Consider the following 111,011-nt stretch of genomic DNA (forward strand, 5'->3'; position numbering starts at 1 on the left):
TGCGGGCGACGATTTCCTGGCCGGGATAGCAGCCCTTCTTCACGCTGTAGCCGTTCAGGCGGTCCAGGCCCAGCTGCTGCGGGGTCCACACTTCGCGCTGGCTTTCTTCCAGTCGCGGCAGGCCGTAGCGCAGGTCGGCCTGGCGCCAGGCCAGGGCGAAGGTGGCCTCATCGGCTTCGCTGCTGCCGGCGAAGGCGTCGGCACCACCAATGCACAGGGTGCGCGGCAGGGCATCGCAGCCCAGGTCCAGCTCCCAACCGTCACCTGCGGTCTGCGCAATCGCGGCGCCGCTGGCGGCCTCGGGTGCGGTGAACGCGCCGGCCACGGCCAGGTCGTTGCGCAGCAGTACCTTCACCTTGCGGCGGAACACGAAGCGCTGCAGTTGCGACGCAATTGCATCGGCGTCGCCGTCGGCCAGCACCAGCATCACATGGTCTTGCGCCAGCCGAAGCAGCTGGAACACCGCCAGGGTGCGGCCCTTGGCGCTCAGCCAGGCACTCCATTGCCAGTGCTGCGGGGGCAGGGCGGTGACATCGCTGCTGAACTGGGCGTGGGCGAAGACAGCCGCATCCGGGCCCTGCAGGCTCAGCAGCTGGTGGCCGGACAGGCGCGGATATCCGACGAAAGCAGGGGGCAGGTTGTCAGGCACGTGAACGAGGTCTAAAATTTGTGCGTTGCGAGACCGAACATGATAGGCCAAACAACCCCCACTCCCGACGACGAATCTGAAGCCCCGCTGGTCCCTGCGGCACCCGTGCCCGTGGAACAGGAAAAAGCAGAGGAATTCGGCGGCCGCGGCGGACTCGATCCGGTGCGGTATGGCGATTGGGAGAAAAACGGACGCTGCATCGATTTCTGATCAGCATTGAGCCAACGCGGCCACGTGCCGCCCAGCCGAGACAACGAGCCCAGCGAATGGCGACCAGACAACGCCCACTTTCCCCGCACCTTCAGGTGTATCGCTGGCAGATTCAGATGGCCACCTCGATCCTGCATCGAGCCACTGGCGTCTTTCTGTCTGTTGGTGCCCTCATCATCGCTGCCGGCCTGCTGGCCCTGATGATGGGGCCCGAGTCCTGGAACTGCTTCACCGGCCATGCCGGGGCCTGGTATGGCCGCGTGTTCCTGTTCGCGTGGACATGGTCGTTCGCCTATCACCTGTGCAATGGCATCCGCCACGTGGTGCAGGACTTCGCCATCGGCTTCAGCATCCCCGCCTTCATCCGCAGCAGCTGGCTTTCGGTCATCGGCAGCCTGGTGATCACCCTGCTGGTGTGGGCCTATGTGATGTTCGGAGGTGCCGCGTGAGCAAGTTCCGTACCCCGTTGAAGAACGTGCGCGGCCTCGGTTCGGCCAAGACCGGCACCGAGCACTTCGTGCACCAGCGCCTGACCGCCGCCGCCCTGGTGGTGCTGGGCATCTGGTTCCTGGTCTTCGTGCTGGGCCTGCTTGGCTCGGATTACGCGACTGCCGCCGCTGCCGTGGCCAAGCCGTGGAATGCGGTGCCGCTGATCGGCCTGCTGATCGCCATGTTCTGGCACGCGCAGCTCGGCATGCAGGTCGTGCTGGAAGACTACATCCACGAATCGCTGCTGGCCCTGGTGCTGCAGACCGCGGTGAAGTTCGTCGCCGTGCTCGGCATGATCGTCAGTGTGTTTGCGGTGGGCCGCATCGCCCTCGGCGTTGCCTGAGCCCAGGCACCAACACAGGAATCCAGATTAGATGTCCGCTTACAAGATCACCGAACACAAGTACGACATGGTCGTGGTCGGCGCCGGCGGCGCCGGCCTGCGCGCCACGTTCGGCCTGGCCGCCAAGGGCCTGCAGACCGTGTGCCTGACCAAGGTCTTCCCGACCCGTTCGCACACCGTTGCCGCCCAGGGCGGCATCTCGGCCGCACTCGCCAACATGGGTGAGGACGACTGGCGCTACCACTTCTTCGACACCATCAAGGGTTCGGACTGGCTGGGTGACCAGGACGCCATCGAATACATGTGCCGTGAGGCCATCCCGGCCATCATCGAGCTCGAGCACTACGGCGTGCCGTTCTCGCGCACTGCCGAAGGCAAGATCTACCAGCGTCCGTTCGGTGGCATGACCACCAAGTACGGCGAAGGCCCGGCGGCGCAGCGTACCTGCGCGGCGGCCGACCGTACCGGCCACGCGATGCTGCACACCCTGTACCAGCAGTCGCTGAAGCACGATGCGCGCTTCATGATCGAGTACTTCGCACTCGACCTGATCTTCGATGAAGAAGGCGCCTGCCGCGGTGTGCTGGCCCTGGACATGTCCGACGGCACGCTGCACCTGTTCCGCGCCCAGGGCGTGGTGCTGGCCACCGGCGGTTACGGCCGTGCCTACTTCAGCGCCACCTCGGCGCACACCTGCACCGGCGACGGTGGCGGTCTGGCCATGCGTGCCGGCATCGCCATGCAGGACATGGAGTTCGTGCAGTTCCACCCGACCGGCATCTACGGCGCCGGCTGCCTGATCACCGAGGGTGTCCGCGGTGAAGGCGGCATCCTGCGCAACAGCAGCGGCGAGCGCTTCATGGAGCGCTACGCACCGCACTACAAGGACCTGGCCTCGCGCGACGTGGTCAGCCGTTCGATGACCATCGAGATCCGCGAAGGCCGCGGCGTCGGCGAGCACAAGGATCACATCCTGCTCGACCTGACCCACCTCGGCCCGGGCGTGATCGACGAGAAGCTGCCGGGCATCGCCGAGAGCGCCCGCATCTTCGCTGGCGTCGACGTGCACAAGCAGCCGATCCCGGTCATCCCGACCGTGCACTACAACATGGGCGGCATCCCGACCAACTATCACGGTGAAGTGGTGCAGAAGGTCGGCGACAACGACAATGCGGTCGTGCCGGGCCTGTACGCCATCGGCGAAGCCGCCTGCGTATCCGTGCACGGCGCCAACCGCCTGGGTTCGAACTCGCTGCTGGACCTGGTGGTGTTCGGTCGTGCGGTGGCCAACCGCTGCGCCGAGACCATCAAGCCGGGCGCATCGCACAAGCCGCTGCCGGCCGACGCCTGCGACAAGGCGCTGGGCCTGCTGGACAAGCTGCGCCACGCCAACGGCGATACCCCGACCTCGGTCATCCGCGATCGCATGCAGCGCACCATGCAGGCCGACGCGGCGGTCTTCCGCACCAGCCAGACGCTGAAGGAAGGCTGCGAGAAGATGGACAAGATCTTCGACTCGTTCCAGGACGTGAAGGTCTCCGACCGTTCGCTGGTCTGGAACTCGGACCTGATCGAGACCTACGAGCTGAACAACCTGCTGCTCAACGCGGTGGCGACGATCAACTCGGCCGAACAGCGCAAGGAAAGCCGCGGCGCGCATGCGCACGAGGACTTCCCGGACCGCGACGACGTCAACTGGCAGAAGCACACCCTGGTCAGCGTCGACGAGAAGGGCAAGTGCAGCTTCGACTACCGTCCGGTGCACATGTACACGTTGACCGACGACGTGTCCGTGGTGCCGCCGAAGCCGCGCGTGTACTGATCCGACCCCGCCTACCATGCAATCCGCGCCCACGGGCGCGGGCCGCCTGAGCCAACGAGAGCAGCCATGGCCGAGTTTTCACTCCCCAAGAATTCCAAGATCACGAAGGGCAAGCACTTCCCCGTCAAGAACGGCGGCAAGAACGTGCGCACCTTCAAGATCTACCGCTGGAGTCCGGACGACGACAGCAACCCGCGCACCGATACCTATGAAGTCGATCTGGACGCCTGTGGCCCGATGGTCCTGGACGCCCTGATCAAGATCAAGAACGAGATCGACCCGACCCTGACCTTCCGCCGCTCGTGCCGCGAAGGTATCTGTGGTTCGTGCGCGATGAACATCGACGGCACCAACACGCTGGCCTGCACCCGAGCCATCTCGGACTGCGGCAAGAAGGAAGTGCCGATCTACCCGCTGCCGCACATGAACGTGGTCAAGGATCTGGTTCCGGACCTGACCCACTTCTACGCGCAGTACGCCTCGATCAAGCCGTGGATCCGCACCCAGACCCCGGCACCGCCGGACCGTGAGCGCCTGCAGTCGCCGGAAGACCGCAAGAAGCTGGACGGCCTGTACGAGTGCATCCTGTGCGCCTGCTGCTCGACCAGCTGCCCGAGCTACTGGTGGAACGGCGAGCGTTACCTGGGCCCGGCGATCCTGCTGCAGGCCTACCGCTGGATCATCGACTCGCGCGATGAGGACACCGGTGCGCGCCTGGACGATCTGGAGGATCCGTTCAAGCTGTACCGCTGCCACACCATCATGAACTGCGCCCGGACCTGCCCGAAGGGCCTGAACCCGGCGCTGGCGATCGCCGAGATCAAGAAGCTGATGATGGAACGCCGCGCCTGATCGGGCCTGGCTGTACCTGGTGGAGCCACGCCATGCGTGGCTGTGCCATCCCAGTAGAGCCACGCCATGCGTGGCTTTGCTGTATCTGGAGAAGCATGATGGAAGAAGACGTTCTGCTGAAGAAGCTGCGCTGGCGCTGCCGCCGCGGCATGCGCGAGCTGGACCAGCTGTTCGGCCGTTACCTGGACCACGAGTGGAGCACTGCGCCGACCGAAGAACGCGAGGTTTTCCTGTTCCTGCTCGACTGCGAGGACGATAAGTTGTGGCGCTGGTTCATGGGCTATGAGGCCTGCCCGCATGCGCACGCGATCCCCCTCATGCAGAAGATCCTCGCCCTCAAGCCTTGAGTGGCGCCCCTCGCGGCTGCAGGCCGCCGCCCAGCTGGCGGCGCTGCTGGCCGCGCCCTGGCTGCTGCGCGCCTCTGACCTGCCGCCAAGGCTGCTGGTCCCCGCGGTGGTACTGGCCTGGTGCGTAGGCCTGGCCGAACTGGCCTGGCGCCAACGCAGGCCGCGCGTGCCGGTGCTCCTGCCTCCGCTTCCCGAGCCGCTGCGGGTGGCCGGGCAGGATGTCGAGGCACCCCGGCTGGTGGTGCGCGGGCCGTGGCTGCTGTTGCACTGGCATCAGGGTCGGCGCCGCCAACGCCTGCTGTTCTGGCCCGATGTGCTGGATTCCGGGCAGCGACGTGAACTGCGACTGGCCGTGGCCGCACGCGCCGTTTCCCGTCGGCCCCGTACGATGGCACCATAAGCTGAATTGACCGGCGTGCCTGCATGTTCAAACCCATTCCCGTGGCCATCGGCCTGCGCTACCTGCGCGCCAAGCGCCGCAACGGCTTCATCTCCTTCATCTCGATGGCATCGATCCTGGGCATCGCGCTCGGGGTTACGGTGCTGATCACCACCCTGGCCGTGATGAGCGGTTTCCAGAAGGAAATCCGCAGCCGCCTGCTGCAGATGACCGCGCACACCACCATCAGCCGCGACGGCGAGCCGATGCCGGACTGGATGCGCGTGGTCGACATCGCCGGCAAGGACCCGCGCGTGGCCGGTGCCGCGCCGTACATCGAGATCCAGTCGATGATCAGCGGCCCGCGCGTGCAGGGCGCGATCATCCAGGGCATCGATCCGGCGCTGGAGCCGAAGGTGTCGGTGATCGACAAGAAGGTCACCAAGGGCAGCTATGACAGCCTCAAGCCAGGCAGCTTCAACCTGCTGCTGGGCAAGGAGCTGGCGATCTGGCTGGGCGTGGACGTGGGCGACCAGGTGCTGGTGACCTTCGCCGAGGTGCAGGGCACGCCTGCCGGCGCAGTGCCGCGGATGAAACGCTTCACCGTCAGTGGCATCTTCGAGGCCGGCTACAACGAGGTCGACCGCGGCGTGGGCTTTGCCAACATGCAGGACCTGGAGCGCGTGCTGCGCAGCGACGGTGCCACCGGCGTGCGGCTGAAACTGCACGACATGGACCGCTCGCTGGAAGTGGGCGTGGACCTGGCGCAGAGCCTCGGCGGTGCGTACCGGGTGAGTGACTGGACCCAGCAGAACGCCAACCTCTACCACTCGCTGCGCATGGAAAAGGTGGTGATGGGCATCCTGCTGTCGCTGATCATCGCCATGGGAGCCTTCAACCTGGTGTCCTCGCAGGTGATGCTGGTGACCGACAAGCAGGCCGACATCGCCATCCTGCGCACGCTGGGCCTGACCCCGGGCGGGGTGATGCAGGTGTTCATGGTGCAGGGTTCGCTGATCGGCATCTTCGGCACGCTGGCCGGCCTGATCGGCGGCATCACCCTGACCCTCAACCTGGAGCGGATTCTCGGCGCCATCGAGAGCGTGTTCAACGTCAAGCTGCTGCCGGAGGACGTCTACTACATCACCGGCCTGCCGACCGACATGCAGACCGGCGACGTGGTGGCGATCACCGTGGTCGCACTGCTGATGAGTTTCCTGGCCACCCTGTATCCCGCCTGGCGGGCAGCACGCACCCAGCCGGCGGAGGCCCTGCGTTATGAATAAGGTCTTCAACCGCGGCGATGAAGTGATCCGCGCCGAAGCACTGGGCAAGACCTACGCCGAGGGGCGCATGCAGACCCCGGTGTTCGACGGCCTGGACCTGACCGTGACCGCCGGCGAAACGGTGGCGATCATCGGTGCGTCCGGTGCCGGCAAGAGCACGCTGCTGCATCTGCTGGGTGGCCTCGACATTCCGACTGCGGGTGAGGTCTACGTGACCGGCCAGCGCATGTCGGCGCTGTCGGATACCGCGCGCGGCCTGCTGCGCAACCAGGCGCTGGGCTTTGTGTACCAGTTCCACCATCTGCTTCCCGAGTTCACTGCGCTGGAAAACGTGATGATGCCGGTGCTGCTGGCCGGCACCGCCGTGGCCGAAGCGAGCAGCCGGGCCACCACGCTGCTGGAAGCGGTCGGCCTCGGCCATCGCCTGGACCACAAGCCGGGCGAGCTGTCCGGCGGTGAGCGCCAGCGTGCGGCCGTTGCGCGTGCGCTGGTGAACCATCCGGCCTGCGTGCTGGGTGATGAGCCGACCGGCAACCTGGATGACCGCACCGCTGCGACCGTGTTCGAGCTGATGCTGGAACTCAACCGCGCGCGCCATACCAGCCTGGTGCTGGTCACCCACGACCGCAGCCTGGCGCGCCGCCTCGATCGCGTGCTGGAGCTGCGCGAAGGTCGCCTGCACGCACTGGCCCACGCCGACGTCTGAGCGGCCGGCAACGGCCGCCTCCCGGGGCCTGAACGGGTTTACCTGCCATCGCGCCGGCCGCACGTCGGTCGGCGCATGATCGCAGCAGGTTCCCCGAGGAGATCGCCATGAAGACCCCGATCCTGATCGCCGGACTCTGCCTGGCGCTGGCCGCCTGCGCGACGACCGGCCGGCTCAGCAGTACCGAGAAACTGGATCTGTACCGTGCCCACGCCGGCGCGCCGCAGAGCGACATGCAGTTCTTCGGCAGCCTCAATGGCTGGACCGAGCTGGGTGACAGCGCGCTGGCGGTGTGGACGCGCCCCAGCGAAGCCTATCTGCTGGAGCTGAATGGTCCGTGCCAGGATCTGCCGTATGCCACCGCCATCGGCCTGACCAGTCGGATGAACCGGGTTTCGGCGCGCTTCGACAAGGTGCTGGTGCGCGACCCCACCGGCGGCCCGCGCCTGCCGTGCTTCATCAACAGCATCCGCAGGCTGGACGTGAAGGCACTGCGTGCCTCCGAGCAGGAACTGCGCCAGGCGCAGGTGCAGGAGCGCGAGGAAGGTGCCGCACCGGCGAAATGATCAGAAAAGGGGACGGAGAGGATCAAGTCGTTTGCGGCACAAGCGGCTTGATCCTCTCCGTCCCCCTTTTTGTTGTCAGGCTTCAGGGGTGAAGCCGGCAGGCTTTTCCGCGTCCTTCTCGAACAGGAACTTGACCAGCTCGCCCTCGAGGAACGCACGATGTTCAGGCGTGCGCGGTGACAGACGGTTCTCGTTGATCAGCATGGTCTGGTGCGCCAGCCACGCGGCCCAGGCCTGCTTGCCGATGTTGTTGAAGATGCGCTGGCCCAGCTCGCCGGGGTAGGGCACGAAGTCCAGGCCCTCGGCATCGCGTTGTTCGTACTGGCAGAAGACGTTTCGGGGCATGGCGCTCACTCGTGGTTGCGGGTTTTCGTGGATTTTCGTTTCGGCGCCTTGATCGTGGCGCCGTCGAGCAGTTTGCGGATCGGTGCCGGCAGGCCCAGCGCGGGCAGTTCGTCGGCGGCCACCCAGCGCAGCGTGGGTTCTTCCACGCGCAGGCCGTGTACCTGCCGCGACAGTACCTGCAGGTGCAGTTTGTAGTGGCTGAAGGTGTGCTGCAGCAACGGCAGCTCCTCGGCGTCTTCCAGAGAGCCTTCAACGTGCGCGTCGAACCAGTCCTGCAGCTCGCTGCCGGCCTCGGCCTGCGGCAGCGTCCACAGCTGCGCCCAGATGCCGCTGTCCGGTCGCTTCTGCAGAAGCACGCGCTGCTGTGCGTCGCGCAGCAGCAGCGCCACTGCTTCACGTTCGGGCAGGGTCTTGCTGGGCTTGGGCGTCGGCAGTTCGGCAGTGCGGTCTTCGCGCCGGGCCACGCAGTCATCCTGCAGCGGGCAGATCACGCAGGCGGGTTTGGCACGGCTGCACACGGTCGCGCCCAGGTCCATCTGTGCCTGGGTGTAATCGGCCATGCGCCCCTCCGGCACCTGTGCCACGTGTGCCTCGGCGATCGCCCACAGCCGCTTTTCAATGGCGGGCAGGCCGGGGAAGCCCTCGATGCCGTGGTAGCGGCTGAGCACGCGCTTGACGTTGCCATCGAGGATCGCGAACGGGTCATTCCAGGCCTGGCTGAGGATCGCGCCGGCGGTGCTGCGGCCGATTCCAGGCAGCGCATGCAATGCATCGAAGTCACGTGGCAGATCGCCGTCGTGCAGTTCCACGCAGCGCTTTGCAGCGGCATGCAGGTTGCGTGCACGGGCGTAGTAGCCGAGCCCGGCCCACTGCGCCATCACCGCGTCATTGCTGGCGGCGGCGAGGTCGGGCAGGGTCGGGAAGTGCTGCAGGAACTGCTGGAAGTACGGGATGACCGTGGTCACCTGGGTCTGCTGCAGCATGATTTCCGACAGCCAGACCCGGTAGGGGCTGCGCGGGTGCTGCCAGGGCAGGTCGTGGCGGCCGTGGTCGTCGAACCAGTGCAGCAGGCGGGCGACGAAACCATCGCGTTCTGCAGTCTCGGCGCTGGCGTGCGGCTGGCGGGGCATTGGCGTTCCAGAGAGGCAGCCACCGGTGGGGTGGCTCTACCAGGGTGCAGTAGAGCCACGCCATGCGTGGCTGCGCGGTGTATCAGGCACCCAGCGCTTCGGGCAGCAGGGCGTCGACGAAGGCTTCCGGGTCGAACACGCGCAGATCTTCCGGGCGCTCGCCAATGCCGGCGAAGCGGATCGGAATGCCGAACTCGCGGGCCAGCGCGAACACCACGCCGCCCTTGGCAGTGCCGTCCAGCTTGGTCACCACCAGGCCGGTCACGTTCACTGCGGCATTGAACTGGCGCAGCTGCGACAGCGCGTTCTGGCCGGTGGTGCCGTCGATCACCATCAGCACTTCGTGGGGTGCGGTGGGGTCGATCTTGCCGAGCACGCGGCGGATCTTGCCCAGCTCGTTCATCAGGCCGGACTGGGTGTGCAGGCGGCCTGCGGTGTCGGCGATCAGCACCGAGGTGCCACGGGCCTTGCCGGCCTGCAACGCATCGAATGCCACCGAAGCAGCATCGGCGTTCTGCCCCTGCGCAACCACGGCCACGCCGTTGCGCTCGCCCCAGGCCTGCAGCTGGGCCACGGCGGCGGCACGGAAGGTATCGCCGGCGGCCAGCATCAGGCTGTGGCCGTCATCCTTGAAGCGCTTGGCCAGCTTGCCGATGGTGGTCGTCTTGCCGACGCCGTTGACGCCGACGGTCAGCACCACGAAGGGTTTGGCGTTGCGGTCGATCACCAGCGGCTTGGCCACCGGCTGCAGGATCGCGATCAGCTCGGCGCGCAGCGCGGCCAGCAGCGCATTGGCGTCAGCGAATTCGCGCGACTTCATGCGCTTGCGCAGGCCCTCGACCAGGTCGGTGGTGGCACCTACGCCGACGTCGGCGGTGATCAGTGCGGTTTCCAGCTCGTCCAGCAGGTCGTCGTCGAGCTTGGGGTTGCGCGAGAACAGGCCGCCGAAGCTGCGTGCGATGACGCTGTTGCGCAGGCGTTCGCGCCAGCCAGGCTTGCCGGCCGGGGCCGGGGCGGCATCGACCAGCACCGGCAGGTCAGTCGCAGGAGTGGCCGGCGCTTCGGCCGGGATGACCGGGGCCAGCGGTGCGAGCACGGCGGCCGCAGCCAGGGCCTCGGCTTCGAAGTCCTCCGCAGCGATGACGCGTTCCGCAGCCGGCGGTGCCGGTGCGGCGGCCGGCGCTTCGGGCACTGCGACGGGCGCCGGTGCAGGCGTCGGCGCGGGCGTGGCAGCCTCGGACGTGTTCGGAGCGGCTACCGGAGCGGCCGGGGCTTCTTCGACCGGGGCTGCGGACGGGAATGCCGCCGCCAGCTCTTCAGCCGAGTAGTGCTGGGTCTTGGGAGCCTCCGCTGCGGGGGCATCCTGGGGCTTCTTGCGGCGGAAAAAACTGAGCATTGGCAAAAGGCGCTGAAATCAGGGGGATATGCTACCACTCGGGCCTGTCGGGCCGATGTGGACTCAACATCGCGGCCTGCCGGCCGTTAACCGGTCCGGAGGGCTGCGCACGGCGGCCCGGAGACCGCCATGAACAACGTGATGGGAATTGCTCTCAGTGGGATGCAGGCGGCCCAGCAGGGCGTCCAGGTGGCCGCGCACAACGTGGCCAACCTGGCGACCCCGGATGCCCAGCGCCTGCAGTTGCAGCGCGGTACTGCGGAGCAGGGCGGGGTACAGGCCGCGGCGTTCCCCGCCGGCACCGATCCTGGTGCGCCATTGGGGGATCTGTTGGCCGCGAAAGCAGAGGTGGTGGCCTTCGCCGCCAATGCTGCGGTGATCCGCCGCCAGGACCAGATGCTGGGCTCGCTGCTGGATCGGGAAGCCTGATCAACACCGCTTTGGCAGGTGCCAACCGCTGCCCCTGGTAGGTGCCAACCTTGGTTGGCACCTGCCAAAGCAGCGCCGGGCCATGCCCGGCGACCACTGCCTCGATCAGGCCGACAGCTCCAGCAGCAGCTTGTTCAGGCGCGCCACGTAGGCACCCGGATCCTTCAGGCTGTCACCCGCGGCCAGTGCGGCCTGGTCGAACAGCACCCGGCCGAGGTCGTCGAAGCGCGCGCCATCGGCTTCGGCATCCAGCTTGGCGATCAGCGGGTGGCCCGGGTTGATCTCCAGGACCGGCTTGCTCTCCGGCACCTTCTGCCCGCTGGCTTCCAGGATCTGGCGCATCTGCAGGCCCAGGTCCTGTTCGCCGATGGCCAGCACCGCCGGCGAATCGGTCAGGCGGTGCGAGACGCGCACTTCGGCCACGTCATCGCCCAGCACCGTCTTCAGGCGCTCGACCAGGCCCTGCTTGTCCTTCGCTGCCGCTTCCTGTTCCTGCTTGTCCGCTTCGCTTTCCAGCGCGCCCAGGTCGAGGTCGCCACGGGCGATGTCGACGAAGCCCTTGCCGTCGAAATCGGTCAGGTAGCCCATCAGCCACTCGTCGATGCGGTCGGTCAGCAGCAGCACTTCCACGCCCTTCTTGCGGAACACTTCCAGGTGCGGGCTGTTGCGTACCTGGCTGTAGCTTTCGCCGGTCAGGTAATAGATCTTGTCCTGGCCTTCGGCCATGCGGCCGAGGTAATCGGCCAGCGACACGCTCTGTGCATCGCCGTCGCCACGGGTGGAGGCGAAGCGCAGCAGGCCGGCCACCTTCTCGCGGTTGTTGTAGTCCTCGGCCGGGCCTTCCTTCAGCACCTGGCCGAATTCCTTCCAGAACGTGGCGTACTGCTCCGGCTTGTCGGCGGCCAGCTTCTCCAGCATGTCCAGCGAGCGCTTGGTCAGCGCCGACTTCATCGAATCGATGACCGGACCAGACTGCAGGATCTCGCGCGAGACGTTCAGCGACAGGTCGTTGGAATCGACCACGCCCTTGATGAAGCGCAGGTACAGCGGCAGGAACTGCTCGGCTTGGTCCATCACGAACACGCGCTGCACGTACAGCTTCAAGCCCTTGGGCGCATCGCGGTGATACAGGTCGAACGGCGCGCGGCCCGGCACGTACAGCAGCGAGGTGTATTCCAGCTTGCCCTCGACCTTGTTGTGGCTCCACGCCAGCGGGTCGCTGTGGTCGTGCGCGACGTGCTTGTAGAACTCGGTGTACTCGGCATCGCTGATTTCAGTGCGCGGACGGGTCCACAGTGCGCTGGCGCGGTTGACCGTTTCCCACTCGACCGCTGCGCCTTCTTCGCCGCCCTCCTTGGGCATCTGGATCGGCAGGCCGATGTGGTCCGAGTACTTCTTGAGGATGCTGCGCAGGCGCCAGCCATCGGCGAAATCGTGCTCGCCGTCCTTCAGGTGCAGCACGATGCGGGTACCGCGTTCGGCCTTGTCGACGGTGGCCACTTCGAAATCGCCTTCGCCGCGCGAGGTCCAGCGCACGCCTTCGCCTGCAGCCAGGCCGGCGCGGCGCGAGGTCACTTCCACTTCGTCGGCGACGATGAAGGCGCTGTAGAAACCCACGCCGAACTGGCCGATCAGCTGCGAATCCTTCTTCTGGTCGCCGGACAGCTGGCGCAGGAAGTCGCCGGTGCCGGACTTGGCGATGGTGCCCAGGTGGGCGATGGCTTCGGCACGGCTCATGCCGATGCCGTTGTCTTCGATGGTGATGGTGTGGGCGGCAGGGTCGAAGCTGACGCGCACGCGCAGTTCGCTGTCGCCTTCCAGCAGGGCCGGCTGGGTCAGGGCCTCGAAGCGCAGCTTGTCGGCGGCGTCGGCGGCGTTGGAGACCAGCTCGCGCAGGAAGATCTCCTTGTTGGAATACAGCGAGTGGATCATCAGCTGCAGCAGCTGCTTGACTTCGGTCTGGAAGCCAAGGGTTTCGGTCTGGGGGGTCTCGGTCATCGATAAGGCTCCGTGTGCAATGCCGCGCCAGCGCGTGCGGCCTCGCCAAGGGGTATGGCTGATTGTCCCGAAATCAAGGGGTTGGTCGGCCGGGCTGCGCCCGGCACCCGCTCAGTGCAACTGCAACTGCCAAAGCCAGAGCCAGAGCGGCATTCCGTGGGATGGCGGGGCGCTGTGGGTTCGCGGGGACGGCGCAAGTACGTCCATGTAGCCTTGGTCGCCGCATCCATGCGGCTCACACCCCGCGAACCCACAGTGCCCCGCCTCTGACAGGTTCACGCGGCTGTTGGTAGGTGTCGACCTTGGTCGACACATCTGTCAGATATCGATACATCAAATGGGGTCAGATCCGTTTTCCGCGGGAAAACGGTTCTGACCCCACCTGTATGTCGGGCATCGGATCGCGTCTGGGGTAGAGCCCCCTGAGTTAGGGGGCGGCCGCGAAGCGGCGGGGGTGTGGAAGATGGTAAGTGGGGCCCGCGTTTCGCGCAGCGAAGCGTGGGAGCGACAGCGCGCATGCGTTGGCGCGTCCCCGGGCGCCGCCCGGCCGAACTACAATCCCGCTCATGCTGAATTTCTCGAACAACCTCCGCCGGGGGCGCCGATGAGCGGCCGTGGGGGCAATGACGGCCAGGTCCGCATCATCGGCGGGCGCTGGCGCAATACCCGCCTGCCGGTGCCGACCCTGCCGGGCCTTCGCCCCAGCAGCGACCGTGTGCGCGAAACCCTGTTCAACTGGCTGATGCCCAAGCTCGGCGGTACGCGGGTGCTGGACCTGTTCGCCGGCAGTGGCGCACTGGGCTTGGAGGCGGTCTCGCGCGGTGCCGCGCATGCCACCCTGGTCGAGCGCGATGCGCAGCTGGGCCGCAACCTGACCGCCGCGGTGGCCAAGCTGCAGGCCAGCGACCAGATCACCGTCGTGCAGGCCGATGCCCTGCGCTGGCTGCAGGGCGCGCCCGCGCAGCAGGCCGACCTGGTCTTCATCGACCCGCCGTTTGCCGATGGCCTGTGGCAGGACGTGCTGGCCCAGCTGCCCCGGCACCTGGCCGCCGATGCCTGGCTGTACCTGGAATCGCCGGCCGGCCACGTGCCGGTGCTGCCGCCGGACTGGCTGCTGCACCGTGAGGGCGGCACCCGCGAGGTGCGCTTTGCCCTGTACCGCCGCGCCACTGCTACACTTTGACCTCATCTGAACATCTGCATCCGCCCATGACCGTGGCCAACCGCCGCATCGCCGTCTATCCCGGCACGTTCGACCCGATCACCAATGGTCATATCGACCTGGTGAGCCGCGCCGCGCCGCTGTTTGAAAAGGTCGTGGTCGGCGTGGCGCAGAGCCCGTCCAAGGGCCCGGCGCTGCCGCTGGAGCAGCGCGTGCAACTGGCGCGTGGCGCCCTGGCCCACCACGGCAATGTCGAAGTCATCGGCTTCGATACCCTGCTGGCCCATTTCGTACGTTCGGTCCAGGGCGGGGTGCTGCTGCGCGGCCTGCGCGCGGTGTCCGATTTCGAGTACGAGTTCCAGATGGCCAGCATGAACCGCCACCTGATCCCCGAGGTCGAGACCCTGTTCCTGACCCCGGCCGAGCAGCACAGCTTCATTTCGTCCTCGCTGGTCCGCGAGATCGCGCGCCTGGGCGGCGACGTGTCCGGTTTCGTGCCGGCCGCGGTGCTCGAAGCCCTGCGCAAGGTCCGCGAAGCGAAGGCGGCACAGTCGTAAGCCCGCTGTACCCGCACCCCATTACGTACAACACCACGCACCATTCCGGGAGGAAACCCATGAACACCACCACGCGCGCGATGCTGATCGCTTCGTTGGCCCTGGCCTTCACCGCCTGCAAGAAGGAAGAGGCCGCTCCGGTCGACGAGGCCAAGCAGGCCCTGGTCGCTCCGTCCAAGGACGACGATGCAGGCTGGAAGAAGTACCTGCAGGAAGTGGCCATCCAGAACATGGGCAACATCACCAACAGCCCGTTCCTGTACTACCTCTCGCCGGAATCGGACCCGGACTTCCAGGCCAAGTACGAGCGCCAGACCGAAAGCGCCACCCAGGCCGTGGCCCGTGGCGTGCAGCCGGGCAACATGCTGGCCTTCGGCTCGTCGGCCTCGGGCAAGATGGCTGACATGATCCAGGCCGTGTTCAAGGACGTATCGCCGGATTCGATGAAGGGCGTGCGCGTCGTCTTCATCGGCCAGTCGGCCGACAACGCCCGCGTGCAGGCTGCGATCCAGCCGACCGGTGCCGAGTACATTTTTGTCGAAGCCAAGTAATACCGAGCCATGGCGGCCATGCTCCGGCATGGCCCGGGCGGCGCACCGCAAAGACGCCGCCGATGACCTGACCGGCCCGCGCGCCCGCGCTGGCCGGTCCTTTGTCCCAGGGCGCGGGCGAGGAGTATCGCCGTGTCGCTGAAAATCAATGAGCTCTGCGTCAACTGCGACGTATGCGAGCCGGCCTGCCCGAACCAGGCCATTGCGATGGGTGAAACCATCTACGTGATCGACCCTGCGCGCTGCACCGAATGCGTGGGTCATTTCGACGAACCACAGTGCGTGGTCGTCTGCCCGGTCGAGTGCATCGATCCGGATCCGGAGATCGTGGAAACGGAAGACCAGCTGCTGGCCAAGCTGCGCCAGCTGCAGCACGATCACCCCGAACTCTATGCGGAGCCCCCATCCGAATGAAGACGTTGATCGTCCGCCCCCTGTTGCTGCTCGGCCTGCTGCTCAGTCCGATCGCCTGGGCCGACAGCCCGGCCCGTGCCGAACGCCCCGATGGCGCGGCCATTGCCAGCGGCCACGCGCTGGCCACCCAGGCCGGCATCGATATCCTGGCGCAGGGCGGCAACGCCTTCGACGCCGCCGTGGCGGTGTCGTCCACGCTGGCGGTGGTGGAGCCGATCAGCTCTGGGCTGGGCGGAGGTGGCTTCTTCCTGTTGCATGACGCTGCCACTGGCAAGGACCTGATGCTGGATGCGCGCGAGACCGCGCCGGCCTCGGCAACCCCGCAGGCCTTCCTCGACAAGCAGGGCAACCTCGACCGCGACCGCTCGGTCAATGGCGCCTGGTCAGCCGGTATCCCGGGCCTGCCCGCAGCGCTGGTCGAACTGTCGGCCAAGCACGGCAAGCTGCCGCTGTCGGCTTCGCTGCAGCCGGCGATCCGTGTCGCCCGTGAAGGCTTTCCGGTGTACGAGCGCATGGCCAAGGGCTATGCCTCGCGCCGCGAAGTGATGGAGCGCTACCCCGGCACGCGCGAGGTCTACCTGCGCAACGGCAAGCCGATCGCCAGCGGTGACCTGTTCAAGCAGCCGGAACTGGCGCAGACGCTGGAGCGGCTGGCCGCAGGCGGCTTCGATGGCTTCTACAAGGGCCAGACCGGAAAGCTGTTGCTGGACGGCGTGAGGCAGGCCGGCGGCAAGTGGACCGCTGAAGAGCTGGCCAGCTACCGCGTGAAGCAGCGCGAACCGATCGTGTTCAACTACAACGGCTGGAAGATCACCACCGCGCCGCCGCCGTCGTCCGGTGGTATCGCGCTGGCCAGCATGCTGCAGATCCTGGAAGGTTGGGACATCAGGAAGATGGACCCGGCGCATCGCACCCATCTGGTGGTGGAGTCGATGCGTCGCGCCTACCGCGACCGAACCTTCTTCCTCGGCGACCCGGACTTCGTGCAGATCCCGCAGAAGGTGCTGACCAGCAAGGACTACGCACAGGGCCTGCGGGCCACCATCCATCCGGAGAAGGCCACGCCCAGCGACCTGCTGTCGGGCAACCCGACGCCGCTGGAAGACGACGAGACCACGCACTTCTCGATCATCGACCGTGATGGCAACCGTGTCGGCGCCACCCAGACCGTCAACCTGTTGTATGGCTCGGGGCTGATTCCCAAGGGCACCGGTGTGCTGCTGAACAACGAGATGGACGACTTCGCGCTGAAGCCGGGCACGCCCAATGCGTTCGGCGTGATGGGCTATGAGGCCAATGCGCCGAAGGCGGGCAAGCGCATGCTCAGCTCGATGACGCCGACCTTCATGGAGAACGCCGACAAGGTGGTGGTGCTGGGCACGCCGGGTGGCAGCCGCATCATCACCATGGTGCTGCTGGGCATCCTTGGTTACGACGCCGGCCTGGATGCGCAGCAGGTGGCGGCGCTGCCGCGCTATCACCACCAGTGGCTGCCGGACCTGATCGAAGCCGAGGACGATGCGTTCGACGCGGCGACCGTGAAGCAGTTGCAGGCGATGGGCCACAAGATCGACCTGCCGGGTGACGTCGCCGCAGGCGGCCGCGGTTCCAGCCATGTGTGGGGCAACCTGCAGACCGTGGAATGGGACCGCAAGGCGAACAAGCTGTACGGCGGTAGCGACCCACGCAACCCGGTGGGCAGTGCCCAGGTCGTGCCGGCACGCTGATCCGGTTGTGGCGGCTGCTGGCCGGCAATCCGGCTGATTATCGAAACCCCGCCTTTGCCGGCGGGGTTTTCAGTTTCCTTTCTAGCGATTATTTAACGAGCAGGCGCCGATAATCGACGCATGAAACTCTGGTCTATTCGTGGAAATTCGCAGCGCCTTGATGGCGGCGCGATGTTCGGCAACGCACCGCGTGCGTTGTGGGAAAAATGGGCGGCACCGGACGAGCTCAATCGCATCGAGCTGGCCTGCCGTGCGCTGCTGGCCAGCCCGCTGGAAGGCAAGACGGTGCTGTTTGAAACCGGTATCGGGGCGTTCTTCGATCCGCGCATGCGTGAGCGCTATGGCGTGCAGGAAAGCCAGCACGTGCTGATCGATTCGTTGCGCGAAGCCGGCTTCGAACACGAGGACATCGATGTCGTGGTGCTCAGCCACCTGCACTTCGATCATGCCGGCGGCCTGCTGGCGGCATGGAGCGAAGGGCGTGAGCCCGAGTTGCTGTTCCCCAACGCAACCTATGTGGTCGGCGCACAGCATTGGCAGCGCGCCGTGCATCCGCACCCGCGTGACCGGGCCAGCTTCATTCCGGAACTGCCCGGCCTGCTGCAGGCAAGTGGCCGGCTGGAAGTGGTGGATGGGGAGTACTCGAAGGTACTCGGCCACAGCGTGCGCTTCAGCTACAGCGACGGGCATACGCCGGGGCTGATGCTGGCCGAGATCGTCGGTCACGCGCATGCAGGCGAGGGTGCGCACGGTGGCGTGGTGTTCTGTGCCGACCTGATTCCAGGGCGCTCATGGGTGCACGTGCCGATCACCATGGGCTACGACCGCAACGCCGAGCTGCTTATCGACGAGAAGCGGCAGTTCCTTGAAGACAAGCTGGCACGCAACGTGCGGCTGTTCTTCACCCATGACCCGCAGGTGGCGCTGGCGCAACTGGGGCGTGATGACAAGGGGCGTTTCGTGACCCTGCATGAGCAGGGCGAGCTGAAGGCGCGCGCCCTCGGTTGATGAAAAGGCCGGGCGATGCCCGGCCTTCCCGTGACGCATCAGATCCACGCCATGCGTGGATGGCGCCCTGCCAGAGACAGGCGTCAAGACACCTTCAGGCAGCTGCTCATGAAGGTCTTGCGCGCATCACCGGCCAGCTTCCTGGCGCCCGCGTCAGCGTTGCACTTGCGCATGCGTTCCTGCTGCGCATTGGCCGGCTTGGCGTCGGCGGCGTGGCCACTGAGGCAGGAACTCTGCGCGGTCTTGTAGGCATCGCCCTTCAGGCCCTTGTTCTTGGCCGAGCATTCGGCCATGCGCTGTTGCTGCGGGGTGGTGGCGTTGACCGCCAAGGGCAGGCCGACCAGCAGGACGGCGGCCAGCAGGAAAGAGGCTTTCATCAGGTGCTCCAAGCGGGGGCGGGTGCGCGGAGCATTCGCTTCGGCATGGCAAGACCACGTGAAAAATCATCACCCGGCCGCGCCTGCTTGCATCGGTATTCGGATCGGCGTATTGCTTAGCCTTATGGGTAAGTATTCTCCAGCCATTCAAGAGGTCTTCCAGGCGTTGGCCGACCCGACCCGTTGCGCGATCGTGGCCGCGCTGGGGCAGGGGCCGTGCACGGTGTCGATGCTGGCAGAGCCCTTCCAGATGGCCTTGCCCTCGCTGATGAAACACCTGGCCGTGCTGGAGCGCAGCGGCGTGGTGCGCAGTTACAAGCAAGGGCGCGTGCGCACCTGCGAACTGGTGCCGGCGCGGCTGCGCCAGGGCGAGCAGTGGCTGGCCGAACAGCGCGCGACGTGGGAAGCGCGCACCGACCGCATGGTCGAATTCGTCGAAACGCATCACCAACAGGAGCAGGCCCATGGCCGTAGACGCAGGCAACAACCCTGACACCGATCTGGTCATCAGCCGCGTGCTGGCTGCACCGCGCGCGGCCTTGTGGCGGGCCTGGACTGACCCCGAGCTGCTGCGCCAATGGTGGTGCCCGAAACCCTGGGCCACTGAGGTTCGCGCATTCGACCTGCGCCCCGGCGGGGCCTTCCACACCTTCATGCAGGGCCCGGATGGTGGCAGCAGTGACAATCCGGGCAGTTTCCTGGAGATCGTGCCGCAGCAGCGTTTGGTGTTCACCTCGATGCTGGGCGCAGGCTGGCGACCGCAGTCACCCTGGCTGGGCTTCACCGCCATCATCACCATGGAGGACGAGGGGCAGGGCTGCCGCTACACGGCGCGGGTAATGCACCCGGACAAGGCGCAGCGCGACCAGCATGAGCAGCTGGGCTTCTTCGATGGCTGGAACACCGTCATCGGACAGCTGGAAATCTTCGCGGCCGGGCTGTAGGCCGGAATGCGGGATGGGGTCAGAGCCCTTTCTGCGAAAGGGATCCGACCCCCGCGATGTTGGGGCCAGATCCCTTTCGCAGAAAGGGCTCTGACCCCGGTTCCCCGGATCAACCGACGCGGGTACCGAAGATACGGTCACCGGCGTCACCCAGGCCCGGCAGGATGTAACCCTTGTCGTTGAGCTGGGCATCGATGGCCGCAGTGTAGATCTCCACGTCCGGGTGCACGGCCTTGACCGCTTCGATGCCTTCAGGCGCGGCGACCAGGAAGATGCCCTTGATGCGGCGGGCGCCGGCGCGCTTGAGCATGTCGATGGTGGCGATCAGGGTGCCGCCGGTGGCCAGCATCGGGTCCAGGATCAGCGCATCGCGCTCTTCCAGGCGGCCGGTCAGGCGCTCGAAGTAGGGCACCGGCTGCAGGGTTTCCTCGTCGCGCTGCAGGCCGACCACGCTGACGCGGGCTGCCGGGATCAGCGACAGCACGCCGCTGAGCATGCCCAGGCCGGCACGCAGGATCGGCACCACGGTGATCTTGGCGCCGGCAATGCGCTGCACGGTGACCGGGCCGGCCCAGCCCGGCAGGGTGTGCGGCTCGGTGTCCAGGTCGGCGGTGGCCTCGTAGGCCAGCAGTGTACCCAGCTCGTTGGCCAGTTCGCGGAAATCCTTGGTGCTGAGCGCGGCGTTGCGCATCAGGCCGATCTTGTGCTGCACCAGCGGGTGGCGCACTTCGACGATCTTCATGGTCGGAAGGAGGGGAGAAGGAGAGAGGGCGCCATTTTGCAGGAATGGCGGGCCGAACCCCAAACCGTTCCCAGACCCGCCGTACATGGAATGTGCAGGCGCATGTCACGGCCATGCAACCTTGCGGACATACCGTGCAGACCCATTCTTAACAGGAATGGGGATTCCCAGTGCATATCAAGACTCCGTTGGCCGTTGCCATCACGCTGACCCTGGCGATGGGGGCCGCAGCACCGCTGCGGGCCGCCGGGCAGCAGGCGGTAGCCGCCACCGGCGCCGTGGCGGCCGATGCGGTCGACCTGGACCGCATCGAAGTGCGTGCCCAGCTCGAATCGCAGATCCGCGCCGTCGACCTCAAGCGCAGCAGCGACGCCATCGAGGACGCGGTGTCCTCTGACGCCCTGGGCCAGTACCCGGACAAGAACGTGGCCGAGTCACTGCAGCGCCTGCCGGGCGTGAGTGTGACCCGCGACCAGGGCGAGGGCCGATTCGTGGTCATCCGCGGCCTGGATGCCAATCTCAACAGTGTCAGCGTGGATGGAATTGCCGTCGGTACGCCGGAAGATTCCAGCCGTGCCGCGCCGCTGGACGTGATCCCCTCCGATTCCACCGAGCGCCTGCGCGTGGTCAAGTCGCCGACCCCGGACATGCCGGGTGATGCCATCGGTGGCGCCGTGCTGGTGGAGTCGGCGTCGGCCTTCGACCGTGACGGTCGCAGCCTGCGCGGCAAGATCGAGGGCAGCCACCAGCAGCTGTCCGGCGAGACCAGTCCCAAGGCCGCCTTCAACTACAGCGAGGTGTTCAACGATACCTTCGGCGTGGCGCTGGGCGTGAATTACCAGAAGCGGAAGTTCGAGTCGGACAACACCGAAGTGGAGTACGACGGCGAAGACGATGCCGCCCCCGGTGACGTGACCGCGATCAACCTGCAGCACCGCAAGTACGAGATCGAGCGCAAGCGCATCGGTGCCAACCTCAACCTCGACTGGCGTCCCAACGAAGACAGCAAATACTACCTGCGCACGCTGTACAGCCAGTTCGACGATGCGGAGACCCGCCAGCGCGTGATCTTCAACTTCGACGACGCGAAGATGGTCGAGACCGGCACCGACCAGTACCGCCTGGACGGCATGCCGAAGGATTCCATCGACAAACGCATGCGCTACCGCACCAAGAAGGAAAACACCTTCGCGGCCAGCCTCGGCGGCGAGAACAAGCTGACCAGTGCCGTGGTCGATTACCGGATCGGCTACACACGTACCGAAGAGCGCGTGAACGACGAGATGGAGGCGCGCTTCAAGCTCAACGGCAAGGCCTTCAACGGCACCCTGGACCAGAGCAGCCGCCTGCCCAGCTACAGCTTCGACAACCCGCAGTGGCTGGACAACAGCAACTACGCATTCGACCGCTTCGTGCTCTCGCCCAAGCAGGTGAACGACAAGGAGCACAGCGCGCAGGTCAACGTACGCTTCGACGGTGACAGCAGCAGCATCAAGTTCGGCCTGCTGGGCCGCTGGCGCGACCGCGATGTGAATGTGGACGAGCGCGAACTGCGCGTCGGCCCGAAGGTGGCGCTGTCGAGCTGGACCACTTCCTCGCCGGAACACCGCCACGGCAACATGGGCGATGGCATGGACTCGGCCGCGATGCGCGCGTTCTGGGCGGCCAGCGGCAGCCAGTACAGCGCCCGCCCGCAGGACGCCGGTGCAAACGCGATGACGTCGCTGGAAGAAGACTACGTGGCCAGTGAAGACATCTTTGCCAGCTATGCCATGGGGACCTGGGACGTGGGCGCGCTGCGCATCATCGGTGGCGTGCGCGTGGAGAACACCCGCTTCAAGGCGGTCGGCAACCAGGTGGACGTGGCTGCGAACGGCCGTAGTTTCACCGTCACCCCGCGCGTGGCCAACAGCAGCTACACCAACGTGCTGCCGGGCCTGCACCTGCGCTATGACGCGGCCGATGACTGGGTGCTGCGTGCCTCGGCCAACAAGACCGTATCGCGCCCTTCGTTCGGCGACGTTTCGCCGCGCGTAGGTTACAGCCGGGGTGACGAGGAAGTGCGCCTGGGCAATCCGGAGCTGGACCCGTACGAGTCGAAGAACATCGACCTGTCGGTGGAGAAGTACATCGGCAGCACCGGCATCGTCTCGCTGGGCCTGTTCCACAAGTCGATCGATGGCTACATCGTGGAAACCGTGCGTACAAATGATCCGGCCTACGACGGTTTCGACGTGACCCAGCCGATCAACGGCCGCAAGGCCACCGTGCGTGGCGCGGAGTTCAATTGGCAACAGCAGCTGGCCTTCCTGCCGGACGGCCTGGATGGTCTGCTGGTCGGTGCCAGTGGTACCTGGCTGGATACGAAATTCGATGCAGGCATCAAGGACCGTGCAGGCGAGGACTTCACCCTGCCGCGCGCCTCCAAGCATGTCTACAGCGCACACATCGGCTATGAAAAGTACGGTGTCAGCACGCGCCTGGCGGCGGTGTATCGCAGCGAGTACCTGGACAGCATCGGCAAGGGGCGCGCGTTCGACATCTATGTTGCACCCAACACCCAGCTCGATTTTTCGCTGGACTACAAGTTCACCCCGCGCGTGAGCATGTACTTCGAAGCGCAGAACCTGCTGGACAAGCCGTTGGAGCTGTACCAGGGCACGCGTTCGCGCACCCTGCAGATGGAAGAATACGGTCGTACCTACGCGCTCGGCCTGAAGGTGGCACTGTGATGGGGCGTGGCATCACCGTCCTGGCGGTCGCGCTCGCGGCGACCTTGGCCGTCGGCTGCACGCCGGCGACCGGCAATGACCCCGCCGCGGCCACCACGGCAGCGAAAGCCGGGGGCGAGCGCACGGTGACCACCATCGCCGAAGCCTTCCTGTCACCGATGACCCCGGCCGACAACATCGACTCGCCGGCAGCCTGGCGCGCGCCGGACGGCGCGCTGTGGCTGATCGCCACCGCCAAGGCCTCCGACAAGCTGGTGGTCTACGACGGCAGCACCGGCCAGCACCTGCGCGATGTGGGTACCAGCGGGACCGCGCCAGGGCAGTTCGATCGCCCAAACGGCATCGCGGTGACCGACGACCTGCTGTGGATCGTGGAGCGCGACAATCACCGCGTGCAGGTGCTGGGCCTGCCGGACTTCACGCCGCTGGCGACGTTCGCTGCGGACGAACTGCGCAAGCCGTACGGGCTGTGGGTCGACCGCCGTGCCGATGGCTACAGCGTCTACGTCACCGACTCCTGGGACAACGGCGAGGATGCGCAGGGGCGTGACATCCTGCCGCCGCTGTCCGAGCTGGACAAACGCGTGCGCCAGTACCACGTGACCCGCGACGGTGCGAAGGTCGAGGCGAAGCTGGTGGCCAGCATCGGCGATACCACCGAGTCAGGAGCGCTGCGGGTGGTTGAGTCGATCTGGGGCGACCCCGGGAACGACCGGCTGCTGATCGCCGAAGAGGACGAGAGCTACGCCAGCGAGTTCAAGGTCTACACCCTGGCCGGACGCTTCACCGGCACCACCTTCGGCCGCGACGTGTTCAAGGCACAGGCCGAAGGCGTGACGCTGCGCACCTGCGGCAAGGACGGCTGGTGGATCACCACCGAGCAGGGCAAGCAGCGCAGCGTGTTCCACCTGTTCGACCGGCATACGCTGAAGCCGGTCGGCGCGTTCCAGGGCAACACCGTGGCCAACACCGATGGCATCTGGATGATGCAGCAGCCCAGCGCGCGCTTCCCGCACGGTGCGCTGTATGCGGTGCATGACGACCAGGGCGTGGTGGCGTTCGACTGGGAGAGCATCGCCAAGCAGTTGGCATTGCCGCTGGAGTGTGGCGCATGAGCCGGCAGTACGTGGTGCGCGCACTGGCGCTGGGCCTGCTGCTGGCGTTGCCGTCGCTGTCGTTCGCGGCGGCCGAGCCGAATACCCAGGTGGCGGCGGGTAGCCGCCACTACGCAGCGACGACGGTGCCGGACCGCATCGTCGCCTCGCCGGCAGCCGATCCCAGCCGCGGTTTCGCCGTGGCCTGGCGTACCGATGGCAGCGTGCAGGCGCCGCTTCTGGAGATCGCGCTGGCCGGTGACTCACCAGCCATCGAGGGCATCCGCCAGGTGCGTGCGACGACCCGCGCGCTGCAGACCGAGAACGGGCTGTCGCACCATCATCGGGCCGACGTCGATGGCCTGCAGCCAGACGCCGCGTACGTCTACCGCGTGCAGGGCAATGGCAGCTGGAGTGCCTGGAACCAGCTGCGCACGCTGGCCGGCGCCGACCAGCCGCTGACCCTGCTGTACTTCGGTGATACCCAGAACAAGAACGTCAGCCATGTCAGCCGCGTGGTGCGGGCGGCGCAGAAGGCTGCACCGCAGGCGCGCATGAGCCTGTTCGCCGGTGACCTGGTCAGTGGCGGCGACAACATGGACGACAGCGAATGGGGCGAGTGGTTTGCCGCCACCGGCTGGCTGGCGCAGGAAACGCTGGTGGCCCCGGCCATCGGCAACCACGAGTATTTCGAGGAGTTTGAGGACACCCCGCAGGAACGCCGCGTGCTGGGCAAGCATTGGCCGGTGACGTTCGCGCTGCCTGGCAATGGCGCCAACGCCGCGCAGCAGACCAGCTACTGGTTCGATGCGCAGGGCGTGCGCGTGGCCGTGGTCGATGGCACCTCGGCGCTCGATCTCGGCACGGCCAAGGCGCAGGCACAGTGGCTGGACAGGGTACTGACCGGCAACCCGCAGCCGTGGACCATCGTGCTGCTGCACCAGCCGTTCTACTCGCCGCGCGAAGGCCGCGAGAACGCTGCGCTGCGTGACGTGCTGCTGCCGGTGGTACGCCGCCACAACGTCGATCTGGTGCTGCAGGGCCACGATCACACCTACGGCCGTCGTGGCGAAGGACAGGCCGCGACGCCGCAGTACGTGGTGACCGTGGCAGGTCCGAAGCAGTACCGCCTTTCCGACGAAGCGCGCAGGACGATGGATCCGGTAGCCGAGGACACCCAGCTGTTCCAGGTGTTGAACATCGACCCGCAGCACCTGCGCTATGAAGCACGCACGGTGACCGGTCGTCTGTACGACGCCTTCGAACTGCGCCGCGACGCCAAGGGCGCAAAGCAGCGCACAGAGTTGACCGAGGGCCGCATCGCACCGCGCGACTGCCCGCGTGCGCAGACCGCCAAGGGTCGCGCCGACCGCTGCTGGGAATGACGAGATGCCAATGACCACGCCCCGACGCATCCTTCCTCTCGCTGCCATCGGCGCGGCCCTGCTGTTGCTGGCCAGTGCGGTAACGGCCGCCGATACCGTGCTGCATCCGTTCCTGGTCGCCCAGCCGAAGCAGGCCCCGCAGGAGGTGAATCTGGCGGTGGAGATTCCGGCAGGCAGCTTCACCAAGTACGAGATCAAGGAGGACGGCCTGGTGCACGTGGATCGCTTCCAGTCGATGCCGGTGGCCTATCCGGCCAACTACGGCTCGATGCCGCGCACCCTGGCCGGTGACAACGATCCGCTGGATGCGTTGGTGCTGACCCGCGAACCCCTGCACCCAGGCGTGATCGTGCGCTTCCGGCCGATCGGTTACCTGAAGATGATCGATGGAGGCGAGCACGACGAGAAGATCATCGGCGTCCCGACCGACAAGGTGGACCCGACTTACGCCAGCATCCGCGACCTGGCGGATCTGCCGGAGGTCGAGCGCCAGCGCATCGAGGCGTTCTTCCGGGTCTACAAGGACCTGCCGGCCGGTCGCAATCCGGTGCAGCTCAACGGTTGGGGCAACGCCGCCGAGGCGCGTGCGCTGATCAGTGAAGCGATGCAGCGGTTCAAACAGTAGATTCACGCCACGCGTGGATGGCCTGGCGCGCGCATCTCCTTCACCGCCGCTGGCTATCATGTCCGCCTTCCACAACGAAGGCGGTGCATGTGTCGGTAGCGTTGGTGTGGTTCCGCCGTGATCTGCGGCTGCAGGACAATCCGGCCCTGCAGGCCGCGCTGGACGCGGGCCACGATGTGGTGCCGGTCTACGTCCACGCGCCGCACGAGGAGGGCGAGTGGGTACCCGGCGCGGCCTCGGATGCGTGGCGGCATCGCTCACTGGGCGCATTGGATGCCGACCTGCGCGTGCGTGGTTCTTCGCTGGTGCTGCGCAGTGGTGACAGCCTGCCGACCCTGCAGTTGCTGATCGAGCAGACCGGCGCCGAGGCGGTGTACTGGAACCGCAAGTACGAGCCGGCCACCCAGCCACGCGACGCCACCATCAAGCGCACGCTGCGCGAGCTCGGCATCGACGCGCAGAGCTGCAATGGCAGCCTGCTGTTCGAGCCCTGGGACATCGCGACCCAGCAGGGCCAGCCGTACAAGGTATTCACTCCGTACTGGCGCAACGTCCTCAGTCGTTGGCACCTGCCTGCGCCGCAGGCCGCGCCGAAGGCACTGGCGGCGCACACGGTCGGCAGCCTCGCATTGGATGATCTCCAGCTGGTACCGGCGCTGGGCTGGGATGCCGGGTTCTGGGAGCACTGGCAGCCGGGCGAGGCCGGTGCGCTGGAGGCACTGTCCGTGTTCGAGGATGGCGCGTTGCGCGGTTACCGCGAGCAGCGCGACCTGCCGGATCGCGTGGGCACCTCGCGGATGTCGCCGCACCTGCATTTCGGCGAGATCGCACCATGGCGCATCGCCCATGTGCTGGAGGGCTTGCTTAGTGCGGGCACCGACGCCGACATCGACGGCTATCTGCGCCAGCTCGGCTGGCGTGATTTCGCCCATCACCTGCTGCATCACTTCCCGAAGACGCCGACCGAGAACCTCAACCCGCGCTTTGACCGCTTCCCGTGGGCCACGCCGGGGGCCGCGCAGCTGCTGGACTGGCAGCGCGGCAACACCGGCGTACCGATCGTTGATGCCGGCCTGCGCGAGCTGTGGCACACCGGCTACATGCACAACCGGGTGCGGATGATCGTGGCCAGCTACCTGTGCAAGCACCTGCGCGCGCACTGGCTGCATGGCGCGCGCTGGTTCTGGGACACCCTGGTCGATGCCGACCTGGCCAACAACACGATGGGCTGGCAATGGGTGGCCGGGACCGGTGCCGATGCCGCGCCGTACTTCCGCGTGTTCAACCCGGTCACGCAGGCCGAGAAGTTCGACCCGCAGGCCCGCTACATCAGTCGCTGGGTACCGGAGCTGGCGGCGCTGCCGGTGAAGGCACGCTTCGCGCCGTGGCAGCATCCGCTGCTGCTGGCAGCGCATGCCCCGGGCTATCCGCGTACGCCGATGGTGGATCTGGCCGCCGGCCGCGATGCAGCATTGGCTGCTTACCGTCAGTCCGGAGCAGGGTAAAGCGGGGGTTGAGCGATCCAGTCAGTTAGCTGAACGAGGCCCTGTCGCCGCGCTGGATCATCATCCCGACATCGCATTGGGCTGTTTATCCTCTCTGCGCCCGCAAGCCGCCGGCCCGACCGGAAACCAAGGAGAACCACATGATCCGCAACACCACCCGCAACGTCGCACTGGCCCTGATGAGTGCGGCCGTCCTGTCGGCCTGCGCCACTGGCGGCTCCTACGTGCAGAGTGACCAGTACGGCAACCCGACCGAGCAGCAGAACCGCACCGGCCGCAATGCGCTGATCGGTACCGCCATCGGCGTGGCCGCCGGCCTGCTGACCGGCGACAGCGCCACCGAGCGCCGCCAGCACGCGCTGATCGGTGCCGGTATCGGCGCACTCAGCGGCGCCGCCGTTGGCCAGTACCAGGATCGCCAGGAACGCGCACTGCGCGAGCGCACCGCCAACACGGGTATCGATGTGCAGCGCCAGGGCGACAACATCATGCTGAACCTGCCGGACGGCATCACCTTCGACTTCGGCAAGTCCACCCTGAAGCCGCAGTTCTACGGCTCGCTCAATGGCGTGGCCGGCACGCTGCGTGACTACAACCAGACCATGATCGAAGTGGTCGGCCACACCGACAGCATCGGTAGCGACGCGGTCAACAACCGCCTGTCGAAGGAACGCGCCGACTCGGTCGCGCAGTACCTGATCGGCCAGGGCGTGCAGAGCGTGCGCATCGAAACGCTGGGCGCCGGCAAGTCCTACCCGATTGCCGACAACAGCACCGATGCGGGCCGCGCCAAGAACCGCCGCGTCGAGATCCGCGTGATTCCGCTCAAGCAGTAACGCGTGGCGTTACTGCTTGAGCCGGTCCGGCCATCGGCCGGAACGAAAATGCCGCCCTTGCAGGCGGCATTTTTGTAGGTGCCGAGCGTTGCTCGGCACGCCGATGGCGCTCCCCGGTCGCTGCTTCTCCGAACGGTGCCGACAAAGGTCGGCGCGGTCCCAAAAGCGAAGTCGAGCATGGCTCGACGCTACAAAATCCGGTTACGCCGCCGAAGCGGCTACCTTTTCCAGGATCCGCTTGCCGCTGCTCTCCAGCGCGGCGTCTTCCTTTTCCTTCTGCTGCTGCGCCAGCTTTGCGCCCGGGCACTGCGCCAGCATGTAATTGGCGTCGAAGTTGAGCTTCTCGACCAGGAAATCGACGAACGCACGTACCTTCGGCGAAACCAGGCGGCCGCCGGCGAACACGGCATTGAAGTCCACCTCCGGCCCGGTCCAGCCAGCCAGAACGCGGCGCACCATGCCCGACTCGACAAACGGCTTGGCCATCACGTCACCGGTCAGCAGCAGGCCTTCGCCACACACCAATGCACCATTCAAGGCAGACATGTCATTGGCGGTCATCAGCGGGGTGACCGGGAAGTCACGCAGCTCACCACCGTTCTCGCCCAGCTGCCAGGTGAAGCGAGGCGAATTGCCGGTGTGATACGGCTTGCGCATCGCCAGGATGCGATGGAACTGCAGTTCTTCCGGATGCAGCGGCTCGCCATAGCGCTCGATGTAGGCCGGGCTGGCGAACACCTGCGTGCGCAGGCTGCCGAGCTTGCGCGCGACCAGGTTGGAATCGGGCAGGGCACCGACACGCAGCGCGAGGTCCGCTTCGCCGGCTATCAGGTCCAGCTTCTCGTTGCCCATATGCATGTCCAGGCGGATCTCCGGATACTGCGCATGGAACTGGCCCAGCAGCGGGGCGATCCAGGTGATGCCGATCGAATAAGGCACGGTGAACCGCAGCCAGCCACGCGGGCCGGACTGCAACTGGCTCACTGCGCTCTCGGCTTCTTCAAGCTCGCGTGCGATGCGTTGGCAATGTTCGTGATAGATCGAACCCGCTTCGGTCAGGCCGAGGCGGCGGGTGGTCCGGTGCAGCAGACGCGCACCCAGGCGCGTTTCCAGCTCCTGCACCTTGCGGCTGACCGTGGTCTTGGGCAGGCCGAGCGATTTGGCAGCGGCAATGAAACTGCCTTGCTCGACCACTTTGACGAAGATCAGCGTCTCGTTGAGATCGTGGGACATGGTCTGGGATCCTGGACGTCGGGGATGGGACAATCGTGACAGAACGATTGGACCGGGAGCGGGATGATTATTCCCCTTAATCAGGACTAATCAAGTAAAGGTTTGAGGTCTATCGTGGCGCCATTCGTTATTTGGAGCCCGTCCGCCATGAGCCTGCGCAACATTCTTGCCCGTCTCCGGAACGCCGGCCAGAACACCCTGGACCTGGCAATGACCGTTGAAGTCCGCCCGAGTTCCTTGGTACACAAGGACTTCCGTGAGTTTACCGCGCCCATGCGTCAGCAGCGTGGCGGTGCCATCCGCCTGGTGGCGCACAAGAGTGACCGGCTGCGTCGAATCGGGACTATCCCGGATTTGGGAGGAAATGTCCCGTGAATGGGATGCTGACGCCCGAAGTCCTGGTCCTCGGCGGCACCGGTGCCGTCGGCCAGGGCGTGGTTGGCGCATTGCTGGAAGCCGGCAGCCCGGTGCTGGTGGTCGGCCGCGATCCGGGCCGGCTGGCGGCGCTGCACGAGCAGTTCGCCGACGAGCCGGGTCTGGAGACGCTGCTGGGTTCGCTCAGCGATGACGGCTCGGCGCGCGCCCTGGCCGAACGCATCGCGCATCGCCCGCGACCGCTGGCAGCGGTGATCGCGGCAATGGGCGGCCCTTACCGCCGCGGCCGCGTAACCGACCGCAACGGTGATGAACTGCTGGGCGCGATGCAGGCCGATCTGATGCCGCATGTGCACGCAGTGCGTCATCTGCTGCCGCTGTTGCAGGACAACGTGCATGCGCGCCGCTACGTGATGATCGGCAGCCCGGCCAACGCCAAGCCATGGGCGGGCTACGGCGAGACCTCGATCACCACTGCCGCGCTGCGCATGTACGCGCAGGTGGTGCACCAGGAAGCGCAGGCGATCGGCGTGCGCGCGCAGATGCTGGAGGTCTGCAGCCCAGTGTGCACCCCGGCCAACGCAGCCAACGCCTGCATCGAGTGGCCCAGCTCGCTGCTGGTCGGCCGTCGCGTTGTCTCGCTGCTTGATGGGTGCCGTGACAACCGCGCCATCGTCCGTTGCGACAGCAGTGATGCCGAACTGCCACGCGGCCTGCTGCACCTGGAAATTCCTCCGCTTTGGCGCGGCACCGCGGGCGTCGCTTGACCTCGACCATGGTTGAGGTCGCAGTATGCGCCGCCGATTTTTGCAACACGTTCTCATATAGCTGTACCACCCCTCCGTACGGATGCATGCCATGACTTCCCCCAATACCACCCCACATCGTTTCGGCCATCGCATCGCGATGGTCGGTGTGTCGATCCTCGCCGCGGCCGTGCTTGCGGCCTGCAGCGGCGGCCATGCCGAAGAAGCCGGTGCTCCGCCGCCGCCGCAGGTCAGCGCCGCGCCGGTGCTGGTCAAGCAGGTCAGCCAGTGGGACGAGTTCAGCGGCCGCGTCGAAGCGGTACAGAGCGTTGAACTGCGCCCGCGCGTGTCCGGCTACATCGACAAGGTCAACTACGTCGAAGGCCAGGAAGTGAAGAAGGGCGAAGTGCTCTTCACCATCGATGCGCGCAGCTACCAGGCCGAATACGATCGTGCCGCCGCCGAGTTGGCCCGCGCCCGCACCCAGGCCACCCTTGCCCGCAGCGAGTCCGAGCGGGCCAAGCGGCTGTCCGAGCAGCAGGCGATCTCAACCGAGACCGCCGAGCAGCGTCGCGCCGCCGCCGACCAGTCCGGTGCCGCCGTGCAGGCGGCGCAGGCTGCACTGGACGCGGCCCGCCTCAACCTGGAGTTCACCAAGGTGCGTGCACCGATCGACGGCCGCGCCGGTCGTGCGATGGTCACCGCCGGCAACCTGGTCACCGCCGGCGACAGCGCCAGCGTGCTGACCACGCTGGTCTCGCTGGATACCGTGTTCGTCTACTTCGATGCCGACGAAAGCACCTTCCTGCGCTACGCACAGATGGCGCGCAAGGGCGAGCGCCCGAGCGAGCGAGACAGCGAATTGCCGGTGAAGGTCGGCCTGTCGGGCGAAGAGGGCTACCCGCATGCGGGCAAGGTCGACTTCCTCGACAACCAGGTGGCGCGCAGCACCGGCACCATCCGCGTCCGCGCGCTGCTGGACAACGCCGACCGCCAGTTCACCCCGGGCCTGTTCGCCCGCGTGCAGCTGCTCGGCAGCGGACAGTTCCAGGCCCTGCTGATCGACGACAAGGCCGTGCTGACCGACCAGGACCGCAAGTACGTGTACGTGGTCGACAAGGATGGCAAGGCCCAGCGCCGCGACATCCATCTTGGCCGTACCGCTGAAGGCCTGCGCATCGTCGAGCACGGCCTGGCCGCCGGTGACAAGGTGATCATCGACGGCGTGCAGAAGGTCTTCATGCCGGGCATGCCGGTGCAGGCCAAGGCCGTGGCGATGCAGCCACAGGCTGCGCCGCCCGCACCGGGCCGCGATGCCACCGCTGCGCTGAACCACTGATCCGCCGTCTCCTGATCCGCGTCCCCGCTTAGCTGCCGGCGCCAGCGGCAGCCTTCCCTGCCTTCGTCATCCCGGCGAGGGGCAGGGTGGCTGTTGCCCGCCGAACGCCTTTCCCAGGAATTCCTCCATGGACTTTTCCCGTTTCTTCATCGACAGGCCGATCTTCGCGGCGGTGCTGTCGATCGTGATCTTCGCCGCAGGCCTGATCACGATCCCGATCCTGCCGATCAGCGAGTACCCGGAAGTGGTGCCGCCGTCGGTGGTCGTGCGCACGGTGTATCCGGGCGCCAACCCCAAGGTCATTGCCGAGACCGTCGCCACCCCGCTTGAAGAGGCGATCAACGGCGTCGAAGGCATGATGTACCTGAAGTCGGTTGCCGGCTCGGACGGTGTGCTGCAGATGACCGTCACCTTCCGCCCGGGCACCGACCCGGATGCGGCGGCGGTGAAGGTGCAGAACCGCGTGGCGCAGGCGCAGGCGCGCCTGCCCGAAGACGTGCGCCGGCAGGGCGTGACCACGCAGAAGCAGTCGCCGACCTTCCTGATGGTGGTGCACCTGACCTCGCCGCAAGGCAAGTACGACACCCTGTACCTGCGCAACTACGCCCGCCTGCACGTCAAGGACGCGCTGGCCCGTATCCCGGGCGTGGGTGATGCACAGATCTTCGGTGGCGGTGACTACGCCATGCGCGCCTGGCTGGACCCGGACAAGGTGGCTTCGCGCGGCCTGACCGCCAGCGACGTGGTGCGCGCGATGCGTGAGCAGAACGTGCAGGTTTCGGCCGGCCAGCTCGGTGCCGAACCGTTGCCGAACAGCCAGTTCCTGACCCTGATCAACGCCCAGGGCCGCCTGAAGACCGAAAAGGAGTTCGGCGACATCGTGCTCAAGAGCGGCACCGATGGCGAGATCGTGCGCCTGGCCGACGTGGCCCGCCTGGAGCTGGGGGCCGGCGACTACACCCTGCGCTCGCAGCTGGACGGCAAGAACGCGGTCGGTATCGGTATCTTCCAGTCGCCCGGTGCCAATGCACTGGAGATCCGTGACCAGGTCATCTCGACGATGGACGAGATGCAGAAGACCATGCCCGCCGACGTGAAGTACGAAGCGGTGTATGACACCACCATCTTCGTGCGCGACTCGATCAAGGCCGTGGTCTCCACGCTGCTGGAAGCCATCGCGCTGGTGGTGCTGGTGGTGATCCTGTTCCTGCAGACCTGGCGTGCGTCGATCATTCCGTTGATCGCGGTGCCGGTGTCGGTGGTGGGTACTTTCGCCGCCCTGTACCTGCTGGGCTTCTCGATCAACACGCTGAGCCTGTTCGGCCTGGTGCTGGCGATCGGCATCGTGGTCGACGACGCGATCGTGGTGGTGGAGAACGTCGAGCGCAACATCGAGGAAGGCCTGTCGCCCACTGCGGCGGCACACCAGGCCATGCGCGAGGTCTCTGGCCCGATCGTGGCGATCGCGCTGGTGCTGTGTGCGGTGTTCGTACCCATGGCCTTCCTGTCCGGTGTTACCGGCCAGTTCTACAAGCAGTTCGCGGTCACCATCGCCATCTCCACGGTGATCTCGGCGATCAACTCGCTGACCCTGTCGCCGGCCCTGGCCGCGCGCCTGCTGAAGGCCCACGGCGCTCCGAAGGACGGCCCGAGCCGCCTGATCGACCGCCTGTTCGGCTGGGTGTTCCGTCCGTTCAACCGCTTCTTCAAGTCCAGCTCGGAGAAGTACGAGCGTGGCGTGGCCCGCATCCTCGGCCGTCGCGGCGCGGTGTTCGTGATCTACGCGATCCTGCTGGTCGGTACCGGGGTGATCTTCAAGCTGGTGCCGCCGGGTTTCATCCCGACCCAGGACAAGCTGTACCTGATCGCTGGCGTGAAGCTTCCGGAGGGTTCGTCGATCGCGCGCACCGATGAAATGCTGCGCAAGGTCGCCAAGATCGCCCAGGAAACCGACGGCGTGGCCCACACCATCTCGTTCCCGGGTTTGAACGCGCTGCAGTTCACCAATACGCCGAACACCGGTGTGGCGTTCATTCCGCTCAAGCCGTTCGCCGAGCGCCATGGCCGTACCGCCGCGCAGATCAATGCCGAGATCAACCAGAAGATCGCTGGCCTGCAGGAGGGCTTCGCCTTCGCGATGATGCCGCCGCCGATCCTCGGCCTGGGCAACGGCAACGGCTACCAGATGTTCATCGAGGACCGTGGCAACCTGGGTTACGGCGCGCTGCAGAATGCCGTGCAGGCGATGCAGGGCACCGTTGCGCAGACGCCAGGCATGGCCTTCCCGATTTCCAGCTACCAGGCCAATGTGCCGCAGCTGGATGCCGAGGTCGACCGCGTCAAGGCCAAGGCACAGGGCGTGCAGCTGACCGAACTGTTCGACACACTGCAGACCTACCTCGGCTCTGCCTACGTCAACGACTTCAACCAGTTCGGTCGTACCTGGCAGGTGATCGCGCAGGCGGACGGTCCGTACCGCGAAACGGTCGAGGATATCGGCAAGCTGCGCACCCGCAACGACCGCGGCGAGATGGTGCCGATCGGTTCGATGGTCACCATCAAGCAGACCTTCGGCCCGGACCCGGTGCTGCGCTTCAATGGCTATCCGGCGGCTGACCTGGCCGGTGAAGCCGACCCGCGCCTGCTGTCTTCGGCCGAGGCGATGAACAAGCTGACCGAGATCGCCGGCAAGGTGCTGCCGGTAGGCATGACCACCGAATGGACCGACCTGAGCTACCAGCAGGCAACCCAGGGCAAGGCCGCCTTCATCGTGTTCCCGGTGGCGATCATGCTGGCCTTCCTGGTGCTGGCTGCGCTGTACGAGAGCTGGTCGCTGCCGCTGGCGGTGATCCTGATCGTGCCGATGACGCTGCTGTCCGCGCTGTTCGGCGTGTGGCTGACCGGTGGCGACAACAACGTGTTCGTGCAGGTCGGCCTGGTGGTGCTGATGGGCCTGGCGTGCAAGAACGCGATCCTGATCGTCGAATTCGCCAGAGAGCTGGAGATGGGCGGCAAGGGCATCGTTGAGTCCGCGCTGGAAGCCTGCCGCCTGCGTCTGCGCCCGATCGTGATGACCTCCATCGCGTTCATCGCCGGCACCGTACCGCTGGTGCTGTCGCACGGCGCGGGTGCCGAGGTGCGCTCGGTAACGGGTATCACGGTGTTTGCTGGCATGCTGGGCGTGACCCTGTTCGGCCTGTTCCTCACCCCGGTGTTCTACGTGGCCCTGCGCAAGTTCGTCACCCGCAATGGTGGTGGCCAGCTGGTGCAGCACGGCGAGCCGACCATCCATCACTGACATGGAACTCCACCGGCACCGGTCCCCCAACCGGTGTCGGATTTCCCCCTCCAAAGGCATGACTCCATGAACACCCATCAGAACAAGATTGCACTGGTCACTGGTGCCACCCGCGGTATCGGCGCCGAGACCGTGCGCCAGCTGGCACAGGCCGGCGTGCACACGCTGCTGGCCGGCCGCAAGCGCGAGACCACCGTGGAGCAGGCACTGAAGCTGCAGGCCGAGGGCCTGCCAGTGGAAGCGCTGCAGCTGGACGTCACCGACGGTGCCAGCATCGCCGAGGCCGTGCAGCAGGTGCGCGAGCGCCATGGCCGCCTCGACATCCTGGTCAACAATGCCGGCGTGCTGCTGGAAAACCCGGCGCAGCGGCCGTCCGAGCAGTCGCTGGACACCTGGCGCCGCACCTTCGACACCAACGTCTATGCGCTGGTGGCGGTGACCCAGGCATTCCTGCCGCTGCTGCAGCAGGCCAAGGCCGGCCGTATCGTGAATGTCTCCAGCATCCTCGGCTCGCAGACCCTGCATGCCGATCCGGCGTCCGGCATCTACGACATGAAGGTTCCGGCCTACAACGCCTCCAAGGCAGCGGTGAACAGCTGGACCCTTGCGTTGGCGCACGAACTGCGCAGCACGCAGATCAAGGTCAACACCGTGCATCCGGGCTACGTGAAAACCGACATGAACGGCGGCCACGGCGAAATCGAGATCGCCGAGGGCGCGCGTTCCAGCGTACAGATGGCACTGATCGGCCATGAAGGCCCGAACGGCAGCTTCACCTACCTGGGCGAGGTGCTGCCATGGTGATCCGCACGTTGGCGATGGCCGTCTCCAGCCTGGTGCTGGCAGGCTGTGTCAGCGTCGGCCCGAACTACAAGGCCCCGGTGCAGGAGCCGGTGGTCCTCCAGGGCGCACAACAGCCGGTCTTCAGTACCACCTCGCCGGTGGCCAGCTGGTGGGCGCAGTTCGACGATCCGGTGCTGGAACAGCTGGTGCATGGCGCACTGTCGGACAACCTGGACCTGCGCGTGGCCGTGGCCCGCGTCAGCCAGGCCCGCGCGGTGTTCGTCGAAAGCCGCTTCGACCAGGCGCCCCACATCACTGCAGGCGGCAGCTACGATCGTCGCAAGCAACCCGATCCGCAGCTGGGTGGGCAGCGGGTGTTCAGTGAAAGCTACCAGCTCGGCTTCGACGCCGGCTGGGAGCTGGATCTGTTCGGCCGCAAGCGCCGTGCTGCCGAAGCCGCGCGTGCAGACCTCGGTGCCGAGCAGGCCAACCTGGCCGATGCGCAGGTACTGGTCGCCGCCGAAGTGGCGCGCAACTACTTCGAGCTGCGCGGTACGCAGAAGCGCATCGCGGTGGCCCAGCACACGCTGGAGAACCTGCGCGATACGCAGAAGCTGACCGAGGCGCGCTGGGAACTGGGCGCTGGCAGCGAGCTGGATGTACAGAGCAGCCGTGCCCGCCTGAAGGCGATCGAGGCTGACATCCCGTTGCTGGAAGTAGCCGAGACGCAGTCGCGCAACCGCTTGGCAGTGCTGTTGGGCCAGCGTCCGGAAGTGCTGACCGACATGCTCGCGCCGCATGACGTACCGGCCTTCGCCAAGGCATTGCCGCTGGGCGATACCCGCGAACTGCTGCGCCAGCGCGCCGATGTGCGCGTGGCCGAGCGTCGCCTGGCTGCCGCGACCGCGCGCGTGGGCGTGGCCACTGCGGATCTGTTCCCGCGGTTGTCGTTGTCTGGCTTCGTTGGTTTCCTGGGCGGCGATGCCAGCGGCCTGGTCAATGGCAACAACAAGGCCTGGTCGCTGACCCCGTCGTTGAGCTGGGCGGCGCTCGACTTCGGTACCGTGCGTGCACGCCTGCGTGCCAGCAAGGCGGAAGCCGAAGGGGTGGCGGCACAGTACGAGCAGGCAGTACTGCTGGCCCTGGAAGACACCGAGAACGCGCTGACCCGTTATTCCAAGCAGCAGGCGCGGCTGGCGATCGTGGTCGAGCAGGCGCAGGCGGCCCGGCGTGCCGAATCGCTGGCACAGATCCGCTATCGCGAGGGATCGGAGGACTTCCTGACCCTGCTGGATGCGCAGCGCACGCAGCTGGCGGCCGATGACGCATTGGCGGCGGCAGAGTCCGAAGTCAATGTCAGCGTGGTGGGTGTGTACAAGGCGTTGGGCGGCTGGGGGCAATCACCACAGCAACCGAGCGTGGCGCAGGTGCAGTAACCGTAGGGGGCGGAGGCAGTGGCTTCCGTCCCCTTTTTCTTTCAAGGCCAGTGATTGGCCGGCACCTCGCGCTCGCGCATGCGCACGATGCAGAAGCGATGGCCGGTCGGTGCTTCCATCACCCACCAGCGTTTGACGAAGCCTATCCGGCGCGCGCCGAGCTTTTCCAGGCGGTCGGCCTCGGCATCGATGTCGTCGCTCTCGATATCCAGGTGCACCCGTGACGGGTGGTCGACCCGCTGGACTTCCACGTTCAAGCCTGCCGGTGCACCCAGCAGGTCGGCATATTCGGCGCTCCCTTCGACATGCGCCGCCTGCGCCTGCAGGCCCAGCGCGGCGGCCCAGAAGCGGGCGCCTTCGTCGGCGGGAAGGTCCTGGCAGTCGATGATGAATCCGGCCAGCCGGCTCTGGTGTGCCATGTCCAGCTCCACAGTGCGGGGAATATGCGGCAGGGTAACGCGGCGCGTTCCGCGAACATCTTCACGTCTGTGACGTTTCTGACTCTGCCGAAACTGGAGCCCGCCGTGTAACTAGTGGGTCAGGCACTTGGGAGAACAGGCGATGGCGGACGGAAGGCGGGATACCCAACGGATGTTGTTCGGCGATCCGGGCCCACCGGGGGCGGGGCTGTCGGTGGCGGTCGTGGTGCTGCTGGTGCTGGCGACGATGGCCGCCGCCGTCGGTTTCCTGCGGCTGCAGGATTCGATGCTGGGGCTGGGCCTGATCGGCGTGGCCGTGTTCCTGGCGATCGGGGCCCGCATCTGCCAGGCACGCGATCAGCACCAGGCGCTGTATCGCCTGCTGTCGCGGCAGCCGCCGCTGTAGCTGCGGCTGCCGTGATGGTTCAGTGCTTGGGCCAGTCCAGTTCGACCACCAGCGGGAAATGATCCGAGGGCAGCACGCCATCGATTCGGCGGTCATCGGTCAGGAAGCTGCGCGCATGGAAGCCACGCACCAGCACCCAGTCCAGCTGCCCGGTGGCCTTGCCGGTGAAACCGTGGAAGGTCAGCCGCGGGCCCTGCGGGGCCTTCACCTGGGTACGGGTGTCCTGCAGCACGCGGGTGAACGCCTTGTAGGTGTCACCGCCGGGCTCGCTGTTGAAGTCACCGGTCAGCACCACCGGCAGATCCGCAGGTAGGCGCGTCACGCGCTTGCCGATCAGTTCGGCAGCCTTCACCCGGCGTGGTTCGTCCTCGTCGCGGTAGGGCAGGTGGGTATCCATGAAATAGAAGCGGCGGCCGTCGTCGATGCGGCGGAACAGCGCCCAGGTGACCATGCGTGGATACAGGTTGCCCCAGGTGATGCTGCCCGGCACATCGGGTGTGTCGGACAGCCAGAAGTTGCCTGACTCCTCGATCGCCAGCACCTTGGCGTCGTAGAACACGCCCATGTGCTCGTCGCCGCTGCCACCGCGGCGGCCCTCGCCAAACCAGCGATAGCCGGGCAAGTGTTCGGACAGGTAGTCGGCCTGTTCCTTCACCAGTTCCTGGGTGCCGATCACCGCCGGGTGCGCATCGAGGATGACCTTGACCATCGCGTCGCGGCGATCGGGCCAGCGCTTGCCCGGTTCGGTATCAGCCGGAGTGCGGACGTTGAACGACATCACTTTCAGTGGCGCCGGTGTAGCGGCCCAGGCGACGGCGGGTAGAGCAAGCGCCAACAGCGCGCACAGCGCAGGGCGGCGGAAACGCGACAACATCGTGGAATCCCTCCATTCCATGAAAACGGTTTCACGGAGCATGCCATGGAAGGCGAGGGCAGCGGTATGCCGGGATGGGCGGCTGGGAGATGCCGGGCGGGCGGTGAAGGCGCCGCCCGGCGGATCGCGCGGGCGATCAGGAGGCCACTCAGTCGGCAGGCAGGTACCACTGGCCATTCTGGTCAATCCAGTACACCTGGATGTAGGAAGTGCCGTCCTCGTTGAAGTACGTCACTTCGCAACGCTGATGGTAATGGGGCCCCATCTTGACCGGGACGCAGTTCGTGTTCTCCGGACCACCTCCACCACCGCTGGCGGCGGCCTGGGATGGGATGGAGAAAGCTCCCACGGCAAACATCAGCGCGGCCATCGTTGCCAGTTGCAGTTTCATAAGCATCATCCTTGCTTTCTGCAATCGCGCACATGCGCGTTGCGTGTGTAACACGCGAATCAGACTGCCGGAAGTGCCCCGCCCGGATCAGTCTTCGATCTCGCCGCGTCGGCTGGCAGCGCATATCGCCTGCGCGCTGGTCGCCACACCCGGACACTGGCGTGCGCGACGCAGAGGGTTCAATCCGTGCGGGCCATCGCCGCGTCGCGCTCCAGCCAGGTTCCGGTGGCGAACGCCAGTAGGCGGTCGTAGCCCAGTGGCGATGCAGCGTCGCGCAGCACGCTGCCGACCGCGGCCAGTGACCGCGCCTGTTCCAGTTCCAGCAGCGCGGGCACCGGCGCAGTCATTGGCTCAGCGCCCGGCCAGCGCGTCGAGCAGCGTGCGCGCGGCCAGCTTGCCCAGCGCATTGCCGGCCAGCGGACTGTCGCCGGTCAGCAGCAGGCGATCCTGCAGCACGCTGCCATCGATCCCCTCATTGACGATCTGCACGCCCTGCTGGGCCAGGCGTTCACCGAAGAACCAACGCAGCTGCCCCGGCATATAGCCGATCTCCGGTGTCTGCCGGTCCATCGCGTCGGGGAAGGCACAGATGCGATAGCCGCGGAACAGCGAGCTACCTCCGGCTTCATCGACACCCGCCGCCAGCAGCGCTGCCGGGCCATGGCACAGCGTGATGATGTGGCGCTGCGCGGCCATGGCCCATTGCAGCGCGGATTTCACTGCCGTGCTCTCAGGCAGGCCGATCAGCGCGCCGTGGCCACCGGGAATGAAGATGGCGGCATAGTCCGAGTCGGCTCCCAGGCCAGCCACCACCTCGTCCAGCTGCAACGGCTGGCGGAAGCGCCCCTCATAGCGTTCGTACAGCGCGCCGATCTCGCGGTCCTCGCGCGGGAAGGCCCACCATTCGAACTTGACGGCGTTGCCGGACAGCGTCGCCACGTCGATATCGAAGCCGGCCTTGTCCAGGTGGTACATCGGCAGCAGGGTTTCCACCGGATGGTTGCCGGTGGAGAACAGATGGCCATTGGCGGTCGGCAGATAACGCTCATCGGCAGCGATCATCAGCACCTTCCAGCGGCCGTCGCGGCGTGCATCCGGATACTCGGCGCCGGACAGGTTGCTCTGCGGCGAGGTGAACTGCGACAGCGAGTACGGCGACGGGAAGAACGCATCGCGCTCGGCCGGATCGGGGCTGGGCTGGCGGCTGGGCTCTTGCCTGTTCATGCGGACCTCCGTTGGGGGAAAGTGAGCCCAGCATAGGAGGCCGCGTGCGCAGGCGCGATGAGGGATTCCCCTCAATGGACCACCACCTCGATGTTGCATCGCGGCACCGACCCGGTTGGACAGCGGGATTATGTCGTGTTATCTAGCCGGTGCCGGGATAATCCCGGCATAACCACACAGCAAGCAAAGGAATGAAAATGAAAAGATTCGCCCGAGCATTGCGCGTCACTCTGAATATCCATCCGAACGAGAAGAGCAGTGTGTGGAATACCTGGCCGCTCTGGGTCGAGTTCTGATCCCGCGGGGGCGCCCCGCGATTGAGCGGTAGCAAGACGAAGGGACTCGTCTTTCGAGTCCCTTCCTGCCGGAGACGCACTGCATGCAAGGGATGTCGAATGAGGGCAGCGCCATCGCTGCCGAGCGCTTGGCTGCGCGCGTGGAGCGCGAAGGCCCGGTGCTGAAACTGGAAACCGGCGGTATCGGGGTGTTCTGCCCGGAGCTGGCCGGCAAGGTCGACAAGGAGAATTCCGAGCACCTGTACGTGGTTGAATCGCTGGCGGACCTGTTCCGGCGGCACGAACGCGTGCGCTGGACCGAAGTACGCAGCCTGATCGCCGCGCGCAGTGCCGAACTCACCGGCGCACAGAATCTTGAAGCGCTGCAGTCGCGCATGCGGCAGGCATTGGACGCACTGTGCGGGCGGGCGCTGGATGCCACGCCCGCGGTGTGGAAGGTGATGGCCCATCCGTTGATCCCGATGGTGATCGAAGGCCTCGATGCGCGCGGCACCGCGGCCATCGAGCGCGCCCTGCACCTGCGCTACACGACCCAGGTCGAGCAGGTCATCCATCGGCGCCACCTGCTGCGCAATTTCCTTATCGGTCGTGGCGAATCACGGGCGATCGCAGCCGAACTCAAGCGCCGGGTCCGAAGCGGGCGTTCGGCGCTGGACTACGCACAATCATTGCTGACCCTGCGCGAACGCATCGGGCTGGACAAGGTGACCTACCTGGTCACCGTGCAGCTGATCGCCATTTCCGGCGTGCCCGGCATGATGGCTGCCTGCCTGCTGCTGGCGATGCAGATGCATCCGCACTGGCTTCAGCGCATCGAGGAGGAATTCGCGCCGCTCTCGGACGCGGAGATCCACGCATTGCCGATGGCCAGGATTCCCTGCACCCTGCGCTTCCTGAAGGAAGTGATGCGGCTGTACTCCACGCCCTTCAACAACCGTCGCGTGGCGGCCTGCGATCTGAAGGTGGAAGGGCAGGCCATTGCCGAAGGCACGGTGTTCGAGCTCAGTTCGTTCATCCAGCATCGTTCGGCGAAGTACTGGGATGACCCGCTGCAGTTCAATCCCGATCGCTGGCTGCCCGAGCGGCGCAAGCGCACCGCCGGTATCTATGTGCCTTATGGCTTTCCCACGCGTTCCTGCGTTGGATCGGCGGTGGGCAATGCACAGCTGGTATTGCTGTGTGCGCTGTTGGCGCGCGAGTTCCGTTTCACCCCCAGTGCCGACTACCGGCCCGAGGTGCGCATGGAGGGCTTCGCGATCCCGGCGGCGCTGCACGGCACGTTCTCGCGGCGCGTGCCGGCTGCCTGATCTTCGGGGCTGGCGGCTTAATTTCCTATTCGCCCATGATCCTGCATGTCCTCATGCAGGATCCGCCGCAGCTCGACGATGGCGGGCGTTGCCTCCTGCACGCTGTGCCCGGACAGGATCACTTTCTCCGAATCCGCCTGCGGCAGGTGGGAGCTCCAATAGGGCACCAGCCCGTCGTCGGTTTTTTCCAGCGGGCCATCGGCCTTGGCGCGGGCGATGATCGAGTGGTAGTGCACCTTCGGTGACATCGGCAGGTCGGCCACGGCGCGGACGAACGGATCGTCCTTGTCCAGGTTCTGGATGCTGTTCATCTGGTAGCCGTGCTTGCCATCGTTGCGATCGATCTGGCCGTCGTTGGCCAGTGTCGCCACGTCTTCCAGCACCGTCAGCGGCAGCCGCACCAGGCGGCCGATCCAGCGGCCGAGGCGGGTGCCGGCCACGTCGGTGCCACGATGCGGGGTGGCGATGAACACCACCCGCGATACCTCCGGTTCCGGCAGGAAGGTCAACACCGGCGCGCCCTTGGTGCGCAGCAGTTCGCGCTGGGCGGGCGTCATCTGCGCGGTGGCGAGCAGGGTGTCGACCAGGTGGTCGCCGGAGGAGGACACCATCAACCGCGCGATCATCCCGCCCATGCTGTGCCCGACCAGCACCATGTCATGCGAGGCCTGCGCCTTGCCGCTGGGGTCGAAGTGCTTGAACACTTCGGCCAGCGTGTGGCGCATGGCATCGTGGCTCATCGCGATGGGCATGTTGGTCGGGTAATAGAACTGCCAGACCTGGAAGTCCTGGCGGATCTCGTCGTCGCGCATCAGTTCGTTGGCGACGTTGACCCAGGCCTCCGGACTGCTGGCCAGGCCATGGATCATCAGCAGCACGCGGCGGTTCGGGTCGTAGGGCTGCATCATGTAAAGATGCGGCGTGTCGATGCCACCCTTGCCACCAAACAACGAGCGCAGCGACTGGTGGCTGAAGTTGGAGCGTGCCAGCCACAGTGCATAGCCGGCAGTGAAGTTGGCCGCCAGTGGCACCTGCTGGCCGTGCAGGGTCACTTCCGAGATCTGGTAGGGATCGTGGATCTCCAGTTCCGGCTCGTCGTCATGCAGCACTTCCCACAGATTCTTTCCCGAGAAGCGCAACAGCACCGTCATCGAAGGCGAAGGCATCTCGCTCCAGCTCTGGGTGGCCGAGGTGCTTGCCTGCGCGGTGGATGTCGTTGCTGAAGGCGTGGTGGCCACGCTGCCGGCCGGGTCATCCATCACCGCTACCAGTTCGGCGCCGAAGCCATCGCGTCGATGCACGCTGCGCAGCGTGCCGGTGAACGACAGCGAGGCGGCCGGCACCAGTTCGGTCGGGGTGCGCGTGTCCAGCGGCGATGCTTCGCCTGAAGGCGCCAGCACGAAGGTCCAGCGGCCCAGCTGGAAATGGCTGGCCTGGCCGTGCACGCGCCCGGTGGCATAGGCGTTGTACAGCTGCACCGAGGCTTCCTGCACCGCCAGGTTGTAGTAGTCGCGCACCTGGGTCTGGCGGTCTTCGAAACCACGCTGGTTGGCGGTGCGTTCGGTGAAGAACAGGTAGGCATAGGCCTGGCGCGCGACCTGCATCCAGGCGTCCAGGCGCGGCTGGAAGTCGGCATCCAGTTCGGTGATCGCGGTCTTGGCGCGGCCGGATGCCGAGTACTCGCGCTTCGGCGCCGGCAGTGTCATCGCATACTGCAGCCACAGCTCGGCCAGGCTGGAGCGCTTGTCTTCCTCGCGCACCACGATGCTGCCTTCCATCGCCTCGATGCAGGCCAGGCCAGGCTTGGCACAGACGCCTTCGTCGAGGCCGGCCACCCGCAGGGTCTCCATGGTCGCCGCGCTGAGCTTGCCGGACGTGAGAATGTCACCGCGCTTGAGCGCGATGTACTGGCCGGGCGTGACCGAGGCGACCTGCACCGACGGCCCGAACTGGCGCAGCGTCGCGCAGCCGCCCAGGGTGAGCAGAACGGTGATGATGAGGGTCGTGCGGCCGATGAAGCCCAAGCCCGTGGTAGCCATACGATGCTCCTGCGCGGTGGCGCCACTCTAGCGGCCGTCCTGTCAAAGCGGAATAGACCGGGCGTTCGGTCTGGGCCGGGCCGCCGTGGGCGATTCAGGCATTCCCGTGTGACACTGCGGTGAATGGTAGGAACACGGTGATCGCGATGGCCCGGCTGGAAACCCGCATTCCCCCGCCCGTGCTGATGCTGCTGTGCGCCGCTGCAGGCTTTGCAGCACGCTGGCTGCTGCCGGGATTCCACCTTCGGGTGCCGGTGCCGGTTCTACTGGCAGGCGTGACGATGATCCTTGGAGTGGTGCTCAACCTGCTGCCCAAGCTGTCCTTCCGGCGCGCCGGTACCACCGTCAATCCTCTGCGGCCTTCGGCGTCGAGCGTGCTGGTTACCAGCGGAATCTACCGCCGCACGCGGAATCCGATGTATCTGGGCCAGGCGCTGGTCGTGTTCGGGGCCATGGTGTACCTGCAGAATCTGATCGCGCTGCTGGCGGTGCCGCTGTTCCTGGTATGCATCACCCGTCTGCAGATCCTGCCAGAGGAGCGGGCACTGATGGCCCGCTTTCCCGAGGCGTACGCGCAGTACCGCCATCGCGTGCCGCGCTGGCTGTAGCGTGGGCTACGCCATCAGCGGCTGATCTGGCACTTCACCGCTGCCGAATAGCCTTCGTAGTCGTCGCCCGCGATCACGTGCAGGGTGTGGCGCTTGTCGATGCGCTTCACGTACGACGGTTCTTCGGTATTGGCCTGCTCGTTGACCTCGGTCACCGACCAGGCCCTGGCCAAGCGCTTGGAATCGACACCGTTCAAGTATACGAAGAGGCTCTTCTCGCCTTCGGCTACATTTACATCGGCACTGGCGACCGTGCCGCCAAACAGCGCGACCGGCTTGTCCTCCGGCTCGAACGTGCCGCCTGGCTTCTTGGCCAGGCCGGCCGCCTGCAGCGCGTCGATGGCGTCGGCCGCACTGAAGTTCGAGCCAGCCTTGCAGGCCAGCAGCGCTTCCAGCGTGGCGGTGCCGGGCGGCGCGATGGCCGGTGCCGCAGCGTGCGCGACTGGGGCCGCGGCGAGGGCGGCAAGGAACAGGGACATCGTGAGGCCAGCTTTCATGGCAGATCCTTCTGATGGGGGCAGGAGTCAGAACGCCGGTTCGATCACCGGGAACTCTTCAGCGGAGGAGTAGAGGCGATAGGCCTGTGTGGCGCCGGCGCGGACGTTGATTTCGGTCGAGCGCCGGCGGGAATTATTGGTCTTCTCCGACTGCAGCACGCCGCACAGGCCCCGCCCCTGGACAGGCGTGGCGGTCAGTACGTGGCGCCCCTCGGCCAGGACAAGGGACAGGCGCTCGGCGGGGTCGAGATGTGCGGCCATCTTGCCGTCGACCATGACGCCCATGTAGCAGCCGCTGCCCACGAATCCAACGTCGCGGGTGACCGTGATGGTGCCCGTGGGTTCACCCTGGGCATCGATCGGGAAAATGCGTGCGGCCGGAGCGTCCTTGATCTGCTCGGGGGATGCCTGCTTGGTAGGCATGCAGCCGGACAATGCGGCAATCAGCAGGGCAGGGACGAGCAGCTTCTTCATCACAGTTCTTCCTTGGCGGAGATCGGGGTCTCGATGGCCGGAATGATGCAATGAAAAGGGTTTGGAGTTACAGCCTTCCAGACGGGCAGGCACAAAAAAGCCGGAACCCCATCGACAGGAGATCCGGCTTCTTGCGGCCTCGACAGGCCATACAGATGGTGGAGGTGGGCGGAATTGAACCGCCGTCCGAAGGCACTCCATCCCCAGCACTACATGCTTAGCTCACCGTTGGATCTCGTCCCCGAACAGCACGGTGCGCAAAGCGCATCCGGGAACCAGCCTGTTGTGTTCTAGTGCCGGACTGACAGGCAGCCATCCAGCGCGATTCCATGATAGTGACTCTACACCGCGAGCATGGACACAAGCGGTTTCGAGGCTTAGGCCTTAAGCGGCCAGAGCGTAGTTGTCGTCGTTGGCAACTAGAGTTTTGCAGCTGGATTTACGAGGAAAGCTACCCCCTCGGCATGCGCCAGGCGACTTCACAACCCCCGTCGAAACCAATGCACCCCCGGTTTCTACAGTGCTGCAAGGTACAGGGCCGATTCCGTGTCGCCACGGGCAGGGCCTGCCCAACGATGCGAATGGTACGGCAATCTTCCTGAACAGTCACGCGGTCGGGCTTCACGTAGAGGCAGCAGGCCGACCCCGATGAGCGAGGCTGGAAGTTCGCCGTGGCCGCGTTGATTGGTGGTGGCCGCGACCCGGCGGTGCCGGCGCAGGTGTACATTCCCGGCCGCGCGGCGGGCCACCTGGCGCATTGCCGTGCCTGGTCGACACGTTCGAATCCGGGGGGGCTTTCCCCAGGATTGCCCGATGGCCGTTTTCATCAGTTCCGGCAGGACGCGATTGCGATGGATAGGGTTGCTGGCCGTGAGTGGCCTGGCACTGCAGGCAGGCGCTGCCGTGGCGGCAGAATTCCCGCGTGCGTCGGAGGTGATGGCGTACGGCCCCTCGCTGGAGGTGCATCAGCGTTGGATGCCGCGGCCGGCACGAGCACGGGTGATAGCATCGAGACTTCCGATCTGCAGCTTTATGGAAGGAAGCCATGTCGCTTGAAATCGCCGTAACGGATGAGCCCAGCGACGAGGCGCTGGACCTGATCGGCAGTGGCCTGGACCAGTTCAATCTGGACGCCGCCGGGTATGCAGATCGACGCACGCTGGCGGTACTGGTCACCGATCCAGCCAGTGGCAGGGTGGTGGGAGGCCTTACCGGGCGGACTTCGCTGGGCCTGTGGTTCGTGGATCTGTTTCATCTACCACCGGCATATCGCGGCAACGGGCTGGGCTCGCGCGTGCTGAAGGCTGCAGAAGACGAGGCGCGCCGGCGCGGTTGTCGTTCCGGAGTGCTCTACACCATCAGTTTCCAGGCGCCGGACTTCTATGTGAAACAGGGATGGGCCGTGTTCGGTGAAGTGCCATGCGATCCGCCGGGGACGCGCAGGATTTTCCTCAGCAAGGATCTGACGCGGTCGTGAACTGCGCGCGGGCCGTCAATTTGCAACGTGTTGCAGTGCGCCGGCCATAGCGGATTGGTAACTTCATTGGCACGAATTTGCGACACACTGAAGACCACCATCCGAACCAGGACAGACACGGAGACTGTGGGTGACCGAGGCAAGCCAACAACGCAGCCTGCGACAACTGGTTGGACCCGTCGGGGCCGACTACCAGCGGCGGGCCCTGCCCCCCGGCTGGGTCTGGGCCGTGCTGGGCGTGCTGCTGGCGGCGACCTGGTTGAGCGAGCTGCCGGCCACGGCGGCCGCGGCCCTGGTGGCCAGCGCGGTGGTGGTGCATTGGCCGCAGCGCGGCCGTACCCACTGGCTGGGTTGGCGCCTACCGGCACTGGCAGTGATGGCGGCCCTGCTGTGGGGGCCGGAGGTGCTGTCGCAGTGGTTTGAACACGGCCTGGCCGTGGTCCTGATGTCGCTGGCCAGTCTCAGCATCGGTGTGCATGTCTGGCAGTCGCGGCAGCTGGCGCGGCAGTTGCAGGGCGCGGCCGATTCGCTGGATGACGCCCAGCTGCTGGCCCTGTTGCCGGCCGACGCGGCCCGGATGGCGCAGCGGTGGCGCGCCGGCGATGACCGTCATGCGCCGGAACTGGCGGTGGTGATGCACCTGGCCGTGATGCACGCGGCGCTGGCACCACGCATGCGCGGGCAGGGCGTGCTGGCCGGCTGACCGGCAGGCAGCTCCAGCGCCGTCGCGATTACGAGACCGGCAGCTGTTTGCGCAGGTAGATGCGCTCGTGCCCGGGTGGGCAATCGGGCAGCCGCCCATAGACGGTGTAGCCCTGCCGCAGGTAGAAGGCTTCTGCCTGCCAGTCGAAGGTGTCCAGCATCACGTTGAGGGCGCCCTGCTGGCGTGCGGTGGCTTCTGCCTCCGCCAGCAGCCACTGGCCGATGCCTTGCCCGCGCAGTTCCGGATCCACCCATAGCACGTACACCTGCAGCCAGCCGGCACAGACGTCGGCCAGCACGCCACCGCGCAGCGCGCCGTGCTGGTCATGCCAGGCCAGGCGGATTGGGATCTCATCGAACGCATCGCCGCCGTGGGCCTGGTTGAAGGCCAGCAGGCGCGCGCACAACGTGCGCGTTTCATCGGCGCTGGCCGTCACCATGGCGCCGATGGGGGTGGTCATGCGTCGCGGTTGCCGCGACGCATCACACGCTGCTTCTCGATCGCCCAGTCGCGGTCCTTGGCGGCATCGCGCTTGTCGTGGGTCTGCTTGCCCTTGGCCAGCGCGACTTCGAGCTTGATCTTGTTCTTGCTCCAGTACATCGCGGTGGGCACGATCGTGTAGCCGTCGCGCTCGACCTTGCCGACCAGCTTGTCGATCTCGCTCCGGTGCAACAGCAGCTTGCGCTCGCGCCGGTCATTGGCCACCACGTGGGTCGAGGCCTGGATCAACGGCGTGATCTGCGCGCCGATCAGGAAGATCTCGCCGTGCTTCACATAGGCGTAGGCGTCGATGATGTTGCCGCGGCCGGCGCGGATCGACTTCACCTCCCAGCCCTGCAGGGCCAGGCCGGCCTCGAAGCGCTCTTCGATGTGGTACTCGTGGCGGGCACGCTTGTTCAACGCGATGGTTTTGTTGGCCGTCGCGCTCTTTGCTTTATCCTTGCCGCTGTTCTTGCTCATTTCCGTATTGTCTCCGATTCGGGCCCGCCCGGTCGATTGCCGAAACGTCCTGTATTCATGCCTACTATCCGCCGCAGCGCCCTGGTCGAACACTCGGCCGCACGCATGTTCGACCTGGTCAACGACGTCCAGGCCTATCCGCGCCGCTTCCGCTGGTGCTCGGCCGCCCAGATCCTGGAGCAGGGCGAGGACCGCCTGGTGGCACGCCTGGACCTGGGCCTGGGCTCGTTCAGCACCTGGTTCCAGACCGAGAACACCCTGCAGCGCCCGCACAGCATCGACATGCAGCTGCGCGATGGCCCGTTCAAGCAGTTGCACGGCCGCTGGGAATTCCATGCACTGGCCGAGGATGCCTGCAAGGTCACCCTCACCCTGGAGTTCGAACCCAGCTCGCGCCTGCTCGGTCCGGCCCTGGCAATCGGCTTCCAGGGACTGGCCGATCGGATGGTCAACGATTTCGTCCGCGTCGCCGACGAGGCCTGAGCGATGATCGAGGTCGAGGTGGTGCTGGCCTGGCCGCAGCGCGTGTTGGCGCGCCGCTTGCAGCTGGAAGAGGGGGCGACCGTGGCCGACGCCATCGCCGCTGCTGCATTGGAAGGCAGTGCTGACTGTCCGGCTGCAGCCGTGCATGGCGTGCTGGCACGTCCACAGCAGGTGCTGCTGGAGGGTGACCGCATCGAGCTGCTGCGCCCGTTGCTGGCCGACCCCAAGGACAACCGCCGGCGCCGCGCGCTCGGCGGTTGATCCCGGCAACCCGTCCTTGCGGACGGGCAGGGGCTCAGCGGCCCTTCTTCTTCTTGTCCTTCGGCAGGTTGCGGCCGAACTGGCGCACCGTCTGCTGGGCCAGGGCCTTGTCGTTGCCCGGGAAGTAGTCACCTTCCCAACGGGTCACGGTGTCGTTCTCGAAGAACACCACGAAGTTCTTCACTTCGGTACGGCCGAGGCGGTTCACGCGCTGGCTGGAGGTGTAGTCCCAGCGTTGGGCATGGAACGGGTCGGGAATGGACGGGGTGCCCAGCAGCGCGGTGACCTGCTGCTTGCTCTGCCCGACCTGCAGCTTGGCCACGGCATCTTCCCGGATCAGGTTGCCCTGATAGATGGGTTGCTTGTAGATGATGCCGCACCCGGTGGTGGACAGGGCGACGGCGGCGACCAACAGGAGATTGCGCATCGGGACTGGCGGTTGGGGAAATCAAACCGATGATACACTCCCGGCGTGCCACCGCGACCCAATCCGAGGCAGCTGGCGCTAAATCGCCAATGAACGGAGACCTATGGAAACCCACGACCTGCGTAAAGTCGGCCTGAAGGTGACCCATCCGCGGATGCGGATCCTGGCGCTGCTCGAGCAGCGCAATGCCCAGCACCACATGACCGCCGAAGACATCTACCGCCAGCTGCTGGAGCATGGCGACGAGATCGGCCTGGCCACGGTGTACCGGGTGCTGACCCAGTTCGAGGCCGCCGGCCTCGTGCTCAAGCACAATTTCGAAGGTGGCCAGGCCGTCTACGAGCTGGACCGTGGTGGCCATCACGATCACATGGTCGACGTCGACAGCGGCAAGATCATCGAGTTCGAAAGCCACGAGATCGAGGAGCTGCAGCGCAAGATCGCAGCCGACCACGGTTACGAGCTGGAAGAGCACTCGCTGGTGCTGTACGTGCGCAAGAAGCGCAAGTAAGCGTTCCAGCCAGCTGGATGCGACCAAACCCCGGGCTTGCCCGGGGTTTTTCGTTGGGTGAGGTCAGATCCCTTTCCCAGGGGAAAGGGATCTGACCCCAGGGGTTTCGGATGCGCCCATCACCACCTCCAGATCCACCGCCTCGGCCATGGCCCGGTTACCCGCATCGCCCGGATGCAGGTGGTCGCCGGAGTCGTAGGCGGCGGCCATCCGTGACGGATCGGCCGGGTCGCGCAGCGCCGCATCCAGGTCGATCACCGCGTCGAACGGGCTGTCGCTGCGCAGCCAGGCATTGAGCTGTTGGCGCAGGGCCTCCTTGTCCGGCTGGTAGTAGTCGTCCAGCGGCGTGCCGGGCAGGGCGCCGGCGAACGGCGTCAGGGTGGCGCCGAGGATGCGTAGACCCCGCCGATGGGCCTGTTCGGCCAGGGCGCGATAGCCGGCCTGCAGTTCGGCCAGGCTGGGCCGGGGCTGCGCGCGGGCAAAGGCGGTGCCGGGCCAGCTGATGTCGTTGATGCCGATCAGCACGATCACACTGGCCACGCCGGGCTGATCCAGTGCGTCGCGCTGCAGGCGGGCCAGAACCGACTCGCCCATGCCGTCGCGCAGCAGCCGGCCGCCGGAGATGCCGGCGTTGACCACCGCGACGCCCCGCGGTGCCAGGCGTGCAGCCAGGTGGTCGGTCCAGCGCTGGTCCTGGTCGAGGCTGGCGGTGGCGCCGTCGGTGATCGAATCGCCGATCACCACCACACTGCGCGCGCTGGCGGCGGCCTCGACCTCGATCCCGGTCAGGAACAGGCGTGCGGTCGTGGAACTGGCACCCTGAAGGTCGCGCGCGCGGGTCTGGTTGCCGCTGGCGATCCAGCTGGTCTGGCGCCCCTCCCAATGGAAGGTCTGCAATGGCATAGGCCCCGGCACAAAGACATTGACCTGCAACGCCTGGCGGTCTTCCGTGGCCATCGCCAGTGGATCGCTCAACCGTTCCTGACCGGGGCCGATCAGCACCCCGGGCTGGCCGTCGAAGCTGAGCGGCTGCGGGGAGGCGCCTGCGTGTGCGGCCACGCTGGCCGCCCCGATCCGCAGCGGCTGAGTGCCGTAGGCATTGCTCAGCCGCACCCGCAGCCGGGGCCCGCCCAGGCTGATGCGCGCAGTCTGGCGGAAGGTCTGGTCCTGCAGGGTGGCCGGAACCAGGGTCGGGAACAGGAAATCGGCGCCCCAGACCGGTTGCGGGCTGGCCTGCCAGCTGGCGACCCAGTGCGGGGCCGGAGCGGCACTGGCGGCGCTGGACAGGGCGATCAAGGCGGTCGCGGTGAGCTGGCTGAAGCGGTTCATCGGGCAATCCCGGGAGGAGGGAGTGCCATGGTGATTGCCCATCCATCTGTGAACTAGACTGCGCATGGATAATAACCTGTGAACTGGATTCACCAACATGGCGCGACCCGACATCAACCGATCCGGCGAACTGGAAGTGTTCGTGCGGGTGATCGAGACCGGTGGTTTTTCCGCTGCGGCCCGCACCCTGGACATGACGCCTTCGGCGGTAAGCAAGCTTGTGGCCCGGCTGGAGCATCGGCTGGGTACGCGCCTGCTGCAACGCTCCACCCGCCAGCTGCAGCTGACCCCGGAAGGCTGCGCGTTCTACGAACGTGGCCTGCGCGTTCTCGCCGACCTGGAGGAGGCCGAGCGTTGTGCCAGTGCCCATGCCGAGCCGCGCGGACGGCTGCGGGTCAACTCCAACGTGCCGTTCGGCCAGCATTTCCTGTTGCCGCTGCTCCCGGCGTTCCTGGAGCGCAACCCGCAGGTAGGCGTGGACCTGACCCTCAACGACGAGGTGATCGACCTGCTTGAGCAGCGCACCGACGTGGCGGTGCGGGCCGGCCCGCTGAAGAGCTCCAGCCTGGTGGCGCGGCGGCTCGGTGCGACGCGGATGATGATCGTGGCTGCGCCCGCCTACGCGCTGCGGCACGGGTTGCCACGCACTGCCGAGGAGCTGCAGTCGCACAACCGGCTGGACATCGGCCATGCGCGCGCGATGCAGGGCTGGCCGCTGTTGCAGGACGGTCGCGAACGCATGTTGCTGCCCAGTGGCAATGCGCGCGCCAGCAACGGCGACGCGCTGCGCCAGCTGGTGCTGGGTGGGCTGGGCATGGCGCGGCTGGCAGCATTCCAGGTGCAACAGGATATTGCCGCCGGGCGCTTGCTGCCGGTGCTGGAGGACGCCAACCCCGGTGACCTTGAAGAGGTGCACGCGGTGTTCCTGGGGCAGGGCGGCTACCTGCCGCTGCGGGTGCGTGCCTTCCTTGATTTCCTGGTGGAAACGGTGGACCTGGCGCGGCCACTGGGGTAAAGCAGGTAATGCCGGCCAGCGGCCGGCACTACCGCGCGGGTGCGTTGTAGATCCACGCCATGCGTGGATGAACGCGTGCGGGCGTCAGACCTGCAGCAGCTTGCGGGCGGCGGCGCGCGCTTCCTTGCTCACTTCCACGCCGCCGAGCATGCGCGCCAGCTCTTCCTCACGCGCCTTGCTGTCCAGCTTTTCCACTGCGCTCTGGGTCATGCCTTCCACCGGGGCCTTGCTGACCCGGTAGTGGGCATGGCCCTTGGAGGCGACCTGCGGCAGGTGGGTCACGCACAGCACCTGGCGCTTCTCGCCAAGGGCGCGCAGCTTCTGGCCGACGATGTCCGCCACCGCGCCACCGATGCCGGAGTCGACTTCGTCGAACACCATGGTCGGCACCGCATCCAGATCCAGCGCGGCTACTTCGATGGCCAGCGAGATGCGCGACAGTTCGCCACCCGAGGCCACCTTGCGCAGGGCACGCGGCGGCTGTCCGGCGTTGGCCGCCACCAGGAATTCCACGCGCTCGGCACCCTGCGGGTCGGGCTTGCCGGCGTCCTGCGGCTCCAGCTCGATCAGGAACTGGCCGCCGCCCATGCCCAGCTCGGCGATGATCCCGGTGGTGGTGGCCGACAGCTCGGCTGCGGCCTTGCGGCGGCTCTCACTGAGCACCTCGGCCTGCAGGCGCCAGGCCGCCGCGGCCTTCTCGATCTCGCCAGCCAGGCGCTGCAGTCGCTCGTCGGCGCCGCGCAGCTGCTCCACCTCGGCGTGCATGCGCTCGCGCTGCGCGCCCAGCTCGTCCATCGGCACGCGGTGCTTGCGGGCCAGATCATGCAGGCGGCCGAGGCGACGCTCGTTCTCCTCGAACTGTTCCGGATCGGCGTCGAGGTCGTCATGCACGCGGTCCAGCAGCGACAGGGCTTCGTGCAGCTGGATCGAGGCGTTCTCGATCAGGCCATCCACCTCGCCCAGGCGCGGGTCGTGTTCGATCAGGCGCGACAGTTCGTGGCGCACCTGCTGCAGCAGGTCCAGCGCGGAACTGCCGTCGTCGCCGTTGAGCTGGTTGCTGGCCGCCTGGCAGGCGCTCAGCAGGGCGCTGGCGTGGGCCTGGCGCCGGTGGCTGGCACCGAGTGCGACGATCGACTCCGGTTCCAGGTCCTCGCGGTCCAGTTCGCGCAGCTGGTGCTCCAGGAAGCCGATCCGGTCACTGACGTCGCCCTGCTGCGACAGCGCCAGCGATTCATCGACCAGCGCCTGCCAGGCCGCGGCGGCGCGGCGTACCTGGCGGCGCTCGTCCTCGTTGCCGGCATAGGCGTCCAGCAGGGCCAGCTGTGACGGACGTGCCAGCAGGGCCTGCTGCTCGTGCTGGCCGTGGATCTCCACCAGCAGCGAGGCCAGGTCACCCAGCTGCGCCAGGGTTACCGGGCGGCCGTTGATCCATGCCCGCGAACCGCCATCGGCGCGGATCACGCGGCGCAGCTGGCACTGTTCCTCATCGTCCAGCTCGTTGTCGGCCAACCACTGGCGCGCGGCCTGCAGCTGGTCCAGCGCGAACTCGGCCGAAAGCTCGGCGCGCGCGGCGCCGTGGCGGACCACGCCGCTGTCGGCGCGCAGGCCGGACAGGAAGCCCAGCGCGTCGACCATCAGCGACTTGCCGGCGCCGGTCTCGCCTGAAACCACGGTCATGCCTGGCCCGAACTCCAGTTCGGTGGCGCGGACGACGGCAAAATCCTTGATCGAAAGATGTCTGAGCATGGGTAAGGGGGTATCAGCAGCCGCGCAACGCTAGCACGCGGGCGAGGGAGGTCCAATGACTTGCCAAGGTGATGCGCCGCCATTATCTAGTGTCCGTGTCTCACAGGTTGATTCCATGCACGGTTCTCCCGACCAGCTTGCCCCGCGTGCGCGCCATCTGCTGCGCACGCTGATTGCGCGTTACATCCAGGACGGTGAGCCGGTCGGCTCGCAGACGCTGGCGCGCGTGGCCGGCCTGGAGGTCAGCCCGGCCACCATCCGCAACATCCTCGGCGACCTGGAAGACCTGGGGCTGCTGGCCTCGCCGCATACCTCGGCCGGGCGCATCCCGACCGCGCATGGTTACCGGGTGTTCGTCGACAGCCTGCTGCAGATGCAGCCGCCGGGCGAGGGCGAGCTGGCCCGGTTGCGCCAGGAACTGGCCGGCGGCGGCAGCACCCAGGCCCTGCTCGGCAGCGCCTCGGAGCTGCTGTCGGCGATGAGCCACTTCGTCGGCGTGGTCAGCGCGCCGCGACGCGAGCAGTTCGCCTTCCGCCAGATCGATTTCGTGGCGCTGGACGGGCGCCGGGTGCTGGCCATCCTGGTGTTTGCCGACAACGAGGTGCAGAACCGGGTCATTGAGACCCGGCAGGAGTTCGCGCCGGGCCAGCTGGAGCAGGTGGCCAACTACCTCAATGCGCATTTCGCCGGCCTGCCGATGGCCGAGATCCGCACCCGCCTGCTGCTGGAGCTGCGCGATGCCCGTTCCGAGCTGGAGCAGCTGCTGGCGCACAGCATCGAGCTGGCCGAGCAGGCCCTGCAGCCGGCCGCCGACGACATGCTGGTGGCCGGCCAGACCCGGCTGATGGGGGTGCAGGACCTGTCCGACCTGGAGCGCCTGCGCGAGCTGTTCGAGCTGTTCTCCAGCAAGCGCGAGATCCTTCAGCTGCTGGAGCGGACCATCCAGGCGCCGGGCGTGCGCATCTTCATCGGCGAAGAGACCGGGATGATGCCTTTGCAGGGGGTCTCGCTGGTCACGGCCCCGTACACCGCCAATGGCCAGGTACTGGGCGTGCTGGGCGTGATCGGCCCCAAGCGGATGGCCTACGACCGCATGATCCCGCTGGTCCAGGCCACCGCCGATGTGCTCGGCGCGGCCTTTTCGCCGGCCGGGCGCACTCCCGGAACATCCGACGCTTGAAACGCAGCATCCCGCCCACACTAGGGTGGGTGGAGGCGGGCTGTGACCGCCAGGGACCCAGACATGAACCACGAAAACCCCGATATCGAATCCCAGCAGAGCGCGGCCGATGCAGCGGCTGCGGCCGGCGTCAGTGACGAAGTGGAGCGCCTGCGCGCCGAAATCGAGCAGATCAAGGCCGATGCGCTGCGTGAGCGCGCCGACCTCGAGAACCAGCGCAAGCGCGTTGCTCGTGACATCGAACAGGCCCGCAAGTTCGCCAACGAGAAGCTGCTGGGCGAGCTGCTGCCGGTATTTGACAGCCTGGATGCCGGCCTGAAGGCTGCCGGCGACGACGCCCACCCGTTGCGCGAGGGCCTGGAGCTGACCTACAAGCAGCTGCTGAAGGTCGCTGCCGACAACGGCCTGGTCCTGCTGGACCCGATCGGCCAGCCGTTCAACCCGGAACACCACCAGGCGATCAGCCAGGTGCCGACCCCGGGCGCCGCCCCGGGCAGCGTGGTGACCGTGTTCCAGAAGGGCTACCTGCTCAACGAGCGCCTGCTGCGGCCGGCGCTGGTGGTGGTGGCCGCCGATTGATCGGCCGTGCCGGGCCATGCCCGGCAAGGTTTTCCAGGCGCTGAACACAGCGTTCGGGAGATGGCTTGAATGTTCCACGAGCCTCCCCCACATCGTATTCATCCACCGGCCGAACGGCCGGACTGACCCCAACAAGCATCCTCAGGAGTCTCCCCCATGGGCAAGATCATTGGTATCGACCTCGGCACCACCAACTCGTGCGTGGCGATCATGGACGGCGGCAAGGCCCGCGTCATCGAGAATTCGGAAGGCGATCGCACCACCCCGTCGATCGTCGCCTACACCAAGGACGGCGAAGTCCTGGTCGGCGCCTCGGCCAAGCGCCAGGCCGTCACCAACCCGAAGAACACCTTCTACGCGGTGAAGCGCCTGATCGGCCGCAAGTTCACCGACGCCGAAGTGCAGAAGGACATCGCCCACGTCCCGTACAGCATCCTCGCCCATGACAATGGCGACGCCTGGGTGGCCACCAGCGACGGCAAGAAGATGGCCCCGCAGGAAATCTCGGCCAAGGTGCTGGAGAAGATGAAGAAGACCGCCGAGGACTTCCTCGGTGAGAAGGTCACCGAAGCGGTCATCACCGTGCCGGCCTACTTCAACGACAGCCAGCGCCAGGCGACCAAGGACGCCGGCCGCATCGCCGGCCTGGACGTCAAGCGCATCATCAACGAGCCGACCGCGGCTGCGCTGGCCTATGGCCTGGACAAGGGCGACAACAAGGATCGCAAGATCGTGGTGTACGACCTGGGCGGCGGCACCTTCGACGTCTCGGTGATCGAGATCGCCAACGTCGACGGCGAGAAGCAGTTCGAAGTGCTGGCCACCAACGGCGACACCTTCCTGGGCGGCGAAGACTTCGACAACCGCGTCATCGAGTACCTGGTTGAAGAATTCAACAAGGACCAGGGCATCGACCTGCGCAAGGATCCGCTGGCCCTGCAGCGCCTGAAGGACGCCGCCGAGCGCGCCAAGATCGAGCTGTCCAGCGCCCAGCAGACCGAAGTGAACCTGCCGTACGTCACCGCTGACGCGTCGGGTCCGAAGCACCTGAACATCAAGCTGACCCGCGCCAAGCTGGAAGCGCTGGTGGACGACCTGATCAAGAAGTCGATCGAGCCGTGCCGCGTCGCCCTGAACGATGCCGGCCTGCGTTCGAGCGACATCAGCGAAGTGATCCTGGTCGGTGGCCAGACCCGCATGCCGAAGGTGCAGCAGGCGGTGACCGAGTTCTTCGGCAAGGAACCGCGCAAGGACGTCAACCCGGACGAGGCCGTGGCACTGGGTGCTGCGATCCAGGGCGGCGTGCTCGGCGGCGACGTCAAGGACGTGCTGCTGCTGGACGTGACCCCGCTGTCGCTGGGCATCGAGACCATGGGCGGCGTGTTCACCAAGATCATCGAGAAGAACACCACCATCCCGACCAAGGCCTCGCAGGTGTTCTCCACCGCCGAGGACAACCAGTCGGCCGTGACCGTGCACGTGCTGCAGGGTGAGCGCGAACAGGCCCGCTTCAACAAGTCGCTGGCCAAGTTCGACCTGTCCGGCATCGAGCCGGCCCCGCGTGGCCTGCCGCAGGTGGAAGTGTCCTTCGACATCGACGCCAACGGCATCCTGCACGTGTCGGCCAAGGACAAGAAGACCAACAAGGAACAGAAGGTCGAGATCAAGGCCGGTTCGGGCCTGTCCGAGGAAGAGATCGCGCGCATGGTCGCCGACGCGGAAGCCAACCGCGAAGAAGACAAGAAGTTCCAGGAGCTGGTGCAGGCCCGCAACCAGGCCGACGCCCTGATCCACGGCACCCGCAGCGCCATTACCGAACACGGCAGCAAGGTCGGCGGCGATGTCATCGGCAAGGTCGAGGCGGCTCTGGCCGACCTGGAAACCGCGATGAAGGGTGACGACAAGGCGCAGATCGAAGCCAAGTCGAAGGTGCTGGAGGAAGCCGGCCAGTCGCTGTTCGCCGCTGCTTCGGCCGACCAGGGCGGTGCCCCGGGTGCCGACGCCGGCAACGCCGGCAAGGCGCAGGATGACGTGGTCGACGCCGAGTTCACCGAAGTCAAGGACGACAAGAAGTCCTGATCCGGACCGACACGGGACGCTGGCCATCAGCGTCCCGTTGTCGCATCAGGGTCCTGACCGCCCACCGGCGTGTCGGGGCGCCCGACGCAAGAGCGGACCTGGTTCCGCTCTTCCGCTTTGACGAATCCCGACTTTCCGGAACCAGATTCACGATATGAGCAAGCGCGATTACTACGAAGTGCTGGGCGTTGCCCGCACCGCTACCGACGACGAGCTGAAGAAGGCCTACCGTCGCTGCGCGATGAAGTTCCACCCGGACCGCAACCCGGGTGATGCGGCGGCCGAAGCCTCCTTCAAGGAGTGCAAGGAAGCCTACGAAGTGCTGTCCGACGGCAACAAGCGCCGCATGTATGACAGCCACGGCCACGCTGCGTTCGAGCACGGCATGGGCGGTGGCGGCGGTCCGGGCGGCCCGGACATGAACGATATTTTCGGCGATATCTTCGGCAACATCTTTGGCGGTGGCGGCGGTGGTCCGCGCCAGGCCCGTCGCGGCGCCGACATCGGCTACGTGATGGAACTGGACCTGGAAGAAGCGGTGCGCGGCGTCGAGCGCCGCATCGAGATTCCGACCCTGGCCGAGTGCGGCGACTGCGATGGCAGCGGCTCGGAAGACGGCAAGGTCGAGACCTGCAACGTGTGCCATGGCCGCGGCCAGGTGCGCATCCAGCGCGGCATCTTCGCCATGCAGCAGGCCTGCCACAACTGCGGCGGCCGTGGCCAGATCATCGCCAAGCCCTGCAAGACCTGCCACGGCAACGGCCGTGTCGAGGAAGACAAGGTGCTGTCGGTGAAGGTGCCGGCGGGCGTCGATACCGGCGACCGCATCCGCCTGCAGGGCGAAGGCGAAGCCGGTCCGGCCGGTACGCCGCCGGGTGACCTGTACGTGGAAGTGCGCGTGCGCGAGCATGCGATCTTCCAGCGCGATGGCGACGACCTGCACTGCGAAGTGCCGATCCGCATCTCGCAGGCGGCACTGGGCGACACCGTGCGCGTGGCCACCCTCGGCGGCGAAGCGGAAATCCGCATCCCGGCCGAGACCCAGACCGGCAAGCTGTTCCGCCTGCGTGGCAAGGGCGTACGTTCGGTGCGCAGCCGCAGCGAGGGCGACCTGTACTGCCGCGTGGTGGTGGAGACCCCGGTCAACCTCACCAACGAACAGCGCAAGCTGCTGGAACAGTTCGAAGCCACCTTCGTCGGTGAGGAAGCGCGCAAGCACTCGCCGAAGTCGGCCACCTTCATGGATGGCGTGAAGGGCTTCTGGGACCGGATGACGTCCTGAGTTTTTCGACGGAAGCGGTGAACGAGAGCGCCGGGCCATGCCCGGCGTTGTCGTTTGTGGTGCAGTAGCTCCACGCCATGCGTGGATGCCGTTCAAAGGATCATCGGAAAAACGCCGCCGGCGTCTGCCCCAGCTGCCGCTTGAACATGCTGGTGAACGCGCTTGGGCTGTCGTAACCCGTCGCCAGCGCCACATCGATGACCTTGTCGCCGACCGCCAGGCGTTCCAGTGCGGCCAGCAGCCGCGCCTGCTGCCGCCACTGCCCGAAGGTCATGCCCAGTTCGCTGGCGAAATGGCGCTGGATGGTCTTCACGTCCACCTGCAGCGCCTGCGCCCAGTCCTGCAGCGTGGCGTCGTCGCCGGGATGCTTCTGGATGTGCTGGCAGATCCGCTGCAGGCGCGGGTCGGTGGGCGAGGGCAGGTGCAGCGGCAGCACGTCCATGCGGTGCAGTTCGTCCAGCAGCAGGCGTACCACGCGGCCATCGCGGCTGTCATCCACATGCGGGGTCTCGATCAGGCTGGCAGCCAGCAGCAGTTCGCGCAGCAGTGGCGCCACCTGCACCGCGAACGCCTCGTGCGGCAGTTGCGGTGCGAAGTCGGGTTCCACGTACAGGCTGCGCATGTGCACTTCGGCGATGCAGTCCACTGCATGCGCCATGCCGGCCGGCACCCAGATCGCGCGGGTCGAGGGTACGACCCAACGGCCGCCGTCCGCACGCACCACCATCAGTCCCGACATGGCGAACACCAGCTGGTGACGGCGGTGCCGGTGGGGCGCGATGTGGGTACCGGGTGGGTAATGCCGGGCGCGGCAGGTCACCGGGCGGTGCACCGGAACCTCGCTCCACGGCGCGGTCTCGCGGACCGGGCAGGGAGTGTCCTTTTTGCGATAGGCCATGACCCGAACGCGGCAGAAGGGAGGGAGAGGCCACCGTAGCATGCGTGGCTCGCCCCCAACCTGACTGTGTCCATGTCGACCCTGGCTTCTCCCGCAACGGCCTCGCGTCCGGTAGCCCCCGGCGTGCTGGCCGCCATCTCCACCTCGCATGTCGTCAACGACATGATGCAGTCGCTGATCCTGGCGATCTATCCGGTGATCAAGGGCGGCTTCAATCTCAGCTTCACCCAGATCGGCCTGATCACGCTGACCTACCAGCTCACCGCGTCGATCTTCCAGCCGTTGATCGGCATGGCCACCGACCGTCGCCCGGCGCCGTATTCGCTGCCCATCGGCATGGCCTCGACCCTGTGCGGCATGCTGCTGCTGGGCTTCGCACCGAACTACGCGGTGGTGCTGATGGCTGCGGCGATGGTCGGCATTGGTTCGGCCATCTTCCACCCGGAAGCCTCGCGCATCGCGCGGCTGGCCTCGGGCGGTCGCCATGGCTTCGCGCAGTCGGTGTTCCAGGTTGGCGGCAACTTCGGTACCGCGCTGGGACCGTTGATCGCCGCGGCGGTGATCGTGCCGTATGGCCAGCATGCCGCATCGTGGTTTGCCGGCGCCGCCCTGATCGGCATCGCTCTGCTGACCTATGTCGGCCGCTGGTACGCGTTGCATCTGGGCACGCCACGACCGGTCAGCACGGCTGCGATGGCGCCGCGGCATCCGCCGCGCACCGTGGCCAAGGTGCTGGCGATCCTGCTGGTGCTGATCTTCAGCAAGTACTTCTACATGGCCAGCATCGGCAGCTACTTCACCTTCTACCTGATCCACCATTTCGGCATTCCGGTGGCACAGGCCCAGCTGCATCTGTTCGCGTTCCTGGTGGCGTCCGCAGCCGGTGGCTTCCTCGGCGGCCCGCTGGGTGACCGCATCGGCCGCAAGCCGATCATCTGGACCTCGATCCTCGGCGTGGCGCCGTTCGCGCTGATGCTGCCGCACGCCGATCTATTGTGGACCACGGTACTGGCGGTGCTGATCGGCTTCGTGCTGTCCTCGGCGTTCTCGGCCATCGTGGTCTACGCACAGGAAATGATGCCGCACCGCATCGGCATGGTGTCCGGCCTGTTCTTCGGCTTTGCATTCGGCATGGGCGGACTGGGTGCGGCCGTGCTGGGCCTGCTGGCGGACAAGACCAGCATTGAGTACGTCTACCAGCTGACCGCGTTCCTGCCGCTGCTCGGGGTCGTTGCGGCGTGGCTGCCACCGTCGCGGCCTGCTGCTCACTGAGGGGTTTTGGTTTGCAGGGCTTGCAGCCCTGCACCTGCTGCAAGCCACGGCAACGTCAAATTCAAAAGCTGGCTTTCCGTGGGTTGGCGGGGTGGGTCCGGTTGAGGGGGACGCTGCAAGTCCCCCTCCGGGGCCCGGCCCAGCCGCTGGCGGCTGGGCGTTCGGGCGCTTGCGAAGCGGTGCTTCGCAAGCAAAGCGTCCTCACCCATGTAAGCTCGGTCGCCGCTTGCTCGTGTGCGCGTTCCTGCGCACACGAGCAAGCGGCGACCAAGGCTACATGGACGTACTTGCGCCGTCCCCGCGAACCCACACTGTCCCGCCAACTCACGGAATGCCGCTTTGGCTTTTGCCGTTGCCGTTGCTTGAATCTTCGGCAGGTGCAGGGCGCAGCCCTGCCGAAAACCCCCTTGGGCGTAGAATGCGGGCATGAGCGAATCCCTCGATAACCACCTGGTCCATGGCCGCCGCCAGCGGCCCGACGGCCCGTCGCCGGTCGATGTCATCTCCGTCCAGTCGCAACTTGTCTACGGCCACGCCGGCAACAGTGCTGCCGTACCGCCGCTGCATGCGCTCGGCGTGCGCGTGGCGGAGATCCCGACCGTGCTGCTGAGCAATGCGCCGTTCTACGAAACTACGCGCGGCCGCGTACTGCCCGCCGACTGGTTCGCCGACCTGCTGCTCGGCGCGTGCGAACGCGGCCTGCCGCAGCGGGCCAAGATGCTCGTCTCCGGCTACTTCGGCAGCACCGCCAATGGTGCCGCCTTCGCCGACTGGCTGGACGGGATCCTGCCGGCCTGCCCGCAGCTGCGTTACTGCCTGGACCCGGTGATCGGTGACACCCATACCGGCCCCTACGTGGAACCGGGCCTGGAAGCGATCTTCGCCGAGCGCCTGCTGCCGCATGCCTGGCTGGTGACACCGAACGCCTTCGAACTGAATCGCCTGACCGGCATGCCGGCACTGGCCGAGGCCGATGCCATCGCGGCGGCGCGCACGCTGCTGGACCGTGGCCCGCACTGGGTGATCGCGCACAGCGTGGGCGGCAACCCCGGTGAGCTGGTGACCCTGGCGGTCGGGCGCGAGGAAACCTGGCGCTGGGCCTCACCGCTGCTGCCGGTGGACGTGGCAGGCACAGGTGACGTGCTGATGTCGCTGGTGGTGTCGTTCCTGCTGCGTGGTGAGTCGATGCAGCAGGCGATTTCGCGTGCCATCGCAGGCACCCATGCGGCGCTGGAGGCGACCCTGGACAACGGCTTCGAGGAGTTCGACGTGATCGCTGCCGCGCCGGCGGCGCTGGCCGAAGGAACGCGCTTCCGCGCTGAACGCGTGGCATGAGCAGCCTGGATCCACGCATGCCGCGCACGGTCGGCATCATCGGCAGCGCCGGTGCCTATGGGCGCTGGCTGACCCGCTTCTTCCAGCATCACCTGCAGCTGCAGGTGATGGGCCACGACCCGGCCGACCCGGACTCGCACACGCCGGAGCAATTGCTGGCGCACGCCGATGTACTGGTGTTCTCGGCACCGATCCGGCATACGCCGGCTCTGATTGCAGAGTACGTGCGGCAATCGGCGGGCCGTGAGCAGGGCAGGCTATGGCTGGATGTGACCTCGGTAAAGGAGGCACCGGTGCAGGCGATGCTGGCCTCGCAGGCCGAAGTGGTCGGCCTGCACCCGATGACCGCGCCACCCAAGGCGCCGACCCTGAAGGGCCGGGTGATGGTGGTCTGCGAAGCGCGCCTGCAGCACTGGCAGCCGTGGGTCGATACGCTGTGCACGGCGTTGCAGGCCGAGTGCGTGCGCGCCACGCCGCAGCACCACGACCAGATGATGGCGCTGGTGCAGGCGATGGTGCATGCCACCCACCTGGCGCAGGCCGGCGTGCTGCGCCAGTACCAGCCGCAGCTGGGCGATCTGGCCGCGATGATGCCGTACCGTTCGGCGTCGTTCGAGCTGGATACGGCGATCATTTCGCGCATCCTGTCGCTGAATCCGGCGATCTACGAAGACATCCAGTTCGGCAACCCGTACGTGGCGCCGATGCTGGAGCGGCTGGTGGGGCAGCTGCAGGCCTTGCAGGTGCAGGTCGGGCAGGGCGACGACCGCGCACGGGCTGCATTCCGTGAGCAGCTGCTGTCAGCCAATCGCAGTGCGTTCGGCGAGCAGGCGCTGGCTGACGGCAACTACACGTTTGAACGCGTGGGCTATCTGCTGGCCGACCTCACCGAGCGCAACGCGCTGTCGGTGCACCTGCCGGAAGACCGGCCTGGCTCACTGCGCCAGCTGCTGAACGTATTCGAGCAGCATGGCATCAGCCTGGCCTCGATCCATTCCTCGCGTACGCCCGGTGGCGAAGTGCATTTCCGCATCGGATTCGTGGCCGGCAACGATCCGGCAGCGATCAGTCGGGCGGCAGCCGACGTGGACGCCAGTGGCATCGGGCGGGTGCTGGGCTGAATTCATCCACAGGTGGTGTGGATGGTTTCTGAGCAAAGGTGTGGATAACCCCGCTCAGGCCTTGCCAACCAAGGCTGTCAAGATGCTTGGCGAAAAATTGACCACGGCTTTTCTGCAGAGGCGGGCCAGACTCGACTGCTTTTCGCAGCCACGCCCGTCAGATGCAGACAGGGCCAGGGCCCACCAAGGTGGGCACCTGCCAAGCGTGGGAGCAGGCCTAGATCGTCAGCCTCAGCTCGCCGCCACTGGTAGTGAACTCGCGGCCATCGCGCACCAGCGGACGCCCGTCATCGAGCTCGTAGCGCGGCGTGGCCTCGGAGTGATGCCCGCTGCCATTCGCCTCGGGCTTGAACTCGATGATGATGTGGCTTTCGCCGTTGCTGTCGACGGCGGGGAACTGACGGAACGACATCGTGCACCTCCTTCAGCGGATGCTGCTGTTGCCCAGCCAGCTTGGCCGGGCCGATGTTAGCCGGCCGTCATCAATCGATGAACTGCAGGCGTGCCAGTTCAGCGTACAGTCCGCCTTCGGCCAGCAGCTGCGCATGGGTGCCTTCGGCGACGATGCGGCCCTGGTCCATCACCACGATGCGGTCGGCCTTGAGTACCGTGGCCAGGCGGTGGGCGATGACCAGCGTGGTACGCCCGGCCATCAGTCGCTCCAGCGCCTGCTGCACGCTGTACTCGCTCTGCGCGTCCAGCGCGCTGGTGGCTTCGTCCAGCAGCAGGATCGGCGCATCCTTCAGCAGTGCACGGGCAATCGCCACACGCTGCTGCTGCCCACCGGACAGGCGGGCACCGCGCTCACCCAGCTCACTGTCATAGCCCTGCGGCAACGCGCGCAGGAAGCCGTCAGCCTCCGCGGCACGCGCGGCGTCCTCGACTTCGGTGTCGCTGGCCTGCAGGCGGCCATAGCGGATGTTGTCGCGCGCGCTGGCCGCGAACAGCGTCGGCTGCTGCGGAACCAGCGCGAGCTGCGCGCGCAGCTCGGCCGGATCGACCTGGCGCACGTCGATGCCATCCACGCAGATGCGGCCGCTGGCCGGATCGTGGAAGCGCAGCAGCATCGACAGCACCGTGCTCTTGCCCGCGCCCGACGGACCGACCAGCGCTACGGTCTCACCCGGACGGACGTGCAGGTTGAAGTGGTCCAGCGCAGCCTGGTCCGGTCGCTGCGGGTAGTGGAACACCACGTCGTCGAACTGGATCTCGCCCCGCAGCGACTGCGGCAGCGCGTGCGGCTGCGCCGGCGAGCGGATCTCGATGTCTTCCTGCAACAGTTCGCCGATGCGGCCCATGCCGCCGGCGGCACGCTGCAGCTCGTTCCAGACCTCTGCCAGCGCGCCGACCGAGCCGCCACCGATCAGTGCATACAGCACGAACTGGCCCAGCGTACCGGCGCTGAGTCGACCGTCGATGACGTCATGCGCGCCCAACCACAACACACCGACGATGGCGCCGAACACCAGCAGGATGGCGCTGGCAGTGACCAGCGATTGTGCACCGATGCGGCGGCGCGCGGCACCGATGGCATCACCGAGCGCCTTGTCGAAGCGTCCGCGCTCATAGGGCTCGCGTGCATGCGCCTGCACCGTGCGCACGGCGCCCAGCGTTTCGCTGGCCAGGCTGTTGGCATCGGCGATGCGGTCCTGGCTGCTGCGCGCAACCGTGCGCAGCTTGCGCGCGCCGATGATGATCGGCAGCACCGCAAGCGGAATGCCGAGCAACGACCACGCGGCCAGCCGCGGGCTGGTGACGAACAGCATGGCCAGGCTGCCGATGACGGTGACCGTGCTGCGCAGCGCAACGGACATGGTCGAGCCGACCACGCTGCGCAGCAGTTCGGTGTCCGCGGTCAGGCGCGAGACCAGTTCTCCGCTGCGGCTGCGGTCGTGGAATCCGGCGCCCAGCTGGATCAGATGGGCATACAGCTGGCTGCGGAGGTCGGCCACGACCTTTTCGCCGAGCAGCGACACGAAGTAGAAGCGCGCAGCCGTGCCCAACGCCATCACGACCGCCACCAGCATCAGCAGGGCGAAGGCGCGGTTGATCTGTCCGCCGCTGCTGAAACCATGATCGATCATCTGCTTCACCGCCGGTGGCAGGCTCAGCGTGGCGGCCGAAGACACCGCCAGCGCCAGCAGCCAGGCGGTGAACAGGCCGCCATGGCGGCGCACGAACGGCCACAACGTCCGCAGGCTGCCGAGGCGGCGCAGCGGTGGGGTCGAGACGGGGGCGTCGTCCTTGTCAGTCATCCTGGTCGTCGTCTTGTATGCGGATACGGTCACGGGTGGCGTCGCGCAGGCGGATTTTCAATGCATCGACCTGATCGGCCGGCAATTCGACCCGCAGGCACACGCCGTTGGCATCGAACCGTTCATCGAGCTTCCCGGCGCCGAAGGCGGGCAGGGTGGCATGCAGGGTGCCCAGATCCTCGAAGCCGGCCAACAGCTGCAGCCGGGCCATCGCCACCAGCGGCAGGCGCGGCGCAGTGCGCAGGCATTCGGCGGCTGCGCCACCGTAGGCGCGCACCAGCCCGCCGGCGCCCAGCTTGATGCCGCCGAACCAGCGCGTTACCACCACCATGACCCGGTCGAAGCCCTGGCCGTCGATCGCCGCCAGGATCGGACGCCCAGCCGTGCCGGCCGGCTCGCCATCGTCGCTGGAACGGTAATCCTGCCCGTGGCGGTAGGCCCAGCAGTTGTGGGTCGCGTCGGCTACGGCCACCTGCTGCAGGAACGCCAATGCTGCCGCGGCGCCATCGATCGGCGCGGCATGGGCAATGAAGCGGCTGTGTTTGACTTCCAGCGTGTGGCTGACCGGCTGGGCGAGGGTATCGGGCATTCCCGCCATTCTACGGGGTTGCCGGAGGTCACTGTCCGCTTCAGTCGTCCAGCAGCGGGCGGAGGTCGCGCGGCAGGCGCGCTTCCGGATACTGCTGCACATAGCGCTCCAGGCTTGCGCGGGCCAAGTCGCGCTGGCCATCGTCGCGGCGCGTGCGGATCTTCTGCAGCCACTGCCGCCGCGGCAGCTGTGCATCGGTGTCCACTTCGGCCTGCACGGCATCCGCACTGAGCCCTGCGTCGGCGCCGCGGCGCATGACGCCGGGCGCGGAGCGGCTCGGGGCCTGGCGTTTCATCGAAGTGATCTCTATCCGATCCATTGCCTGTGCCCGTTCGGCCTCGGCAGCGTTGACCACTGGCGGCTCGGCAGTGCGTGCTTTCAATGCCCCTGCCGGGGCTGGCGCCAATGCCGGTGCAGGTGCCGAGTAGGCAGCCGGTGCAGGAGGTGCGGGCGGTGCCGCTGCCGGTGCGGGAGGCAGTGCGGCAAAGGAGGTGTCGGCGGCCACTTCTGCAACCCTCGATCGTACTGCTGATGGTGCCGTCGGTGGCGGCGCAGCAGCGGCCTCGGCCGGCGCAGGCCTGGGCATGCGCGCGACGGACGGTGCCGGGGGGGGAGCGACCGGGGCTGCCTCGGGTGCTGCAGGTGCGGCGGCCGTTTCCGCAGCCGCAACCGCACTGTCGGCTGCGCTGCTCCCAGCGGCCGGATCGGCAGCCGCGACGTCCGCCGTAGCCGGCGCTGCAGCAACAGCGGACTTGCCCGCCGGAACCGGCGGCGGTTCCGGGCGCAGCTGCCAGGCGATGCCGATGGCGAACACCATCGAGGCGGCGATGCCGAACACCGCCGGCCACCGTGGGCGCGTACGCTGCGTGCGTGGCGCGTCCGGCGAAGCAACAGCCTCGGCAGCCGGTGCGTCCACCGCAGCGCGCGCCGCGGCCAGGATGGTGGCGTCCAGCGCGGCCGGTGGGGCCTGTTCGACGCGGCGGCCGAGCAGGCGCGCCAGCTCGCGTTCTTCCGGCGTCAGCGGATCGTTTCGGTTCATGCGTTCAATCCCGCACGCAGCTTGTCCATCGCATAGCGCAGCCGCGATTTCACGGTTTCCCGGCCTACGCCGGTGATCTGGCCGATCTCCTCCAGGCTCAGTTCCTGATCCAGCCGCAGCTGCAGCACTTCGCGCTGCTCGGGCGGCAGTTGCTCCATCGCCAGCTGGATGCGGCGACGTTGTTCGAAATCGGAAAGCTCGGCTTCCGGGGTCTGACCGTCCTCGATCGCGGCCAGGCGCAGATCGGCGTCGGCCGGTGCGGAAGGGCGATGGCGGGCGGCGCGCCAATGGTCGTTCAGCCGGTTGTGGGCGATGCGGAACAGCCAGGTGCTGAATGCAGCGTCAGGCTGCCAGCCGGCGCGGGCGCTGATCACCCGCTGCCAGACATCCTGGAAGATCTCCTCGGCCAGCGCGTTGTCGCGCACCTGCCGCAGCAGGAAACCGAACAGGCGCTTGCGATGGCGCGCATACAGGCTTTCGAACGCGCGCAGGTCGCCACCGGCCCAGGCCAGCATCAAGGCTTCATCGGTTGGCAGTGCGCTGGCTTCCACGGCGTACAGGGTAAGGCCTGCAGGCGGTGGCGCATAGCCGGTGACGGGGGCGGGCAGGGCGAGGTTCATGGCGTGGAAGCGGCTATGGACAGCAGGAAAAACGTACGGGCGCACGATTCGGGGTTGATGGGCTTCCATTGCCCCCCGGGTGGCGCGCTATGCTCGGCGGCTCAGGGGAGGCGACGCGCAGACGGCGCCAAGAGATTGTCATTTGTCCAGGCACGTTGAACCGGCAGAAGAGCCACCACACGAGGCTGTGCTGAGCACGGCGCTGGTGCGCGCATTGCATGCGCTGCTGCCGGATTCGGCCGTGGTCCGCGTTGGCTGGAACGATCTGCAGCTGGGATGCGGCCAGGGCGGCTGGCCGGCGGTCGTCGCGGCTGGCGCATCCACGGCGCCGGGCGTCGGCGACGGTTGCCATGGCTGGGAATATGACGGTGCCCGTCTGCAGCTATCGGTGGAAGGTGCGGTGCCTTCCGCGGCGTGGTGGGGGCTGGCCCGGCAGGCCATGGAACTGGCATTGCAGCGCGGCCGCCAGGCGGGGCAGATCAAGGCGCTGGAAGAGGCTGAACGGCTGCAGCAGGCGCTGTTCCAGATCGCCGATCTGGCCGGCGCCGATCTGGAGATGTCGGAGATGCTGCGCCACGTGCACGGCGTGCTTGGCACGCTGATGTACGCGGAAAACTGCTACATCGTCGAATACGACGACGTCCGCGACCAGATCCGTTTCCTGTACTTCGCCGACCAGGTCGACGACTTCGTCGCCGATCCGTCCCAGAGCCATGACGCCGGCGAGATGCCGCGCAGCCTGACCGTGGCGTTGCTGCGCCACGGCAAGCCGCTCAGCGGCCCCTCGCGCGAGCTGCTGGCGCGTGTGGTCGGGCAGGAGCACGACCCGCAGCGTGGCCCGGAGAGCCTGGACTGGCTGGGCGTGCCGATGCTGCGCGATGGCCGCGTCTGCGGCGCCATCGTGGTGCAGAGCTATGAGCTGGCGGCCCGCTATGGCGAGGCCGAGCGGGCGCTGCTGGGCTTTGTAGCGCAGCATGTGCAGACCGCGATGGACCGGCGCCAGGCGCAGGTACGGCTGGAGCAACAGGTGGAGCGGCGCACGCTGGAGCTGCAGCGCGCCAACCGCAGCCTGCAGGATGAAGTGGCCGAGCGACGCCGTGCCGAGCAGCTGCAGACCGCGCTGTACAACATCGCCGAAATGGCGATGTCGGCCGACAGCCTGGCCCAGTTCTATGGGCAGGTGCATGGCGTGGTCGGGCGCCTGCTTGATGCGCGCAATTTCTATATCGCGCTGGTGAACGGGACGGGCAACGGCCTGGACTTCGTCTATTCGGTGGACGAGCACAACGCCAGCCGCGCGCCACGGCCGTTCAGCCGCGGCCTGACCGAGTATGTCGTGCGCAACCGGCGGCCGCTGCTGGCGTCGCGGGAGCAGATCGACGCACTGCTGGCCAGCGGCGAGGTGCGCGAATCCGGCGCGCGCTCACATTGCTGGCTGGGCGTGCCGCTGCTGCGCGATGATGAGGCGGTCGGCGCGATCGTGGTGCAGAGCTACAGTCCGAACAGCACGTTCAGTGTGCACGATCAGCGCCTGCTGACCTTCGTTGCACAGAACATCGGAACCGGGCTGGCGCGCCAGCGCGACCAGCAGCAGCTGCGTTCGGCGCATGCCGAGCTGGAAAAGCGCGTGGACGAACGTACCCGCGAGCTGGCCGAGGTCAACGAAAAGCTGCTCGGGCAGATTGGCGAGCGCCTGCGTGCCGAGCAGCGCCTGACCCATCAGGCCATGCACGATGCGCTGACCGGCCTGCCCAACCGCCTGCACCTGCTCGATCGCCTGCAGGATGCGCTGGCGCTGGCCAGGCGTGAGGGTGGGCCGGTGTTCGCCGTGCTGTTCCTCGACCTGGACCGCTTCAAGCTGGTCAACGACAGCATTGGCCACGCCGCCGGCGATCGCATGCTGGTGGAGGTAGCCAAACGCATCGTATCGATGGCCGGCCCCGAGGATGTAGTGGCGCGACTGGGGGGCGATGAATTCGCGGTGCTGCTGCAATGTCCGCAGGGGTTGGCACAGGCCCTGGATTTCGGCCAGCGGCTGTTGCTGGCACTGCAGGAATCGATGTGGATCGCCGGGCGCGAGCTGTTCCCGTCCGGCAGCCTCGGTATCGCCTTGTGGAACCCCCGCTACCGTACCGGTGAAGAGCTGCTGCGCGACGCCGATGCAGCGATGTACCGGGCCAAGGCGCAGGGCCACGACCGCTGTGCGATCTTCGATGAGGACATGCGCGAGCAGGCCATGCGCAGCCTTGATCTGGAAGCTGACCTGCGCCGTGCGATCAACAACCGCGACTTCGTCCCGTTCTACCAGCCGATCGTGCGTCTGTCCGATGGCGAGGTGGTGGGGCACGAGGCATTGCTGCGCTGGCAGCACGAGCGCCGTGGCCTGCTGCTGCCCGGGGCGTTCCTGGAGCTTGGCGAGGAAAGCGGCCTGATCGAACAGGTCGACTGGCTGATCTACGAACAGGTCATCGCGGGACTGGCCGAAGGCGGCCACAGCTATGTTTCGGTGAACGTATCGCCGCGCCATTTCCGCTCGGCCGAGTTCAGTGGCCGCCTGTTCGGTCTGCTCGATGCATGCGGCGCAGATCCGCGCCGGCTTCGCCTGGAGATTACCGAGGTGGCGCTGCTGGACGACAGTCCGCACACGCTGCGCATCCTGCAGGGCCTGCGCGAGCGCGGCATCCAGGTGCAGCTGGACGATTTCGGTACCGGCTTCTCGGCGCTGTCCTACCTGCACCGCTTCCCGATCAGCACGCTGAAGATCGACCAGAGCTTCATCGCAGGGCTGCATGGGCCGGAAGTGCAGAGCACGCGGGCCTTGGTCGAAGGCGTGCTGTCGCTGGCGCGCACGCTGGGCATCGAGACCATCGGCGAGGGCATCGAGACCGAGGCGCAGCGGCAGACCCTGCGAGAACTGGGCTGCGATTACGGCCAGGGCTACCTGTTGGGGCGGCCCGCCCCGTGGTCGCACGCGGCGGGCTAGCCACCGCTTGCGGCTGCATCAACGCAGGGCGGCGCGGCGCTTCTCGTCAATCCACTTCGAGGCCTGCGCCGGCTGGTAGTTCTTCATCCACTCCAGCATTTCTTCGATGTCCGAGCCGTACCACAGGTCCTGGCGCTGGTCCGGGTGCAGGAAGCGCTCTTCCACCATGCGGTCGATCATGCCGATCAGCGGCGCGTAGAAACCTTCCACGTCGAGGAACGCGCACGGCTTGTTGCCGATGCCCAGCTGGCGCCAGGTCAGCATCTCGAAGATCTCTTCCATGGTGCCGAAGCCACCGGGCAGGGTGACGAAGCCGTCGGCCAGGTCGAACATGCGCGACTTGCGCTCATGCATCGAACCGACGATCTCCAGTTCGGTCAGGCCACGGTGGGCCACTTCCCAGTCGGCCAGCTGGCGCGGAATGACGCCGGTTACCTCGCCGCCGGCGGCGAGCGCGGCATTGGCCACGGTTCCCATCAGGCCGACGTTTCCACCGCCGTACACCAGGCGCAGGCCGTCACGGGCGATGCGATCACCCAGGGCAATGGCGCGTTCGGTATAGGCCGGCTTGCTGCCAGCGTTGGAACCACAGTAGACGCAGATCGACTTCATGGGGGGTCTTGTCTCTTGGTGCGGAAACGAAAACGCCCCGCCAGCAACCGGGTCAGCGGTTGCGGGCGGGGTGCGGGTGGATTATCCCCTTCTGTAGCGCCGAAGCGAAGCGGCCGCTTACGCCGCTGCAGCCTGCTCGCGGCGCGGGCCTTCACGCAGGGCGCGGCCGACCATGCCCACCAGCAGGTCCAGCTCCTCGCTGTCCATGCCGAAGTGCGGGGTGAAGCGCAGCGAGTTCTCGCCGCCATGGATCACGTTGATGCCGTGCTGTCGCAGCCATTCCTCGGTGGAATTGGCGCCGTAGCACTTGAACTGCGGGGCCAGCTCGCAGGAGAACAGCAGGCCGGTGCCCTGCACCTTGGTGATCAGGCCGCCCAGTTCGCTCTTGAGCTGTTCCAGCTTGCGCACGGCTTCGGCACCGCGTTCGGCGATGTTGGCACGCACCTGCGGGGTCAGCTGCGCCAGGGTGGCGCAGGCCACGTCCAGTGCACGCGGGTTGCTGGTCATGGTGTTGCCGTAGATGCCCTTGCGGTACAGCTGCGCGGCATGCTCGGTCACCGCCAGCACCGACAGCGGGTACTGCGCGGCGTTGAGCGCCTTGGAGTAGGTCTCCATGTCCGGCGGATCCAGGCCTTCGAAGCCCGGGTAATCGACCACCGACAGCACGCCATGCGCGCGCAGGCCAGCCTGGATCGAGTCCAGCAGCAGCAGGCTGCCGTGCGCACGGGTCAGTTCACGGGCCACGGCATAGAACGCCGGCGGCACCGAGCGGCCGGGGTCGCCTTCGCCCATCACCGGCTCCAGGAATACCGCTTCGATGAACCACTGGTTGCGCGCGGCATCCTCGAACACCTTGCGCAGGCCGGCCTCGTCATAAGGCGCCACGGTGATCACCGAGTCCTCGCCGCGATAGCTGGCCAGGTGCTGCATGTAGCTCTTGCGGCTGGAATCGGAATACAGGGCAGGGCGGTCGGTACGGCCATGGAAGCTGCCCTTGACCACCACGCGCTTGATCGCCGCACCGGCGTGGCGCGCGCCCGGGTCGGTCTGCAGCTTGGCGTTGACGTCGGCAATGCGCGCGGCCAGGCCAACCGCCTCGGAGCCGGAATTCAGGCACATGAACCGCGCAAACGGGCAGCCGCCACGGCGGTGGCCGATCTCGGCGCGCAGGGCGGTGATGAATCGCTGCTGCGACAGGCTGGGGGTCATGATGTTGGCCATCACCTGCGGGCGGGCCATTGCCTCCAGCACGGCATCCGGGGTGTGCCCGAAGCCGAGCATGCCGTAGCCGCCGGCGTCGTACAGCACGGCGCCCTTCAGGGTGACCACCCACGGCCCGCGCGCGGCCAGCGCCACGTACGGGGTCACTGCATCATCGGCATAGAAATTGACGAACCCGTCCTGCATCGCGTCGATCTGCGCCTGTTCATCCTGCGCCAGCAGCGGCCCCAGGTCGGCCTGCACGCGCGCGAATTCCTCGGCGGCGGCGTCCACCGCGGCGATCAGCTGCGGGTGGTTGGCGGACAGGGCGGTCAGAGTGGCATCGTCCAGGCCGGAGGTGAGGCGGGTGCCGGGCTGGTTGCGCAGGGGGGCGAGGCGTTCGATGAAGCTCATTGCAGATCTCCTGAAACAATGGGTCGCACGGGTCTTCAAAAGCAAAACGCGCGTCATCACGCGCGCTTGGGGCAGGCTCGTGCAGCGGACTTCCAACTCGATGCTAGCACTTGTTTTTTTGCGCGATAACCCCGCAGAAACCTGCTGCATAGCAGCATTTTGCGCGACGTTCGCCGCGAAGTGCGCCGGCTCGCAGACGCTGGCCGTACAATGCGCGCCATTGTCGACCTGTTGCCGCCCACTGCCTTGAAGAAGTCCGATTTCCATTACGACCTGCCGGCTGAACTGATCGCACAGGCGCCCCTGGCCGAACGTTCCGCAAGCCGCCTGCTGCTGGTACCGCCGACGCCCGATGCCTTCACCGACCTGCAGGTGCGTGACCTGCCGTCGCTGCTGCAGCCGGGCGACCTGCTGGTGTTCAACGACACCCGGGTGATCCCGGCGCGCCTGTTCGGGCAGAAGGCCAGCGGCGGCCGCGTCGAGATCCTGATCGAGCGCCTGCTCGGCGCCCAGCAGGCCCGCGCGCAGGTGGGCGCCAGCAAGTCGCCGAAGGCCGGCAGCCGCATCGCGCTGGATGCCGGGGGCGAAGCCGAAGTGCTGGGCCGCGACGGCGAGTTCTACGTGCTGCAGTTCCATGTGCCGGAATCGTTGGAACAGTGGCTGCTGCATGCCGGCCGCCTGCCGCTGCCGCCCTACATCCAGCGCGAGCCGGGCGTGGACGACCGCGAGCGCTACCAGACGGTGTTCGCGCGCGAAGTGGGTGCGGTGGCCGCGCCGACTGCCGGCCTGCATTTCGACGAGCCGCTGCTGGCCGCGCTGAAGGACAAGGGCGTGGACTTCGGCCACGTCACCCTGCACGTGGGCGCGGGCACCTTCCAGCCGGTGCGCGCCGATGACCTGAAGGACCACGTGATGCACCGCGAGTGGCTGAACGTCGGCGCCGAACTGGTGCAGCAGGTGCGGCGCACGCGCGCCGCCGGCGGCCGCGTGATCGGCGTCGGCACCACCGTGGTGCGCGCGCTGGAAAGCGCGATGCGCGATGGTGAGCTGCTGCCGTTCGCGGGTGAAACGCAGATCTTCATCACCCCGGGCTACCGCATCCGCAGCGTCGACGCGATGGTGACCAACTTCCACCTGCCGGAAAGCACGCTGCTGATGATGATTTCCGCGTTCGCTGGCAAGGAGCGCGTGTTCGAGGCCTACCAGCACGCGATCGAGCAGCGCTACCGCTTCTTCAGCTACGGCGACGCGATGCTGCTGTTCCCGCAGGCGGGGTGAGGCGGCAGGGTAGCCCGGGAGGGCAGGGGCCCCTGTGCGTGCGCACCTTGGTGCGCACGCCTTCTTGGGAGACAATGGGCGACTATTTGCCTGAATGACCGCTCCATGTCCCGACTGCAGTTCCAGCTCAAGACCCGCGACGGCCGTGCCCGCCGTGGCCGCCTGACCTTCCCGCGCGGCACGGTGGAAACGCCGGCCTTCATGCCGGTGGGGACCTATGGCTCGGTCAAGGGCATCCTGCCGGACCAGGTGCGTGCGCTGGGCGCCGAGATCATCCTCGGCAACACCTTCCACCTGTACCTGCGCCCGGGCCTGGACATCATCGCCGACCACGGCGGCCTGCACGGCTTCTGCCGCTGGGACGGCCCGATCCTGACCGACTCCGGCGGCTTCCAGGTGTTCTCGCTGGCCCACCGCCGCAAGATCACCGAGCAGGGCGTGACCTTCGCCTCGCCGACCGACGGTGCCCGCGTGTTCCTGGGCCCGGAAGAGAGCATGAAGATCCAGAAGGTGCTCGATTCGGACGTGGTGATGATCTTCGACGAGTGCACCCCGTACCCGGCCACCGAGGATGTGGCGCGCCGCTCGATGGAGCTGAGCCTGCGCTGGGCCCAGCGCAGCCGCAACGCGCATGACGAGTTGGGCAACGACGCGGCCCTGTTCGGCATCGTCCAGGGTGGCGTGCACACCGACCTGCGCAGCCGCTCGGCCGAAGCCCTGCAGGCGATCGGCTTCGACGGCTATGCCATCGGCGGCCTGGCCGTGGGCGAGCCGGAGCACGAGCGCAACGCCATGCTCGACCACCTGGATCCGGAGCTGCCGGGTGACCGCCCGCGCTATCTGATGGGGGTGGGCCGACCGGAGGACCTGGTTGAGGGTGTCGCCCGCGGCGTGGACATGTTCGACTGCGTGATGCCGACCCGCAACGCCCGCAACGGCCACTATTTCACCTCGTTCGGCACCGTCCGCATCCGCAACTCCCAGTACGCGCGCGACATGGACCCGATCGAGCCCGGCTGCGGCTGCGTGGCCTGCACCGGCGGCTACACCCGTTCCTACCTGCGCCACCTGGACCGCTGCAACGAGATGCTGGCGCCGATGCTGGGCACCCTGCACAACCTGTTCTATTACGAAAAGCTCATGGCCGACATCCGTGCGGCGATCGAGGCGGGAACCTTCCTGGCCTTCCGTGAGTCCTTCTACGCGGCACGCGGGGCGGTCGCGCCGCCCCTGTAACCCGAACGCCCCCTGCCAAACGGCCCAAGGACGAACGCCCGGGGCCGTGGCATACTTCAAGGCTGACCCAGATCCGCGGTCGACACCTCGTGCCCGTGAAACGGCCGAAGCGCCGCCCAACCAAAGGACCAACGATGAACCTGCTTGCCTTCCTGATTCCCGCCGCCCACGCCCAGGCCGCCGGCGGCCAACCGCAGGGCATGGGCCTGACCACGCTGCTGTTCCCGATCATCCTGATCGCCATCATGTACTTCCTGATGATCCGCCCGCAGATGAAGCGGCAGAAGGAGCACAAGGCCATGCTGGAGAAGATCAAGCGTGGCGACGAAGTGCTGACCAACGGCGGCATCGCCGGCAAGGTCACCGACATCGGCGACAACTTCATCACCATCGAAGTGGCCGAGAACGTGCGCATCCGCGTGCAGAAGGGCGCTGTCGGCAGCGTGCTGCCGACCGGCACCCTGGATTCGGCCAAGTAAGCCACTCCCTTTCCGAAGCACAACCGCGGCGCCGGGGATGGCGCCGCGCGGGACCCAAGCAATGCTCGAATTTCCACGCTGGAAGTACGTCGTCATCCTGATCGTACTGGCGCTCAGCACGCTGTACGCGCTGCCCAACATCTACCAGAAGGACCCGGCCCTCCAGATCACCGCCAACCGTGGCGGGCAGATCGACGATGCGCTGCGCGACCGTGTGCTGGCCGACCTGAAGACGGCCGGTGTCACCACCATCGGTGCCGAGAAGGAAGGGGAAAGCCTGATCGTCCGCCTGCCGGACCTGAAGGCGCAGTCCGCTGCCAGCGATGCCCTGCGTGACACGATTGGCGAAAAGTACACCGTGGCCCTGAACCTGGCCTCGACTGTGCCGGACTGGTTGGCCAAGCTGGGCGGTCGCCCGATGGTGCTGGGCCTGGACCTGCAGGGTGGCGTGCACTTCGTGCTGCAGGTCGACCAGAAGGCCGCCCTGGACAAGCGCCTGGACGCCTACACCGAAGACGTGCGCAGCACCCTGCGTGACGCGCGCATCGCCTACCAGTCGGTGGAGCGCCGCGCAGACAACAGCATCGTCGCCAACCTGAGCCCGTCCGCCGGTGACGACGCCGCGCAGCGTGCCCGTACCGCCCTGGTCAAGGCTCAGCCGACCCTCGGCTACGACGTCAGTGGCAACCGCATCACGGTGACCGTGCCGGAAACCGAGATCGCGCAGATCGCCAACGGCGCCATCGAGCAGAACATCAACACCCTGCGCAACCGCGTGAACCAGCTCGGCGTGGCCGAGCCGATCATCCAGCGCCAGGGCGCCGACCGCGTGGTCGTGCAGTTGCCGGGCGTGCAGGACACTGCCGAAGCCAAGCGCATGATCGGTGCCACTGCCACCCTGGAATACCGCGCGGTGGTTGAAGGCAATGCGCAGGACGCCATCAACTCCGGCCGCATCCCGCCGGAAGCGAAGGTCTACCAGCAGCGTGACGGCCGCGGCCCGATCCTGCTGAACAAGCGCGTGATCGTCACCGGCGACCAGATGGTCGGCGCGCAGGCGGTGACCGATTCGAACAGTGGCTCGCCGGCGGTCAGCGTGACGCTGAACAACGTGGGTGGCCAGCGCATGTTCGACTTCACCAGCGCCAACGTGAACAAGCCGATGGCGGTGGTCTACACCGAGCGCGTGCCGACGGTGACCGTCGTCGACGGCCAGGAAGTGCGTGGCTTCAAGGTCAACGAGGAAGTGATCTCGGTGGCCAACATCAACGGCGTGTTCGGCAAGAACTTCCAGACCACCGGCCTGCAGAAGAAGGAAGCCGAGGACCTGGCCAAGCTGCTGAAGTCCGGCTCGCTGGCCGCGCCGATGGACTTCGTCGAAGAGCGTGTGGTCGGCCCGAGCCTGGGCGCCGAGAACGTCAAGAATGGTATGCGCGCCGTGGTGTTCGCCTTCCTGTTCACCCTGGTGTTCTTCAGCGTCTACTACCGCATGTTCGGCGTGATCACCTCGCTCGCGATGCTGTTCAACCTGCTGATCGTGGTGGCGGTGATGTCGCTGTTCGGCGCGACCATGACGCTGCCTGGCTTCGCTGGCCTGGCGCTGTCGGTCGGCCTGTCGGTGGACGCCAACGTGCTGATCAACGAGCGCATCCGTGAAGAACTGCGTGCCGGCGTGCCGGGCAAGACCGCGATCGTGACCGGTTACGAGCGTGCCTCGGGCACCATCCTCGACGCCAACCTGACCGGCCTGATCGTCGGCGTGGCGCTGTTCGCATTCGGTACCGGTCCGCTGAAGGGCTTCGCGCTGACCATGATCATCGGTATTTTCGCCTCCATGTTCACCGCGATCACCGTGTCGCGTGCGCTGGCGACGCTGATCTACGGCCGTCGCAAGAAGCTCCAGAACGTGGCCATCTGACGGGACGACACGCACATGAAACTGTTTCCGCTGCACATCCTCCCGAACGACACCAAGATCGACTTCATGCGCTGGCGCCATGTCGCGATGGTCGTCACGGTCATCGTGTTCCTGGCCTCGGTCGCCATCATCGGCGTCAAGGGCTTCAATTACGCGCTGGACTTCACCGGTGGCACCCTGATCGAAGCCCGCTTCGACAAGGCGGTGGACGTCGAGCAGGTCCGCACCAAGCTCGAGCAGAGCGGCTTTGACGGCGCCCAGGTGCAGAGCGTCGGTGGCAACACCGACCTGCTGATCCGCCTGGCCCCGCACGGTGAGCACGCTGCCGGCACCGGCGACGCCGCGCACGAGGACAAGGCCACCGCTGCCGCCGTCGTGAAGGCGCTGTCCACCGCCGACAACCAGGCCACCGTGCTCCGCAACGAGTTCGTGGGCCCGCAGATCGGCAAGGACCTGGCGATGAATGGCTTGTACGCCACCATCTTCATGCTGGCCGGCTTCCTGATCTACATCGCCGTGCGCTTCGAATGGAAGTTCGCGGTTACCGCCAGCATCGTGGCGATGTTCGACCTGATCGTGACGGTGGCTTACGTGTCCCTGCTGGGCCGTGAGTTCGACCTGACCGTGCTGGCTGGCCTGCTGTCGGTGATGGGCTTTGCGATCAACGATCTGATCGTGGTCTTCGACCGCGTCCGCGAGAACTTCCGCAGCCTGCGAGTGGACTCGATGGAAGTGCTGAACCGTTCGATCAACCAGACGCTGTCGCGTACGGTGATCACTGCGGTGATGTTCTTCCTGTCCGCGCTTGCCCTGTACATGTACGGCGGCAGCTCGATGGAAGGCCTGGCCGAGACGCACATGATCGGTGCGGTGATCGTGGTGCTGTCCTCGATCCTGGTGGCGGTGCCGATGCTGACGATCGGTTTCCTGCGCGTCAGCAAGCAGGACCTGCTGCCGAAGGCGAAGGACGTCGAGGCCCTGGCCCGTCGCCCGTAAGCGTTCGCGCTGCACGCAACACACAGAGAACCCCGCGCAAGCGGGGTTTTTTGTGGGCAGGGCTGGTACGCGTCATCGCATGCGCGCTGTCGCTCCCACGCTTCTCTGCGCGAACCGTGGGCCCCACTTACCAGCTCCCAGACCCCCGCCGCTTCGCGGCCGCCCCCTGACTCAGGGGGCTCTGCCCCAGACCGGTTCCGCACGGCTGATGGTGGGTGCCGACCGTTGGTCGGCACATCTGTCAGATATCGAATGAATTCAACCGTGGCGACCAACGGTCGGCACCCACCAACAGCAGCGGCGACATGTCCGACAGATCGCGGGAAACTGTCGAAGGCGGGGTGGGTCCGGTTGCGGGGGTGTCCGCGGCATGGATGCCGCGGCCAAGCCTACAGGGACGGATTTACGGCGTCCCCCGCAACCGGACCCACCCCGCCAACCCACAGGAACCCAGCTTTTGACGTTGACGTTGCTCTGGCTTCCAGCGGGTGCAGGGTGCAACCCTGCAAAACAAACACCACCCTACGCCAGCGTCGGTTGTGCAATCTTCCCCCGCGCACTACGATCCTGCGGTTCGCGCGCGCAGGCGCGCGCCCGTATTCCTGCTGAGCGCCCCGTGCGCCGCATTGCCAACCCGAGGTATTCATGGTCATCAAACCGCGCGTCCGCGGCTTCATCTGCGTCACCACCCATCCGACCGGCTGCGAGGCTGCGGTCAAGCAGCAGATCGACTACATCCGCGCGCGTCCGCCGATCCAGAACGGCCCCAAGCGCGTGCTGGTGATCGGCGCCTCGACCGGCTACGGCCTGGCTGCACGCATCACCGCGGCCTTCGGCAGCGGCGCCGCCACACTGGGCATCTTCTTCGAACGCCCGGGCAGCGAAACCAAGCCGGGTACCGCGGGTTGGTACAACTCGGCTGCGTTCCACACGTACGCTGCGGAAGCCGGCCTGTACGCCAAGAGCATCAACGGCGATGCCTTCTCCGATGAAGTGAAGGCGAAGACCATCGAAATGATCAAGGCCGATCTCGGCCAGGTGGACCAGGTCGTCTACAGCCTGGCTGCGCCGCGCCGCAAGCACCCGAAGACCGGCGAGATCATCAGTTCCACGCTGAAGCCGATCGGCGAGCCGATCACGCTGCGCGGCCTGGACACCGACAAGGAAGTGCTGACCGAGACCCATCTGCAGCCGGCGACCCCGGAAGAGATCGCCGGCACCGTCGCGGTGATGGGCGGCGAGGACTGGCAGATGTGGATCGATGCACTGGCCGATGCCGGCGTGCTGGCCAACGGCTGCACCACCACCGCCTTCACCTATGTGGGCGAAGAAATCACCCAGGCGATCTACTGGAATGGCTCGATCGGTGCCGCCAAGAAGGATCTGGACACCAAGGTGCTGGGCCTGCGCGAGAAGCTGGCCAGGATTGGTGGTGACGCACGCGTATCGGTGCTGAAGGCGGTGGTCACCCAGGCCAGTTCGGCCATTCCGACCATGCCGCTGTACCTGTCGCTGCTGTTCAAGGTGATGAAGGAAAAGGGCACCCACGAAGGCTGCATCGAGCAGCTCGACGTGCTGTACGACATTCTCTACGGCGGCAAGTCCGATGGCGTGGCGGTCGATCGCCTGCGTCACGATCTGGTTGACGGCGACGGTCACACCGTGGCGCTGGTCGACGAGGAAGGTCGACTGCGTGCTGACTACAAGGAAATGGCTGCGGACGTGCAGGGCAAGGTGGTGGCGCTGTGGCCGCAGGTCACCAACGAGAACCTGTACGAGATCAGCGACCTGGCCGGCTACAAGGCCGATTTCCTGCGCTTGTTCGGCTTTGGCGTGGAAGGCGTGGACTACGAGGCCGACGTCAATCCGGATGTGAAGATCGACAATCTGGTCGACATGACCTGATCAAACAGAAGGCCGGCGAATGCCGGCCTTCTGCGTTCTGTAGAGCCAAGCGATGCCCGGCTCTGCAGGTAGGTATCACCCGAACTCGAAGCCCATTTCCGGCAGCGCAGGGCCGACGAAGTCACCCTGCACGTAATCCACGCCGGCACTGAACAACAGGGTCATCGAATTGGCATCGCTGACGAACTCGGCAATGGTGCAGATGCCGGCTTCCTGCGCACGCGCGGTAATCTGGCTGATACGGTCGATGTTCTCGCGCGTGGCCGCCAGATCGCTGGTGAAACCGCGGTCCAGCTTGAGGAACTGCGGCTGGAAGTGGGCCAGCAGCTGGAACGAATCCAGCCCCGAGCCGAACTGCTCCAGGCCGATGCGGCAGCCCAGCGGTGCCACTTCGGCGAGAAACTGCTGCGCGCTGCGCAGGTGGGTGAACACCTTCGCTTCCGGTGCATGCAGCCACAGCCGTTCGCCGGGCACGCCCTGTGCCTGCAGCTCGCGGCGCAGGGTGGCGATCATCTGCGGGTCGTCGAACGATTCCGGCGTCACCTTCACCAGAACCTGGGTGGCGTTGCCTTCGCGCGCGCGCTGGCCGAGCACTGCGATGGCCTGCGAGACCACCCAGCGGTTGATGTCGGCCAGCAGGCCGTGTTCCTCGGCGATGCCCAGGAATGCGGTCGGGCTCAGCAGCTCGCCATTGTTCTCCAGGCGCAGGTAGGCCTCGTACAGCTCCAGCGGCTCGCCCTGCAGGTTCAGCACCGGCTGGTAGTGCAGCTGGAAGCCATCGCCGGCCAGTGCCTCGCGGATACGCGCGACCCAGCGCAGCACGCGCTCTTCCTCCACACGGTCGGCGGCGGCGGGGTCGAAGATACGGCAGGTGTTGCCCAGTTCGGCTGCGGCATGGGTGCATTCGCTTGCACGCGCCAGCACCTGGCCGATGCTGGCGATCTTCTCGCCCACCTGCACGCCGCCAGTGCTGACCGTTACCGTGGCCGAGCGTGCGCCGATGCTGAAGACATGCGCGGCATAGGCCTCGCGGATGCGCTCGGCCAGCGCCACGGTCTGTGCATAAGGCCCGGCCTGCAGCACGGCGAAATTATGTTCACCGAAGCGGGCCAGCTGCGCGTCCTCGCCGACCACCTCGGCCAGCAGCGCGGCGAGCGCGCCGATCAGGGTGTCGGCCGACGCCAGGCCGATGTCCGGCAGCAGTCGCGCGTAGTGGTCCGGTTCGATCAGCAGCAGGCCGAACTGGCCCTCGCTGCGCCCGGCCTGGGCCACCGCGCTTTCCAGTTGCAGCATGAAGGTCGGCCGGTTGAGCAGGCCGGTAACCTGGTCGCGCTGGCGCAGGTCCTCGACCTCGCGCGCCAGCTCGGGGTCGAACTCCATGCGGCGGCGGAGCACCACCTGCAGGCAGGACTCGCCCTCGTAGGTGGCAGCGGCAAACTCCATTGTCGCCGGGAACGCACTGCCGTCCTCGTGGCGCGCGTCGAGCTGGTATTGCGGCGGCGGCGCCTCGCCGCGACTGAGTCCCTTCAACAGTTGCTTGAAGCCCTCCACGTGCTGGGCCGCGACCATGTCCAGCAGCGAAATGCCTTCGATGTCGTCGAAATGCTCGTAGCCGAACATCTCCAGGTAGGCGTCGTTGGCACGGATGTGCATGCCTTCATGCACGTAGGCGATGGGGTCGCGCGAGGAGGCGATCAGCGCGTCACAGCGGCGCTCGGTCTCGCGCATCTGTGCCTCGATGCGGCGCAGGCCGCGACGCGCCTGCAGGTCCACCCACTGGTCGCGGACCACGGCGAGCAGATGCTCGGGGCGCTGGCGCAGGGCTACGGCACGGATGCCATGGCTGCTGGCCTGCACCAGTTCGTCCTCATCGATGCGTTCGGCCAGCAGTACCAGCGGAATGTCCTTGCCGCTGGCGGCGATGTGCTGGGCCGCCAGCTGCAGCGGGATGCCCTGCGAAGGCGAGGCCAGCACCAGGTCGATGGCCTGGCCGGCCAGGACCTGGGCCAGTTCGGCCGCATCCTGCGGGCGCCACGGGCGTACCGCGATGCCGCTGTTGCGCAGGGTGCTGACGATGGCTTCGGCATTCTCGCCGCTGTCATCGACGATCAGCAGGCGGATGGTGATGTCGTTCGCGTTCTGCATGCACTGCTCCCCAATCTGCGAATCTAGATACACGATGCGCGGCGAACCGTCCATGCGCGCCTCCCTTGCGTGCATCGAACGGCCAAGTGGTTCACACCACGCCGCCCGCTGCGTGGCCGCTGGCCCAGGCCCATTGGAAGTTGTAGCCGCCCAGCCAGCCGGTCACGTCCAGCACCTCGCCAACGAAGTGCAGGCCGGGTACGCGCTTGGATTCCATCGTCGAGGATGACACCTCGGCGGTGTCCACGCCGCCCAGGGTGACCTCGGCGGTGCGGTAGCCTTCCGTGCCGCTGGCCACCAGCGGGAATGCGCCCAGCAGCTGCGCGGCCTGGCGCAGCACTGGCTCGTCCAGCTGGCGCACCGGGCGGTCGGGCAGCCAGTGCTCGCACAGGCGCTGCGCCAACCGCTTCGGCAGCACCTCGCCCAGCACCGTGCGCAGCTCGGCGGCGGGGCGGTCGCGCTTCATCTGGCGCAGCCACTCGCCGGCATCCTGGCCCGGCAGCAGGTCCAGCTCCAGCGCATCGCCGGGCTGCCAGAACGAAGAGATCTGCAGGATGGCCGGGCCGCTCACGCCACGGTGGGTCAGCAGCATGAAGTTCTGGAAACTCTTTCCGTTGCAGCGCGCCTCGATCGGCAGTGCGACGCCGCTGAGGTCGGCCAGCCGCTCCTGGTGCTTGCCACTGAGGGTCAGCGGCACCAGGCCGGCGCGGGTCGGCAGCACCTGGTGGCCGAACTGGCGGGCCACTTCATAGCCAAAGCCGCTGGCCCCCATGCTGGGAATCGACAGGCCACCGGTGGCAACCACCAGCGAGGCGCAATGGAACAGGCCCTGGGTGGTGTGCACGCGGAAACCATCGCTGCCGTGCTCAATGCGCTGCACGCTGCATTCGGTACGGATCTGTACGCCTGCTGCCTGGCATTCGTCCACCAGCATCTTCACGATCTGTTTGGACGAGACATCGCAGAACAGCTGCCCCAGTTCCTTTTCGTGATAGGCGATGCCGTGCTTGTGCACCAGCTCGATGAAGTGCCAGGGCGTGTAGCGGGCCAAAGCCGACTTGCAGAAGTGCGGGTTGGCCGACAGGAAGTTGGCCGGGGTGGTGCCGGTGTTGGTGAAGTTGCAGCGGCCACCGCCGGACATCAGGATCTTCTTGCCGACTTTGTTGGCATGGTCGATCACCTGCACCTGGCGGCCGCGCTGGCCGGCGGTGATCGCGGTCATCAGTCCAGCCGCGCCGGCGCCGATGACCACCACATCGCAACGGATCGTGCTCATGCCTTGGCGCGCTTGCGCCAGTTCGGGATCACGTCGAGCTGGATCTGGTCGTTGAGCAGCTGCACCTCGCCGTCCTGGATCAGCACGCTCCAGCGCATGGCACGCTGGATCTGCTGGCCCCAGCGCTCGACGAATTCGCCGTCCAGATCGACCACCGAGAGATTGTCGAAACGTGCCAGGCCCTTGCCCTGCTTGCCCCACCAGATGTCCGAGGCGTTGCCGCCGTAGTTGACCACCTGCACCTGGCGGCTGCGATTGCTGGCCTTGCGGATGCGCGACTCGTCCGGATGGCCCAGGTCGATCCACTGCAGGATGTCGCCGGTGTAGTCGTGTTCCCACAGATCGGGCTCGTCATCGGTGCTCAGGCCGCGGCCGAACTCCAGGCGATCGCCTGCGCTCAGCGCGAAGGCGAGCAGGCGCACCATCAGGCGCTCGTCGGTCTCGGACGGATGCTGGGCCAGGGTCAGGTTGTGGGTCGCGTAGTAACCGCGATCCATGTCGCTGATCTGCAGTTCGGCCTTGCGGATGGTGGCAGTAAGAGCCATGGGGGATCCGTGGACTAAAGACGACAATGATAGAGGTTTGCTCCGGGGGTGTCCGTGGCTGGGCTGTCTGCATGCCGTCAACGATGGCACTCTTGCGTTCTTTCCCGTGGCCGGAGTGGACGCCATGAGCTTGCCCAGCCGGCTGCAGCTGCCGCCCGGCCCCTGGGCCACCCTGCTGGATGGCCTGTGTGCACGTTTCCCGCGCATCGCGCGCGCGCAATGGCAGGATCGCTTCGCGCGTGGCCGTGTGCTGGATGCGCAGGGCAGGGTGCTCGCGCCGGGCATGCCCTGGCAGGTCGGGCTGGACATCCAGTACTTCCGCGAAGTGGCCGATGAGCCGGTGGTTCCCTTCGCCGAGACCATCGTTCATCTGGATGCGCACCTGCTGGTGGCCGACAAGCCGCATTTCCTGCCGGTGACACCGGCCGGTGGGCATGTGCGCGAGACGTTGCTGGCGCGGCTGGTCGCCCGCACCGGCAATGCCGATCTGGTGCCGCTGCACCGGCTGGATCGGCTGACGGCCGGGCTGGTGCTGTTCTCGACCCAGCGTGCGTCGCGTGATGCTTACCAGCGCCTGTTCCGTGAGCGGTGCATCGAAAAGACCTATGAAGCCCTGGCACCGGCGCTGCCGGGGCGGGAGTTCCCGTTGCAGCGGGACAGCCGTCTGGTGCCGGGCGAGCCGTTCTTCCGGATGGCCCAGGTGCCCGGCGAACCCAATGCGCGCAGCCGGATCGAGCTGATCGAGGCCGAAGGGCCGGTCTGGCGGTACCGGCTGCTGCCGGAAACCGGCCGCAAGCATCAGTTGCGCGTGCACATGGCCATGCTGGGGGCGCCGATCGTGGGTGACACGCTGTACCCCCAGCTTCAGCAACGTCCGCCGAACGTCGCTGAGGCGCCGCTGCAGCTTCTGGCGCGGGGCCTGGGCTTCGACGACCCGTTGAGTGGCGAACGACGGATGTTCAGCAGCGGCCGCAGCCTGAGCCTGCCGGCTGAGGGCGGCTAGCCCGTCAGCGGGCCGGGCGTCGCGCCAGCCAGCGGTCCAGCTCGGCGGCGAACAGCTGCCGGTCGCGGGACCCCAGGGGCGGCGGTCCGCCGGTCTGGACCCCGGCGCCGCGCAGTTCCTCCATGAAATTCCGCATCGACAGCCGTTCGGCCATGTTGTTCGGCGTGTACAACTGGCCGCGCGGGTTCAGCGCGACGGCCTTCTTCTCCAGCACCAGCGCGGCCAGTGGGATGTCCTGGGTGACCACCAGGTCGCCTGCGGCGACCCGCTCGACGATGGCGCTGTCGGCTACGTCCAGCCCCTGCGGCACCTGGATCGAGCGCAGCCAGCGCGAGGGCGGGGTGCGAATCCACTGGTTGGCAACCAGGGTCAGCTCGATCCCGACCCGTTCAGCTGCACGGAACAGGATGTCGCGAATGACGGTGGGGCAGGCGTCAGCATCCACCCAGATGCGGGGGGAGGCGTGTTCAGCGGGGGTTTCGGCTTCAGTCATTTACCCAGTGTAGGGTAGGAAAATCCTGAATGGGGGCTCGGAGTTAGCCGCGAAAGGCTGCCAACCCTTGCCGCGCCTAGCGGGTGACGGGTTCCCATGAACGTCGGGACTATCGCTTTTTGCAGAAAACACGCGTATCGTGCGACCCACTGTGTTTGCTAGGGTCACCGTGAATCGTGGCCTGGTGCAGTTGATCTCACGATCCACTCATCGATCCGCTTTACCAACGCCTGCAACTCAGTCTCGGCCCCGATACCCGGTGGCTGCGATTTTTTTCAACATGTGTTTCAGGAGTTAGTAAAATGTCTGAACGTCAGACCGGCACCGTCAAGTGGTTCAACGACGCCAAGGGCTTCGGCTTCATCACCCCGGAAAGCGGCCCGGACCTGTTCGTGCACTTCCGCGCGATCCAGGGCACCGGCTTCAAGACCCTGCAGGAAGGCCAGAAGGTTACCTTCATCGCCGTCCAGGGTCAGAAGGGTATGCAGGCTGACCAGGTGCAGGCGGTCTAATCCGTCTGCTACCGTTGGGTAGCCAGAACGCCGGAAGCGAAAGCTTCCGGCGTTTTTTGTTGCCGTTGTTTTTTCGTAGCCGAGCAATGCGCCATGCGCGGTACGATGCGTGTCTCCCCAAGGGATCACCCCCATGCGCATCGTCCACCACCTGGAAAACTCCCGTTCGCTGCGCGTGTTGTGGATGCTGGAGGAGCTGGGGCTGGACTACGAACTGCGCCGCTATCCGCGTGATCCGAAGACGTTGCTGGCGCCGCCGGAACTGCATAACGTGCATCCGCTTGGCAAGTCGCCGGTGCTGCAGGATGGCGAGCTGGTACTGGCAGAGTCCGGCGCGATTCTCGACTACCTTGCTGACCGCTACGACACGCAACGCCAGCTGTCGCCGTCACCGATGCCGGCCGACGGAGCCGAGCGCATCGCCTACCGCTACTGGCTGCACTACGCCGAAGGCTCGGCGATGCCGCCACTGCTGCTGACCCTGGTGATGGGACGCATCCGCAACGCGCCGATGCCCTTCTTTGCCCGCCCGATCGCGCGCAGCATCGCCGACAAGGCCGAGCGCGGCTTCGTTGGGCCGCAGCGGCGCCTGCACCTGGACTGGATGGAGCGCCGCTTGTCCGAAAGCCCGTGGTTTGCCGGCGAACGCTTCAGTGCGGCCGACATCCAGATGAGCTTCCCGATCCAGGCCGCTGCCGCGCGTGGTGGTGGCCTCGACGACAAGCCGGCGCTGCGCGGCTTCCTCAAGCGCATCGGTGAGCGCCCGGCCTACCAGCGTGCCGAGGCCCACGGTGGTCACCTTCAGGCGCTCAGCGGCAATTGAGGCGGGCGGCCGTCGCCCCCATCTTCAGCACCATGGATACCGACAGCCCCCGTTTCGATAACCGCCTGCTGCACACCCTGCCAGGCGACCCCGAATCCGGCCGGCGCCGCCGCGAAGTGCGGGGCGCGGCCTGGTCGCCGGTGATGCCGACCCCGGTGTCGGCGCCCACGCTGCTGGCCTGGTCGCCGGAAGTGGCCGGGCTGTTGGGTTTCGATGCCGCTGAGGTCGAGAGCGAGGGCTTCGCGCAGGTGTTCGGCGGCAATGCGCTGTACCCCGGCATGCAGCCATGGGCCGCCAACTACGGTGGCCACCAGTTTGGTCACTGGGCCGGCCAGCTCGGCGACGGACGTGCGATTTCGCTGGGCGAGCTGGTTGCGCCGGACGGCCGCCATTGGGAGCTGCAGCTGAAGGGGGCCGGCCCCACGCCGTATTCGCGCGGCGTCGATGGGCGCGCAGTGCTGCGCTCATCCATCCGCGAATTCCTGTGCAGCGAAGCGATGCACCACCTGGGCGTGCCGACCACGCGCGCGTTGTCGCTGGTTGGCACCGGTGAAGACGTGGTGCGCGACATGTTCTACGACGGCCACCCGCGTGCCGAGCCGGGTGCCATCGTGTGCCGGGTTTCGCCGTCGTTCCTGCGCTTCGGTTCGTTCGAGCTGCCGGCCTCGCGTGGCGAAACCGCACTGCTGCAACAGTTGGTGGACACCTGCATCGCCCGCGATTTCCCTGAGCTGGACGGGCAGGGCGAGGCGCTGTACGGCGACTGGTTCGCGCGGATCGCGGTGCGCACGGCCGAGATGGTCGCGCACTGGATGCGCGTCGGCTTCGTGCACGGTGTGATGAACACTGACAACCTGTCCGTGCTCGGCCTGACACTGGACTACGGCCCCTATGGATGGATCGAAGACTTCGATCCGGACTGGACACCGAACACCACCGACGCACAGGGTCGCCGCTACCGCTTCGGTACCCAGCCGCAGGTGGCGTACTGGAACCTGGGCCGGTTGGCGCAGGCGTTGTCGCCGTTGTTCGGCGATGTCGCACCGCTGCAGGCGGGCCTGTCGGCCTACCAGTCCACCTTCGTGGCCTGCACGCGCCGCGATGCTGCAGCGAAGCTGGGGCTGGCTGCGGCGGATGATGATGACCTGCAGCTCTATCAGCGCTGGCAGCAGCTGATGCAGGACGGTGCCATGGACATGACCCTGGCGTGGCGCGCGCTGATGCGTCTCGATCCGGCGGCACCGGATGCGGCGCTGCTGGACGCGGTGTACTACGACGACGCGCGCCAGCAGGCGGTGCAGGCGCCGTTGCAGCAGTGGCTGCAGGACTACGCGGCGCGCCTGCACCGCGATCCGCTGTCGGCCAGCGAACGCATGGCGAAGATGACGGCGGCGAACCCGCTGTACGTGCTGCGCAACTGGCTGGCCCAGGAGGCGATCGACCGCGCGGAGCAGGGTGACCTCGGCGGTGTTCATGCACTGCAGGATGTTCTGCGTGACCCTTACACCGAACGCCCGGGGTATGAACACTTCGCCGGCAAACGCCCGGCGTGGGCCGACAACCGTGCCGGCTGCTCGATGCTGTCCTGCAGCTCCTGAGGGTGGGTTTCGGCAGGGCTGCGCCCTGCACCCGCAGAGGCAACAGCCGAAGCCAAAGCCAAAGCCGCTCTGGATTGCTGATGGTCTGGCGGGGTGGTGTGGGACTGCAGGACACGCCGTAAACCCGTCCATGGGGGCTCGATGGCGCCATCCATGGCGCCAACGGTCCTGCAGCCCCACACCGCCCCACCTCCGACAGATTCCCGCTGTTGTGGGTAGGTGTCGACCTTGGTCGACACGGTAGATCTACGCCATGCGTGGATGCTCTTCGTTCAATTCTCGAAATATTCGATTTTGATAGAGATTCATCCACGCATGGCGTGGATCTACTGCAGATCGCAGAGATCTGTCGAAGGCGGGGTGGGTCCGGTTGCGGGAGTGTCCGCGGCATGGATGCCGCGGCCAAGCCCCCATGGATGGGTTTACGACGTCTCCCGCAACCGGACCCACCCCGCCATCCCTCGGAATGCGGCTTTTGCTTTCGCTTTTGATTGCGCTCTGGCCTCTGCAGGTGCCGGGCGCAGCCCGGCCGACACCCCCATCAGGCAGGCGGCGCCCGGAACAGGTACCCTATGCCGCCATCAGTTAGCCAATGTGACATGACCGACGCCATCGTCGCTCCGCAGTGGGCCTCCCGCCTGCGCGACATCGCCGACTTCCCCAAGCCCGGCATCCTGTTCAAGGACATCATGCCGCTGCTCGCCCACGGCGAGGACTTCCGCGGCGCGATCACCGCGATGGCCGACCGCTGGCGCGACCAGAAGCTGGACGCGGTGGTCGGTATCGAATCGCGTGGCTTCATCCTTGGCGCCGCGATGGCGCTGGAGCTGGGCGTGGGCTTCGTGCCGGTGCGCAAGCCGGGCAAGCTGCCGGGCCAGGTGCTGCGCGAGGAATACACGCTGGAATACCGCAGCGACTGCATCGAAGTGCACGCCGATGCGCTGACGGCGGGTGCCCGCGTAGTGATCATCGATGACGTGCTGGCCACCGGCGGCACGCTGGTCGCTGCGCTGTCGCTGGTGCGCCGCCTGGGCGTTGACGTGGTCGGTGCCGGCGTGCTGGTCGAGCTCGATGGCCTCGGTGGCCGCGCCCGTTGGGAAGCGAACCTGCCGCTGCACACCGAACTGGTGTTCTGATCAGAGGGTGGGTGCCAACCTTGGTTGGCACCGCCTGCCGTTTGCTGTGCGCACAGGGTCGAGCATGGCTCGACCCTGCAGGTCACCTGATTACATCATCCGCACGCGGAAACGACGGCCCTTGATCTTGCCGGCTTCCAGCCTGGCCACGGCCTTGTTGGCCTGCTCACGCGCGATTGCCACATAGGAGCGGGTCGGGAAGATCGCGATCTTGCCGATGAACTTGCTCGACAGTCCGGCGTCGCCGGTCAGGGCACCGAGGATGTCGCCCGGGCGCAGCTTGTCAGTCTTGCCACCGTCGATCCGCAGGGTGCGCATCGCGGCCTGCGGCAGCTCGGCCGGGCGCGCGGTCGCCAGCGGCGTCCTCTGCCAGTCCAGCGGCTGCCCCATCTGCGCTTCGATCGCTTCGGCACGGGTCTTCTCGCGGCCGGCCACCAGGCTGATCGCCAGGCCACTGGCACCGGCACGACCGGTACGGCCCACGCGGTGCTGGTAGCTCTCCACGTCGGTCGGCAGCTCGTAGTTGATCACCGCGGCCAGCTCTTCCACGTCCAGGCCGCGTGCGGCCACGTCGCTGGCCACCAGCACGTTGCAGCTGCGATTGGCCAGCAACAGCAGCACTTCCTCGCGGTCACGCTGTTCCATGTCACCGTGCAGGGCCAGTGCGGAGAAGCCGAACTGCTGCAGCGAGTTGGCCACTTCGTCCACGTCCTTGCGGGTGTTGCAGAACACCACCGCCGATTCCGGCGTGTACTTCAGCAGCAGGCCGGCAAGCGCCTTCTGGCGATGCGCCGGCTCCACCTCGCAGAACAGGTGGCGGATGGCCGGGGCCTGGTCGGCACCCTCCACGGTCACTTCCACCGCGTCGCGCAGCAGGTCACGTGCCATGGCGCGGATGCTGTCGGGGAAGGTGGCGGAGAACAGCAGGCTCTGGCGATCCTTGTGGGTGCGGCCGGCGATCTCGCGGATCGGCTCCTCGAAGCCCATGTCGAGCATGCGGTCGGCCTCATCCAGCACCAGCGTGCGCACCGCGCCCAGGTTCAGCGCACGCTTGCGTGCCAGCTCCTGCACGCGGCCGGGCGTGCCGACCACCACATGCGGATCGTGGCCTTCCAGCGACGCCAGCTGCGGCCCCAGCGGCACGCCGCCGACCAGCAGCAGCAGCTTCAGGTTGGGGATGCCGGTGGCCAGCTTGCGGATCTGCTTGCCGACCTGGTCGGCCAGTTCGCGGGTCGGGCACAGCACCAGCGCCTGCACGCGGATCAGGCTGGGGTCGATGGCCTGCAGCAGGCCCAGGCCGAAGGCGGCGGTCTTGCCGCTGCCGGTCGGCGCCTGTGCGATCACGTCGCGGCCATCGAGGATGGCCGGCAGGCTCTGCGCCTGCACGGGGGTGAGGGTGGTGTAGCCGAGGGCATCCAGGCCGGGCTGCAGGGCCGGGCTCAGCGGCAGGGTCGAGAAGTCAGTCATGGCGCATTGTACCCGTCCGCGCGGCCGCCCCCGTCTAATGGGGTGGGGTCGGATCCCTTTCCGCAGGAAAGGGCTCTGACCCCCAATTGGAGCCGCCATCCACGCATGGCGTGGATCTGCTGGTGGGTGCCGACCTTGGCCGGCACGCTCCTGCTCAGCCCAGCACCGCCAGCACACCCTGATGGATGGCCAGGCCACCGAACAGCAGCCACGCAAAAAGGATCAGCGCCAGCAGCAGCGGCTTCAGCCCGGCCTGGCGCAGTGCCGAGACGTGGGTGGTCAGGCCAAGCGCGGCCATCGCCATTGCCAGCAGCACGGTATCGAGCTGCACCAGCCCGGCCTGCAGGCCGGCCGGCAGCAGATGCAGCGAGTTGAACCCGGCCACCGCCACGAAACCGAACGCGAACCAGGGCACCACGATGCGCGCCTTGCTGCTGTCGGCGCTGGCCTTGCCGCCACGCGCCAGCCACAACGACAGCGCGACCAGGAACGGCGCCAGCAGCATCACCCGCACCATCTTGGTGATCACCGCCGTGTCAGCCGCCGCTTCGTTGACCGCACGGCCGGCCGCCACCACCTGTGCCACTTCATGCACCGTCGCACCGGTGAACAGGCCGTACTGCCGCGCGTCCATTGCCAGCCAGCCATGCGATTGCACCAGCGCGTACAAGGCGGGGTACAGGAACATCGCCAGCGTGCCGAACACCACCACAGTAGAGACCGCGACGGTGACCTGCGCAGCACGGCCGCGCACCACCGGTTCGGCAGCCATCACCGCCGCCGCGCCGCAGATCGCACTGCCGGCGCCGATCAGCATTGCCGCTTCGCGCTCCATCTTGAACACGCGCATGCCCAGCCAGCAGGCCAGCCCGAAGGTGCTGGCGACCACCAGCACGTCCATCAGTACGCCGGTGACGCCGACATGGCCGATGTCCTGGAAGGTCAGGCGCAGGCCGTACAGCACGATGCCGGCGCGCAGCAGCCAGTGCTTGGAGAAGCCGACACCGGCCGCAGTGCCCGGTGCCAGCCGCGGGTAGAACGTATTGCCGACCACGATCCCCGCGACGATGGCCACGGTCAGCGCGCTCAGGCCGTGCGCCTGAAGCCAGGGCAGCTCGGCCAGGTACAGCGAGACCGCCGCGATCAGGCCGACCAGCAGCAGGCCGGGCAGCCGCGGCTGCCAGCGTTGGCGCAGGGCGGGCAGGGACCAGGAGGAGAGAGCGGGGGCATTCATGGCAGGGCAGGGCTGGAGTGATGAGGCAAGCGTGCGCTTCTGTCGCTGACCTGTAAAACGAATAATATGGGTGAAACCTACCTATCAAGCGGGTAAATGCCATGCGCCTGACCTTGCGCCAGCTGCAGGTCTTCGTCGCCATCGCCGACCATGGCAGCACCACTGCCGCCGGCCAGGCCATTGCGCTCTCGCAGTCGGCCAGCAGCGCCGCGCTGCAGGAGCTGGAGGCGCACTTCGGCACCCCGCTGTTCGACCGCATCGGCCGCCGCCTGGCCCTGAACGGGCACGGCCGCGCGCTGCTGGAGCCGGCGCGCACGTTGCTGGTCAACGCCGCCGATCTGGAGCGGCAGCTGGCCGCTGGCGGCGACCCGTCGCAGGGTGCACCGCTGCGGCTGGTGCTGGCGGCCAGTACCACCATCGGCAACTACCTGTTGCCACCGCGCATCGCCGATCTGCTGCGACAGGCGCCGCAGGCCGAAGTCGACCTGCGCATCGACAACAGTGCCGGCGTGGTTGCCGCTGTGCAGCGCCTGGATGTGGACGCCGGCCTGATCGAAGGCCCATGCCACGAGCGCGGGCTTCAGGTCACCGCCTGGCAGCAGGATCCGCTGGTGATCGTCGGCGCGGCAGACGCTGCCGCGCGCTGCTCACTGGACGAACTGCGCCGCGCACGCTGGCTGCTGCGCGAACCGGGCTCCGGCACCCGCGAAGCGGTCGAACAGGCGCTGTTGCCGCATCTGCGCGGCTTCGCCCAGACCCTGCAGCTGGGCAACACCGAAGCGATCAAGCAAGCCGCCATCGCCGGCCTCGGCGTGGCCTGTCTTTCGCGCCACGCGCTGGAAGAGCCCTTGGCCTTGGGCCGCCTGCGCGTGCTGGAGACCCCGCTGCCCGCCCTGCAGCGCACCCTGTGGTTGGTACGCCACCCGGGCAAGCAATGGCTGCCTGGGCTGCAGGCGTTGCTGGGGGAGGTGGGGTAAGCCATCAGGTCCCCGTCGACTCCATCCATCGACACTTCCTGCCCATGCCGTCCCGCCTCCCACAGGAAGCCAGCTTTTGACGTTGCTTTAGCTGCGGCCGTTGCCTTTACAGGGGCCGGGTGCAACCCGGCCGACGCCCCCAACCCGTACAATATCCGGATGCCTCTGATTACTCTGCAGAACGTCGACTTCAGCGTCGGCGGCCCGTTGTTGCTGGAAAAGGCCGAACTGTCGATCGAGCCGGGCGAACGCATCGCCCTGATCGGCCGCAACGGCGCCGGCAAATCCACCCTGCTCAAGCTGCTGTCCGGCGACCACAAGCCCGATGACGGCGAAGTCCGCGTGCAGCAGGGCGTGCGCGTCACCCGCCTGGAGCAGGAAGTGCCACACGGCGCGGCCGGCTCGGTGTTCGACGTCGTCGCCGATGGCCTCGGCGAACTGGGCCAGTGGCTGGCCGAGTTCCACCACCTCAGCCATGCCGAGGTCTTCGATGGCGAAGCCCTCGGCAACGTGCAGGCCAAGATCGACGCCGCCAACGGCTGGGGCCTGGACCAACGGGTCAGCGAAACCCTGACCAAGCTCGACCTGGACGGCGAGGCCGAGTTCGGCCGCCTGTCCGGCGGCATGAAGCGCCGCGTGCTGCTCGCCCGCGCGCTGGTGTCCAGCCCCGATGTGCTGCTGCTGGACGAACCGACCAACCACCTGGACATCGAGGCCATCGACTGGCTCGAAGCGTTCCTGAAGGGCTGGAGCGGCAGCGTGGTGTTCGTCACCCATGACCGCCGCTTCCTGCGTGCGCTGGCCACCCGCATCGTCGAGATCGACCGCGGCCAGGTCACCAGCTGGCCGGGTGACTGGGCCAACTACGAGCGTCGCCGTGAGGAACGCCTCAACGCACAGGCGCAGGAAAACGCACGCTTCGACAAGCTGCTGGCGCAGGAAGAAGTCTGGATCCGCCAGGGCATCAAGGCACGCCGCACCCGCGACGAAGGCCGCGTACGCCGCCTCAAGGCGATGCGCACCGAACGTTCGCAGCGCCGCGACCTCAGCGGCAACGTCAAGATGGAAGCCGCGCAGGGCGTCAGCTCCGGCAAGAAGGTCATCGACGTCAAGGACATTTCGTTCGCCTTCGGCGAGCGCACCATGGTCCGCGATTTCACCACCACCATCCTGCGTGGCGACCGCATCGGCCTGATCGGCCCCAATGGCAGCGGCAAGACCACGCTGCTGAAGCTGCTGCTGGGCGAACTGCAGCCGGCCCAGGGTGAGGTCAACGCCGGTACCAACCTGCAGATCGCGTATTTCGACCAGTACCGCGCGGTGCTGCGCGAAGACTGGAGCGCGATCGAGAACGTGGCCGAAGGCCGCGATTTCCTCGAGTTCAACGGCAAGCGCAAGCACGTGCATGCCTACCTGCAGGACTTCATGTTCACTCCGGAGCGCGCGCGCGCGCCGATCACCCGCCTGTCCGGTGGCGAGCGCAACCGCCTGCTGCTGGCCAAGCTGTTCGCGCAGCCCTCCAACCTGCTGGTGATGGACGAACCGACCAACGACCTCGACGTGGAAACCCTGGAGCTGCTGGAAGAGCTGCTTGGCGAGTACACCGGCACGCTGCTGCTGGTCAGCCACGACCGTGACTTCATCGACAACGTGGTGACGTCCACGCTGGTGATGGAGGGCGACGGCGTGATCGGCGAGTACGTCGGTGGTTACAGCGACTGGCAGCGCTATGCGGCCAGCGTGGCTGCGCCTGCCGCGGCCCCCAAGCCGGCGTCCGCTGCACCGGCGGCTGCTGCGGCGGCGGCGACTCCCGCAGCCCCCAAGCGCAAGCTGGCCTACAAGGAAGCACGCGAGCTGGAGCAGCTGCCGAAGACCATCGAGAAGCTGGAAGGCGATGTCGAAGGCCTGACCTCGGCGATGAACGACCCCTCGTTCTACACCCGCAGCAGTGCCGAAGTGACCGCGCACACCCAGCAGCTGGCCAAGGTGCAGGCCGAGCTGGATGCCGCGTACGCACGCTGGGAAGAACTGGAAGGCTGAGCGTCTGCCGGCGCTGCCGGTGAACTCAGGGATCCGTGCGGACCAACGGTCCGCACCTACCAACGCCGATGCCTGGTAGATCCACGCCATGCGTGGATGGCTGCATCAGTGCGGACCCAGGTCCGCACCCACCGGGGGGCCAGCGGTCATTTGACCCCGTGCAGATCCCGCAGCTGGCTCGGCCGGCTGCCGAAATACGCCGCCAGATCGGCAATGTCCTGATCACTCAGGTCCTTGGCCTGCGGCGTCATCAGCGCATGCTGGCGGTCACCGGCACGGTAGGCCTGCAGTGCGTGCGCCAGGTAATCGCCGTACTGCCCACCCAGCTTCGGATAGGTCGGATCGATCGGCGCGTTGCCATCGGCCCCGTGGCAATCGATGCAGCTCTGGTTGGTGGCCTTGCCCTTCACCTTGGCGCGGGCTTCACCGGCAGCCTCGCGGCCCGGCGGCAGGCCAGCGGAGGATGAAGAACCGTGTTCGCCGCTGGCATGGCCCGGGTCGGCGGCGGATTTCTCGCTGTTTTCCACCTGCGACTGTGAACAGGCCGCCAGCAGCAGGGCAACGGACAGGGCGATGGCGTGACGCATCGGATGCGCGGCTTTCGACATGGGCGGGCCTTACTTGACGGTGGACAGGTAAACAGAGAGATCGGCGATCTCCTGTTCGCTGAAACTCATCGACTGCGCCTGCATCGTCGGATGCCGGCGCTTGCCCTGGCGGTACTCGGTCAGCGCCTGGGCCAGGTACTGCTGGGTCTGGCCGCCGATCTTCGGCACCCGGTAACTGGGGTAGGCGTTCTTGTAGCCGGTGATGCCGTGGCAGCCCTGGCAGGTGTAGGCCAGCACTCGGCCATTGTCGAAATTGCCGGTGGGCGCGGCGGGCGCCGGCGCAGCGGCGGGAGCCGGTGCCGGGGCGGGTGTGGCAGGAGCAGGAGCGGGCTGTGCGGCGGCCCCAAGGGGCAGGAGGACGGCCAGAGCGAGACAAGCGGCGAGCGGCTGCGGGCGCATGGTGTCGTTTCCGGGGATTCGGGTCTGGTCGTTCCGGCGTGGGGTACGGAACGACCCGAGTATAGCCCCAGGTTTCATCTAGCTGAAATGGGGGTGGGCCGACCAGCGGCGTGAAGACACCATGACCTTTGGGATATGGTGTTGCCGTGAAGTGGTGCATTACTTTGCTACCACACCTGTCCACGCATCCTCCAGGGACCTGACGATGTCGCACCCAACCTTCCTGTCCGGCCGTCGCAGCGGAATCTGCGCTGCCGCACTGCTGATCTCCACCTCCCTGCTGCTGGGCGGTTGCGCCGCAGGGCCCAATTCCGAAGCCAAGGCTGCCGAGACCAAGGAGGAGAAGAAGGTCGACGCCGTCCCGGTCGAAGTGGCGGTGGCCAGCCATCGTGCCGTCGCCGCCAGCTACACCGGCACTGCCGCGCTGGAACCACGCGCCGAGTCGCAGGTGGTCGCCAAGACCTCCGGCGTAGCGCTGGCGGTGCTGGTCGAGGAAGGGCAGCGGGTGACCGCCGGCCAGCCGCTGGTGCGGCTGGACCCGGATCGTGCACGCCTGGCCGTTGCGCAGAGCGAAGCACAGATGCGCAAGCTGGAAAACAACTACCAGCGTGCACAGAAGCTGGTCGGCCAGCAGATGGTCAGCGCCGCCGATGTCGACCAGCTGCGCTACGACCTGGAAAACGTCCGCGCGCAGTACCGGCTGGCCACGCTGGAGCTGTCCTACACCACGGTGGTGGCACCGATCTCAGGCGTGATCGCCTCGCGCTCGATCAAGACCGGCAACTTCGTGCAGATCAACACGCCGATCTTCCGCATCGTCGACAACTCGCGGCTGGAAGCCACCCTCAACGTGCCCGAGCGCGAGCTGGCCACCCTGCGCGCCGGCCAGCCGGTGACGCTGGCGGCGGACGCGCTGCCGGGGCAGAGCTTCACCGGCACCGTCGATCGCATCGCGCCGGTGGTGGACTCGGGCAGCGGCACGTTTCGCGTGGTCAGCGCCTTCGACGGTGCCGCAGACGCGCTGCAGCCCGGCATGTTCGGTCGCATCCGCATCGACTACGACCAGCGTGCCGATGCGCTGGTCGTACCGCGCCTGGCGTTGCTCGACGACGGTGAGCCGGCGGTGTTCCGGGTGCGCGAAGGCAAGGTCGCGCGCGTTCCGGTCAAGCTGGGTTACGCCGAGGGCCCGTGGGTGGAGATCCGTGATGGCCTGGCGGCCGGTGATCAGGTGGTCACCGCCGGCAAGGTCGCCCTGCGCGACGGCACCACGGTGCAGGTGATTGCCGATCCGAAGGCGAAGACGGTCGCAGCGGCCGCCAAGCCGGCAGACAAGGCCGGGAGCAAGCAATGACCGCCCCGGGCCACGACCACGGTGCCTCGCCGGCGAGCGACGGCGCCGCCGCCGGCATGCGCGGCGGCCTGGTGGAATTCGCCACCCGCCGCCGCGTAACCATCGCCATGTGCACGGTCACGTTGCTGCTGTTCGGCCTGATCGCGCTGGGCAACCTCAAGGTCAACCTGCTGCCCGACCTGAGCTACCCGACGCTGACCGTGCGCACCGAATACACCGGTGCGGCGCCGACTGAAATCGAAACCCTGATCACCCAGCCGGTCGAAGAGGCGGTCGGCGTGGTCAAGAACCTGCGCAAGCTGAAGTCGGTCTCGCGTACCGGCCAGAGCGACGTGGTGCTGGAGTTCGCCTGGGGCACCAACATGGACCAGGCCAGCCTGGAGGTGCGCGACAAGATGGAGGCGCTGAACCTGCCGCTGGAGGCCAAGGCCCCGGTGCTGCTGCGCTTCAATCCATCCACCGAGCCGATCATGCGCCTGGTGCTGTCGAACAAGACGGCGCCGACCAGCGATGCCGATGCGGTGCGCGAGCTGACCGGCCTGCGCCGCTATGCCGATGAAGACCTCAAGAAGAAGCTGGAGCCGGTCACCGGCGTGGCGGCCGTCAAGGTGGGCGGTGGCCTGGAGGACGAGATCCAGGTCGACATCGACCAGCAGAAGCTTGCCCAGCTGAACCTGCCGATCGACACCGTCATCAAGCGCCTGAAGGACGAGAACATCAACATCTCCGGCGGTCGCCTGGAGGAGGGTTCGCAACGCTTCCTGGTGCGTACCGTCAACCAGTTCGCCGACCTGGAGGAAATCCGCAACCTGCTGGTCACCACCCAGGCCGCCAATGGCAGCGCGGCGGACTCGGCGCTGCAGCAGATGTTCAACATCGCCGCGTCGACCGGTTCGGCGGCCGCCATCGCCGCGGCGTCAGCGGCACAGAGCGCATCGTCCGGTGGTGGCTCCAGCGTGGTTGCCAACGGCGTGCCGGTGCGCCTGAAGGACGTGGCCACCGTGCGCCAGGGCTACAAGGAGCGTGAAGCAATCATCCGCCTGGGCGGCAAGGAATCGGTCGAGCTGGCCATCTACAAGGAAGGTGACGCCAACACCGTGTCCACCGCCGAAGCGCTGCGCAAGCGCCTGGAGCAGATCAAGGGCACGTTCCCGTCCGATGTCGAGCTGACCACCATCGAGGACCAGTCGCGCTTCATCGAGCACGCCATCGCCGACGTCAAGAAGGATGCCGTGATCGGCGGCCTGCTGGCGATCCTGATCATCTTCCTGTTCCTGCGCGATGGCTGGAGCACGTTCGTGATCAGCCTGTCGCTGCCGGTCTCGATCATCGCCACGTTCTTCTTCATGGGCCAGCTCGGCCTGAGCTTGAACGTGATGTCGCTGGGGGGCTTGGCATTGGCCACGGGCCTGGTGGTGGATGACTCGATCGTGGTACTGGAGAGCATCGCCAAGGCCCGTGAGCGTGGCCTGGGCATCCTGCAGGCAGCGATTGCTGGCACCCGTGAAGTGAGCATGGCGGTGGTCGCCTCGACCCTGACCACCATCGCCGTGTTCCTGCCGCTGGTGTTCGTCGACGGCATCGCAGGGCAGCTGTTCCGCGACCAGGCGCTGACCGTGGCGATCGCCATCGCGATCTCGCTGCTGGTGTCGATGACCCTGATCCCGATGCTAAGCTCGCTGAAGGGACGGCCGCCGCTGGCCTTCCCGGAAGAGGCGCCGAACGCAGCGTGGCAGCCGCAGAAGCGCTGGCAGAAGCCGGTTGCGCTGGGCCGCCGTGGCGTGGTCGCCAGCGTGCGCTGGAGCTTCTATGCGCTGGCCTGGCTGGTGGTGCGCCTGTGGCGCGGCATGGTCGCGGTGGTCGGCCCGGTGATGCGCAAGGCCAGCGACCTGGCGATGAAGCCCTATGCCGGCGCCGAGCGTGGCTATCTGCGCCTGCTGCCGGGCGCACTGGCGCATCCCGGCAAGGTGCTGGGCGTGGCGGCCATCATTTTCGTGGCGACCATGGCGCTGGTGCCGATGCTTGGCGCGGACCTGATCCCGCAGCTGGCACAGGACCGTTTCGAAATGACGGTGAAGCTGCCGGCCGGTACGCCGCTCAAGCAGACCGATGCGCTGGTGCGCGAGCTGCAGCTGGCGCACGGCAAGGGCGAAGGCGTGGCCTCGCTGTATGGCGTAAGCGGCAGCGGCACCCGGCTGGATGCCAGCCCGACCGAAAGCGGCGAGAACATCGGCAAGCTGACCGTGGTGATGGAAGGCGGCGGCAATGCCCACACTGAAGCGGCGATCACCGAGCGCCTGCGCGGCACCATGAGCCAGCACCCGGGTGCCCAGGTCGACTTCGCGCGACCGGCGTTGTTCAGCTTCTCCACGCCGCTGGAAATCGAGCTGCGCGGGCAGGACATGGCCACCCTGGAAGTGGCCGGCCAGCGCCTGGCGGCGATGCTGCGCGGCAATGCGCACTACGCCGACGTGAAGTCGACGGTGGAAGAGGGCTTCCCGGAAATCCAGATCCGCTTCGACCAGGAGCGCGCCGGTGCGCTGGGCCTGACCACCCGCCAGATCGCCGACGTGGTGGTGAAGAAGGTGCGCGGCGATGTCGCCACCCGCTACAGCTTCCGTGACCGCAAGATCGACGTGCTGGTGCGTGCGCAGGAAGGTGACCGCGCCAGCGTGGAGAGCATCCGCCGCCTGATCGTCAACCCCGGCAGCACCCGTCCGGTCACCCTGGACGCGGTGGCCGATGTGGTCGCCACCACTGGCCCCAGCGAGATCCACCGCGCCGACCAGACCCGGGTTGCAGTGGTGTCGGCCAACCTGCGCGACATCGATCTTGGCGCAGCCATGCGCGAAGTGCAGCAGATGGTCGCCGAGCAGCCGCTGGGCGCGGGCGTCGGCCTGCACATCGGCGGCCAGGGCGAGGAGCTGGCGCAGGCGGCGAAGTCGCTGATCTTCGCCTTCGGCCTGGCGATCTTCCTGGTCTACCTGGTGATGGCCTCGCAGTTCGAATCGCTGCTGCACCCGTTCGTGATCCTGTTCACCATCCCGCTGGCGCTGGTCGGCGCGATCCTGGCGCTGATGCTGACCGGCAAGCCCATCTCGGTGGTGGTGTTCATCGGCCTGATCCTGCTGGTCGGCCTGGTCACCAAGAACGCCATCATCCTGATCGACAAGGTCAACCAGCTGCGCGAGGCCGGCGTGGCCAAGCACGAGGCGCTGGTGGAAGGTGCACGCTCGCGCCTGCGCCCGATCATCATGACCACCCTGTGCACGCTGTTCGGCTTCCTGCCGCTGGCGGTGGCGATGGGCGAGGGCGCCGAGGTTCGCGCACCCATGGCGATCACCGTGATCGGTGGCCTGCTGGTGTCGACGCTGCTGACCCTGCTGGTGATCCCGGTGGTATATGACCTGATGGATCGCCGTGGCGACGCCTATTATCGAGAGCGCGGCCGCAAGCACGCCGGTGAAGGCCTGCACGGCGATGAAGGCGGCGTGGCAGGTGGGGAGGAACCGGCATGAGTGTTGCCGAGTTCTCCATCCGCCGCCCGGTCACCACCATCATGTGCTTCGTATCGCTGGTGGTGATCGGACTGATCGCTTCGTTCCGATTGCCGCTGGAGGCGCTGCCGGACATCTCCGCACCGTTCCTGTTCGTGCAGATTCCGTACACCGGCTCGACCCCGGAAGAAGTGGAACGGACCATCATCCGGCCGGTCGAGGAATCGCTGGCGACGATGACCGGCATCAAGCGCATGCGCTCGTCGGCCACCTCCGAGGCGGCGCTGATCTACATCGAGTTCAGCGACTGGGACCGCGACATTGCGATTGCCGCGTCCGATGCACGTGAGCGCATCGATGCGATCCGCAGCGACCTGCCCGACGACCTGCAGCGCTACAACGTGTTCAAGTGGTCCAGCAGCGACCAGCCCGTGCTGAAGGTGCGCCTCGCCAGCACCACCGATCTGACCACCGCCTATGACATGCTCGACCGCGAGTTCAAGCGGCGCATCGAGCGCATCCCTGGCGTGGCCCGCGTCGATATCACCGGCGCGCCGCCAAACGAGGTGGAGATCGCCATCGATCCGAACCGGCTCAACGCGCATGGGTTGAGCATCAACGAGCTGAGCGAGCGCCTGCGCACGCTGAACTTCTCGATCTCGGCCGGGCAGATCGACGACAACGGCCAGCGCGTGCGCGTGCAGCCGGTGGGTGAGATCACCGACCTGCAGGAAATGCGCGACCTGGTGATCAATGCCAAGGGCCTGCGCCTGGGCGATATCGCCGACGTGCGCCTGAAGCCGGCGCGGATGAACTACGGGCGCCGCCTGGACGGCAACCCGGCGGTGGGCCTGGACATCTTCAAGGAGCGCAGTGCCAACCTGGTGGACGTCTCGCGTGCGGCGCTGGCCGAGGTCGAGTCGATCCGCGCGCAGCCGTCGATGCGCGACGTGCAGATCAAGGTGATCGACAACCAGGGCAAGGCGGTGACGTCCTCGCTGCTGGAGCTGGCCGAGGCCGGCGCGGTGGGCCTGATCCTGTCGGTAACCGTGCTGTTCTTCTTCCTGCGCCATTGGCCGTCGACGCTGATGGTGACGCTGGCCATCCCGATCTGCTTCACCATCACCCTGGGCTTCATGTACTTCGTCGGGGTGACACTGAACATCCTGACCATGATGGGCCTGCTGCTGGCGGTGGGCATGCTTGTCGACAATGCCGTGGTGGTGGTGGAGAGCATCTACCAGGAGCGCGAGCGCATGCCGGGGCAGCCACGGCTGGCCTCGATCATCGGCACGCGCAACGTGGCCATCGCGCTCAGCGCCGGAACACTGTGCCACTGCATCGTGTTCGTGCCGAACCTGTTCGGCGAGACCAACAACATCAGCATCTTCATGGCGCAGATCGCGATCACCATCTCGGTCTCGCTGCTGGCCTCGTGGCTGGTCGCGGTCAGCCTGATCCCGATGCTGTCCGCACGGATGGCCACGCCCAAGCTGGTGCACTCGCAGACCGGCCTGATCGCGCGCCTGCAGCGGCGCTACGCGCAGCTGCTGGACTGGTCGTTGCATCACCGCGGTTGGAGCCTGCTCGGCATCCTGCTGGTGGTGCTGGTCAGCCTGGTGCCGATGAAGCTGACCAAGGTCGACATGTTCGGTGGCGAGGGTGGCAAGGACATCTTCATCGGCTACATGTGGAAGGGTGCCTACACCTACCGGCAGATGTCCGAGGAAGTGGCGCGGGTGGAGAACTGGATCGACCAGAACCGCGAACGCCTGCACGTGAAGCAGGTGTACTCCTGGTACAGCGAGCAGGAAGGCAGCTCCACGGTCGTCACCCTGGACGAAAAGTACGCCAAGGACATCAAGTCGCTGCAGGAGGAACTGCGCAAGGGCCTGCCGAAGTCGGCCCGCACCGATTACTTCGTCGGCAACCAGGGCGGCGATGGCGGTGGCGGCAGCAACCAGGGCGTGCAGGTGCAGCTGGTGGGTGATTCCAGCTCGATGCTGCAGGAGATCGGCCAGGAAGTGGTGCCGTTGCTGGCGCAGCGTGCCGAATTGCGCGACGTGCGCATCGACAACGGCGAGAAGGGCGGCGAACTGAAGGTGCGCGTGGACCGCGAGCGTGCCGCGGCGTTCGGCTTCAACGCCGAGCAGGTGGCCAGCTTCGTCGGGCTGGCGCTGCGCGGTGCGCCGATGCGCGAGTTCCGCCGCGGCGACAATGAAGTACCGGTGTGGGTGCGCTTCGCCGGTGCCGAGCAGAGCAGCCCGGAAGACCTGGCCGGCTTCAGCGTGCGCACCGGCGACGGTCGCAGCGTGCCGCTGCTGAGCCTGGTCACCGTCGATGTCGGTTCGTCGGCCACCCAGATCGGCCGCACCAACCGCCAGACCACGTTGACCATCAAGGCCAACCTGGCCGAGAAGATCACGGCACCGGATGGGCGCAAGGCGATTGAAGCCGTGCTCAAGCCGATGAACTTCCCGGCCGGCTATGGCTTTACCTTCGACGGCGGTGACTACGGCAACGATGACGAAGCCATGCAGCAGATGGTGTTCAACCTGCTGATCGCGCTGGTGATGATCTACGTGGTGATGGCGGCGGTGTTCGAATCGCTGTTGTTCCCGGCGGCGATCATGAGCGGCGTGCTGTTCTCGATCTTCGGCGTGTTCTGGCTGTTCTGGATCACCGGGACCTCGTTCGGGATCATGTCCTTCATCGGCATCCTGGTGCTGATGGGCGTGGTGGTGAACAACGGCATCGTGATGATCGAGCACATCAACAACCTGCGGCGCAGCGGCATGGGCCGTACCCAGGCGCTGGTGGAGGGCTCACGCGAACGCCTGCGCCCGATCATGATGACCATGGGCACGGCGATCCTGGCGATGGTGCCGATCTCGCTGACGGATACGCAGATGTTCGGCGATGGCCCGGAGTATTCACCGATGGCGCGCGCGATTGCCGGCGGCCTGGCGTTCTCGACCGTGGTCAGCCTGCTGTTCCTGCCGACCATCTACGCGGTGCTCGATGACCTGCGCACTGCCGTGACGCGGCTGATCCGCCGCGCGCGCGGTCTGGAGATGGTAGAGCCGGGGGCTGCCCGGCTGTAATGCGCGACAACGTGTTGTGGTGTGGGGGAGGCCGGTCGTAGTGGGGCGGCCTCCCCCTTTTTTTCGGGCATCGCCCGGCACCACCCATCACCGCATCGCGGTAGCGCCGGGCCATGCCCGGCGGGGTGTTGCAATCAACCGGCGACCTTGCCCCACACCTTGAAGGTGGTCAGCCACAGGCCGAGCATGCTACCGATGTTGGTCAGCATGAAGGTCAGCACCACGCGGGTGACCCGGTTGCGGTACCAGCCCTTCAGGCTCTGCGCATCATCGCGAAGCTTCAGGAAGTCCTCATACGCGGGCTTGCGCAGCCGCGCTTCCACCAGCGCCGAGAACGCACCGGTCGGGATGCTCAGGCGGAACGGTTTGAACGGGGCCACCGCGATCGCGGTGAGGATGCTCAGCGGGTGGCCGCCGGCCAGCAGGCAGCCCAGGCCCGCCAGGCCGCCGGTATACATCGCCCAGGTCGCCAGCAGCTCGGTGCCCACGCCCAGGCCGCCGCGGTAGAAGCCCACGCCGATGCCGGTCGCCACGATCGCCAGGATGCCGAGCGTGAACCAAGGAATGTTGCGCTTCTTAGGCACCGCCTCCAGCTCGGCACGCAGCGGTGCCGGCGCCTCGGTGTCGGTTTCCAGGTAGCGGGCCAGCCCGGCCAGGTGGCCGGCGCCGACCACCGCCAGCACTTCGCGCTGCTGCAGGTCGTGTTCTTCGCGCAGGCGCGTGGCCATGTAACGGTCACGCTCGCCGATGATGGTCTCGTACAGCGCCGGGCTCTCGCTGGCGAACTCGCCGAAGCTCGATTCCAGCATGTCCCCCTGCTTGAGCTTCTCGATCTCGTTCTCGCCCACTTCCTCGGACGAGAACAGGCCGGCGCCAAGCCCGGCGACCAGCTTCAGCTTGCCGAAGAACCCCAGCCGCTGCGACGCACGGCGGAAGGTCAGGCCGACTTCGCGGTCGATCAGGTGCACCGGCAGGTTGCGTTCGCGTGCCAGTTCCACCGCACGCTTCAGTTCGGCACCCGGCTCGATGTCGAGCTGCTCGGCCAGGCGGCGCTGGTAGGCGGACAGGGCGAGGTTGGCAGCGAACAGGGCGACGCGGCCCTTGCGGATCACCTCGACCAGGTCGAGCTTGGCCAGCGTATCCGGGTCGCTCAGTGCCTGCAGGCGCTGCGGGTCCAGTTCGACGGCCACCGCATCGAAGCGGCCGCTGTCGATGGCCTTTTCCACTGCCTCGACGCTGGCGCGTGAAACGTGGGCGGTGCCCAGCAGGGTGTAGCGCACGCCGTCGCGTTCGACGACGCGCACCGGCTGGCCGGCGAACAGGTCGTCGCCGGTCTCGGGAAGGGTTTCAGTCATGGATTCATTCATTGGAAGGTGCGGTGTCGGCGCCATCGCCGAGCGCGCGCTGCATCTGCACGGTATCCAGCCAGCGGCCGTGCTTGCGGCCAAGGCCACGGAACACGCCCACCAGCTCGAAGCCGAAGCGTTCGTGCAGCTTGATCGACGCGGTGTTGGTCGGCTCACCGATCACCGCCACCATCTGCCGGTAACCACGCGCCACGCAGGCATCGATCAGGGCCTGCAGCAGGCCGGTGCCGACGCCCTGGCCCTGGAAGCGGGCATCGACGTAGACCGAGTTCTCCACGGTCCACTGGTAGGCAACGCGGGTGCGGTAGGTGTTGGCGTAGGCATAGCCGGCGACCCGGCCGTCGATCTCGGCGACCAGGTAGGGGAAACCGCGGTCGATGATGTCGCGCATGCGGCGCAGCATCTCGGGCGCGTCCGGAATGTCGTACTCGTAGGTGTTGACGAAGTCGGTCACTTCCACCGCATAGATCGCGGTGATCGCGTCGATGTCGGCCGGGCCGGCATCACGGATGAGGACGGCCATGCGCGGGCTCCGGCTCAGTCGATGTAGCGCTTGAGCAGGTCGCCGTACGCGTCGATGCGGCGGTCGCGCAGGAACGGCCAGATGCGGCGCACGTGCTCGCTGCGCTGCAGGTCGACATCGCACAGCAGCACGGTGGCGTCGGTGCCGGCTTCGGCCAGGAACTCGCCCTGCGGGCCGAGCACGTGGCTGTTGCCCCAGAACTGGATGCCCGACGCGCCCAGCGGCGAGGCTTCGTGGTCGACGCGGTTGCAGCTCAGCACCGGCAGGCCGTTGGCCACGGCGTGGCCGCGGTGGCTCAGCACCCAGGCGTCGCGCTGGCGGGTCTTCTCGTCCTGCACATCGTCCGGATCCCAGCCGATCGCGGTCGGGTAGAGCAGCAGTTCGGCACCGGCCAGCGCCATCAGGCGTGCCGCTTCCGGGTACCACTGGTCCCAGCAGACCAGCACGCCAAGGCGGCCCACCGAGGTGTCGATCGGCGTGAAGCCGATGTCGCCCGGGGTGAAGTAGAACTTCTCGTAGAAGCCCGGATCGTCCGGGATGTGCATCTTGCGGTACTTGCCGAGCAGGGTGCCATCCTTCTCGAACACCACGGCGGTGTTGTGGTACAGGCCGGCAGCGCGGCGCTCGAACAGCGAGCCGACTAGTACCACGCCATGCTTCTTCGCCAGCGCGCCCAGGCGCTCGGTGCTCGGGCCCGGAATCGGCTCGGCCAGATCGAACTCGTCCACCGATTCGTGCTGGCAGAAATACGGGCCGTTGTGCAGTTCCTGCAGCAGCACCAGCTTGGCACCCTGCGCAGCCGCCTCGGCCACGCGTGCTTCGATCACCGCCAGGTTGGCGGCGGCATCACCGTGGTTGCGCTCCTGGATCAGGGCGACGGTAAGGGGGCTGCGCGAGTTCATGCGGGGCGTTCCTGCGGGGGAAAAGCAGCATGTTAGCGCGGATGGGCGGCGACGGCGTGTCGCGCGCTGAATGGGTGCACGCAACCGGTAGCGCCGGGCCCTGCCCGGCGGATTTTCCAGATGCCGCTGCGCTCGCCGGGCATGGCCCGGCGCTACCGCGCGATTTACGCCTTCAACAACCCCGCCGGCAGCTGCATGGTGATGCAGTGCAGGCTGCCGTTCTGCCAGATCAGCGAGCGGCAGGGCACCTGCACGATCTCCCGGCCCGGGTGCGCCTGCGCCAGCACATCGCGGGCCAGATCATCGGCCGGATCGCCATAGGCCGGCATCAGCACCGCGCCATTGACGATCAGGTAATTGGCGTACGAGGCGGCCAGGCGGCGGCCTTCGTCGATCACCGGCTGCGCCCACGGCAACGGGAACAGGCGATACGGCTGGCCGTCCTTTGTGCGCAGCGCGGCCAGTTCGTTGCCCATCGCCTGCAGTTCGGCGTAGTGCGAGTCGCTCTCGTCGTCGCAGGCCTGGTAGACGATGCTGTCGGTCGAAGCGAAGCGGGCGAGGGTATCGATGTGCGCGTCCGTGTCGTCGCCTTCCAGGTAGCCGTGGTCCAGCCACAGCACGCGGTCCTGCTGCAGCCAGTCGGCCAGGTCGGCGCTCAGGCTGTCGCGGTCGCGGTCCGGATGGCGCTCGTGCAGGCACTTCCAGGTGGTCAGCAGGGTGCCTTCGCCATCGGTTTCGATGCCGCCGCCTTCCAGCGCGAACGGAATGCTGCGCACCGGCGCATCGTTGAACACGCCGGCCTGGTCGAGCACGCCCACCAGCTGGTCATCCAGCGTGGCGTCGAACTTGCCGCCCCAGCCGGTGAAGCGGAAATCCAGCAGCTGGAAACCGCCGTCGGCACGGCGCAGGGTGATCGGGCCGGAGTCGCGCAGCCAGGTATCGTCGTAGGCGGCCGTGGTGAAGTGGACCTTGTCCATGTCGATGCGGTTGGAGCGCAGCCGCATCTCGGCATAGGTCTCCACATCGTCGTCGGCCACGCAGATCAGCACCGGCTGGAAGCGGGTGATGGCCGCGACCAGGGCGATGTAGGTCTCTTCCACCTGGCCCAGGCGGTCGGCCCAGTCGGTGTCGGCGGTGGGCCAGGCAATCAGGACGCCGCTCTGGGCTTCCCACTCGGCAGGAAAACGAAGGGTCTGGTTCATGGTCTCGCTACACAGGCCCGCCCACGGCGGGTAATGGGATCAACGGATCGGCGGTTTCGGGCCGATTTCGTTCGGGTCCGCCTGGTTGGCTACCACGTTGATCACCTTCTGCTTCTCGAAGTAGACGGTGAACTGCGGGTACACCCAGCGGTTGATGGTCGGCCACTGCCGCTTCTGCCCGCCACGCGGCTGCAGCTGCTCGCTTGGCGCGCCGAACTGCGCCTGCACCTGCTGCATGCTCTGGCCACGCACGGGCACGGCACCGGCCGGCTTCTC

The 111,011-nt window shown here is 66.9% G+C and carries 106 protein-coding genes and 1 other RNA gene (2 of these 107 only partly in view); 64 read left to right on the plus strand and 43 right to left on the minus strand.

Annotated elements, in window-relative coordinates; translation table 11 throughout:
- Positions 1 to 649: the 5' portion of a CAF17-like 4Fe-4S cluster assembly/insertion protein YgfZ gene (ygfZ, locus tag ACYKG1_RS08320; protein ID WP_478472357.1), read on the minus strand. The gene continues 227 nt to the left of window position 1, outside the view; 649 of the gene's 876 nt are visible here — the first part of the coding sequence; the start codon lies at positions 647 to 649; its stop codon lies beyond the left edge, outside the window.
- 39 nt (positions 650 to 688) lie between these two features.
- Here ygfZ and ACYKG1_RS08325 point away from each other — a divergent pair, with 39 nt between their 5' ends.
- From ACYKG1_RS08325 to ACYKG1_RS08370, 10 genes are all read left to right on the plus strand, one after another.
- Positions 689 to 859, plus strand: a complete 171-nt coding sequence (locus ACYKG1_RS08325; protein WP_005409075.1) for a DUF1674 domain-containing protein — start codon at positions 689 to 691, stop codon at positions 857 to 859.
- 56 nt (positions 860 to 915) lie between these two features.
- On the plus strand, positions 916 to 1,308 hold the full coding sequence (gene sdhC / locus ACYKG1_RS08330) for a succinate dehydrogenase, cytochrome b556 subunit (protein WP_024958620.1): 393 nt from the start codon (positions 916 to 918) through the stop codon (positions 1,306 to 1,308).
- Entirely contained in the window at positions 1,305 to 1,691 is a 387-nt protein-coding gene (gene sdhD, locus ACYKG1_RS08335; RefSeq protein ID WP_005409077.1) for a succinate dehydrogenase, hydrophobic membrane anchor protein, read from the plus strand. Before sdhC ends, sdhD begins: the two co-directional genes overlap by 4 nt.
- Positions 1,692 to 1,722: 31 nt before the next feature.
- Positions 1,723 to 3,513, plus strand: a complete 1,791-nt coding sequence (gene sdhA / locus ACYKG1_RS08340) for a succinate dehydrogenase flavoprotein subunit (RefSeq protein WP_087922237.1) — start codon at positions 1,723 to 1,725, stop codon at positions 3,511 to 3,513.
- A 66-nt stretch (positions 3,514 to 3,579) separates the two neighbouring features.
- Positions 3,580 to 4,365 (plus strand): succinate dehydrogenase iron-sulfur subunit, encoded by a 786-nt coding sequence (locus ACYKG1_RS08345; protein WP_005409079.1) that lies wholly within the window; start codon positions 3,580 to 3,582, stop codon positions 4,363 to 4,365.
- Positions 4,366 to 4,463: 98 nt separating this feature from the next.
- Entirely contained in the window at positions 4,464 to 4,712 is a 249-nt protein-coding gene (locus ACYKG1_RS08350; protein WP_005409080.1) for an FAD assembly factor SdhE, read from the plus strand.
- Positions 4,663 to 5,112: a hypothetical protein gene (locus ACYKG1_RS08355; protein WP_478472358.1), complete on the plus strand. Its 450-nt coding sequence runs from the start codon at positions 4,663 to 4,665 to the stop codon at positions 5,110 to 5,112. The genes ACYKG1_RS08350 and ACYKG1_RS08355 overlap by 50 nt, the downstream gene beginning before the upstream one ends.
- A gap of 23 nt (positions 5,113 to 5,135) precedes the next feature.
- Entirely contained in the window at positions 5,136 to 6,377 is a 1,242-nt protein-coding gene (locus ACYKG1_RS08360) for a lipoprotein-releasing ABC transporter permease subunit (RefSeq protein WP_087922239.1), read from the plus strand.
- Positions 6,370 to 7,083 carry a lipoprotein-releasing ABC transporter ATP-binding protein LolD gene (lolD, locus tag ACYKG1_RS08365; protein WP_005409083.1) on the plus strand — a complete coding sequence of 238 codons (714 nt, stop codon included), beginning with the start codon at positions 6,370 to 6,372 and terminating at the stop codon, positions 7,081 to 7,083. The genes ACYKG1_RS08360 and lolD overlap by 8 nt, the downstream gene beginning before the upstream one ends.
- Positions 7,084 to 7,190: 107 nt before the next feature.
- A complete protein-coding gene (locus ACYKG1_RS08370; RefSeq protein WP_100471966.1) occupies positions 7,191 to 7,649 on the plus strand; it encodes a DUF6491 family protein in 459 nt (152 codons plus the stop codon).
- A gap of 75 nt (positions 7,650 to 7,724) precedes the next feature.
- On the opposite strand, the gene ACYKG1_RS08375 is transcribed toward ACYKG1_RS08370, so the two are convergent.
- The 3 genes from ACYKG1_RS08375 to ftsY form a co-directional block, all read right to left on the minus strand.
- Complete coding sequence (locus tag ACYKG1_RS08375) at positions 7,725 to 7,994, minus strand: oxidative damage protection protein (protein ID WP_100471967.1); 270 nt, start codon at positions 7,992 to 7,994, stop codon at positions 7,725 to 7,727.
- Positions 7,995 to 7,999: 5 nt separating this feature from the next.
- On the minus strand, positions 8,000 to 9,124 hold the full coding sequence (mutY, locus tag ACYKG1_RS08380; RefSeq protein WP_478472359.1) for an A/G-specific adenine glycosylase: 1,125 nt from the start codon (positions 9,122 to 9,124) through the stop codon (positions 8,000 to 8,002).
- An 82-nt stretch (positions 9,125 to 9,206) separates the two neighbouring features.
- Positions 9,207 to 10,520 carry a signal recognition particle-docking protein FtsY gene (gene ftsY / locus ACYKG1_RS08385; RefSeq protein WP_478472361.1) on the minus strand — a complete coding sequence of 438 codons (1,314 nt, stop codon included), beginning with the start codon at positions 10,518 to 10,520 and terminating at the stop codon, positions 9,207 to 9,209.
- A 129-nt stretch (positions 10,521 to 10,649) separates the two neighbouring features.
- Here ftsY and ACYKG1_RS08390 point away from each other — a divergent pair, with 129 nt between their 5' ends.
- Positions 10,650 to 10,949: a hypothetical protein gene (locus ACYKG1_RS08390; protein ID WP_478472362.1), complete on the plus strand. Its 300-nt coding sequence runs from the start codon at positions 10,650 to 10,652 to the stop codon at positions 10,947 to 10,949.
- Positions 10,950 to 11,054: 105 nt separating this feature from the next.
- Here the strand turns inward: ACYKG1_RS08390 and htpG are convergent, their stop codons facing one another.
- Entirely contained in the window at positions 11,055 to 12,947 is a 1,893-nt protein-coding gene (htpG, locus tag ACYKG1_RS08395; protein WP_100471971.1) for a molecular chaperone HtpG, read from the minus strand.
- A gap of 604 nt (positions 12,948 to 13,551) precedes the next feature.
- Between htpG and rsmD the strand changes: the two genes are divergently transcribed.
- The 6 genes from rsmD to ACYKG1_RS08425 all read left to right on the plus strand — a co-directional run bounded on the left by rsmD (position 13,552) and on the right by ACYKG1_RS08425 (position 18,366).
- Positions 13,552 to 14,130, plus strand: a complete 579-nt coding sequence (gene rsmD / locus ACYKG1_RS08400; RefSeq protein WP_478472363.1) for a 16S rRNA (guanine(966)-N(2))-methyltransferase RsmD — start codon at positions 13,552 to 13,554, stop codon at positions 14,128 to 14,130.
- A 26-nt stretch (positions 14,131 to 14,156) separates the two neighbouring features.
- Complete coding sequence (gene coaD / locus ACYKG1_RS08405) at positions 14,157 to 14,666, plus strand: pantetheine-phosphate adenylyltransferase (protein WP_005416145.1); 510 nt, start codon at positions 14,157 to 14,159, stop codon at positions 14,664 to 14,666.
- A 59-nt stretch (positions 14,667 to 14,725) separates the two neighbouring features.
- On the plus strand, positions 14,726 to 15,217 hold the full coding sequence (locus ACYKG1_RS08410; protein ID WP_100471973.1) for a hypothetical protein: 492 nt from the start codon (positions 14,726 to 14,728) through the stop codon (positions 15,215 to 15,217).
- Positions 15,218 to 15,349: 132 nt separating this feature from the next.
- Entirely contained in the window at positions 15,350 to 15,631 is a 282-nt protein-coding gene (locus ACYKG1_RS08415; protein ID WP_004153175.1) for a YfhL family 4Fe-4S dicluster ferredoxin, read from the plus strand.
- A complete protein-coding gene (gene ggt / locus ACYKG1_RS08420) occupies positions 15,628 to 17,358 on the plus strand; it encodes a gamma-glutamyltransferase (protein ID WP_478472364.1) in 1,731 nt (576 codons plus the stop codon). Before ACYKG1_RS08415 ends, ggt begins: the two co-directional genes overlap by 4 nt.
- Positions 17,359 to 17,478: 120 nt before the next feature.
- Positions 17,479 to 18,366: an MBL fold metallo-hydrolase gene (locus tag ACYKG1_RS08425; protein ID WP_100471975.1), complete on the plus strand. Its 888-nt coding sequence runs from the start codon at positions 17,479 to 17,481 to the stop codon at positions 18,364 to 18,366.
- A gap of 83 nt (positions 18,367 to 18,449) precedes the next feature.
- Here ACYKG1_RS08425 and ACYKG1_RS08430 read toward each other — a convergent pair whose 3' ends face one another.
- Complete coding sequence (locus tag ACYKG1_RS08430; RefSeq protein WP_100471976.1) at positions 18,450 to 18,743, minus strand: PsiF family protein; 294 nt, start codon at positions 18,741 to 18,743, stop codon at positions 18,450 to 18,452.
- Between the two features lie 58 nt (positions 18,744 to 18,801).
- Here ACYKG1_RS08430 and ACYKG1_RS08435 point away from each other — a divergent pair, with 58 nt between their 5' ends.
- Positions 18,802 to 19,236: an ArsR/SmtB family transcription factor gene (locus ACYKG1_RS08435; RefSeq protein ID WP_478472365.1), complete on the plus strand. Its 435-nt coding sequence runs from the start codon at positions 18,802 to 18,804 to the stop codon at positions 19,234 to 19,236.
- Positions 19,208 to 19,687 (plus strand): SRPBCC family protein, encoded by a 480-nt coding sequence (locus ACYKG1_RS08440; RefSeq protein ID WP_100471977.1) that lies wholly within the window; start codon positions 19,208 to 19,210, stop codon positions 19,685 to 19,687. The genes ACYKG1_RS08435 and ACYKG1_RS08440 overlap by 29 nt, the downstream gene beginning before the upstream one ends.
- A 109-nt stretch (positions 19,688 to 19,796) precedes the next feature.
- Here ACYKG1_RS08440 and upp read toward each other — a convergent pair whose 3' ends face one another.
- A complete protein-coding gene (upp, locus tag ACYKG1_RS08445) occupies positions 19,797 to 20,429 on the minus strand; it encodes a uracil phosphoribosyltransferase (RefSeq protein WP_005409099.1) in 633 nt (210 codons plus the stop codon).
- 218 nt (positions 20,430 to 20,647) lie between these two features.
- Here upp and ACYKG1_RS08450 point away from each other — a divergent pair, with 218 nt between their 5' ends.
- From ACYKG1_RS08450 to ACYKG1_RS08475, 6 genes are all read left to right on the plus strand, one after another.
- The gene (locus tag ACYKG1_RS08450; RefSeq protein WP_478472723.1) at positions 20,648 to 23,161 is read left to right on the plus strand and encodes a TonB-dependent receptor; all 2,514 of its coding nucleotides are present in this window, start codon (positions 20,648 to 20,650) and stop codon (positions 23,159 to 23,161) included.
- Positions 23,161 to 24,276 (plus strand): phytase, encoded by a 1,116-nt coding sequence (locus ACYKG1_RS08455; RefSeq protein WP_478472367.1) that lies wholly within the window; start codon positions 23,161 to 23,163, stop codon positions 24,274 to 24,276. The genes ACYKG1_RS08450 and ACYKG1_RS08455 overlap by 1 nt, the downstream gene beginning before the upstream one ends.
- On the plus strand, positions 24,273 to 25,640 hold the full coding sequence (locus tag ACYKG1_RS08460; RefSeq protein ID WP_478472368.1) for a purple acid phosphatase family protein: 1,368 nt from the start codon (positions 24,273 to 24,275) through the stop codon (positions 25,638 to 25,640). The genes ACYKG1_RS08455 and ACYKG1_RS08460 overlap by 4 nt, the downstream gene beginning before the upstream one ends.
- A 10-nt stretch (positions 25,641 to 25,650) precedes the next feature.
- Positions 25,651 to 26,265: an inorganic diphosphatase gene (locus ACYKG1_RS08465; protein ID WP_478472370.1), complete on the plus strand. Its 615-nt coding sequence runs from the start codon at positions 25,651 to 25,653 to the stop codon at positions 26,263 to 26,265.
- A gap of 89 nt (positions 26,266 to 26,354) precedes the next feature.
- On the plus strand, positions 26,355 to 27,770 hold the full coding sequence (locus ACYKG1_RS08470) for a cryptochrome/photolyase family protein (protein ID WP_478472371.1): 1,416 nt from the start codon (positions 26,355 to 26,357) through the stop codon (positions 27,768 to 27,770).
- Positions 27,771 to 27,910: 140 nt separating this feature from the next.
- On the plus strand, positions 27,911 to 28,606 hold the full coding sequence (locus ACYKG1_RS08475) for a YiaD family glycine zipper/OmpA-like lipoprotein (protein ID WP_010484399.1): 696 nt from the start codon (positions 27,911 to 27,913) through the stop codon (positions 28,604 to 28,606).
- A gap of 201 nt (positions 28,607 to 28,807) precedes the next feature.
- On the opposite strand, the gene ACYKG1_RS08480 is transcribed toward ACYKG1_RS08475, so the two are convergent.
- Positions 28,808 to 29,839, minus strand: a complete 1,032-nt coding sequence (locus tag ACYKG1_RS08480) for a LysR family transcriptional regulator (protein WP_005409107.1) — start codon at positions 29,837 to 29,839, stop codon at positions 28,808 to 28,810.
- Between the two features lie 147 nt (positions 29,840 to 29,986).
- Here ACYKG1_RS08480 and ACYKG1_RS08485 point away from each other — a divergent pair, with 147 nt between their 5' ends.
- The 6 genes from ACYKG1_RS08485 (at position 29,987) to ACYKG1_RS08510 (ending at position 37,816) form a co-directional block, all read left to right on the plus strand.
- On the plus strand, positions 29,987 to 30,214 hold the full coding sequence (locus ACYKG1_RS08485; RefSeq protein ID WP_478472373.1) for a hypothetical protein: 228 nt from the start codon (positions 29,987 to 29,989) through the stop codon (positions 30,212 to 30,214).
- Positions 30,211 to 30,981, plus strand: a complete 771-nt coding sequence (locus tag ACYKG1_RS08490) for an SDR family NAD(P)-dependent oxidoreductase (RefSeq protein WP_262083908.1) — start codon at positions 30,211 to 30,213, stop codon at positions 30,979 to 30,981. Before ACYKG1_RS08485 ends, ACYKG1_RS08490 begins: the two co-directional genes overlap by 4 nt.
- Positions 30,982 to 31,072: 91 nt before the next feature.
- A complete protein-coding gene (locus tag ACYKG1_RS08495; protein WP_262083907.1) occupies positions 31,073 to 32,299 on the plus strand; it encodes an efflux RND transporter periplasmic adaptor subunit in 1,227 nt (408 codons plus the stop codon).
- A gap of 127 nt (positions 32,300 to 32,426) precedes the next feature.
- Positions 32,427 to 35,597, plus strand: a complete 3,171-nt coding sequence (locus ACYKG1_RS08500) for an efflux RND transporter permease subunit (RefSeq protein ID WP_478472375.1) — start codon at positions 32,427 to 32,429, stop codon at positions 35,595 to 35,597.
- Positions 35,598 to 35,663: 66 nt separating this feature from the next.
- Positions 35,664 to 36,401 (plus strand): SDR family oxidoreductase, encoded by a 738-nt coding sequence (locus tag ACYKG1_RS08505; protein ID WP_014036829.1) that lies wholly within the window; start codon positions 35,664 to 35,666, stop codon positions 36,399 to 36,401.
- Positions 36,395 to 37,816, plus strand: a complete 1,422-nt coding sequence (locus tag ACYKG1_RS08510) for an efflux transporter outer membrane subunit (RefSeq protein ID WP_100471986.1) — start codon at positions 36,395 to 36,397, stop codon at positions 37,814 to 37,816. Before ACYKG1_RS08505 ends, ACYKG1_RS08510 begins: the two co-directional genes overlap by 7 nt.
- A 41-nt stretch (positions 37,817 to 37,857) precedes the next feature.
- Here the strand turns inward: ACYKG1_RS08510 and ACYKG1_RS08515 are convergent, their stop codons facing one another.
- Entirely contained in the window at positions 37,858 to 38,235 is a 378-nt protein-coding gene (locus tag ACYKG1_RS08515; protein ID WP_100471987.1) for a VOC family protein, read from the minus strand.
- A gap of 142 nt (positions 38,236 to 38,377) precedes the next feature.
- Here ACYKG1_RS08515 and ACYKG1_RS08520 point away from each other — a divergent pair, with 142 nt between their 5' ends.
- Complete coding sequence (locus ACYKG1_RS08520) at positions 38,378 to 38,641, plus strand: hypothetical protein (RefSeq protein ID WP_049414598.1); 264 nt, start codon at positions 38,378 to 38,380, stop codon at positions 38,639 to 38,641.
- A 19-nt stretch (positions 38,642 to 38,660) separates the two neighbouring features.
- Here the strand turns inward: ACYKG1_RS08520 and ACYKG1_RS08525 are convergent, their stop codons facing one another.
- The 4 genes from ACYKG1_RS08525 to hchA all read right to left on the minus strand — a co-directional run bounded on the left by ACYKG1_RS08525 (position 38,661) and on the right by hchA (position 41,130).
- Complete coding sequence (locus tag ACYKG1_RS08525; protein ID WP_478472376.1) at positions 38,661 to 39,515, minus strand: endonuclease/exonuclease/phosphatase family protein; 855 nt, start codon at positions 39,513 to 39,515, stop codon at positions 38,661 to 38,663.
- A gap of 148 nt (positions 39,516 to 39,663) precedes the next feature.
- Entirely contained in the window at positions 39,664 to 39,906 is a 243-nt protein-coding gene (locus tag ACYKG1_RS08530) for a hypothetical protein (RefSeq protein ID WP_100475184.1), read from the minus strand.
- A gap of 179 nt (positions 39,907 to 40,085) precedes the next feature.
- Positions 40,086 to 40,241, minus strand: a complete 156-nt coding sequence (locus ACYKG1_RS08535; protein WP_262227018.1) for a hypothetical protein — start codon at positions 40,239 to 40,241, stop codon at positions 40,086 to 40,088.
- A 16-nt stretch (positions 40,242 to 40,257) separates the two neighbouring features.
- Positions 40,258 to 41,130 carry a glyoxalase III HchA gene (hchA, locus tag ACYKG1_RS08540; protein ID WP_478472377.1) on the minus strand — a complete coding sequence of 291 codons (873 nt, stop codon included), beginning with the start codon at positions 41,128 to 41,130 and terminating at the stop codon, positions 40,258 to 40,260.
- 379 nt (positions 41,131 to 41,509) lie between these two features.
- On the opposite strand from hchA, the gene ACYKG1_RS08545 reads away from it, so the two are divergent.
- On the plus strand, positions 41,510 to 42,733 hold the full coding sequence (locus tag ACYKG1_RS08545; protein WP_478472379.1) for a cytochrome P450: 1,224 nt from the start codon (positions 41,510 to 41,512) through the stop codon (positions 42,731 to 42,733).
- A gap of 17 nt (positions 42,734 to 42,750) precedes the next feature.
- Here the strand turns inward: ACYKG1_RS08545 and ACYKG1_RS08550 are convergent, their stop codons facing one another.
- Positions 42,751 to 44,772, minus strand: a complete 2,022-nt coding sequence (locus ACYKG1_RS08550) for an esterase/lipase family protein (protein ID WP_478472381.1) — start codon at positions 44,770 to 44,772, stop codon at positions 42,751 to 42,753.
- Positions 44,773 to 44,918: 146 nt separating this feature from the next.
- Here ACYKG1_RS08550 and ACYKG1_RS08555 point away from each other — a divergent pair, with 146 nt between their 5' ends.
- The gene (locus ACYKG1_RS08555; protein ID WP_478472725.1) at positions 44,919 to 45,380 is read left to right on the plus strand and encodes a methyltransferase family protein; all 462 of its coding nucleotides are present in this window, start codon (positions 44,919 to 44,921) and stop codon (positions 45,378 to 45,380) included.
- Between the two features lie 14 nt (positions 45,381 to 45,394).
- Here ACYKG1_RS08555 and ACYKG1_RS08560 read toward each other — a convergent pair whose 3' ends face one another.
- From ACYKG1_RS08560 to ssrA, 3 genes are all read right to left on the minus strand, one after another.
- Positions 45,395 to 45,877, minus strand: coding sequence for a hypothetical protein (locus tag ACYKG1_RS08560; RefSeq protein ID WP_478472382.1), 483 nt, complete (start codon positions 45,875 to 45,877; stop codon positions 45,395 to 45,397).
- 27 nt (positions 45,878 to 45,904) lie between these two features.
- A complete protein-coding gene (locus tag ACYKG1_RS08565; protein WP_075076051.1) occupies positions 45,905 to 46,351 on the minus strand; it encodes a lipoprotein in 447 nt (148 codons plus the stop codon).
- A 156-nt stretch (positions 46,352 to 46,507) separates the two neighbouring features.
- Positions 46,508 to 46,861: a transfer-messenger RNA gene (gene ssrA, locus ACYKG1_RS08570) on the minus strand.
- A gap of 535 nt (positions 46,862 to 47,396) precedes the next feature.
- Here ssrA and ACYKG1_RS08575 point away from each other — a divergent pair.
- Positions 47,397 to 47,828 (plus strand): GNAT family N-acetyltransferase, encoded by a 432-nt coding sequence (locus ACYKG1_RS08575; RefSeq protein WP_087922266.1) that lies wholly within the window; start codon positions 47,397 to 47,399, stop codon positions 47,826 to 47,828.
- Positions 47,829 to 47,958: 130 nt separating this feature from the next.
- A complete protein-coding gene (locus ACYKG1_RS08580) occupies positions 47,959 to 48,531 on the plus strand; it encodes a hypothetical protein (RefSeq protein WP_262083880.1) in 573 nt (190 codons plus the stop codon).
- A 28-nt stretch (positions 48,532 to 48,559) separates the two neighbouring features.
- On the opposite strand, the gene ACYKG1_RS08585 is transcribed toward ACYKG1_RS08580, so the two are convergent.
- Positions 48,560 to 48,991 carry a GNAT family N-acetyltransferase gene (locus tag ACYKG1_RS08585; protein WP_262226978.1) on the minus strand — a complete coding sequence of 144 codons (432 nt, stop codon included), beginning with the start codon at positions 48,989 to 48,991 and terminating at the stop codon, positions 48,560 to 48,562.
- Complete coding sequence (smpB, locus tag ACYKG1_RS08590; protein WP_005409231.1) at positions 48,988 to 49,491, minus strand: SsrA-binding protein SmpB; 504 nt, start codon at positions 49,489 to 49,491, stop codon at positions 48,988 to 48,990. The genes ACYKG1_RS08585 and smpB overlap by 4 nt, the downstream gene beginning before the upstream one ends.
- A gap of 57 nt (positions 49,492 to 49,548) precedes the next feature.
- Between smpB and ACYKG1_RS08595 the strand changes: the two genes are divergently transcribed.
- Together ACYKG1_RS08595 and ACYKG1_RS08600 are read left to right on the plus strand one after the other, a co-directional pair.
- Entirely contained in the window at positions 49,549 to 49,974 is a 426-nt protein-coding gene (locus tag ACYKG1_RS08595; RefSeq protein WP_087922269.1) for a type II toxin-antitoxin system RatA family toxin, read from the plus strand.
- 3 nt (positions 49,975 to 49,977) lie between these two features.
- Positions 49,978 to 50,235 (plus strand): RnfH family protein, encoded by a 258-nt coding sequence (locus ACYKG1_RS08600; RefSeq protein WP_087922270.1) that lies wholly within the window; start codon positions 49,978 to 49,980, stop codon positions 50,233 to 50,235.
- 34 nt (positions 50,236 to 50,269) lie between these two features.
- Here ACYKG1_RS08600 and ACYKG1_RS08605 read toward each other — a convergent pair whose 3' ends face one another.
- On the minus strand, positions 50,270 to 50,662 hold the full coding sequence (locus tag ACYKG1_RS08605) for an outer membrane protein assembly factor BamE (RefSeq protein WP_005409234.1): 393 nt from the start codon (positions 50,660 to 50,662) through the stop codon (positions 50,270 to 50,272).
- A gap of 103 nt (positions 50,663 to 50,765) precedes the next feature.
- Between ACYKG1_RS08605 and fur the strand changes: the two genes are divergently transcribed.
- On the plus strand, positions 50,766 to 51,173 hold the full coding sequence (gene fur, locus ACYKG1_RS08610; protein ID WP_005409235.1) for a ferric iron uptake transcriptional regulator: 408 nt from the start codon (positions 50,766 to 50,768) through the stop codon (positions 51,171 to 51,173).
- 63 nt (positions 51,174 to 51,236) lie between these two features.
- Here fur and ACYKG1_RS08615 read toward each other — a convergent pair whose 3' ends face one another.
- Complete coding sequence (locus tag ACYKG1_RS08615) at positions 51,237 to 52,502, minus strand: SGNH/GDSL hydrolase family protein (RefSeq protein ID WP_478472384.1); 1,266 nt, start codon at positions 52,500 to 52,502, stop codon at positions 51,237 to 51,239.
- A 97-nt stretch (positions 52,503 to 52,599) separates the two neighbouring features.
- On the opposite strand from ACYKG1_RS08615, the gene ACYKG1_RS08620 reads away from it, so the two are divergent.
- On the plus strand, positions 52,600 to 53,517 hold the full coding sequence (locus ACYKG1_RS08620) for a LysR family transcriptional regulator (RefSeq protein WP_100471998.1): 918 nt from the start codon (positions 52,600 to 52,602) through the stop codon (positions 53,515 to 53,517).
- An 84-nt stretch (positions 53,518 to 53,601) separates the two neighbouring features.
- On the opposite strand, the gene recN is transcribed toward ACYKG1_RS08620, so the two are convergent.
- Positions 53,602 to 55,263: a DNA repair protein RecN gene (gene recN / locus ACYKG1_RS08625; RefSeq protein ID WP_478472385.1), complete on the minus strand. Its 1,662-nt coding sequence runs from the start codon at positions 55,261 to 55,263 to the stop codon at positions 53,602 to 53,604.
- A gap of 115 nt (positions 55,264 to 55,378) precedes the next feature.
- Here recN and hrcA point away from each other — a divergent pair, with 115 nt between their 5' ends.
- From hrcA to dnaJ, 4 genes are all read left to right on the plus strand, one after another.
- Positions 55,379 to 56,443 (plus strand): heat-inducible transcriptional repressor HrcA, encoded by a 1,065-nt coding sequence (gene hrcA / locus ACYKG1_RS08630; protein ID WP_008266321.1) that lies wholly within the window; start codon positions 55,379 to 55,381, stop codon positions 56,441 to 56,443.
- A gap of 63 nt (positions 56,444 to 56,506) precedes the next feature.
- A complete protein-coding gene (grpE, locus tag ACYKG1_RS08635) occupies positions 56,507 to 57,022 on the plus strand; it encodes a nucleotide exchange factor GrpE (protein ID WP_478472386.1) in 516 nt (171 codons plus the stop codon).
- A 156-nt stretch (positions 57,023 to 57,178) separates the two neighbouring features.
- Positions 57,179 to 59,101 (plus strand): molecular chaperone DnaK, encoded by a 1,923-nt coding sequence (gene dnaK / locus ACYKG1_RS08640; RefSeq protein ID WP_059034049.1) that lies wholly within the window; start codon positions 57,179 to 57,181, stop codon positions 59,099 to 59,101.
- Between the two features lie 154 nt (positions 59,102 to 59,255).
- Complete coding sequence (dnaJ, locus tag ACYKG1_RS08645) at positions 59,256 to 60,383, plus strand: molecular chaperone DnaJ (protein WP_049434941.1); 1,128 nt, start codon at positions 59,256 to 59,258, stop codon at positions 60,381 to 60,383.
- A 100-nt stretch (positions 60,384 to 60,483) separates the two neighbouring features.
- On the opposite strand, the gene ACYKG1_RS08650 is transcribed toward dnaJ, so the two are convergent.
- A complete protein-coding gene (locus tag ACYKG1_RS08650) occupies positions 60,484 to 61,281 on the minus strand; it encodes an AraC family transcriptional regulator (RefSeq protein ID WP_478472388.1) in 798 nt (265 codons plus the stop codon).
- 72 nt (positions 61,282 to 61,353) lie between these two features.
- On the opposite strand from ACYKG1_RS08650, the gene ACYKG1_RS08655 reads away from it, so the two are divergent.
- The 3 genes from ACYKG1_RS08655 (at position 61,354) to ACYKG1_RS08665 (ending at position 65,009) form a co-directional block, all read left to right on the plus strand.
- A complete protein-coding gene (locus tag ACYKG1_RS08655; RefSeq protein WP_262083875.1) occupies positions 61,354 to 62,553 on the plus strand; it encodes an MFS transporter in 1,200 nt (399 codons plus the stop codon).
- Between the two features lie 426 nt (positions 62,554 to 62,979).
- Positions 62,980 to 63,888, plus strand: coding sequence for a pyridoxal kinase (gene pdxY / locus ACYKG1_RS08660; protein ID WP_100472003.1), 909 nt, complete (start codon positions 62,980 to 62,982; stop codon positions 63,886 to 63,888).
- Positions 63,885 to 65,009, plus strand: coding sequence for a prephenate dehydrogenase (locus ACYKG1_RS08665; protein ID WP_100472004.1), 1,125 nt, complete (start codon positions 63,885 to 63,887; stop codon positions 65,007 to 65,009). The genes pdxY and ACYKG1_RS08665 overlap by 4 nt, the downstream gene beginning before the upstream one ends.
- Before the next feature lie 217 nt (positions 65,010 to 65,226).
- Here the strand turns inward: ACYKG1_RS08665 and ACYKG1_RS08670 are convergent, their stop codons facing one another.
- The 5 genes from ACYKG1_RS08670 to ACYKG1_RS08690 form a co-directional block, all read right to left on the minus strand.
- Positions 65,227 to 65,421 (minus strand): hypothetical protein, encoded by a 195-nt coding sequence (locus tag ACYKG1_RS08670; RefSeq protein ID WP_005409247.1) that lies wholly within the window; start codon positions 65,419 to 65,421, stop codon positions 65,227 to 65,229.
- Between the two features lie 70 nt (positions 65,422 to 65,491).
- The gene (locus ACYKG1_RS08675) at positions 65,492 to 67,264 is read right to left on the minus strand and encodes an ABC transporter transmembrane domain-containing protein (RefSeq protein WP_262226972.1); all 1,773 of its coding nucleotides are present in this window, start codon (positions 67,262 to 67,264) and stop codon (positions 65,492 to 65,494) included.
- The gene (locus tag ACYKG1_RS08680) at positions 67,257 to 67,853 is read right to left on the minus strand and encodes an IMPACT family protein (protein WP_478472390.1); all 597 of its coding nucleotides are present in this window, start codon (positions 67,851 to 67,853) and stop codon (positions 67,257 to 67,259) included. Before ACYKG1_RS08680 ends, ACYKG1_RS08675 begins: the two co-directional genes overlap by 8 nt.
- A gap of 40 nt (positions 67,854 to 67,893) precedes the next feature.
- On the minus strand, positions 67,894 to 68,892 hold the full coding sequence (locus ACYKG1_RS08685; protein ID WP_478472391.1) for a hypothetical protein: 999 nt from the start codon (positions 68,890 to 68,892) through the stop codon (positions 67,894 to 67,896).
- Positions 68,889 to 69,407: an RNA polymerase sigma factor gene (locus ACYKG1_RS08690; protein ID WP_238381653.1), complete on the minus strand. Its 519-nt coding sequence runs from the start codon at positions 69,405 to 69,407 to the stop codon at positions 68,889 to 68,891. The genes ACYKG1_RS08685 and ACYKG1_RS08690 overlap by 4 nt, the downstream gene beginning before the upstream one ends.
- Before the next feature lie 247 nt (positions 69,408 to 69,654).
- Between ACYKG1_RS08690 and ACYKG1_RS08695 the strand changes: the two genes are divergently transcribed.
- The gene (locus ACYKG1_RS08695; protein ID WP_478472393.1) at positions 69,655 to 72,495 is read left to right on the plus strand and encodes a bifunctional diguanylate cyclase/phosphodiesterase; all 2,841 of its coding nucleotides are present in this window, start codon (positions 69,655 to 69,657) and stop codon (positions 72,493 to 72,495) included.
- Between the two features lie 18 nt (positions 72,496 to 72,513).
- On the opposite strand, the gene ACYKG1_RS08700 is transcribed toward ACYKG1_RS08695, so the two are convergent.
- Together ACYKG1_RS08700 and ACYKG1_RS08705 are read right to left on the minus strand one after the other, a co-directional pair.
- The gene (locus ACYKG1_RS08700) at positions 72,514 to 73,107 is read right to left on the minus strand and encodes an LOG family protein (RefSeq protein WP_100472010.1); all 594 of its coding nucleotides are present in this window, start codon (positions 73,105 to 73,107) and stop codon (positions 72,514 to 72,516) included.
- A gap of 117 nt (positions 73,108 to 73,224) precedes the next feature.
- Entirely contained in the window at positions 73,225 to 74,721 is a 1,497-nt protein-coding gene (locus tag ACYKG1_RS08705) for an aminotransferase class III-fold pyridoxal phosphate-dependent enzyme (RefSeq protein WP_100472011.1), read from the minus strand.
- Positions 74,722 to 74,931: 210 nt separating this feature from the next.
- Between ACYKG1_RS08705 and queA the strand changes: the two genes are divergently transcribed.
- The 6 genes from queA (at position 74,932) to fabV (ending at position 82,533) form a co-directional block, all read left to right on the plus strand.
- Positions 74,932 to 75,999, plus strand: a complete 1,068-nt coding sequence (queA, locus tag ACYKG1_RS08710; RefSeq protein WP_478472395.1) for a tRNA preQ1(34) S-adenosylmethionine ribosyltransferase-isomerase QueA — start codon at positions 74,932 to 74,934, stop codon at positions 75,997 to 75,999.
- A gap of 105 nt (positions 76,000 to 76,104) precedes the next feature.
- A complete protein-coding gene (gene tgt / locus ACYKG1_RS08715) occupies positions 76,105 to 77,235 on the plus strand; it encodes a tRNA guanosine(34) transglycosylase Tgt (RefSeq protein WP_006434331.1) in 1,131 nt (376 codons plus the stop codon).
- A 134-nt stretch (positions 77,236 to 77,369) separates the two neighbouring features.
- Positions 77,370 to 77,714 (plus strand): preprotein translocase subunit YajC, encoded by a 345-nt coding sequence (yajC, locus tag ACYKG1_RS08720; protein WP_087922285.1) that lies wholly within the window; start codon positions 77,370 to 77,372, stop codon positions 77,712 to 77,714.
- 61 nt (positions 77,715 to 77,775) lie between these two features.
- Positions 77,776 to 79,632 (plus strand): protein translocase subunit SecD, encoded by a 1,857-nt coding sequence (gene secD, locus ACYKG1_RS08725; protein WP_478472396.1) that lies wholly within the window; start codon positions 77,776 to 77,778, stop codon positions 79,630 to 79,632.
- A gap of 15 nt (positions 79,633 to 79,647) precedes the next feature.
- The gene (gene secF, locus ACYKG1_RS08730; protein WP_262226966.1) at positions 79,648 to 80,628 is read left to right on the plus strand and encodes a protein translocase subunit SecF; all 981 of its coding nucleotides are present in this window, start codon (positions 79,648 to 79,650) and stop codon (positions 80,626 to 80,628) included.
- A 645-nt stretch (positions 80,629 to 81,273) separates the two neighbouring features.
- Positions 81,274 to 82,533: an enoyl-ACP reductase FabV gene (gene fabV / locus ACYKG1_RS08735; protein ID WP_478472398.1), complete on the plus strand. Its 1,260-nt coding sequence runs from the start codon at positions 81,274 to 81,276 to the stop codon at positions 82,531 to 82,533.
- 75 nt (positions 82,534 to 82,608) lie between these two features.
- On the opposite strand, the gene ACYKG1_RS08740 is transcribed toward fabV, so the two are convergent.
- The 3 genes from ACYKG1_RS08740 to ACYKG1_RS08750 all read right to left on the minus strand — a co-directional run bounded on the left by ACYKG1_RS08740 (position 82,609) and on the right by ACYKG1_RS08750 (position 86,499).
- Positions 82,609 to 84,678, minus strand: a complete 2,070-nt coding sequence (locus tag ACYKG1_RS08740; RefSeq protein ID WP_478472400.1) for an EAL domain-containing response regulator — start codon at positions 84,676 to 84,678, stop codon at positions 82,609 to 82,611.
- A 91-nt stretch (positions 84,679 to 84,769) separates the two neighbouring features.
- On the minus strand, positions 84,770 to 85,954 hold the full coding sequence (locus ACYKG1_RS08745; protein WP_478472401.1) for a BaiN/RdsA family NAD(P)/FAD-dependent oxidoreductase: 1,185 nt from the start codon (positions 85,952 to 85,954) through the stop codon (positions 84,770 to 84,772).
- Entirely contained in the window at positions 85,951 to 86,499 is a 549-nt protein-coding gene (locus tag ACYKG1_RS08750) for a YaeQ family protein (protein ID WP_049425172.1), read from the minus strand. Before ACYKG1_RS08750 ends, ACYKG1_RS08745 begins: the two co-directional genes overlap by 4 nt.
- 124 nt (positions 86,500 to 86,623) lie before the next feature.
- Here ACYKG1_RS08750 and ACYKG1_RS08755 point away from each other — a divergent pair, with 124 nt between their 5' ends.
- Positions 86,624 to 87,502, plus strand: a complete 879-nt coding sequence (locus ACYKG1_RS08755; RefSeq protein WP_478472403.1) for a pseudouridine synthase — start codon at positions 86,624 to 86,626, stop codon at positions 87,500 to 87,502.
- 4 nt (positions 87,503 to 87,506) lie between these two features.
- Here the strand turns inward: ACYKG1_RS08755 and ACYKG1_RS08760 are convergent, their stop codons facing one another.
- Positions 87,507 to 87,995, minus strand: coding sequence for a YaiI/YqxD family protein (locus tag ACYKG1_RS08760; RefSeq protein ID WP_100472018.1), 489 nt, complete (start codon positions 87,993 to 87,995; stop codon positions 87,507 to 87,509).
- 302 nt (positions 87,996 to 88,297) lie between these two features.
- On the opposite strand from ACYKG1_RS08760, the gene ACYKG1_RS08765 reads away from it, so the two are divergent.
- From ACYKG1_RS08765 to ACYKG1_RS08780, 4 genes are all read left to right on the plus strand, one after another.
- Positions 88,298 to 88,507, plus strand: a complete 210-nt coding sequence (locus tag ACYKG1_RS08765) for a cold-shock protein (RefSeq protein ID WP_005416210.1) — start codon at positions 88,298 to 88,300, stop codon at positions 88,505 to 88,507.
- 133 nt (positions 88,508 to 88,640) lie between these two features.
- On the plus strand, positions 88,641 to 89,330 hold the full coding sequence (locus tag ACYKG1_RS08770) for a glutathione S-transferase family protein (protein WP_478472404.1): 690 nt from the start codon (positions 88,641 to 88,643) through the stop codon (positions 89,328 to 89,330).
- 32 nt (positions 89,331 to 89,362) lie between these two features.
- Positions 89,363 to 90,928: a protein adenylyltransferase SelO gene (locus tag ACYKG1_RS08775; protein WP_478472405.1), complete on the plus strand. Its 1,566-nt coding sequence runs from the start codon at positions 89,363 to 89,365 to the stop codon at positions 90,926 to 90,928.
- Positions 90,929 to 91,527: 599 nt separating this feature from the next.
- Complete coding sequence (locus ACYKG1_RS08780) at positions 91,528 to 92,064, plus strand: adenine phosphoribosyltransferase (protein WP_100472022.1); 537 nt, start codon at positions 91,528 to 91,530, stop codon at positions 92,062 to 92,064.
- Positions 92,065 to 92,154: 90 nt separating this feature from the next.
- Here ACYKG1_RS08780 and dbpA read toward each other — a convergent pair whose 3' ends face one another.
- Together dbpA and ACYKG1_RS08790 are read right to left on the minus strand one after the other, a co-directional pair.
- Complete coding sequence (dbpA, locus tag ACYKG1_RS08785) at positions 92,155 to 93,531, minus strand: ATP-dependent RNA helicase DbpA (protein WP_478472406.1); 1,377 nt, start codon at positions 93,529 to 93,531, stop codon at positions 92,155 to 92,157.
- 154 nt (positions 93,532 to 93,685) lie between these two features.
- Positions 93,686 to 94,765 carry a YeiH family protein gene (locus ACYKG1_RS08790; RefSeq protein WP_478472407.1) on the minus strand — a complete coding sequence of 360 codons (1,080 nt, stop codon included), beginning with the start codon at positions 94,763 to 94,765 and terminating at the stop codon, positions 93,686 to 93,688.
- Positions 94,766 to 94,866: 101 nt separating this feature from the next.
- Between ACYKG1_RS08790 and ACYKG1_RS08795 the strand changes: the two genes are divergently transcribed.
- Together ACYKG1_RS08795 and ACYKG1_RS08800 are read left to right on the plus strand one after the other, a co-directional pair.
- Positions 94,867 to 95,742: a LysR substrate-binding domain-containing protein gene (locus ACYKG1_RS08795; RefSeq protein ID WP_478472408.1), complete on the plus strand. Its 876-nt coding sequence runs from the start codon at positions 94,867 to 94,869 to the stop codon at positions 95,740 to 95,742.
- A gap of 159 nt (positions 95,743 to 95,901) precedes the next feature.
- Positions 95,902 to 97,782: an ATP-binding cassette domain-containing protein gene (locus ACYKG1_RS08800; protein WP_478472409.1), complete on the plus strand. Its 1,881-nt coding sequence runs from the start codon at positions 95,902 to 95,904 to the stop codon at positions 97,780 to 97,782.
- A gap of 146 nt (positions 97,783 to 97,928) precedes the next feature.
- On the opposite strand, the gene ACYKG1_RS08805 is transcribed toward ACYKG1_RS08800, so the two are convergent.
- Together ACYKG1_RS08805 and ACYKG1_RS08810 are read right to left on the minus strand one after the other, a co-directional pair.
- Complete coding sequence (locus ACYKG1_RS08805) at positions 97,929 to 98,390, minus strand: c-type cytochrome (protein ID WP_100472027.1); 462 nt, start codon at positions 98,388 to 98,390, stop codon at positions 97,929 to 97,931.
- Between the two features lie 9 nt (positions 98,391 to 98,399).
- Complete coding sequence (locus ACYKG1_RS08810; protein ID WP_005413034.1) at positions 98,400 to 98,789, minus strand: c-type cytochrome; 390 nt, start codon at positions 98,787 to 98,789, stop codon at positions 98,400 to 98,402.
- Positions 98,790 to 98,994: 205 nt separating this feature from the next.
- On the opposite strand from ACYKG1_RS08810, the gene ACYKG1_RS08815 reads away from it, so the two are divergent.
- Genes ACYKG1_RS08815 through ACYKG1_RS08825 form a run of 3 tightly spaced genes read left to right on the plus strand, consistent with a single transcriptional unit; the run spans position 98,995 to position 106,741 of the window.
- Positions 98,995 to 100,140 (plus strand): efflux RND transporter periplasmic adaptor subunit, encoded by a 1,146-nt coding sequence (locus ACYKG1_RS08815; protein WP_262084164.1) that lies wholly within the window; start codon positions 98,995 to 98,997, stop codon positions 100,138 to 100,140.
- A complete protein-coding gene (locus tag ACYKG1_RS08820; RefSeq protein ID WP_100472029.1) occupies positions 100,137 to 103,658 on the plus strand; it encodes an efflux RND transporter permease subunit in 3,522 nt (1,173 codons plus the stop codon). The genes ACYKG1_RS08815 and ACYKG1_RS08820 overlap by 4 nt, the downstream gene beginning before the upstream one ends.
- A complete protein-coding gene (locus tag ACYKG1_RS08825) occupies positions 103,655 to 106,741 on the plus strand; it encodes an efflux RND transporter permease subunit (protein ID WP_100472030.1) in 3,087 nt (1,028 codons plus the stop codon). The genes ACYKG1_RS08820 and ACYKG1_RS08825 overlap by 4 nt, the downstream gene beginning before the upstream one ends.
- Positions 106,742 to 106,875: 134 nt before the next feature.
- Here the strand turns inward: ACYKG1_RS08825 and ACYKG1_RS08830 are convergent, their stop codons facing one another.
- The 5 genes from ACYKG1_RS08830 to ACYKG1_RS08850 form a co-directional block, all read right to left on the minus strand.
- Positions 106,876 to 108,096 (minus strand): TraB/GumN family protein, encoded by a 1,221-nt coding sequence (locus ACYKG1_RS08830; protein ID WP_087922302.1) that lies wholly within the window; start codon positions 108,094 to 108,096, stop codon positions 106,876 to 106,878.
- 4 nt (positions 108,097 to 108,100) lie between these two features.
- Positions 108,101 to 108,631, minus strand: a complete 531-nt coding sequence (locus ACYKG1_RS08835) for a GNAT family N-acetyltransferase (protein WP_100472031.1) — start codon at positions 108,629 to 108,631, stop codon at positions 108,101 to 108,103.
- 14 nt (positions 108,632 to 108,645) lie between these two features.
- The gene (locus tag ACYKG1_RS08840) at positions 108,646 to 109,533 is read right to left on the minus strand and encodes a carbon-nitrogen hydrolase (protein ID WP_478472411.1); all 888 of its coding nucleotides are present in this window, start codon (positions 109,531 to 109,533) and stop codon (positions 108,646 to 108,648) included.
- Between the two features lie 164 nt (positions 109,534 to 109,697).
- Entirely contained in the window at positions 109,698 to 110,735 is a 1,038-nt protein-coding gene (locus tag ACYKG1_RS08845; protein ID WP_478472412.1) for an agmatine deiminase family protein, read from the minus strand.
- Between the two features lie 39 nt (positions 110,736 to 110,774).
- Positions 110,775 to 111,011, minus strand: partial view of a hypothetical protein gene (locus ACYKG1_RS08850; protein ID WP_428993181.1) — the 3' portion only. The gene runs 63 nt beyond the window's last position; only the last 237 of its 300 coding nucleotides appear in the window; its start codon lies off the right edge, out of view; its stop codon occupies positions 110,775 to 110,777.

Source organism: Stenotrophomonas sp. 85239_Sma (assembly GCF_056481725.1).

Coding starts and splice junctions, on each gene's coding strand:
- recN (WP_478472385.1), bottom strand. CDS start 55,263: ATGCTCAGACATCTTTCGATCAAGGATTTTGCCGTCGTCCGCGCCACC.
- ACYKG1_RS08460 (WP_478472368.1), top strand. CDS start 24,273: ATGAGCCGGCAGTACGTGGTGCGCGCACTGGCGCTGGGCCTGCTGCTG.
- ACYKG1_RS08845 (WP_478472412.1), bottom strand. CDS start 110,735: ATGAACCAGACCCTTCGTTTTCCTGCCGAGTGGGAAGCCCAGAGCGGC.
- dbpA (WP_478472406.1), bottom strand. CDS start 93,531: ATGACTGACTTCTCGACCCTGCCGCTGAGCCCGGCCCTGCAGCCCGGC.
- ACYKG1_RS08500 (WP_478472375.1), top strand. CDS start 32,427: ATGGACTTTTCCCGTTTCTTCATCGACAGGCCGATCTTCGCGGCGGTG.
- ACYKG1_RS08410 (WP_100471973.1), top strand. CDS start 14,726: ATGAACACCACCACGCGCGCGATGCTGATCGCTTCGTTGGCCCTGGCC.
- ACYKG1_RS08325 (WP_005409075.1), top strand. CDS start 689: ATGATAGGCCAAACAACCCCCACTCCCGACGACGAATCTGAAGCCCCG.
- ACYKG1_RS08675 (WP_262226972.1), bottom strand. CDS start 67,264: ATGACTGACAAGGACGACGCCCCCGTCTCGACCCCACCGCTGCGCCGC.
- ACYKG1_RS08815 (WP_262084164.1), top strand. CDS start 98,995: ATGTCGCACCCAACCTTCCTGTCCGGCCGTCGCAGCGGAATCTGCGCT.
- ACYKG1_RS08425 (WP_100471975.1), top strand. CDS start 17,479: ATGAAACTCTGGTCTATTCGTGGAAATTCGCAGCGCCTTGATGGCGGC.
- ACYKG1_RS08605 (WP_005409234.1), bottom strand. CDS start 50,662: ATGCGCAATCTCCTGTTGGTCGCCGCCGTCGCCCTGTCCACCACCGGG.
- ACYKG1_RS08455 (WP_478472367.1), top strand. CDS start 23,161: ATGGGGCGTGGCATCACCGTCCTGGCGGTCGCGCTCGCGGCGACCTTG.
- ACYKG1_RS08390 (WP_478472362.1), top strand. CDS start 10,650: ATGAACAACGTGATGGGAATTGCTCTCAGTGGGATGCAGGCGGCCCAG.
- ACYKG1_RS08355 (WP_478472358.1), top strand. CDS start 4,663: ATGCGCACGCGATCCCCCTCATGCAGAAGATCCTCGCCCTCAAGCCTT.
- smpB (WP_005409231.1), bottom strand. CDS start 49,491: ATGAGCAAGAACAGCGGCAAGGATAAAGCAAAGAGCGCGACGGCCAAC.
- ACYKG1_RS08705 (WP_100472011.1), bottom strand. CDS start 74,721: ATGAGCTTCATCGAACGCCTCGCCCCCCTGCGCAACCAGCCCGGCACC.
- hchA (WP_478472377.1), bottom strand. CDS start 41,130: ATGAACAGGCAAGAGCCCAGCCGCCAGCCCAGCCCCGATCCGGCCGAG.
- ACYKG1_RS08840 (WP_478472411.1), bottom strand. CDS start 109,533: ATGAACTCGCGCAGCCCCCTTACCGTCGCCCTGATCCAGGAGCGCAAC.
- hrcA (WP_008266321.1), top strand. CDS start 55,379: ATGCACGGTTCTCCCGACCAGCTTGCCCCGCGTGCGCGCCATCTGCTG.
- sdhC (WP_024958620.1), top strand. CDS start 916: ATGGCGACCAGACAACGCCCACTTTCCCCGCACCTTCAGGTGTATCGC.
- ACYKG1_RS08345 (WP_005409079.1), top strand. CDS start 3,580: ATGGCCGAGTTTTCACTCCCCAAGAATTCCAAGATCACGAAGGGCAAG.
- ACYKG1_RS08795 (WP_478472408.1), top strand. CDS start 94,867: ATGCGCCTGACCTTGCGCCAGCTGCAGGTCTTCGTCGCCATCGCCGAC.
- dnaK (WP_059034049.1), top strand. CDS start 57,179: ATGGGCAAGATCATTGGTATCGACCTCGGCACCACCAACTCGTGCGTG.
- ACYKG1_RS08740 (WP_478472400.1), bottom strand. CDS start 84,678: ATGCAGAACGCGAACGACATCACCATCCGCCTGCTGATCGTCGATGAC.
- ACYKG1_RS08780 (WP_100472022.1), top strand. CDS start 91,528: ATGACCGACGCCATCGTCGCTCCGCAGTGGGCCTCCCGCCTGCGCGAC.
- ACYKG1_RS08585 (WP_262226978.1), bottom strand. CDS start 48,991: ATGACCACCCCCATCGGCGCCATGGTGACGGCCAGCGCCGATGAAACG.
- ACYKG1_RS08575 (WP_087922266.1), top strand. CDS start 47,397: ATGTCGCTTGAAATCGCCGTAACGGATGAGCCCAGCGACGAGGCGCTG.
- sdhA (WP_087922237.1), top strand. CDS start 1,723: ATGTCCGCTTACAAGATCACCGAACACAAGTACGACATGGTCGTGGTC.
- ACYKG1_RS08360 (WP_087922239.1), top strand. CDS start 5,136: ATGTTCAAACCCATTCCCGTGGCCATCGGCCTGCGCTACCTGCGCGCC.
- ACYKG1_RS08520 (WP_049414598.1), top strand. CDS start 38,378: ATGGCGGACGGAAGGCGGGATACCCAACGGATGTTGTTCGGCGATCCG.
- ACYKG1_RS08375 (WP_100471967.1), bottom strand. CDS start 7,994: ATGCCCCGAAACGTCTTCTGCCAGTACGAACAACGCGATGCCGAGGGC.
- ACYKG1_RS08430 (WP_100471976.1), bottom strand. CDS start 18,743: ATGAAAGCCTCTTTCCTGCTGGCCGCCGTCCTGCTGGTCGGCCTGCCC.
- ACYKG1_RS08700 (WP_100472010.1), bottom strand. CDS start 73,107: ATGAAGTCGATCTGCGTCTACTGTGGTTCCAACGCTGGCAGCAAGCCG.
- ACYKG1_RS08450 (WP_478472723.1), top strand. CDS start 20,648: ATGGGGGCCGCAGCACCGCTGCGGGCCGCCGGGCAGCAGGCGGTAGCC.
- ACYKG1_RS08555 (WP_478472725.1), top strand. CDS start 44,919: ATGGCCCGGCTGGAAACCCGCATTCCCCCGCCCGTGCTGATGCTGCTG.
- ACYKG1_RS08480 (WP_005409107.1), bottom strand. CDS start 29,839: ATGTCCCACGATCTCAACGAGACGCTGATCTTCGTCAAAGTGGTCGAG.
- ACYKG1_RS08790 (WP_478472407.1), bottom strand. CDS start 94,765: ATGAATGCCCCCGCTCTCTCCTCCTGGTCCCTGCCCGCCCTGCGCCAA.
- tgt (WP_006434331.1), top strand. CDS start 76,105: ATGTCCCGACTGCAGTTCCAGCTCAAGACCCGCGACGGCCGTGCCCGC.
- ACYKG1_RS08565 (WP_075076051.1), bottom strand. CDS start 46,351: ATGAAGAAGCTGCTCGTCCCTGCCCTGCTGATTGCCGCATTGTCCGGC.
- pdxY (WP_100472003.1), top strand. CDS start 62,980: ATGAGCGAATCCCTCGATAACCACCTGGTCCATGGCCGCCGCCAGCGG.
- ACYKG1_RS08350 (WP_005409080.1), top strand. CDS start 4,464: ATGGAAGAAGACGTTCTGCTGAAGAAGCTGCGCTGGCGCTGCCGCCGC.
- ACYKG1_RS08465 (WP_478472370.1), top strand. CDS start 25,651: ATGACCACGCCCCGACGCATCCTTCCTCTCGCTGCCATCGGCGCGGCC.
- ACYKG1_RS08525 (WP_478472376.1), bottom strand. CDS start 39,515: ATGTTGTCGCGTTTCCGCCGCCCTGCGCTGTGCGCGCTGTTGGCGCTT.
- ACYKG1_RS08515 (WP_100471987.1), bottom strand. CDS start 38,235: ATGGCACACCAGAGCCGGCTGGCCGGATTCATCATCGACTGCCAGGAC.
- ACYKG1_RS08775 (WP_478472405.1), top strand. CDS start 89,363: ATGGATACCGACAGCCCCCGTTTCGATAACCGCCTGCTGCACACCCTG.
- ACYKG1_RS08440 (WP_100471977.1), top strand. CDS start 19,208: ATGGCCGTAGACGCAGGCAACAACCCTGACACCGATCTGGTCATCAGC.
- queA (WP_478472395.1), top strand. CDS start 74,932: ATGCGCGCCATTGTCGACCTGTTGCCGCCCACTGCCTTGAAGAAGTCC.
- ftsY (WP_478472361.1), bottom strand. CDS start 10,520: ATGCTCAGTTTTTTCCGCCGCAAGAAGCCCCAGGATGCCCCCGCAGCG.
- grpE (WP_478472386.1), top strand. CDS start 56,507: ATGAACCACGAAAACCCCGATATCGAATCCCAGCAGAGCGCGGCCGAT.
- ACYKG1_RS08690 (WP_238381653.1), bottom strand. CDS start 69,407: ATGCTGGCCTGGGCCGGTGGCGACCTGCGCGCGTTCGAAAGCCTGTAT.
- ACYKG1_RS08835 (WP_100472031.1), bottom strand. CDS start 108,631: ATGGCCGTCCTCATCCGTGATGCCGGCCCGGCCGACATCGACGCGATC.
- ACYKG1_RS08745 (WP_478472401.1), bottom strand. CDS start 85,954: ATGAGCACGATCCGTTGCGATGTGGTGGTCATCGGCGCCGGCGCGGCT.
- fabV (WP_478472398.1), top strand. CDS start 81,274: ATGGTCATCAAACCGCGCGTCCGCGGCTTCATCTGCGTCACCACCCAT.
- ACYKG1_RS08810 (WP_005413034.1), bottom strand. CDS start 98,789: ATGCGCCCGCAGCCGCTCGCCGCTTGTCTCGCTCTGGCCGTCCTCCTG.
- ACYKG1_RS08595 (WP_087922269.1), top strand. CDS start 49,549: ATGCCTACTATCCGCCGCAGCGCCCTGGTCGAACACTCGGCCGCACGC.
- coaD (WP_005416145.1), top strand. CDS start 14,157: ATGACCGTGGCCAACCGCCGCATCGCCGTCTATCCCGGCACGTTCGAC.
- ACYKG1_RS08805 (WP_100472027.1), bottom strand. CDS start 98,390: ATGTCGAAAGCCGCGCATCCGATGCGTCACGCCATCGCCCTGTCCGTT.
- ACYKG1_RS08655 (WP_262083875.1), top strand. CDS start 61,354: ATGTCGACCCTGGCTTCTCCCGCAACGGCCTCGCGTCCGGTAGCCCCC.
- ACYKG1_RS08760 (WP_100472018.1), bottom strand. CDS start 87,995: ATGACTGAAGCCGAAACCCCCGCTGAACACGCCTCCCCCCGCATCTGG.
- ACYKG1_RS08755 (WP_478472403.1), top strand. CDS start 86,624: ATGAGCTTGCCCAGCCGGCTGCAGCTGCCGCCCGGCCCCTGGGCCACC.
- ACYKG1_RS08800 (WP_478472409.1), top strand. CDS start 95,902: ATGCCTCTGATTACTCTGCAGAACGTCGACTTCAGCGTCGGCGGCCCG.
- ACYKG1_RS08665 (WP_100472004.1), top strand. CDS start 63,885: ATGAGCAGCCTGGATCCACGCATGCCGCGCACGGTCGGCATCATCGGC.
- ACYKG1_RS08825 (WP_100472030.1), top strand. CDS start 103,655: ATGAGTGTTGCCGAGTTCTCCATCCGCCGCCCGGTCACCACCATCATG.
- fur (WP_005409235.1), top strand. CDS start 50,766: ATGGAAACCCACGACCTGCGTAAAGTCGGCCTGAAGGTGACCCATCCG.
- lolD (WP_005409083.1), top strand. CDS start 6,370: ATGAATAAGGTCTTCAACCGCGGCGATGAAGTGATCCGCGCCGAAGCA.
- ACYKG1_RS08765 (WP_005416210.1), top strand. CDS start 88,298: ATGTCTGAACGTCAGACCGGCACCGTCAAGTGGTTCAACGACGCCAAG.
- ACYKG1_RS08510 (WP_100471986.1), top strand. CDS start 36,395: ATGGTGATCCGCACGTTGGCGATGGCCGTCTCCAGCCTGGTGCTGGCA.
- ACYKG1_RS08770 (WP_478472404.1), top strand. CDS start 88,641: ATGCGCATCGTCCACCACCTGGAAAACTCCCGTTCGCTGCGCGTGTTG.
- ACYKG1_RS08670 (WP_005409247.1), bottom strand. CDS start 65,421: ATGTCGTTCCGTCAGTTCCCCGCCGTCGACAGCAACGGCGAAAGCCAC.
- dnaJ (WP_049434941.1), top strand. CDS start 59,256: ATGAGCAAGCGCGATTACTACGAAGTGCTGGGCGTTGCCCGCACCGCT.
- ACYKG1_RS08495 (WP_262083907.1), top strand. CDS start 31,073: ATGACTTCCCCCAATACCACCCCACATCGTTTCGGCCATCGCATCGCG.
- ACYKG1_RS08550 (WP_478472381.1), bottom strand. CDS start 44,772: ATGGCTACCACGGGCTTGGGCTTCATCGGCCGCACGACCCTCATCATC.
- ACYKG1_RS08505 (WP_014036829.1), top strand. CDS start 35,664: ATGAACACCCATCAGAACAAGATTGCACTGGTCACTGGTGCCACCCGC.
- ACYKG1_RS08475 (WP_010484399.1), top strand. CDS start 27,911: ATGATCCGCAACACCACCCGCAACGTCGCACTGGCCCTGATGAGTGCG.
- ACYKG1_RS08830 (WP_087922302.1), bottom strand. CDS start 108,096: ATGACTGAAACCCTTCCCGAGACCGGCGACGACCTGTTCGCCGGCCAG.
- ACYKG1_RS08620 (WP_100471998.1), top strand. CDS start 52,600: ATGGCGCGACCCGACATCAACCGATCCGGCGAACTGGAAGTGTTCGTG.
- ACYKG1_RS08650 (WP_478472388.1), bottom strand. CDS start 61,281: ATGGCCTATCGCAAAAAGGACACTCCCTGCCCGGTCCGCGAGACCGCG.
- rsmD (WP_478472363.1), top strand. CDS start 13,552: ATGAGCGGCCGTGGGGGCAATGACGGCCAGGTCCGCATCATCGGCGGG.
- upp (WP_005409099.1), bottom strand. CDS start 20,429: ATGAAGATCGTCGAAGTGCGCCACCCGCTGGTGCAGCACAAGATCGGC.
- ACYKG1_RS08600 (WP_087922270.1), top strand. CDS start 49,978: ATGATCGAGGTCGAGGTGGTGCTGGCCTGGCCGCAGCGCGTGTTGGCG.
- ACYKG1_RS08680 (WP_478472390.1), bottom strand. CDS start 67,853: ATGCCCGATACCCTCGCCCAGCCGGTCAGCCACACGCTGGAAGTCAAA.
- ACYKG1_RS08820 (WP_100472029.1), top strand. CDS start 100,137: ATGACCGCCCCGGGCCACGACCACGGTGCCTCGCCGGCGAGCGACGGC.
- ggt (WP_478472364.1), top strand. CDS start 15,628: ATGAAGACGTTGATCGTCCGCCCCCTGTTGCTGCTCGGCCTGCTGCTC.
- ACYKG1_RS08685 (WP_478472391.1), bottom strand. CDS start 68,892: ATGAACCGAAACGATCCGCTGACGCCGGAAGAACGCGAGCTGGCGCGC.
- secF (WP_262226966.1), top strand. CDS start 79,648: ATGAAACTGTTTCCGCTGCACATCCTCCCGAACGACACCAAGATCGAC.
- mutY (WP_478472359.1), bottom strand. CDS start 9,124: ATGCCCCGCCAGCCGCACGCCAGCGCCGAGACTGCAGAACGCGATGGT.
- ACYKG1_RS08485 (WP_478472373.1), top strand. CDS start 29,987: ATGAGCCTGCGCAACATTCTTGCCCGTCTCCGGAACGCCGGCCAGAAC.
- ACYKG1_RS08370 (WP_100471966.1), top strand. CDS start 7,191: ATGAAGACCCCGATCCTGATCGCCGGACTCTGCCTGGCGCTGGCCGCC.
- secD (WP_478472396.1), top strand. CDS start 77,776: ATGCTCGAATTTCCACGCTGGAAGTACGTCGTCATCCTGATCGTACTG.
- yajC (WP_087922285.1), top strand. CDS start 77,370: ATGAACCTGCTTGCCTTCCTGATTCCCGCCGCCCACGCCCAGGCCGCC.
- ACYKG1_RS08750 (WP_049425172.1), bottom strand. CDS start 86,499: ATGGCTCTTACTGCCACCATCCGCAAGGCCGAACTGCAGATCAGCGAC.
- ACYKG1_RS08545 (WP_478472379.1), top strand. CDS start 41,510: ATGCAAGGGATGTCGAATGAGGGCAGCGCCATCGCTGCCGAGCGCTTG.
- ACYKG1_RS08615 (WP_478472384.1), bottom strand. CDS start 52,502: ATGAACCGCTTCAGCCAGCTCACCGCGACCGCCTTGATCGCCCTGTCC.
- ACYKG1_RS08560 (WP_478472382.1), bottom strand. CDS start 45,877: ATGAAAGCTGGCCTCACGATGTCCCTGTTCCTTGCCGCCCTCGCCGCG.
- htpG (WP_100471971.1), bottom strand. CDS start 12,947: ATGACCGAGACCCCCCAGACCGAAACCCTTGGCTTCCAGACCGAAGTC.
- ACYKG1_RS08530 (WP_100475184.1), bottom strand. CDS start 39,906: ATGAAACTGCAACTGGCAACGATGGCCGCGCTGATGTTTGCCGTGGGA.